The organism is Streptomyces daliensis (assembly GCF_054782395.1).
Genome location: NZ_BAAGSO010000060.1, coordinates 1 through 115,343 on the forward strand (window position 1 = coordinate 1; position 115,343 = coordinate 115,343).

Consider the following 115,343-nt stretch of genomic DNA (forward strand, 5'->3'; position numbering starts at 1 on the left):
CGCTACTACGACCCCGAAACCGCCCGCTACCTCACCCCCGACCCCCTCGGCCTCACCCCCGCCCCCAACCACCACACCTACGCCCGCAACCCGTACTACGAGATCGACCCCCTCGGTCTCGAAGGCTGTTCCCCGCTGAAGTCCCTGCACCCGGACAGCTCGCTCGACAAGAGTTCGCTGGACTTCTGGCACAAGCAGGACACGGAGGACATCCTGTTCTCCCTGCGGCCCGGCGCGGACGAGTCGCTGAAGGTGAAGCCGGATGGGACCATCATGAACGGCAACACGAGGATCGCCGTGCTGCGCTCACGCGGCTATGACGTCGACTCCCTCCCGCGCGATCCCTATGGCGGCAAACCGATGAGCGACGAGGACTTCTGGGACATGGAGCAATGAACATTCGGCAGCAGGTCGAGGCGGTACTGACGTCGGAGAAGCGGGAGGTGTTCCTGCGCACCCTCGGGCACCGGCTCGGGATCTCGGCCCGGGAGATCTTCGCCCGTGACGAGGACGAGCGCGGCGGGCTGCTCCAGGCCCGCGCCTGCAACGAGATGATGATCGCCATCTGGTCGCAGCTCGCGGTGGCGCGCGAGGTGGGCGCTGAGGGATATCCCGACGCCGAGTTCCTGCCCGTCCTCCTGTCCAAGGCCGACATGGGCGAGGCACGCGGGTATCTGCGGAGTGCGTTGGAGAGCGCACTGGACGCCACCACCTGACCACAACCACAGCCACAGCCACAACCACAGCGCAGGCACGCAGAGGCCCCGACGCCCGGGGAATCCGCCCAGTGCCGTCGGGGCCTCACGCGCGGCGTACCGCGCCGGATCTACATGTGGTGCGTGCTACTTGATGGCCTTGATCAGCTCACCGTCGGGAGTGTCACCGCTCAGCTCCCAGAGGAAGGAGCCGCCCAGCTTGTTCTGCGTGACCCAGTCGCTCTTGATGCCGATGGTCTCCGGGGTGTCGTAGCTCCACCACTCGTCACCGCAGTGTGCGTACGCGGTGTCACCGACCTTGCCGGTGGCCGGGCAGCGGTCCTTGAGCACCTCGTAGTCCTCGATGCCCTGCTCGTACGTGCCGGGCGCCGGGCCCGTCGCCTTGCCGCCGGGCTCCGACTGCGTCACACCGGTCCAGCCGCGGCCGTAGAAGCCGAACCCGAGCAGCAGCTTGTCGATGGGGACACCCATCAGCGCCAGCTTGGCGATGGCCGTCGAACCGTCGAACGCCTCCTTGGGTATCCCCTCGTACTCGCGGAGCGGCGAGTGCGGGGCGGTGGGGCCCTGTGCGTCGAAGGCACCGAAGTAGTCGTACGTCATCGGCAGGTACCAGTCGACGTACTCCGAGGCGGCCTTGTAGTCCGTGGCCTCCATCTTCCCGTCCTTGGAACCGTCACCGGTGACCGCCGCGGTCACCAGCTTGTCCTCGAACTTGGCGCGCAGTGCCTTCATCAGGTTCGCGAAGGCGTCCTTGCCGCTGTCGTCGCAGCTCAGGCCGCAGGCGTTGGGGTACTCCCAGTCGATGTCGATGCCGTCGAAGAGACCGGCCCAGCGGGAGTCGTTGAGGAGGCTGGCGCAGGAGTCGGCGAACGCCTCCGGGTTCTTGGCCGCCTCAGTGAAGCCCTTGGACCACGACCAGCCGCCGAAGGACCACAGCACCTTCAGATCGGGGTGCTTCTCCTTGAGCTTGAGGAGCTGGTTGAAGTTGCCGCGCAGCGGCTGGTCCCAGGTGTCGGCCTTGCCGTCGACGCTCTGTTCGGCGGTGTAGGCCTTCTCGTAGTCGGCGTAGGAGTCGCCCACCGCGCACTTGCCGTCCTTGACGTTGCCGAAGGCGTAGTTGATGTGGGTGAGTTTGTCAGCCGAGCCCGAGGTCTCGATGTCCTTGACGTGGTAATTGCGCTGGTAGGCACTCCAGTTGGTGAAGTATCCGACGGTCTTCTTCCCGTCCGCCGGGGTGTCCGCCGCCGCTGTCGCCGACTGGCGGTCGCTGGTCGACCCGTTGGCCGTGAGGAGCGTCGTGATCAGGGCTGCCACGCACAGCACGCCCAGGAAGGTGATGAGTCCGCCGCGCGGAACGCGGGGGCGTCCTGTGCTGGCGGCGGAGAAGAGTTGTCTGTCCGATCGGAGCATGGCCACCTCGTGTGTGGGGTGAGGAGGTAGAGGGACGTGGGGACGCGCGGACGTCCTGCCCCCGCGGACATCCGCCACCCGGGGAGAGCGACGGACCGGTTCGGCCCGCCAGTGGTGCCACCCCGTCCCCGTACGTGTAACGCACACCACTACGGTCGCGGTCGGCGACCGGTTCACCTCCGGCTGTGTTGACTCCTGCCCGCTCGTGTTCGCCCGCGCGGGGTGGGCCGTCGCCTGCCTCCCCGGCCCCCTCGGCCCCCACTTCGCCGGCCCCGCCCGTCAGTTGGAGACCGGTGTGTTGGCGCGGAGCAGCGCGGCGCCGAGGGGGGTGAGGGTGTGCAGGACGGATGCGCCGTGCCGGTGGCTGGTGATCAGGCCCGTGTTCCGCAGCGCTGTGGTGTGCTGGCTCGCGGAGGAGGCGGAGACACCGATGGCGCGGGCGAGTTCGCCGGTGGTGGCACCGGAGGCGACGGCCCGCAGCACACCGGCGCGGGTGCGACCGAGCAGCGTCGTCAGCGGCGCGCCGTGGTCCAGGTGCTGGGGCAGCGCGCCGCGCTGGGGCTCGTGGCTGAGGGGGTAGATCAGGACGGGGTCCAGGGTGGTGTCGCCGAAGGTCACGGGGGTGGCCCAGCAGAAGTACGACGGGATCAGGAGCAGGCCGCGGCCGTTCAGATACAGGTCGCGGTCCCGGGGATAGGCGGTGTGCAGTACGGGGCGCTCCCACCGCACCCCGGGGCCCAGGTTCTGGAGCAGCCCTTCGATCCCGTGCCCGAGCACGGTGCGGGCGCGCGCCGTGCGTTCGGCTTCGACGCGTGCCTGGACGTGGTCGCTCCACGGCGCGACGGCCGTCTCGTAGTACGCCCTCATCGCCTGCACCAGTTCCTTCCGCAGACCCGGCTCGGCCAGGCGCGGCGCCCAGGCGGGGGCACCGCTGGTACGGGCGAGGAGGCCCACCTCGTCCAGGACCCTGCGGCGCGGGGTGGCCAGGACGGCTTCCAGGCCCGCGTCGAGTCCGTGTGCGCCCTCGGGTGGGGTGAGGAAGTCGGGGAAGTAGACGGCGCGCGGGACCAAGGGCAACAGCACCGTGCCCAGGGTGCGGGTGAGGCGCGCGTCGTGCACCCGCGTACGGGCGGAGCGGTACCAGTCCGCGTAGGCCCAGCGGCCGCGGCGGGACTGGAAGCGGTGCAGGCTCGTGCAGATCTCCCACAGCGGGTCGGGCCCGGCCGCGACGCGGGTCCTGGCCAGGTCGGCATCGGTGAAGTGGATACGGAGCATGCGGATCCCCCTGGTGTCCCGGGCTTTTCGGGCAGCGCGAAAAACCCTGGCTGGCCATGATCGCGTCAGCGGTGCTCCGTGAGCACCGCGGAAGGGGGCCGCGAACGGTGAAGTGCGACGACCGGCACTGCCCGCACCGTTTGGTCAAGACGGCAACGGGCCTCGCACAGTCCTCACACGGCACACAAGCTTATCGGCATGACCATGACCTTGCTCCCTCTCCGAACCTCTCCGAACCTCTCCGACGCCTCTCCGAACCTCTCCGTCCCTCCCCGGTTGGCGCGTGGCCGTCGCGAGGTGGGTCAGGAGGCGACGAAACGGGCGATCCCGCACCAGCCGCACCGGCCCTGTTCAGCCGGAGTGCCGGCCGGACCCCCACTGCTTGCGCGCGAACGCGGCCGGTCCGGTCACCAGCGTGTCGGGAGGAACGTCCTTCGTGACGACGGCCCCGGCGCCGACGACGGCACCGCGTCCGATCGTGACACCGGGGAGCACCGTGACCGCCGCGCCGAGCCACGCACCGGCCCCGACCGTGATGGGCGCCAGGGTGATGAATTCGCTTCGCTCGGACGCCATGACGGGGTGGTCGGAGGAGATGAGGCTGGTCTTCGGGCTGATCAGGACTCCGTCGCCCAGGCGGATGCCGCCCTGGTCCATGAACGTGCAGCCCTGGTTGACGAAGACGTGCTCGCCGAAGTCGATGCCGAGCCCGTGGTGTGTGTAGAAGGGCGGGTAGACGGTGACGGAGTCGGGGACCGGCCTGCCGACGATCTCGGACAGCAGGGCCGCGCGGGCGGCCTTGTCGTCGAAGGGCAGGACGTTGAGCCGGGACGTGAGCGTGTTCACGTACTCGATCCGCTCGGCCACCCGCGCGAACTCGGGGGTGCGGACATAGAGACGGTCTTGATCAGGCGTGTCTGGCGTGTCAGGCATATCAGGTGTGTCAGGCATGGGGGTTCCTCGCGATGGGGCGCTCGGGCGGGCCGTGGCGGCCGCTGGACCGCACCCGTCGAACACGACGGGTGGCCAACCAGAGGTTGACCGGACTCATCAAAGCGACCGCACCACACTGGAATCAAACAACGGCCACGACCGCCACGATCAACGTTTGGTTGTCCGCATAGGATGAGCCGCATGGATGTCATGGCCGTGCGCACCTTCGTCGCCGTCGTGGACACGGGACAGTTCCAGGAAGCGGCTGCCGGTCTGTCGATCACGCCGCAGGCCGTGTCCAAGCGCGTCGCCGCGCTGGAGAGGGAACTCGGTGTCCAGCTCTTCACCCGTGACGCGCGCGGCGCGCGGCTCACCATCGACGGGCAGGCGTTCCTGCCCCACGCCCGCACCCTCCTCCACTCCGCCGAGCGCGCCCTCGCGTCCGTGCGGCCGGGCCATCGGGCACTGCGCGTCGACGTGATCGGCCGCCAGCTCTCCCTGGCGGGGCTGCTGCGCGGCTTCCATCGCGCCCACCCCGAGATCGAGCTGGACGTCGTGACGCTGTACGACTCCGGTACGGCCGTCGCCGCCGTCCGGGACGGGACGATCGACGCGACGTTCCGCGCCGTGACCATGCCGGGCAGACGGCTCCCCGACGGCGTGGCAGCCACCCCCGTCTTCGACGAACCGCTGCACCTGTTCACCGGGCCACGGCACGAGTTCGCGAACGCGCCCGCGCTCACTCCCGCCCAGCTCGCCGGGCGGCGGATCTGGATGCCGGGCAACCTGCCCGGCACCGAGTGGGCGGCCTACTACGACGAACTCGCCGCCGCCTTCGGCCTCGTCATCGACCCGGTCGGCCCGGACTTCGGCATCGAGCCCCTGCTCGACACCATCGCCGGTTCCACGACACTGGCCACCTTCGTCAGCGAACAGACACCGCTGGTGTGGCCCGTCGGCCACGACCTGCGGCGCATCCCCCTCAGCGACCCGACCCCGCTCTACCCCCACTCACTGATCTGGCGCACCCACAACCCGCACCCCTCCCTGACCGCCCTGCGCCGCCACCTCACCGCCGCGTACCCCGGCCGCCCCGGCAGCGGCACCTGGGTACCGGAGTGGACCCTGCCCGCGTAGGGGCCGCTCAGCGCGCGGCGCTGCCGGTTCCTGCCGGACCCCCGGCTTCCGTCAGGCCCCCGGCTCCTGGCGGGCGCGCTCCTGGTGGCGGCGGGCCTTCAAGCGGTTGCCGCAGGTCTTCATCGAGCACCAGCGGGCGGTGTTGGCGCGGCTGCGGTCCAGGAGGAAGAGGCGGCACTCGTCGTTGCCGCAGGGGCGCAGCCGGCCGGGCCTGCGTTCCTGGACGTCGTACCAGGCGAGTACCAGCTCCACGGCGAGCATCCGCTCGGGCGGCCCGCACAGCCGCCACCGCAGTTCCGAAGCGACGGCCTCGGGGACCCGGTGGGCGCCGGTGAGGATCCGCTGGAGATCCGCCTCGGGGACGGGGCCGTGCGTGGCGGTTTGCAGCGCGCCCCTGGCCGTCCGCAGCCAGTCGAGCGCCGGTGCGCCGTCCGCGCCGCCGTGCTTCCGTGCCCACCGCCGCAGCGCGGCGTCGTCGGCCCACAGGTCCCGCGGTCGGCCGTCCACCACCGGGGTGCTGTTCAGCGCTTCGAGCAGCGCCTGCTCGTCGATCACGTCCACCCATCTCCCCGTCTAACCGTCTTGTTCGACTTGACAGGTTACCTCGGGTCGGGCCCAATGGAGACACGGGTAACCGCCAAAGATGATTGAGAGGGTTAGTCATGGCCGAGGTCTGCCACCGGTACGCCACCGTGCGGGGACACCGCGTCTTCTACCGCGAGGCCGGTCCCCGCGACGCGCCGACGCTGCTGCTCCTGCACGGCTTCCCCACCAGTTCGCGCATGTTCCGCCGCCTGATCCCGAGGCTCGCCGACTCGTACCGCGTCATCGCCCCCGACCACCTCGGCTTCGGCCACTCCGACACCCCGCCCGCCGACACGTTCCCGTACACGTTCGACGCCCTCACCGACATCACCGAGGCGCTCCTGGCCGAACTCGGCATCGACCGCTACGCCATATACGTGCAGGACTACGGCGCCCCCATCGGATGGCGGCTCGCGCTGCGCACCCCGGAGGCGGTCACCGCCGTGATCACCCAGAACGGCAACGCCTACGAGGACGGCTTCGTCCCGGAGTTCTGGGCACCCGTGTGGGCCTACGCCCAGGATCCGGGGCCCGGGACGGAGCCGGGGGTACGTGCCGCTCTCGGCCTGGACGCCATCCGCTGGCAGTACCTGCACGGGGTGGACAGCGCCGAACTGGTCGACCCCGACACCTGGACGCTCGACCACCGCGACATCAGCCGCCCCGGCAACGACCTCGCACAGCTCGCCCTCTTCCGCGACTACGCCACCAACCCGCCCCTGTACCCGAAGGTGCACACGTACTTCCGGCAGAGCCGCGTCCCGCTCCTGGCCGTGTGGGGAGCCGAGGACCTCATCTTCGGCCCCGACGGTGCGCGCGCCTTCGCGCGGGACCTGCCGGACGCCGAGATCCATCTGGTGCCCGGAGGCGGCCACTTCCTGCTCGAAAGCCACCTGGAGACGGCGGCCGGCCATATCCGCGACTTCCTGCCCCGCGCACTGGCGACGCTGGCGGCACCCCGGGCATGAAGCCCGTCACAGGGCGGACCAGTGCCTCTACGGTGGCGTCGGACCGCCGCTTTGCCAGGATGCGCCCGGTTCCCGCCCGCAGCCTGCTGGGTGGTCAGCCCAGTGTGGGGCGTGTGCGGCGTGCGGTGTGTGCGGGCCGTCCGACTGTGGCGTACCAGACCAGGACCGCACATATGAAGGCCGTCGCCGCGGAGACCAGCGACCTTGTGAGGGTGTCGTCCCGAGCACCGGAAACGAGGGCGATGCCCAGTGCCAGCGTCAGAGTGATGACGGGCAGCGCACGGGGGCTCCGCGTGGCGCCTGACGTGGCGGCCGACGGCAGCAGCCAGGTGGCGAGACCGTAACAGGCACAGGCCAACAGCGTGGCTCCCAGCACTTCGCTGGGCCGGTGGCCGCCCATCGTCGCGCTGGCGGCGGCGATGCAAGCGAGCCACAGCACACCGGCCGTGGCCACGTAGGGGCGGATGCGGGGGGAGACCACGAGGACGGCGGCGAGAGTCAGCGCGGCGGGGATGACCGTGTGCCCGCTGGGGAAACCCTGATCAAGGAGATTCTCGGGCGCGCCCGCCAGATCGGGGCGGGGCATGGCCGATTTGAACACCTCCTTGCCCCCGGTCGCGAGAATGACGACCCCGAACGCCGCGCACCCCTGCCGCCAGCACCGCCGCACCAGGGTGAGGACCACGATGACGGCCAGGCCGGCCAGCACGGTGGGCTTGGCGCTCAACTCCATCGGCGGCAGGGGCGTCGAGCCGTAGGTCGCTCCTGACAGGGGGTAGATCCACGCTTCTTCGCTGCCCTGTTCACCGAGACCGAACAGGGCGTTCTCAGCTCGTTGCCCCCACGGGGTGCAGACGGCGAGCAGATAGACCGTCAGAAACCCCAGGGCGTACAGCAGGGCCGGCATCCACGGCCGTGTCGTACGCGACGGGCTGTGGGCCTCGGGGGCCTCGGGGTCCTGCCCTGAGACTCCCGGACGGTGCGTGGGCAGGGGCGGAGAACCGTGCTGAGTCATCGCTCTGTTTCTTCCGTTGTGTGTGGGGGGAGTTCGGGCACGCACGTCCTGCGGCACGCTCACGGGGGGTCCTCTTAGGCGAGTGCCTGCCCCCGTCGGTGCTGGGCGGTGATCGCCAGGACCGGGAGGGGGGCGATCAGGAGGACGAGGACGACCAGGTCAGGCAGGGACTGCATGAACCCCTGCGGCTGGATCACAATCGCCTGTATGCGGATGAACGCGACCGCCGCGACGGGGATCAGCCACCGGTAGTCCCCGGTGGAGGTCGTCGCCACCCACGCGGCGATCAGCGCGGCGACTTCGAGGGCGAACAGTCCGCGCTGGAAGGTGGGACTGACGGAGATGATGTGCAGGCCCCCGGCCACGTACATGGCGAACACGACGGGGATCAGCCAGCGGTACGAGCGGCGCCGCAGCCGGCTGGGACGGCAGGCCGTCAGCACGGCGCACGCGACGCACAGTGTCCCCGCGAGCACCAGGTCACGGGCCGTTATCGGGGCGCCAAGACCGTAGTAGCTCAGACCCGCCTTGCCCTCGTCGCCGAAGAGGGTGCGGCCGTGGGACGTGGCGCCGGCCCAGATCATGGCTGCCGCGGCCGGCAGCGCGATCCACGGTCTGCCACGCAGCAGAGCGATCAAGCAGCCCAGCGGGAGCAGCCCGTAGGGCAGCAGCCGTATCCGCGTGGGACCTTCGGCCCACGGGTACCAGCCGGAGAAGTGGAAGGCGATGGCGTGCTGTCCGGGGTCGATGCGCAGTGCCCAGTGCCACACGTCCTGCAGGTACGGAACCAGCGCCAGCGCGGCGAGGGCCAGAGCGGCCAGATGGATGCCGTCCAGCCACCACGCCCGTGCCGTGTCGTCGACGACGGCACGGGCGCGGGCCTGCACACCGGCACGCGCCAAAGCGGCAACCTCCCGCGGCGGGGGCCAGGAGCGGCCGGGATACGCCTCGGCCAGGCAGGCCAGCAACTCCTCTCCATGCCGGGAGCGGTGGGACTCGGGATAGGCCGCAAGCAGCAGACGGTTCATGCCGGGGCCGCTCCGGCATCCCGTGAGCGTCCGATGACGACGGCCGCCGCCTGCTGCATCCGCAGGGCCTCCCGGCTGAGCGTCGCGGTGCCGTCCTCGGTGAGCTTGTAGTAGCGCCGCGCCCGCCCGTCCACGATCTCCTCATGGTCGGCGGCCACCAGTCCGGTCCGCTCCATCCGCTCCAGCGCGCCGTAGAGGGTGCCGACAGCGATCCGGAGCCGCCCGTCGGTGGCCTGCTCGGCGGCCTTGATGATGCCGTAACCGTGCAACGGCCCGTCCATGAGCGCGGCAAGGATGAAGTATTGAGGTTCCGTCAAGGACGGCTTCTGTCTTGTCACGCGTCGACTATATATCGAGCTACGAAATATATCTATCAACTCTGGGCCGTCACCGGCGGCGCTTCCACGCCCGGCGGGTCCGGGCGTCACCCTTCGTCGGGCTCGTCGCGTTCAGGGCCCGACGCGGGGTGCTGGGCGCCGTCACGTCGAGGGGAGGGACCGCGCTCCGAACCCGTACGCGACTGCCGGGCCCGATTCCGTTCCCGTTCCTGTTCGCGCTGCTCCTGGCGCTCCTTCTCGCGCATGCTCAGCCGGTGCAGCTCCTCGTGCCATGCCCTGGCTTTCGCCGTCAGTTCCGGTTCCGCGTCCTCGTCGTCGTCCTCCGGCAGCTCTCCGCGCTCGCGCAGCTGCTGGTCGTGGATGTGCACGGGCGGGTAGGGGTCCGGATCCGACGGGCGGGGGCCCTCCGGGCCGTCCGGGCCGATCCGTACGAACCGCTCCACGCGCACGACCCGCAGGTGCCGTCCGGCGAACCGGAAGTCCGAGGGGCGCTCCTCGTCCAGCCGGTCCGCGGCCTCCCGGTACACGGCGCGCTGGGTCTCGTCCAGGTTCTCCATCACCGGATCGAGGACGCGCAGGGAGTAGGCGAGCCCGTCGCGCGCGTCCTGTGGAGTGGACGAATGGCTCATCCGGGGCCGCCAGCGGCTGCCCTCCTCCTCGGCGAAGCAGTACGTGGTGGGCAGCAGTGCCCCGCCGGGGTGGCTGTGGCGGGCGGCCTCCGCGTCGCGCTGTGCTTCCGGATCGGCGTCGGCCAGGTGGCCGAGGCGCAGCAGATCCACCTTGAGGAGGCCCTCGGCCATCCCCGTCGGCAAGATGGGGTCGATGACGAACCCCTCGGTCGGGTCGGGCAGCTTCCGCGCCTCGCCCGGCTCCGCCGGATCCGGGTCGGAGCGGCGAGGGGGCTCGGGGCCGTCCGGGCCGGAGCGGATGACCTGCTCGGCGCGCACGACGCGGTAGCGGACGCCGCGCACGGTCATCTCGTCCACCGTCTCCCAGTCGGGCCGTTCCCCCGCGCGCTGGAGTTCCTCGCGCGCTGCCTCGTCGCCCGCCTCCTCGGCCTGGTGGGCGAGACGGCGCAGATGGGAGCCGAGCGTCTCGCGGGCCTGCTGCGGGTAGGCGTTGGAGAAGTATCCGTGCAGGCTCCAGCCGCCCGCCTCCCGCTCGTGCGCCACTCCGAACACCGGGCCGAGGCCCATGAAGTGCGGGTAGCGCTCCCGGGCCAGGTGCGCCTCCTCCTCGGCGAGTGCCGCCTCGGGATCCTCGGACGCGGCCACGCGAATCGTGCGGTAGGCGGGGACGTTCTCCTCTGGCGAGTGCATGCTCTCAGTGTGCGCCCGATGACCGTACGCATGCAGGGAGTTGCGGAGGAAGGTGCCCGGACGATGGCGCGTGCGCATGCGCGTGTGATCCTCCCCCGGGTACCGGTGCCGGGAGCGGTGGCCTTCACCGGGGCTGACGGGCGTTGCCGCGCATGACGCCTGCCCGCAACCCCTGCTCGATGTCCTCCAGCGTGCGCCCGCGCGTCTCCGGCACGCGCCGCAGGACGAAGACCCAGCACAGCCCGTTCATGGCGGCGTAGCACAGCAGCGTCGGGGTCAGCCCGAAGACCTGGACGGAGGTCAGGGCCGTGACCGCGATCAGCAGGTCGAAGCCCCACAGAGTCGCCGTCGCGGTGCTCGTCGCCGGGCCGCGCACGGCGAGCGGCAGGACCTCGGGGGCGATCAGCCACACCACCGCCTGCATGCTCGCGCCGTTGAAGAAGATGTACGCGAAGAGGGCGCCCACCACTGTCCAGCGCTGCACGGCCGATCCTCCGCCGGAGAGGAACGCCACGCCCATGACGGCCATCGCGGCGCCGGAGGCGGGCAGGAGCCACAGCAGCAGACGGCGGCGGCCGACCCTGTCCACGCTGACCGCGCCCGTCACGCCCGCCAGGACGAGCATGAGGCCGATCCCGACTCCGGCGAGCAGTGCGACGGAGTCCCCGAACCCCGCCTCGGAGAGCAGTGTGGGCGCGTAGTAGACCATGGCGTTGATGCCGGTGAGCTGGGAGAACGCGGCGATGCCCAGGGCGACGAGGAGAGCGGGCCGCACCCAGGGCGAGCGCAGGGCACGCAGCGTGGCGCGCAGGCCGCGCGGTGCGCGGTCGCCCTCCCGGCAGAGCGAGGTGATCTCCTCGACCTCGGCGGCCACGTCGTGCTCGGGCCCGCGGAGCCGGGACAGCTCCCGCTCCGCCACCCCGTGCCGGCCCCGCTCCACCAGCCACCGGGGGCTCTCGGGCAGCGGGAGCATTCCGGCCATGAGGACGAGCGCCGGCAGCGCGGCGAGACCGAACATCCAGCGCCAGCCGCCCGGTCCCGCGAGGGCGTAGCCGACGAGATAGGAGAGCAACTGCCCCAGCGCGACCATGAGCTGGAAGAGGACGATGAGGCGGCCACGTAGGGCGGGCGGCACGGTCTCCGCTATGTAGACGGGGACGGTGTTGGAGGCACCGCCGACGGCGAGGCCGAGCAGCAGCCGCGCGGCCACCAGCGCGGACATGGAGTCGGCGGCGGCCGAGGCGAGCGAGCCGCCCGCGAAGACGACGGCCACCGCGACGATCACAGGGCGTCGCCCGTGGCGTGCGCTGAGCACGCCGGAGACCGGGGCGCCGATCATCGCGCCCACGAGGATGGCGCTGACGACGATCTCCCGCTCCCGGGTGGTCAGTTCGAGGTCCTTGGCCAGGTCGAGCAGGGCGCTGGAGATGATGCCGGTGTCGTAGCCGAAGAGGAGCCCGCCGAGCGCGGAGATCCCGGCTACGGCGTAGAGAAGCGCGGGCTGCCGGGAGCGCCCGGGGCGCGGGACGACGGCATTGTCGGCCGGTGCTGGCAGGTTCACGGGGGGTCCTTCGGTGCCGGGGCGGGGGAGGGGGACGGGGAGAGACGGGGCGGAGAGGTGGCCCGGCGGCGGGTGCCGGGCAGGCGGGCAGACGGACAGGCGGGCGTCAGGCGTCGCCCATGACCAGGCCCTCGATGGTGTGCTGCTGCTCGACCGGCTCCAGCACGTCGACCACGCGGCATCGCAGATGACGCCGCAGCCGCTCGGGCAGGGCCTCCCACCGGCGCCGGGAGACGGCCATGTCGTGCTGCCCGTCGTTACCCGCTCCGGGTGCGTCGGCGCCCAGGATCAGCACCGGCCTGGGGTGCGGGGAGTGGTTGGTGGTGCCCCGGTGGACGGTCAGCGCCGAGCGCGCTGAGACGTCGCCGCGCCGCGGGTACTTGCGCACCGCGCGCTCCGCGTAGCGGGGGTAGTCCTCGCGCGGCGGGAACATCTCGTGCTGGAAGCCGTCGCCGTGCTCCCACTGGGTCCCGGGGGCGACCTCGAAGGGGCCCATGTCCTCGGCGGTGTCCACCGCCGTGAGGTTGAAGGCGAGCGAGGTGAGCCGGTGCCGGTGGCGGGTCTCCTCGGGGGAGGGGAAGTCGCGGTGCCAGGGCTGGTTGACCGCACCCTCCAGCGGGACGTCGAAGCCCAGCTCCACGAACTGGTAGTCCGGGCCGAGAACGGCCTCGCAGACAGAACGGATCCACGGGTGTTCCGTCAGCTCCTCGAAGCCGCGGAGCTGCTCGGGGTGGATCTCGACGTAGTAGCGGTTCGGACCCCGGCCGACGGCGCCACCGGGACGGGCCAGCGCTTCTTTGAACGCCGTGTCGATGTCCTCCCGCATGGTGTCGGCGAACGCGGTGGTGAAGGCTCCCTTCCGGGCGGTGATGCCCTCCGTGTAGAGCTCGCGGACCGCCGTGCCGACCTCGACGGGCGTGGGGTCCGGGGACGCGGATGCAGCCATGGCCGTTCGTGCTCCTCTTCGGATCTTCGCTTCTGCGCTGCTTCGCTTCTGCGCTTCTGCGTGGCGGGGATTGCTCCAGGACAGTTTTTCCACGTGGATTGCAACGTGGCAATAGTGTGGGCCGGTCTTTCTGGGAAGCGGCTCGGGGCGTGGGAGGATCGGACGGCGGGTCCGGAGGACCGGCTCCGGCGCCGTGTGCGGGGAGGAACGGGGAGGAAATGGGGCCTTCAAGGTGGCAGCGAAGCTGAAGGACGTGGCGGAACGCGCGGGCGTCTCCCCGCGCACGGTCTCCAACGTGGTCAACAACTCCGCACCGGTGGCCCCGGCCACTCGGGAGCGCGTCCTGGCCGCGGTGCGGGAACTGGGCTACCAGCCCAACCTCGCCGCACGCCAGCTCCGCCAGGGCCGCACCGGCCTGATCGGACTGGCCATCCCGGAGATCGGCTCGCCGTACTTCGCCGAGCTGGCCGGACTGGTCGCCGACGCCGCACAGGAACGTGGCTGGACTCTGCTCATCGACCAGACACAGGGCCGCGCCGACCGGGAGCGTCAACTGCTGTGCGGGGAGGGCGGCCACGCCCTGGACGGGCTCATCATCTGCCCCTGGATGCTCAGTCCGCAGGACGTGGCGGCCACGGCGGGCGCCACCCCCGTGGTCACCCTGGGGGAGCAGGACGCTCAGGGCGCCCTGGACCACGTCGCCATCGACAACATCGCGGCGGCCCGCGAGATCACGGCGCATCTGCTGGCGCGCGGTGCCCGCAGGCTCGCCGCCATCGGGGTCCAGCCCCAACTGCACAACAAGACGGCCGAGTTGCGCCTGTCCGGCTTCCGCGCCGCGCTCGACGAGGCCGGCGCCGCTCACCACCCGGAGCGCGAGCTGGCAGTGGCCTCCCTCCACCGGGAGGAGGGATACCGGGCCATGCGGCAACTGCTCCAGGCCCCGCAGGTGCCCGACGCGGTGTTCTGCTTCACCGACGAACTGGCGCTCGGCGCGGTCCGCGCCATCCGGCAGGCCGGGCTACGCGTCCCCGAGGACATCGCCGTGGCCGGATTCGACGACATCGAGGACGGCCGCTACGCCACCCCCAGCCTCACCACGATCTCCCCGGACAAGAGCCACATCGCCACCAGCGCCCTGCAACTGCTCGCCGACCGCATCTACGGACGCCTGGCCCACGCCCCCGCCCGGCACGTCACGGCGCCGTACACGCTGATCACGCGCGAGTCCACCGGCGCGGCGTGAGCGCACCGCCGGGCGTCGGGCCACGGGCGCCGGGGCCGGGTGCGGTGGGTCCGCCCCGGGGACACGGCACCGTCACTTCCGGCGCGACCCTGCCGGGTCCTTGGTGATCGCGAGAACACACAGGGCGCCGAGGGCGCCCAGCAGGAAGACCAGGACGAGCGCGATGTGCTGACTGCCGGACGCCAGCCACCCGGCGAGCAGTACCAGCCAGACGAGGAGGCCGCCCGCGTCGTCGCTCAGTTCGAGGCGGACGACGTAGCGGAAGCCGAGCCGCTGCGCGTGCCCGTAGTAGATGCCGCCCCAGGCGATCCGCTGGTAACTGGCCGCAGCCCGTGAGCCCGCGGTGACCCCCGCGATGGCGACGGGGCCATCGGCGAACACCCTGGCCGCGTGGAAGGCACCGCACAGGAGTGTCCCTTCGAGGAGGACCCGGGAGGACCGCCCCCGGTCCAGACGGCCACCGGCGAGCATCACCACGAGGAACGACACCACGGCCGCCGCGCTGCTCAGTCCTCCCACCTCCGCGAAGCCCTGGTACACGACCGCCAGGTACAGCGGCCAGGCGGTCACGTTGATCGAGTTGTGGACGGCGAACCCCGCGCTCGCCGCCATGTCGCGGAGGGGCACGGCGTCCGGCCGCTCCGGGGCCTGCGGACCGCTCTCCGGCGTATGGGCCAACTGGGCGCGGTCGAGGCGCCAGACGGGCACCACGGCCAGCAGCGTCAGGGCGGCCGCAGCGCCCAGCAGCAGACCGTCCCCGCCGAGCACCGCCATGAGCGCCCCGGCCGCCGGGGCCAGGAGGTTCGTGACCCGCACCATGGTGTCCATCAGCACCAGGTCCTTGCCCCTGCGGTTCAGGTCGAGGGCCCTGGCGAGGTGGAGGTGCTGTGCGGTCCATACGCAGGTGTTCGCGCCCGCCAGCGCGAGTGCCGCCCCGAGAATCGCCGTCGGCGCGTGCGTCAGCGTGAAGACGCGCAGCAGTACCAGATGCAGGCCAGAGAACATGAACCCGGCGATCAGCGCGGGACGGGCGCCCCGCGACCGCACCCATCTCGCGACCGGCCAGTCGAGCAGCAGCCCGACGGAGTTGTAGAAGATGTAGAACAGGCAGACCTCGGCGAATCCGGCTCCGTTCTGGAGGAGCAGGAGGGGCACGAAGACGGTGACGAGGTTCATGGCGCTGTTCTGGAGCGCCAGCGCGATCGCGATTCCCAGCAGTCCTTGAGAAGGGGTCAACAGCCTTCTCACGGCTCCCACGTGATCCCTCTCTTCTTCTCTCCCTCTCTTCCTCATGCGGGCAGTTTCCGCGCACGCCTTCTGAACACGATCTGCCGGTACGCCACGAACCGGAAACAGGTGCCCAGAGCCACGCCGACGATGTTCTTGGCGATGTTGTCGGCCAGCGGCGAGGTGAAGCCGAGAACGTAGTGCGAGACGAAGACGCAGGCGTTCTCGATCACGAGTCCCAGACAGCTGACGAGCAGGAATGCGGCGGCTTCCCCGATGCGCCACCGTGCTCTCCGGCGGCGGAACGTGATGTGGCGGTGTCCCAGATAGGTCAGGAGCATGATGACGGAGGAGGACAGCAGACTCGCCCAGATGACACCGAGTCCCGTCCAGCGGGTCGCGTTGAAGATCGCCAGGTTTCCGAGATAGCCGAGCGCGCCGACGACGGTGTAGTCCCTCATCTCGGACCTCAGCCCGGGGACGGTCCGCTTCTCCGGCTCGACGCCCCGCACCTTTTCGCCCGTCACCGTCAGCGACGCGTACGCTTCTCCGCCGTGGTGCGGGCCGGCGCGGATGGCTGTTCCAGATACCCGGAATCCTCGGACTCGTCCCACAGATCGTGCTGATCGATGCCCAGCAGGTTCTCGACGCCGAGCAGGGCCGTGTGCATGGAGTGGTCCTGGTTGTTGTAGCGATGCAGGCCGTTGCGGCCCACGGTCTGCAGGTTCCGGCAGTTTCCTGCGAGCCAGTCCCGCACCACCTTGAGATTCTCGCGGTACGTCTCGTCGTAGACCGGGTAGGCGTTGCGCATTCTGACGACGTAGGTGTGGCTGATCTCCTTCTCCGAGGCCAGACCGAGCTGCACGATCTCCCGCGACGCCAGCGCGCCCAGCGACGCGTCGGAACTGTTCCACAGCTCGTCTCCCACGGTGACGAAGTATTCGAGCCCCAGACACGAGGTGCCGTCCCTGACCATGTCGGCCGACCACGCCTCGTAGTTCTGAATGCGTCCCACCTTCACGTCACGCGAATGGATGTAGATCCAGTTGTCGTCAAAGGACGGCTTCGCCTTCAGCACGATGGCGACGGTCAGGAAGTCGCGGTAGCGGAGACCGCGGGCCGCCGAGAGCACCCGGTCGTCGGGCGGTGGGTCGAGTGCGGCTATCAGCGCGGTGAGCGGGATGGTCGAGATCACGCTGGAGACGGCCTGGGTGACCGGCTCGCCGCCGGAATCGTAGAGAACGGAGGTGACCCTCCCGTTCTCGTGGTGAATCCGCGATACGGGCGCATCGAGAAGGACGCTTCCCCCCTTCTCCCGCACCATGCCCGCGACGTTCTCCCACATCATGCCGGGGCCCAGCCTCGGGTACTTGAAGGTCTTCGTCAGGGACTTGGCGGACGAACGTCTGATCTGGAGGGCGTCCAGGATGGCGTTCCCCAGCGACAGCGTTCCGATGCGCTGCGCCGCCCAGTCCGCGCCGATCGCGCTCCCGGGAATGCCCCAGACCTTCTCGGTGTAGGTCTTGAAGAAGATGTCGTACAGCCGTCGCCCGAATCTCGCCACCACCCAGTCTTCAAAGGACGCCGCCTCTCCCCGGCGGGACAGGCGGGCCTTGGTGTACGAGGCGATGCACCGGAGGGCCTCCCAGAAACCGAGGCCCCGCAGCGCGTTCATGGGAGCCAGCGGGTAGTCGAAGAAGCTGCCCTCGTAGAAGATGCGGCTCTTGCGCGTTCTGGTCAGGAATTCGCCGGGCGGCAGGAACTCCTCCCACAGGTCTTCTATCTGCGGCAGTCTGGTGTAGAAGCGATGCCCCCCGATGTCGAACCGCCACCCCTCGCGTTCGACCGTTCTGCTCAGCCCGCCCACTTCCCCGTCGGCTTCGAGCACCAGGGGCTTCTCGTCCATTTCGCATAACTTCCACGCCGCCGTCAGACCGGCGGGCCCCGCGCCCACCACGACGGCGCGTGCGATATCCGGTGCGTCCGTGGCGGCGGAGTCGGCCATGGCGTCGGACAACGGTGAAGAACTCATGAATCCTCCAGTGCACGGGACGGCCCGGGTACCTTGCGTGGACTCCGCGTCGCGCTATTTCTCCGACCGCACCTCGTCGCGCGTGGCGACGGGCACGGGAGAATCCGTCCTGTCCCGCGCGTGACCGGAACGGTGCCGCAGACAGACAGCGGCGAAGAGGGCGACGACAAGGCAGACGCCCACGTAGGTGACGATGCTCGTGGTGAACGCCTCGAACGCCGAGAGTTTCATGGCGTCGAAGGGCGGATCGGGCAGGAACCACATGTTGACCCGTGCCGCGATGACGGCTGTGGCCACACCCGCGCTGATCCAGAGGAAAGCACTGCGCCAGCGTGCCGCCACACCGCAGATGATGATCGTCACCGGTATCGTCCAGACCCAGTAATGGTGCCAGGAGACCGGCGAGAAGAGCACGGCGGCGAGCGCGATGACGGCGATGCCGATGTCCTCTTCGCCCAGCCGGCAGGCCATGACCGACGTGGCGATCACCAGGGCGGCGAGGGCGGCGGTGGAGACCACGAGCAGCGCACCGATGCCGTCGGAGTGGAAGGCCCGTTCCAGGGTGGCCCGCAGGGACTCGTTCGGCAGCCATCCCGCAGGGATGATGCGGTCGACGTCGAGCACGCGCTTCCAGTAGTACGTGGCGTAACCGGGCATGACGATCCACCCGGCGCCCATGGTGACGACGGCCGTCGCCAGGGACACACCCGCGGCCCGCCATCTGCGGGTGACCACGTAGTGCAGGACGAAAATGCCGGGGAACAGCTTGATGCCGATGGCCGCGCCCAGCAGGACGCCTTTGTAGCGGGCCGTATCGGGCGCCTTGAGGTCGAATACCACGAGCGCCATCAGGAGAAGGCTCAGATTGCCCCAGTGCAGATTGAGATCGACGGGGTAGTACAGCAGCAGAAGCGGAGTGGCGACCAGGGTGATGCGGAGCGGATAAGGGGCTCCGGTGGTCCGCAGGACGCGATAGACCACCCCCTGCATGGCCGCGATCCCCAGTGCGGTCCACAGATAGGAAGTCACCGCGACCGAGGCCAGCGTCAGCGGAACGAGCAGCAGCAGGGCGAAGGGCGGGTAGGTGAACGAGTTTCCCCACTCTTCGAAGGGATAGGGATTCGTTCCGCCGAGGAACTTGTCCACCGCTGCCCGGTAGATCTTGATGTCGACCCTGTGGTCGGCCGGTGCGATGTGCCAGTGTGCGTTGGTCAGTTCGTAGACCGCGCTCAGCAGGAGCGGATAGAGAAGCCAGATGCCGAGGGATCTGACCGGCTTTTTTTCTGAGGTCTGCGACATGCTGTGACTCCTCGCCGGGGACACACCAGCTACTGGCTGGAGATCAGATGCTCCGCATCCGTGTACGAGCCGGAGGCGACCAGTTCTCGGTACTCGGCCTCGACGTGCTGCGCGGGTTCGCGCTTTCGGCGGCTGCGGCGGTCCGGATCGCCTGTGAAATCCCGGGCCGGGCAGTAAGTGGCCATGAAGATGCGCCGGGGCAGCCCGCTGTCGTTCTTGCCTGAGGCGTGCACGAGACGACTGTGGAAGAAGAGCAGATCACCCGCTGCCCCATTGATCTCGACCAGATCCCGGGGATCGATGCAGCCCTCCTCTATGTCACCGCCACGGACGCAGGGAAAACTCTGTGCGTGGCTTCCTGGGAGAACGGAAAGCGCGCCCCGGCCGGAAGAGTCGTCGAGGAACACCGCGCAAGTGACGGCGGTGGGCGGATAGTTGTCCTCCGCCGTGTACCACCCGGCATCGGTGTGCATCACGAAGCCTTCGTCGTAATCGCGGGGGAACATGGCGGTCCTGATGTCCTCGCCGCCGGGAAGGAGCTGTTTGTACAGCAGCTTGTCATGGGCGAACCGGGGCTCGTCCCCCATGAGCCGGCGCAGCGGAGCGAGGACGCGGGCATCGCTCGTGCTGTGCAGGAACGGTGGCGACAGATCGATCACGGGTTGCATCATGCGCGCGAAGAGCCGGTCGTCGCGCCATACCGCCTCCAGCCGCCCGCCGGGTCTGCCGGTCGCCATCTGTACGTTGACGGCCAGGTTGATCAGCCGGTCGGCTTCGGCACGGAGAGCGGTCAGTTCGTGCTCCGGTATCCGGCCGGGAACCTGTAGATACCCGTCGCGCCGGAACCTGGATGACGCGTCGGATTCAGCCACTGCGAACTCCCACTGCGAACTCCCTGTGTGCTCAGCGAGGGCGTTGTGCGCTGTCGGCCGGAGGTTCACCGTTACGGCACGGAATCGACGCTGGCCGCGCCGTCGAGGACCGAAGTTATCCAGTTCACCAGCTCCATGCCCTCATCGCGGGCCGCGTTCTCCCATTGGGTCTTCCGGATCTCCGAAACCAGTATCTCGACGACGGCCTTGGAGGTGCGGGCATCCGGCTCCTCCGCGTACTTCCGGTACTTGCGCAGTTCCATCCTCAGCTTGTTTCTCGACCAGTTGCCCTGTTCCGCCTTCCGTAACCACAGATCCTGTTGCTCCGGGTCCGGGATTCCGGCCACTTCGAGGTGGTGCGCGAAGCTCAGAGTGTCACGCCGACGGGTCACCGGGAAACGGGAGGCGACCCAGGCGTAGTTGCGGAGCGTCTGGTAGTCGAGCTGTGTTTCCGCGATGGCCTGCCGGTACCGGTCGGGAAACATGTGCTTGCCGAAGACGATCCAGTCTCCGATCCACCACGAGGATGAGTCGGATATGAGAAAAAGCTGGCGTCCGACTCGCTGCCAGCTTTCCAGTGGTAAATCGGGCGGCAGCTCCAGAAAGGTTCTGCGCGCAGCCGCTTCCGGTCCAATTCTCAGCTTTTCCGGTGTGCGAACCCCGTTGGTGCGAAGGGTTGGGCCCGTGACCTTCCGCACTGGTTCTCCCGTCTCTCCGGCTGACGTACCTGCTGGAGCCTTTTGCTCAGCTCATGGTGGGGGGTGCAGTCTTGCTCAGCTTTATGGCGGGACAGGAATGAGACGTTACAAAGGTGACTGTGCACTGTCAACACCTGTCACTCCGTGATACTCCTGAGAGGGCAGGGCTCCCGTGTTTATTTCCCCGGGACAGGCGCTTGGCAGCGCACCACTCGCACGTCATCCATCACTGATTCACGGAGGTCACCATGCGTGTGCTCGGATTGAACGGATGGCCTGGACGGGGACACGACGCAAGCGCCTGTCTGGTCGAGGACGGCCGTCTGATAGCGCTTGCCGAAGAGGAGCGATTCACGCGCCGCAAGCATGCCTATGGAGCGGCGCCGGTGCACGCGGCGGCCTTCTGTCTGGACCGGGCGGGCATCACCCTCGACGATGTGGACGCCGTCGCCTTCGGCTGGGACGTGCCGCTCCTGTACCGCGACCGCGGCATCCCCTACCCCTTCACCGACCGCACGGCGCTGGAACTGTTGCTGCCCGCCCGGGAACTGCCCCGGCGGCGGGACCCGCAGCTCGTCTTCGTACCGCACCATGTGGCGCATGCCGCCAGCGTCTTTCATCTGAGCGGGGACAAGCGGGCGGCCATCCTCGTCGTCGACGGGCAGGGCGAGCGCGAAAGCACCAGCCTGGCCGTCGGAGAGCGGGGCAAGATATCCGTCATCGATTCGTTTCCCCCTGCATGGTCCCTCGGCTATTTCTATGACGCGGTCGGCCGCTATATCGGTCTGGGCCCGGACCAGGCCGGCAAGACGATGGGGCTGGCCGCCTACGGCAGGACCGGCGACGCCTCATTCGGATCGTTCGCCATGGAAAGTGACTTCGCGGTGGCGCATCTGCCCGCGGATCTGATGTCGCGCCGGAACATCGACGACAGCGAAGAGGTCATCGACGGCTGGCTGGCGCACCTGGAGCGGACGTGTCCACTGCCCCCGAACACGCTGCGGCGCCGCTGGGACTCCCGTACGGCCCGGTTCAGCAGCGTTCCCGACCGTGACCCCTTCGACTACGCGGACATCGCCGCGACAGCGCAGGCGGCGATCGAGCACCTCGTGTCCGGCTTCGTCGACAGCGTGGTGCGGCTCACGGGGGAGGAGACGCTTCATGTGGCGGGCGGTGTCGCCCTGAACGCCACGCTCAACGGGCGGCTGCTGCACCACCCGGCGCTGCGCCGCGTGTTCGTCCAGCCCCTGGCCGGGGACGCGGGAGTGGCCCTCGGCGCAGCACTGCACCTCTGCGCGGAGGCCGGACACCCCGGCGCGCCGATGGGCGCCCACCTCGCCTGGGGCCCGGAGTTCTCCCCCGGCGCCGTACGGGACGTCGTGACGGCCAGTGGACTGCGCTTCGACGAGCCGGGCGACCTGCCCTCCGCCGTCGCGGACCTCATCGCGGACGGCCGCACCGTCGGCTGGTTCCAGGGGAGGGCCGAGGCGGGCCCGCGGGCGCTCGGGCAGCGGAGCATCCTCGCGGACCCGGGCGCCCGCGAGACCCGGGACCGCCTCAACCTCCGGATCAAACGGCGCGAGTGGTGGCGGCCACTGGCACCCAGCGTGACGTCCGAGGAGGCACCGGAACATCTGGAAACCCCGGTCCCACTGCCCTACATGGTCACCACCGTCCCCCTGCGCCCCGAGGCCCGTGCGCGTTTCGAGGCCGTCGACCACGTCGACGGTACGACGCGCGCGCAAACCGTCGAGGCGGCCGAGCAGCCGCTCTACCACGAGCTGCTGCGCCGCGTGGGGGAGCGCAGCGGGGCTTCCCTCCTGCTCAACACGTCCTTCAACGGCAACGAGGAACCACTGGTCAACTCGCCGGCCGACGCGCTGAGCGCCTACGCGCGGCTCGGGCTGGACGCGCTCGCCATCGGCCCGTTCCTGCTGCGGAAGCGGTGAGGCGCGGACGGTGACGCACGAGCGGCGTCACTCGGGCGGTGACGCACGGGCGGCGTCACTCGGGGCGGCGTCACTCGGGCGGTGACGCACGAGCGGTGTCACTCGGGGCGGGGCGGCGACCACTCGCCCTGCCCCCGGGGTCCGGCGTCGAGGGTGCGCAGCGACGGGCCCTGGGCGGCGAGGCACCGGAGCGGCTCGATGACCAGCACGACCCGTTCGGTGCGGATGCTCTCGGACGGGTAGCCGCGGCCCCGGTAGGCGTGGCTCAGCCGGTCCGCGTGCTGTCTGGCCGCGCTCCCGCCGACGACCTCGGTGACCGCCCCCCGCACTTCCAGGAAGCGGTGCGGGTCGTGCCCGTCGACGAGCAGCACGGTCACCCGGGAGTCCCGGAGGACGTTGCGGTACTTGGCGCGGTGGCGTTCGGTGTTCACCAGGAGCCGACCCGGCTCGTGGCCCACCCATACGACGTGACTCTGCGGATGTCCGTCCGGCAGCAGCGTCGTGAGCACGGCCAGGTGGGGCGGTCCCGTCAACTGGGCGGCGAGCGTGTCGAACGGTGCCTGTCGCGTCTCTGTCATGTCTGCTCCCGGTCCCAGCGTGCCGAGAGGCCCAGCACGCGGGCCATCTCCCTCTCGTACTCCTCGTAGCCGCGCCCCGTCCGCATGGCCACGGTGGTCTCCGCGTCCGCGCCGACGGCACGCCGCAGCGGGGGACGGGCGGCCTCCAGAAGTTCCGCCACGGCACACGCGACCTCCTCCGGGTCCGGTTCGTGGCCCGGCGGCTCCAGCTTCGGGAGCGCGGCACGGTACTCGTCGGCCAGTGGCCTGTAGGGGGACTCGGCGGGCAGGTGCGGGGCGCGTCCCTTGCGGTACAGCTCGCTGGGGTAGCGGCCCGGCTCCACGATCGAGACCGCGATGCCGAACGGCATCAGCTCCCACCGGAGGGATTCCGCGAGCCCTTCGAGCGCGAACTTGCTCGCGCAGTAGGCCGAGGCGAACGGCCGGGCAGCCAGCCCGACCAGGGAGCCGATGAAGACGATGCGCCCAGCGCGGCGGCGTCTCATGGCCGGCAGCACGGCGCGGGTCAGCCGGTACGTGCCCACGACGTTGGTCTCCAACTGCCACCGCAGCGCGTCCTCGTCCGTCGTCTCCACGGGTCCCGCGACCTCGACGCCGGCGTTGTGCACCACCGCGTCCAGCCCACCGGCCAGCTCCTCGGCCTCGGCCAGCCCGCTCGCCACCGTCACCGGATCCCGGATGTCCATGCGCACGATGTGCAAGGGCGTGCCGGTGCGGGCAGCGGCGGCCCGGAGTTCCTCCGCGGCCTCCGGCCGCCGTACGGTGGCCACGACCGTGTGGCCGCGGGCGGCCAGTCGCAGAGCGGTGTGCAGGCCGAGCCCGCTGCCGCACCCGGTGAGGAGCACCCGCAGGGTCACAGCGTCCCCTCGGGGGCGGGCAGGCCGACCAGCGCCGCACCCACATGTTCGTACGTCCGCTCGTTGCCGAGTGCGTGCTGGGTCGCGGTGAGCATGTCCCGCAGCCGCCGCTGCAAGGGGTGGCGGTCGTGCACCGCGCCGCCCGAGGCCGCGCGGAACAGGCTCAGGGCCACCTCCCGGCACACGTCCATCACATGCGCGAGCATGATGCGGAACGCGGCCCGCTGCTCCGTGCCGGGGAGGGTGCCCGCCTGAACGGTGTCCCACAGGTCGCCCACCGTGTCGTAGGCGTACGAGCGGGCGGCCGTGGTACGGGCGATGGCCTGGCCCAGCGCCTTCTGGAGGGCGGGCGACTCCCGCCGGGGGCGCCCGGAGCCCGGCTCCAGACCGCTCTCCAGCAGGGAGGTGAACTCCCGTACCGCACCACGGGCCGTGCCCAGGACGACCCCCGGCACCTTCGCCCGGTACATGACAGGACAGCGGTAGAGCGGATCGCTGCTCAGGGGGCGGTCGAAGCTGAAGGTGCGCTCCCTCGGCACCAGGGCTTCGTGGGCCGCGTAGCTGAAGCTGCCGCTGCCCTGCAACCCCAGGGCGTGCCAACTGTCCTCGTCGACGGTGCAGTCCGTGCGCGGCAGCAGGGCGACGATCCACCGGCCGGCCTGCTCGCCGTCGCGTACCCGGCAGCCGCTGGCCAGCCATCTGGCGTGCTTGCTGGCGCTCCCGAAGGGCCACCGGCCGCTCACCGTGTAGCCGTCGCCGGTACGCAGGGCGGTACCGGCGGGCTCGACGAAGCCCGCGGTGATGGCGTCCGGGTCGTCGGCGTACATCTCGGCGGCGACCCGTGGGTCGAGGAAGGAGGCGTAGTAGCCGCTGTCGGAGCCGATCATGGCGTACCAGCCGAGCGACGCGTCATGCTCGGCCAGGGACTCGACGGCCCGCAACTGCACGAGGGGGTCGGTCTGCATCCCGCCGAGGTCCGTCGCCAGGGCCATCCGGAAGACGCCGGTCCTGCGGAGCAGCGCCACGGCCGCGTCGGGGAGCACGTCGGCGGAGGGCGTTTCGAGGGACCTGTCCAGCTCGGGGAGAGCCTTCTCGATCGCCTGGAGCAACGGGTGCTGTGAGAGCTGTTCACTCAATCCGTTCATGGAGCTCCCTGTGAGGACGTTTACGGCCTCGTGGCGGGGACGGGCTGTCTCGCCGGCGAGACAGCCCGTCCCCGCCATCGGCCGACCGGTGGGGGCGGGATGGTCGTGCGGCCGCGGGCGGGAATCCGGGGTCGTTGGTCGAAGCCGGCCGCGGCGCACTCGTGAGACACGGAGTCCACTCCTTGTGCCCCGGCCCTGCTTTCGCCGACAGGTGAGGAATGCCCCTCGGCGGCGGGCAGTTCCCCGGCCGAGGGTAGCCCCAGGCCAAGGGAATCGGACCAGGGGGAGCGAATCCCGGAGGTATCGACTATCGTCGTGCGGAGCTGAATCCGCAGACGCAGCAGCAGAAGCAGCAGACGCATTCGCGGCTTCCCATTGCCTTCGGCCGCTTCCCGTTGTCATCGTCGCCCTCAAAGCAACGGAAGCGGCGCACGGCTACGCATTTCCCGCGCACCGATGAGAACGTGACACAGGTCTTGGCTGCTCTCAGCCGCCGTGTTTCCGCTCCGGCAGCACAATGCTGCCCTTCACTTCACGGACCGTGTGATGACAGTGAGCCATGGACCACTGGAACCGCCATTCCGCCCGCGCGACGCGAGAACACCGGCGTGGCCGGGCGGTGCCCGCGTGGCGGTCTGGCCGGTCGTCAACATCGAGCACTATCCGCAGGGCAGTCAAGGACCGGCGTTGCAGCCGCACTTGGCACACGGCCACGATATCGCCAACCACAACTGGCGCGACTACGGAAATCGCGCCGGGGTCTTCCGGCTCTTCACGCTCTTCGCGGAACTCGGCATCCCGGCGACGGCCGCGCTCAACGCCGAAATCTGCCTGCGCCACCCGGAGATCGTGGAGGAAGTCAAGGGGAACGACTGGGACGTGATGGCGCACGGCTGGGAGAACAGCACACGCCACAGCGACCTCTCTCCGCAGACCGAGGCCGAGGTGATCGAGCGGAGTCTCCGGGTGCTCCAGGACGGCACGGAACGCCCGGTGCGCGGATGGCTCACCCCGGGCTTCGCCGTGAGCGACCACACCTGGGACCTGCTGTCCGCCGCCGGTGTGCGCTACGTGGCGGACCTCGGTAACGACGACGTGCCCTACTGGTGGAAAAGGCCGGCGGGACGGCTGCTCGTTCTTCCGTACAGCATGGAAACGAATGACATCACGCTTTTCCTCAGTCTGCGGCAGACTCCCGCGCAGTTCGCCGACGCGCTCGTGGAACAGGTGAGGACGCTGGCGGCCGAGCCGCACGGCGGGCGCGTCGTCGCGCTGGGCCTGCACCCGTTCCTGGTGGGGCAGCCGGGAAGAATCGGTGCGCTGCGCCGCTGCCTCGAAGAAATCGCCGCCCTGCCGCATGTCCGGTGGACCACGGGTGCTGCCCTCTTCCGACACTTGTGTGAGGACGATCCTGGGTGAATACAGCAAAGAGTCTCGACATACTCGTCTCCGACGCCGACGAGAAGACCGTGCGTCCTTTCGGCACCTTGATCACCACGGATGTCGTCCAGGCCATGGACATCCCCTTCTATCCCGGCCGGGTCATCGAGGGCGGAGACATCGGATTCCGCTATCGCGGACGCGCGGCCTTACGGACCGCGCAGATCCTTCCCGACCCCGAGGTGGAAGTCCGCTGGCTCGAACGCCATTTGCATCTGACCCAGCTCTTCGTCACCCTGGGCGCGCCTTTCGTCATGGTGCTCACCCCGCCCAATCACGAGAACGACGCGAAACTGCCCGACCTCGACGCCGCACGCGCCCTGCGTTTCCCCGCCAACAGCGCATTTCTCCTCCACCTCGGCACCTGGCACGACTTTCCCATCGCGCTGGACCGGCCGGTCACCACCCTCATCGCCAATTCCGCCGAGGTGGTGGAGGCGCTGCGGACGGCGGAAGGGCCACGGGAACTCGACAGCGGCGACGTCCTCAAGGTGTCGCTGAGCGACCGGTTCGGGGTCACGTTGCGGCCCCTGTTGCGATGAGGGGCGCCCCGCCGGAGGACGTCGGCGCCGCGCTCGACCGGCTGGAGTCACTTGATCCCGGTATCAGGGCATTCATCGCCGAGCCGGGACGTCGGACCCGGGTGGCCGCCGAGTCCCGTCGGCAGGCCGCCTCGGACGGGCCGCTCGCCAGGGTCCCGGTCGCGGTCAAGGACGTCTTCCGGGCCGACGGGTTGCCCACCCGGGCCGGTTCCGCCCTGCCCGCCGCGCTCTTCGCCGGGCCCGAATCGACGGTGGTGCGCCGGGTCCGCGAGGCGGGCGGCGTCATCCTCGGCAAGACGCACCTGGACGAGTTCGGGTGCGCCGAGCCAGGGCCGACCCGCAACCCGCACGACCGGGCCCGGACGCCCGGCGGTTCGAGCGCCGGATCGGCGGCCGCGGTGGCCGCGGGCATCTGCTCCGTGGCGATCGGCGCACAGACCCAGCGCTCCGTCACCGCTCCGGCCGCCTACTGCGGCGTCGTCGGCTACAAACCCACCCACGGGCTGATCCCCTACGACGGCGTGCCCCTGGCACCGTCCGCCGACACCATCGGGATCCTCACCCGCGACATGGCCACCCTGACCACCGCAGCCGCCGCGCTCACCGGCGTCGTCGCCGCCCCCGGCCCGGCGCCCCGGCTCGCCGTACCCGACGGCTACCCGATGGAGCTGGTGCAGCCCGCCGCGCGCCGCGCGTTCACCGCGCTGCTCACCGCGCTCGAAGAGGCGGGCGCCCACGTCGTCACCGTGCCCGCCCCCTGGCAGGACGACGTGGAGAGCTGGCTGCGCACCTGTGACGACCTGATGCTCGGCGAACTCGCGGGCACCCACGCCGACTGGTACCCCCGGTACGCGCCGCGCTACAGGCCCCGCACAGCGGCGGCGATCGACGCGGGACGGGCCCTGCCCCGCGGACGGATCGAGGCGGCCCGCTCCCGGCTGCCCGTGATGCGGCGGCGGCTGGCCGCCGGACTGCGGGCGGCCGGCGCTGACTGCTGGGTGTGCCCTTCAGCGCTCGGCCCGGCGCCGCTCGGCTACGAGCACACCGGCGACATCGAGACGACCGTCTTCTGGTCATGGGCGGGCCTGCCCACCCTCAGCCTCCCGGCCGGCCGCGCCGTCCCCGCCGACGGCGGCCCGCCCATGCCCGTGGGGTTGCAGTGCGTGGCCCCGCACGGCCAGGACCCGGTGCTCCTGGCCGTCGCCGACTGGCTGGAGCGGAAGCTCGGCGACACGGCGGCGATACAGAGCGGACTTTCCCACGGAGGAGCCAACTGACGTGACCTCACCCCCGCCCCCGCCCTCGCCCCCGAGGCCGAGCCCGCCCCCACCCTGCCCCGACATCGGAACGCACGCCGAGCCGGGAAGAACGCCGGCTCCCGCCTCCGAAGCACGCGTCACCGCCCTCCTGGCCGACACGTCGGTCGTCATCCCCGTGAAGGACGACCCCCTGGTCGTCCAGTGCGTGGCGAGCGTCGACGAGGATGTGGAGATCGTCCTGGCCCTCAACGGCGCCGACGAGGCGACCCACCGCCGTATCCGGGCCCTGGACCGGCCGGTGCGGGTGGCCGAGATCGACGAACCGAACCTGGGCGCCGCGTACAACGCGGCCATCGACGCCGCGGGCAGACGCCATGTCCTGCTCATGGACTCCGACTGCGTCTTCCTCCCCGGCACCATCCGCGCCCTCGCCGAAGCGGTGGCCGACCACCCGGTGGTCAAGGGCAGGGTCCGGTTCCGCTCTGCGCGAGGGCGGCTCAGCCGCTGGATCGAGCAGTCCCGCTCCTTCCAGATCGCCGACCACGTCAACGCCTATTCACCGCCGCTCATCTACGACCGGGACATCGTGGACCGCATAGGCGGATACCACTACTCCGGCCTCATCCACTGGGAGGAGGACCGCGAATTCGACTTCCGGCTCCAGCTCGCCGGAATCCCCGTCGCCTACCTCCCGGACGCCGTCGTCGAACACGCCCCGCAGAGCGGACTGACCGATCTGCGCAGCGGACTGCGCTACGGGATCGGCGAGGGCATCGGACAGGAACTGGGCCTGTTCCCCACGCCCCGGATGCGGTGGCGGCTCGCGAACGACCTGGGCTCGATCGTCAGCATCGGCCGCCGCAAGGGCCCAGGGCCCGCCTTCTACCGCACCGCCTGGCTGACCAGTTACCACCTCGGCACCCTCTACCAGCACCTGCGCGACCCCTACGGAGTACGGCCGCACTACCCCCGCACCGCCCGGCGGGTCCGGGCCCACCCCGGTGTCCCCGGGCACTCCACCCTGCTCAGCGGCGAACAGCGGGCCCTGCTGCGGGCCTCCCACGAGCGCCAGGGCCGCCGCATCACCTCAGGGCCGCAGGGACGCGTGCCGTCCTGACGGCCCGCGCCGCCCTCTTCGAAGGCCCGCCCCGCCCGCCCCCGTCCCGCTCCCAGCCCACCAGAGTCCTGCCATGGAGGATGCCGTGCTCTCTCCCTCAGCCCCGTCGCGCCTCGCCGTCATCGGCTGCGGCGCCGCGGCCCGTGCGTGCCATCTGCCCGCGCTCGCGGAGGGCGGACCGTTCCGGCTGACCCACCTGGTCGACACCGTGCCCGCGCACACGCACCAGGCCGCCGACATCTACCGCGCCGCCTGCGCCACGGCCCGTACCGCACCTGGAGAAGTCGCCCTCGGCATGGAACCTGCGGACATCCTGCCGGAGATCGACGCCGCGATCATCGCCACGCCGCACGCCACCCACTTCCCCCTCGCCGACACGCTGCTGCGGGCGGGCAAGCACGTCCTGCTGGAGAAGCCCCTGGCCCTCACCACCGAGGACTGCGGGCGCATCGCCGCCGCCGCCCGGGCCGGGAAAGCCCTCGCCATGCCCGCACACGTGCGACGGCTCTTCCCCGCAGCCCCGTGGGTGCGCAGGACGCTGGCGGAGGGCAGGCTCGGCCGGGTGACCTCCGTGACCTGGCGGGAAGGGCACCCCTACGCGTGGCCGCTGCTGACCGGATTCATGTTCGCGCCGCCGGACGAGGGCGGCGGCGTCCTGCTGGACACCGGACCGCACGTGCTCGACCTGCTGCACCACTGGTTCCCCGGCCCGGCCGAGGTCGTCTCGTGCGCCCACAACGGCGGCACGGGCGCCGAGAGCGAGATACGGCTGCACGCGACCTTCGGCGGCACACCGTCGGAGATCCACCTCAGCAGGCTGCGCTCCCTCGGGGACACCTGCACCCTGCACGGGACCACGGCCGACCTGACGGTGAGCACCGGCTTCCCCGGCACGTACGAACTGCGGAACAGAGACGGCGCCCTGGTGGCGGAGGGCGCCATCCCGTTGGAGCCGCCGGCCCGCGACACCTGGGTGGGACTGTTCAGCGGCCAGCTCGAACAGTTCGCCGGAGCCATCGCCAGGCACACCGGAACACCCGGGGCGCCTGGCGACGACACGAGGTCGGCGGCCACCCTGGCCGAGGCCGAGACGGCCGTGCGGCTGCTGAGCGCCGCCCGCGACACCGCCCGCGACGCCGACGGCACCCCGCTGCCCCGGCCGGCCGAAGGCCCCCTTCCCGCCCCGCAGCACCCGCCGGGCCGGATCGCGGTGACGGGGGCCAGCGGCTTCATCGGCTCCCACCTCACCCAGCGGCTCGTCACCGGCGGCTCCACCGTGACCGCGGTCGTGCGCGACCTCGCCAAGCTGGCCCCGCTCTCCCACCTCGCCGGGCCGCGGCTCCGGCCGCACCGCGCCGACATCCGCGACGCCGACGCCCTCGCGGAGGCGTTCCGCGGCTGCGACACCGTGGTGCACACCGTCCACGGCGGCGAGGGCACCCCCGAGGAACAGTGGTCGGTGGGTGTCGACGGCACCCGCGCCGCCCTCGCCGCTGCCCGCCGCGCCGGGGTGCGCCGCTTCGTCCACGTCAGCACCGTCGCCGTCTACGACGACAAGGGCCGGAGCCGGATCGACGAGTCCACACCCCGCCTCGCGCACAACCCAGGGGCACGGGACTACGCACACCAGAAGCTCGCCGCCGAGGAACTGGTCCTCGCCTCCGGCAGCGACGGGCTGACGACGGCCGTCGTCCAGCCCACCGTCGTCTACGGGCCCGGCAGCCCGGCGTGGACCCTGACCCCGCTGCGCAGACTGCGCGAGGGCAGGACGGCCCTGCCCACGGGCGACGAGGGCGGCACGTGCAACGCCGTCCACGTCTCCGACGTCGCCGACGCGCTGATCGCCGCCGCCACCCGGCCAGCCCCCGAGCAGGCGCGGATGCTGGTGTCAGGACCCGCGACGCTGCCGTGGGGCCGGTTCTACGACGCGTACAGGGAACTGCTGGGCACCCCCGAAGCGGCGACCTCCGGCGCGCCCCCGGAGGAGTGGGAACGCGCCCTGTACGACAGCCACGCCACGGTCTCGACCGACGCCGTGACCGCCTTCGGCTGCCCGCCCCGCACCGACTTCCGCACCGGCTTCGCGCATACGGCGGCCTGGGCCCGCTGGGCGGGGATCGTCCAGTGAGCGGCCCGTACGGACCCGTGCCCGACGCCGGCACCGTGCTCGCCATCGCACCGCACCCGGACGACGAACTGATCGGCGCGGGCGGCTCGCTGCTCCTGCACGCGAAGGCGGGGCGACACGTCGCGGTCGTACACGTCGTCGGCCGGGAGCCGACCCTCACGGAGGAGCTGTCCGAGGAGCGGTACGCGGCCGAGATCGATCTCGCAGCGCGGCGGCTCGGCGTCGCGGAGCACTTCTGCCTCGACGCGCCCTCCCGCGACCTGCTGCCCCGTCGCGAACTGCGGATCGCGCTGGCCGCCGCCGTGCGACGGCTGCGCCCCGCCGTCGTGTACCTGCCGCACGCCGACGAGGGCGACCGGGAGCACCGGCTGGTGCACGAACTCGCCCGGGACGCCCTGTGGATGGCCGGCGCCGACTTCTTCCCCGAGGCGGGCCCGGAGCCCGCGCCCCCGCCCCGCCTGGTGCTGGCGTACGAGGTGTGGACCCCGATGCGGGAGTTCTCCCACGCGGTGGACATCTCCTCGGTCATGGCCGAGAAGGTGCACGCCATGCGGGCCTACGCCTCCCAGCTCCACCACGTGCCCTGGGACGAAGCGCTCGAAGGGCTGGCCCGCTACCGGGGAGCCGTCGCGCAAGGCGGCGGCCACGCCGAGGTGTTCGGCGTGCTGAACCTCGCCCAACAAGAGAGCCTGGCCCACCACGAGGGTCTGGCCCGGCACCGGGGATGACCGGCTCGCGGCCCGCCACGGCCCGCTGTGGTCCGCCGCGGTGCGCCCCGGCGGGCAGGATCCGGCTACGCCACCAGGCCCGTGACCGTACGGACGTGCTCCTCCGCCCAGCCGCGTACGGTCGCGGCGCGGAAGAGAGCGCGGCTGTACGTCCACGTCACGGTCAGCCGGTCGCCGGCGCCGGTGACCTCGCACTGCACTTCGAGCGGATGGGGACGGCGCCACTCCCCGTGGACGAACGGCCCGGTGTCCGCCTCCGGTATCCACCCCAGGAAGGGGCCCGTGGAGCCCAGGGGGCCCGGACGCCCGAGGAAGTCGAACGAGACCTCGGCGGACGGCAGCAGGCCGAGTGCCGTCGCCGCAGGGGAGGACCCGTACGTCCGCAGCGCGCCCCAGCCCAGGCCCCCGTGCGGGGGGCGGGGCCGCCGCAGGAACGCGGCGAGGCCGTCGGCCGTGTCCACACGTACCGGTACGGACGCGGTGAACCAGCCGGTCGTCCGGAGCAGGTCCACGTCGTCCGCGAGGGTGTGGCCCCTGCCGTGGTGCAGGGTGTCGATCCGTACCGCCCGGGTGCCGCCCGCCCCGGCCAGCACCCGGCCCAGCGCGTACAGCAGCACCTCGGCGGGCGGGCCCGGCGTCCGCCGCAGCAGCGCCCCGGCCACCTCACCGCCGATGGTCCGGACGACCTCGGCGGCCGAACCGGCGAGGTTGTCGCGGAGCGGGTCGGCCGCCGGCACGTCCGGCCGCAGGGGGCCCGTCGGTTCCCCCTGCCGCCCCCAGTACGCGGCCTCGGCCGCGGCGGCGCCGTGTGCGTGGCGCTCGACCGCCGCGATCCACTCGCGCAGCGACGTCCCTTCGGGCTCCAGTCGCGGCGAGCCGCTGTCGTAGGCCGCTGCGAGGTCGGCGGCGACGATGGACCAGGACAGCCGGTCGATGCCCATCTGGTGCGCGACGAGCAGGAGGCGGCCCGTACGGTGCGCGCCGCGCCGCAGGAGACGGGCCCGCAGGAGCCGGCCGCCTGCGAGGTCCAGCGAGCGGTGGAGGGCGCTGCCGGTGTGCCGTACCGCCTCCGCGACCTCGGCGGGACCCGCGTCAGGGGGCAGGTCGGTGACGTCCATGAGCGCGGCCCCGGGAACGGCCTCCACCGGCGTCACGCGTTGGCGGGGGCCGGGCCCCTCCGCCCTCGGGCCTCCCGCGTCCCCCGCGTCCTCGCGTACGGACAGCCGGAGCGAAGGGTGTGTCCGTACCACAGCGGCCAGCGCCCGGCCGAGTCGTGCCGGATCGGTTCCGGGGGCCGTGCGCAGCACCGCGTACTGGTTGTGGTGGTCGCGGTCCGGCGTCGGCAGCGTCAGCCCGTCGGCCTGGGACGGCGCCAGGGGGAACCACGCCGACACGGCCCCGCCGGGTGCCGGGCGCGGCCGTGACGAGCGGACGAGCGCGGCCAGTCGCCGGGGGGTGGTGTGTGCCAGCACGGCCGAGACGGGCAGGTCGTAGCCGGCCGCGCGGAACCGCTGTGCGATGTCCATCGCGGTGAGGGAATCGCCGCCCAGGACCAGCAGATCGGCGTCCGGGGCCGCGAGCGCGTGCAGCCCGAGGCAGTCCGTGAAGATCTCGCGCAGCGTCCGTTCGGCCGGGCCCGAAGGGCTCGCGGGGTGTGAGGGGCTGGAGGGGCTCGCAGGGCTCGCGGGCCTGGAGGAGCTTGGCGGACTTGAGGGGCCCGGGACGGTGGAGTGCCCGTTCTCCGTGGTCGCCGCCGCCAGTTCCCGCAGCCGGGCGACGTCCGCCTTCCCGTTCGCGGTCAGCGGCAGCTCCGGTACGTCCCGCAGCAGCACGGGCACCTGGTGCGGCGGTAACCGCTCGGCCAGCGCGGCGCGCAGCCCCGCGTGTCCGCCGCCCCCGGGGGCATCCGCACCCGGTCCTGGCCCGTCGGCCCCGTCGCGTACGAGGAAGGCCACCAGCCGGGGACCGGCCGGACCGGGAGCGGCGATCACCGCGGCGGCCCCGATACCGGGCATGGCCGCGAGCACCGCTTCCGTCTGCTGCGGCTCCACACGGTGCCCGCGGATCTTCACCTGCCGGTCGGCCCGGCCCACGAACCGCAGCGCGCCGTTCGGCTCCCTGACGACGAGGTCGCCGGAGCGGTACCGGCGCGTGGCGGCCGGGCCGCCGGGGGAGGGCAGGAAGCGTGCGGCGGTCTCGCGCGGTGCGCCGAGGTAGCCGTCCGCCAGCCCGGGCCCTCCGATGTGCAGCTCGCCAGGTACGCCGTCGGGCACCGGCGACCCGTCCGGGCCCAGGACGGCGAGGGCGCAGCTCGCCGCGGGCCCGCCCAGCGGAACGACGGCGGGCGCCCGGCGTACGTCCGGAACCGTGTAGACCGTGGCTATCTGCGTCTCCGTCGGCCCGTAGGCGTTGCGCAGCCGCCGTGCGGGTATCGTCGCGCACCAGTCGCGCAGCTCGGGGGTGAGCAGCAACTGGTCGCCGCCGCTCATCACCTCGCGCAGATGCGGTGCCTGACCGGCGCCGACGAGCCGGTGCAGGATCTGGGGCGGCAGCACCGCCCGTCCGACGCGGTGCGCCCGGAGCGCCGCCAGGAGCGCGCGGGGGTCGTGGCGCTCCTCCTGAGTGGCCACGACGACGGTGGAGCCCGCGCACAGGGTGGGGAAGATCTCCTGGGTGGAGGTGTCCCAGGACAGGGTGGAGAAGTGCAGCACCGGGCCGGAGAGGTCCGCGTCCGGGTCGGCCAGCAGCCAGTCGACGAGGTTGTCCAGCGACCGCCTGGGCATGATCACGCCCTTCGGCTCACCGGTGGAGCCGGAGGTGAAGAGTATGTAAGCGGGTGCCTCCGGCGCCGCGGTCCGCGCCGTTGGCGGGCCGGACGCCGACGGCGGGACGGAAGCCGGTGATGCGACGGATCCGTCCGGCACCCCCGCCCCGTCCGGTACCCTCGCCCCGTCCGGTACCCTCGCCCCGTCCGGCCCGCCGTCGTTCCGCAGCGTTAGCGGCCGTCCGGTCAGCGCGCGAGCGGCGTCCGCCGTGCTCCGGTCGGCGATGACCTGCCGGACACCGGCCCGGCGCATCAGCCGCCGGTTGTACTCCGCCGGATGACTCTCGTCCAGCGGCACGTAGGCCGCGCCCGCCCGGAGCACACCCATGACGGCGACGATGCTCGCCGTCGTACGGCCGCAGGCGAGCCCGACCATGCGCGGGCGCCCGTGCGCCTCCTCCCGGAGAGCCGCGGCGACGGCGGCCGAACGGGCCTCCAGCAGACCGTAGGTGAGGTCGCCGCCCGTTCCGGTCACGGCGAGCGCGTGCGGAGTGCGCCGCACCTGGCGCAGGAAACGCTGGATCAGATCCGGCGGGCTCACAGGAGCGCCCGCTGCCAGAGGTCACGGTGGCGGCGCAGATGGGGTGCGTCGGCCCGCTCGGTGATCTCCGGAGGGTTCTCGACGAGTTCGGCGAATCCGGGTACCCCCTGCGCGGCCCAGGTGTCCATGGTCCTGAACGTGACGGTCTGGCGCTCGGCCACGAGATCGATCAGGCCGACGCGGTCGTCCTCCGGCAGTCCGTACGCGTCGCAGAACAGCCGCAGCCTCCGGGGCACGTCCACCTCGGCCCAGCCGACGCTTCGGCAGTAGGCGGGGGTGTGCAGCGGAACGAGATACCACATCGCCTGGGCCAGATCCCAGGTACGGCCGGCCGGAGCGGCGAAGTCCCAGTCGATCAGCGCAGAGGGAAGGCCGTCGGAGTAGAGCAGATTATAATTGGCGATATCGTTGTGGCAGATGATTTCGCCGGTCCGGGGCGCGCCGACCATGAATCGCCAGCGGGCATTCTCCGGCGGCGTGAAATCGGCGACGGCGTCGTGGTATTCCCTGATGAGATGAGCCGCGGCCCGTAGCGCTTCGTCGGTCTGCCACGGTGCCCGGATGGGCGGATATCCCACCTCGCCGGGCAGATAGCTCAGGTACTCATAGCCTTTTTCCTCGTCCACGTCGAGGAGCCGCGGGGCGCGCGTGAAGCCGGATTTCGCCAGGTGGTCGAGGAGCGCGTGCACGGCGGGCGACCAGGGGCCGGTGCTGCGGCGAACACGGTTTCCCTGACGGACCACTTCGGTGAGGTGCCCGCCGTGCAGCGTTTCCTCCGCCCCGGGGGATTCCGGCTCGGGCCCGGGAGTGGTGGGATATCCGTCTCCGTGGTCATCGGGATGGCTGCGGCGATTTCTCGGCACGGTGGCTTTCCTCCGGCTGACGGTCAGGACTCCACCGGGCCCGGGCCCGGGCACGGGGTATGGGCACTCTCTTGGGCCGGCGTCATTTCTTGATAACGCGTTCCCCTCGGCCAGTCAACGCCGCGTTCTCCCTTGCGGCCGGACGTGCCGAAGGCCGACGTCGCCGGGTGGCCACCGGCCGCCCCGCTGCCCGCGGAGTCCGCGCCACACCTGATGATCACGCGATGGCCGTACCCGACCCCCGCCGGGCCCACAGCAAGAACGGGAAACCGGCCCGGGGCATCAGGAGCGATCGAACAACGTGACGACGCTCTGCGGTGCTTCCCCGCCGAAGAAGATTTCCAGGTTCTTCGCCGAGCGGTCGGCGGCGTCGCGACTACGTGGGAACAGCCGTTCTTCGTAGGCGGTGAGCGCGGCCTCGACGTCGGAGTGTTCAACCAGCTTGTTCGCCAGGTCCGCGCCGTCGTACATGGCGAGGTTCGCGCCCTCGCCCGCGAAGGGCGACATCAGATGCGCGGCGTCGCCGACGAGCGTCACTCCGGGCACCCTGTCCCATTTGAGCCCGACGGGAAGAGCGTGGATGGGTCGGAGCCACGGTTCCGTGTCGCTCTGTGTCACGAAGGCGGTGAGCAGTGGCGACCAGCCGTCGAACTCGTCGGCAAGTTGACGGAGGCCCGCGGACGGGTCGCCGAAGTCGATCGACCTCATCCACTCCTCGGGCTTGTTCAGCGCCACGTATCCGCGCACGTGCCCGTCGGCGTAGCGATGGGCGATGATGCCTTTGCCCGGCGCGACCGCCATCAGCGTGCCGCTGCCGGTCGCGGCCAGGCTCGCCCGGCCGTTCTGGCCGCCCGGGGCGAGGGCGATCTCGACGAAGCAGGTCCCGCTGTAGACGGGCCTGGCGGGAGTGAGCAGCGGACGCACCCTTGACCAGGCACCGTCCGCGCCGACGACGATGTCGGCGCGCGCGGCGGAACCTTCCGCGAAAGTGAGCTCGTAGCCGCCCTCCGCACAGCGCCGGACCGAGGCGAGCTTGTGACCCCACCTGATCGTCCCGGGCGCCAGCGAGTCGATGAGCAGGCGCCTGAGTTCGCCACGGTCCACCTCAGGACGGGCCGAACCGGGGTCCGCGGGCATGTCGAACAGAATCGTGCCGTGGCGGTCGACCACACGCTTGGCGTCCTCGCCCGGGCGGACCAGAGTGAGGAACTCGTCATAGAGACCAGCCGCGCGAAGCGCGACCTGGCCGGTCTCTTCGTGGATGTCGAGCAAGCCGCCTTGTGCACGGGTCGTCGCCGAAGCCTCACCCTCGTAGATCGTCGCGGCGACGCCGTGAGTCTGAAGCACCCGGGCGAGCGTCAGCCCGCCCAGTCCCGCTCCGACAATGCCGATGGTCTTCTGCACGCTGCGCTCCTCTGTCGCGTCGGCACGCGCCGACGATGGTCAGCGCCGAAAGCGGACGGGACGCCCGGTCTCGGCAAGGAGACGCTCACCGATCAGAACCATCTGCATCGATGTACGAGCGATGTTCGGCGGACGGACCTGCGGAACATCGTTTTTCGCGACGCCGCGACTATAACTTGGCCTCCGCCTCGCGGCGACCGGGGCCCCTCACGCTGTGACGTACGTACCCGCCACCTGAGGATGACGATCGACAGCCGAAGTACCGCGGTGCCGAGCGGACCGCCACTTCTATTCCCTTTTCTCGGGGGCGATCTCAATATCCTCGGCACGCCGAGAAACGTCACGGTGACCGGCGAGACGTATCTTTCGCGACTGCTCCAGCCCAATATGAGGCAGGTACACTGGGCGGCTTGCCGCTCGGAGATGCAGTGACCCGAAATGCGGCAGCGGAATGCGAAAAACGGGCAACGGAGTGTGAATTGACCTGGTACGCGGATCTCAGCCCCTATGAGTATTCCGCCGGTTCGGTCCCGGCCGGTGCCGAAGCGCTGAACGTCGGCTGGCTGGAGGCGCCGCACGAATTCCCGCGCGGAACGGTACCGCCGGAATTCGTCGAGGCCCTCGGCGTGCTGTGCAGGGACGACCGGCGTGAGGTGATGCGCGGCTGGCAGAACTGCACCTTCGAGCCGGGCCGGGACCCCTTCGACCCGCCGCCGAGCATCCAGGTCGGCGACCGGACGGTGCAGTTGGGCAACGGTGAGGTCCGGGTGACGACCCCGGACGGCCGCTGGCTCATCGCCCCGACCCTCGTGCACCACTACGTCACCGCGCACTTCTACCGTCCGCCCGAGGAGTTCATCGAGGCCGTCACCACCCGCCGCGCCGCGCCCGCCGGCGCCTGAGGGCCCATGACCGGCGCCTGGGGGCCCATGAGTCTGTGGGGCCTTTGACACGCGTCTGGCACCCGCGAGGGCCCGCCGCGCTCCAGGCGCTGGTGGGACGGCTGCGCAGGGCGCTGGAACGGGAGGGCCGGGCGTCGCGACCGCTGCTGAGGGGGAGCTCGGTTCGGGAGAGGGGCTTCGTCCGTCGCGCGTGCGGGACTCTCTCAGCTGTGAGGGGCCCGGTCCGGGGTGACCAGACGGCGTACGGCGTCGGTGATCGTTGTGCGCTGCTGGGCCGGAGGGACCAGCGAATTGACGTCCTCGGTGTGGTGCTGCCACATGTTCGCCAGTGCGAGCACGAGGGCCAGGATCTCCGCGGCCGGCTTGTCCCGCCGGACGGTGCCCCGCTGCTGGGCGGCCTCGATGGCGGCGATCTTGTCCTGCATCGAGCGGGCGATGGTGCCGGGCGTCGGCCGTCGGGTGCTTTCCAGCGCGTACCAGGTGAGGAAACGCATGACCCGGGGGTGCTGCTGCCCGGCGTCGTACAGGCGGCCGCCGTATTCGGGCAGGTCGTCGGCGTCGACGGGGACCGCGTTCACGGTCTGCTCGGCGATCGCCTCGTAGACGGCCTCGAACAGGCCCTCCTTCCCTGCGGCGAAGGAGTACACCAGGCCGGGGCTGATCCCGGCGCGTTTGGCGAGCCGGTCCACGCGGGATCCTGCCAGGCCGAACTCGGCGAACTCGGCGAGGGCGGCTGCCATCAACTGCTCGCGCTTGCGGTCGGGATCACGCGTTGCCATGACCACCACTCTCCCTTAATGAACGTTCATTTGACAACTTGGGTCACCCTCCGCATGCTGAGCGAAGTAAATGAACATTCATTTAGGAGGCTTGTCATGGTCCGCCACTGGACTCCCGCCGACATCCCCGACCTCAACGGCCTGACCGCACTGATCACGGGCGCCAACAGCGGCATCGGCTACCGCACCGCCCAGGTCCTGGCGGAACACGGCGCCCGCGTCCTGCTCGCGGGCCGGCGCCCCGACTCCCTGGCGGACGCCGCCCGCCGCCTGCGCACGGACGTGCCCGGTGCCCGCTCGGAGACGGTGGAACTCGACCTCGGCGACCTGACCGCGGTCCGTGAGGCGGCCGCCCCGCTCGCCGCGGGCGAGACCCTTGACCTCCTCATCAACAACGCCGGCGTGATGGATGTCCCGGAGCGCCGGCTCACCCGCGATGGCCTCGAACTCACGGTAGGCACCAACCACCTCGGCCACTTCGCGCTCACCGCGCACCTGATGCCGGCCCTGCGGCGCTCCTCGGCTGCCCGCGTCGTCACGGTCAGCGCCCTCGCCGCCGCCTGGCGCTCCGGCGATCTCGATGACCTGATGAGCGAGCGCGGCTACCGCCCGATGAGCGCGTACGCCAAGTCCAAGCGCGCCAACGTCGTCTTCACCCAGGAACTCGCCCGCCGGCTTGCCGGCAGTACGCACCGCGCCGTGGCCGTCCATCCGGGCTCGGCCGTCACCAACCTGCAACGCCACACCTCCACCAGCCGGACGGGACGCCTGCTCGTGGCCCTCGCCTCCCGCACGCTGATGGGCTCTGCCGACGGCGCGGCCTGGCCGTCCCTGTACGCGGCAACCCACCCCGCGGTCGCCAGCGGGTCCTATCTCGGCCCGGCCGGACGCGACCAGACCTCCGGCGCACCCAAGGCGGTCCGGCTGCCCGCCGGAGCCGACGACCCCGAGCTGGGCGCCTGGCTGTGGCAGGAGAGCGAGCGGCTGACCAACGTCACCTTCCCGGTCCCGCAGACGTGACCTCGCCCTGAGGGAAAGGGGCCCATCACGCTGGGGGCCTGTTGATCAAGTCCATCATTCGAGTCTGTCACCTGGGCTTTCTGTCCGGTCGGGACTGCTGTTGGTCATGCGTTGGTCACGTGACAGCGATGGCAGTCCTTCGTGCGCTCTGTGCCTATGGCGTCGTCAGTGGGGGCAGGGGAAGCGTCTTCGCTGGTGAAGCGCAGGGCGGTCCCCTGCGTTGATTTCGCGGATCTTGGGGTAGCCGATGCGGACTTCGATGGTCTTGGCGCCGCTGGCGATCAGGTCGGGAGAAGCACCGCGTCCGAGGCAATCGTCAAGGACGCCGTCACCCTTGAGGCGGCAATCTCGCAGGATCTTCCAGCACTTCATGCGGGCGAAGACGTTGCCGGGCAGCGGCCGACCGATGACCACGAGCCGGGTATCGGCGTCGACGACGACCTGGTGGTTCGTGGAGTACCGATAGTTCTGCGACTGCTCGGCTACCGAGTGGCCGCGGGTGGGCACCAGGGTGCCGTCCACGATCAGCACGGTGCCCTGGCGGAACCGCTGTCTCTGTTGGAGGGCGAGCTTGGGCCCGAGATGGTCGATCGCCTGCGAGTCGCTGGTTCGGCGCCTCGACGCGCTGAACGCCACGTGGTCACGCCCAACCAGATGAGATAGATGCCGCCCACGAGCTTCACCACGGTGAGCGCGCGAGCCGACGACATGACCAGGGCGGACAGGCCCACCGCAGCGAACGTCGCGTGGACCAGGAGCCCGCATGCCGAGCCCAAGGCGGCGCGTGCACCGTCGGACCGCGAGCTCGTGATCACCTGCTGCGTGACCAGCGTGAAGCTCGTGCCGGGAATCAATGTCAGGGGTGTGACTGCGGCCACGAAGCCGAGTACCAGATACCACTGCACACAACGAGCCTACGCAACAGGCGTACGCCAAACCTCCAGCTTCCCGGCCGAGTTGGAGACGAGACCGATCAGGACGCCCCGTGCCCCGAACTGACAAGAAGATCGTTTACGGGTCAACCCTTGGACAGCGGTGCATCCAGGGCCAGCTGCGGGGATGGCGCCGGTGACGTAGCCCGCGCGGTCCGAGGCGAGGAAGAGGATCACCTCGGCGATCTCGCGCGGGCTCGCGAGTCGGTCGGGCACGGTGGTCTTCGCGACCTGCTCGGCGCCTTCCGCACTCACGGCGGCCCAAGTATTCGCAAAGAGCCAGTGCGGCGTCAGGCAACCTTCGCCCTGCCGACCACCACGCGTAGGTGTTCGTCGCAAGCTGCCCGGCGGCATGATCGCCTGCTAAGGCCGGCCTCGTGACGGGTTGCGGCACGTGTGGTGTCTGCGGTCGTGGGAGGAGCCTCTCGACGTAGGGGCAGGGCGTGGCGGTGGTCCATCTATGGTGCGCGGGATCGCCGGTCAGAACCAGCGAGAGCGACGCGCGCCCGCATCTGTGGCGCCGTGACCGAGGCCGCGGAAGAGCGCTGTGATGTCCTCGGCCAGTAGGCCGGGTTCCTCATGGGCGGCGAAGTGGCCGCCGCGAGGCATGCGGGTGTAGCGCGTGACGTTGTACGTGCGCTCGGCCCAACTGCGCGGCGGGCGGCTCAGGTCGGCGGGGAACAGGGCGATGGCCGTGGGCACGTCCACTCGTTCCACGCGCCGGGTCAGGCCGTGGGCGTATTCGTAATAGGGGCGTAGCGAGGTGGCGGCCGTGTTCGTGAACCAGTAGAGGGACGCCTGGGTGAGCAGGTAGTCGTCGCTGAAGCGCGAGGACAGGTCTCCCCCGCAGTCGCTCCACGCGCGGTACTTCTCCACGATCCAGGACAGCAGACCGGCGGGCGAGTCGGTCAGAGCGGGGGCGAGGGTGAGGGGGCGGGTGTTCTGCTGGTGCATGTAGCCGCCTTCCTCCGCCTGCCAGGTGGCGACGGCGGCGAGGTACGCCTCTTCCTCGGGGGTGAGCCCGGACGGGTCGTACGCGGCCGGGGACGCCACCGCGAGCAGGTGGATGCCGACGACCGCCTCGGGGTGTGCCTCGGCCAGCCGTGACGTGATGCCCGCGCCGAGGTCTCCGCCGTGCGCCGCGTAGCGCTCGAAGCCGAGGACGTCGTGCATCAGGCGGTGCCACAGCTCGTGGGTCTGCTCGGCCGCTGCGTCGGTACCCGCTTCGGCCAGTGCGGGCCGCTGGGGCGAGAAGGCGAACCCGGGCAGCGAGGGGACGATCACGGTGAAGGCGTCCGCGGGACGCCCGCCGTACCGGGACGGATGGGCCAGCCGTTCGGCGAGCGCGGTCAGTTCGAGGAACGAGCTGGGCCAGCCGTGGGTGAGGACGAGAGGCAGCGCGTCAGGCCGCTCGCCGTCGTAGCGGCAGTAGTGGACGGGTGTGCCCTCGATGTCGGCGAAGTGGGAAGGCAGGGCATTGACGGCGGTCTCGTGGTGGCGCCAGTCGTATCCGTCGGCCCAGTAGGCGACGAGGCGGCGGAGTTCGGCGGTGTCGGTGCCCGCCGCCCAGCCCTCGATCGGCCAGGGCCGCGGCCAACGGGTGGACCGCAACCGGGCGCGAAGGTCGTACAGTTCGGCGTCACTGACTGAGATCACGGGAGTGTCGGTGGTCATGGGGGTTCGGTTCTCCTTGCTGTGCGGTGAAGTGTTGTGCCGCGCGGTGAGAATGGGTGCGGCGGCTCAGACGGCGTCGGCCGACTCGTCGCGCGCGGTCTGCGGGGCGGCCGCGGCCGGTCCTGGGTGAGGCGTCGGTGGAGCGGCGGTACGGGCCGCGCCCGCCAGAGTGAGGGACGTCGCCATGAGGGCGGCGACGACCAGCAGTGCCGGGGCGAGGGCCGTCCGGTCGGCGAGGAATCCGATGAGTGGCGGACCGTAGAGGAAGCCGCAGTATCCGATCGACGTGATCACTCCGACCCGGACGGTGGTCTGCGCGGGATCGTCAGAACCTGCGCTCAGGCCGACGGGAAGTCCGAGCGCCGCGCCGGCTCCCCAGAGCAGCACGCCGGCGAACGCAGTGGCGCCCACAGGGCGAACCCGTAGGCCACCGCGCCCAGTCCGATACCGACGAGCCCGGCCACCGCGGCGACGGTCCGCCGCGGTCCGACCCTTTTGACGACAGGTCCGGCCAGCGGCAGCACCACCACCCCGCCGACGGCGATCACCAGCAGCATCAGACCCACCGACGCCGCGTCCAGGTTCAGCTGTTCGCGGATCTGCGGCAGCCGGGACACCCAGGTCGCTCCGGCCAGGCCCAGGGTGGCGAAGACCAGGGACGTCGCCCGCAAGGCGGCCGCAGTCGCACGCGAAGACGGGTCCTCGGCATCGGCGTTCACGTCGCTGATCTGGGATTCGGGGGGAGGGTCTGCTCGATGGCCGCCCGCGTCGCCTCGCGCGGTTCCGGCTCCGGCGAGAGCAGCGCGTGCATGATCATCCCTTCCAGCAGGGCGTCCAGCCGAGCGGCGGTATCCGCTCCGGTGAACCGGGCCAGCACCGCGCGGCTGGCCCGCGTCCATTCATGGGTCAGCGTGCGCAGAGCGGGATCCCGCAGCGCGGCCAGATGCAGCTCGAACCCGAGGACCGCGCTGTGCCGCCTGGACGGACCGCCCTGGACGAGTTCGACCAGGACATCGATCAGATCCTCGTCCGTCTCCACCTCGGTGAAGAGGGCCTCGAACTGGGCGGTCCGTTGGTCGACGTACCAGACGAACGCCTGCGTCCGCAGTTCGGCGAGGCTCGCGAAGTGGTACGTGACCGAGCCCAGCGGCACGTCGGCGCCGGAGGCCACCTTGCGATGCGTGAGACCGGCGACCCCGTCCGCGACCAGCACGTCGAGCGCTGCATCCAGGATGCGTGTCCTGCGCCGCGGATCATGCCGCCGCGCCCGGCGTTCCTCGCGGCCTGCGTTGTCTTGCCCCTTGAGGGCATCCGTCCCATCCATAAGAACAAACGTACACTACGAAAAGAACATCTGTTCTTAATGGGATCTCGCTCGGGGCCTCCTGGCTCGGGGCCTCCTGGGTGGATCGGGTCGTGTGGCAGCTGCGTCAGCGAGCGGAAGGTCAGCCGAGTCCGGCGGCGCGGGCGGTGACCGCTCGCATGGCGCAGTCCTCGTTTTCAGTACCGTCGGCGGCTGACGGCCGGCGCTCTGCCCCCGTCGGCCAAGGCCGGCAGCATGACCGTTCGCCGAGAGCGTGATGACGCGCAGGCGTCCCGGCCGCCGGCCCGGGTGGACAACAGGGCGACGTCGACCGTCGTCCACCCATGCCGGCAGCCTCGGCATCGACGTCCACCCCGTCCAACGCTCGCACGGCACGGGAGGTTTCACGGTGCTGGGCCGGTGCTGGGCCATCGAGCACAGCGCCGGCCCGCTCATCCGCCACCGCCGCATCGCCCGTGAGAACATCCCGAACCGGCATGGACCTCACCCGAGGACCAGACACCGGCCAGCGGAAAACACCTGGTCCGACACTGCGGACAAGATCAGTGACCCGCGTGGTGCCCGGGGGCTTGGACCCGCAGCATGATCAACAACGCGGAGGCGAGCAACACGACACCGGAGATGGTGAATACGGTGGTGACGTCGCCGAAACCGAACATCACACCGCCCGCCGCGGCCCCGCCGGCGATGGCGGACTGCACACCCACCACCACGAGTCCGCCCGCGCTCTCCGCATGGTCGGGCACCATGCGAGACGCCCAGTTCGACCAAGCCACTGACACCCCGCCGAAGGCCAGACCCCAGAGGATCACCAGAGCCACATAACCGGCCTGCCCGGCCGGAAGCAGCGCCAGGCCCAGCGCCGCACCGCCCATCAGTGCCGGGGCCAGCACCAGCGTCAGACGCAGGCTGAGCTGCAGGAGCCAGCCGGCCACCAGCGTGCCCGCGAAGTTCGCCACTCCGAAGACGAACAGCAGCAGTGCCAGCTTGTCGGCGTCGACCCCCACCACGTTCTCCAGCGCGGGCCGGATATAGGTGAACAGCGCGTAGTGCCCTACGTGAACCAGCAGCATCCCCACGATCCCCAACCCGAAGCCCGGGCGTCGCAGCACGTCCCACAGCGTGCCCAGCCGTGCCGAGCCATGGGGCGCCATCCGGGGCAGCGTGAACCACTGGAACACCAGCGTCAGCACCCCAAGCACGGCCGCCGCGACGAAGGTGCTGCGCCAGCCGGACAGCTCGCCGAGGTAGCTGCCCACCGGCACCGCCACGATGGTCGCCACCGCGATGCCGCTGAAAATGATCGACACCGCGCGCGGCACCGAGGCCGCGGGCACCAGGCGCATCGCCACCGCCGCCGCCATGCTCCAGAAGCCGCCGAGTGCGATACCCAGCAGAATGCGCATGAGCAACAGCATCGCCACGTTGGCGGCCACGGCCACCAGAACATTGGACACGGTCAGCAAAACCGTGAAACCGAGCAGCACGGTCCTTCGGTCGACTTTCCGGGTCAGGCTTGCCGTCAGCAATCCGGAAAGCATTGCCGCCACCGCCGTGACAGTCACTGCCTGTCCGGCCAACGCTTCCGATATTCCGAGGTCGGCGGCCATCGGAGTCAACAAGCTGGCCGGCAGGTATTCCGCCGTCAGCAATCCGAACACACCGACCGCCAAGGAGAACACCGCAGCCCAGGACGAGGTGGCCGGTTCGGACGCTTTCCGTTCCTTATCGGCCGCAGTCTCGGGACCCGTATCGGGCGCGTTGCGGCACACGTCGCTGCTCAATTTTTACTTCTCCTGCATAGCGTGAAAGGTTGAAGTCAAGCCTGCACGTCAACTTCGGGATGAGCTATGACAGAACGTCCGCACTATATGGCCGAGGCCCCGGACATAGCGGCTTCAGGACCGTTCGCCCCGTCGTCCGACCTCGTCAGCGAGCTGCTGACCAGCATGCGGCTGCGCGGCGTTCGCTACCGCCGCGTCCACGCCGGCCCACGTTTCGGCCTCACCTTCCACGCCAAGCCCGGACGCGCCTATTTCCACTTTCTCGCCGTTGGATCAGCAGTCCTGCGCACCGAGGACGGGACCGTCCACAAGCTCTCGGCCGGCAGTGCCGTATTCATACCCCACGGCGAATCCCATCAGCTACTTTCCGACTCGGACGTACCGGCCCGGGACATCAACAGTTTCGATGCGGCCCCTCTCGGCGACGCGGTGTGTGACGTACATGCCTGCCCCAGCACCGACTCGAATCCCAGCGCTGTGTTCTTCAACGGATACATGGAATTCGACCTCGGCGGAATGCAGGGCATCAGCCGGCTGATGCCCGACGTCATGCTCGTCAATGCCGAGGGAGAACGCTATCCCGGGCTCATGCCGATCCTCGCGTCCATGAGGCGCGAAGTGTGTACCGCGCGGGTGGGATTCGCCGGTGTCCTGGCCCGGCTGGCCGAGGTGGCGGCGGCGATGATCGTGCGCGGCTGGATCGAATGTGGTTGCGACGACACCTCCGGCCTCATCGCCGCGCTGCGCGACCCCCGCCTGGCCCACGCCATCCTGGCCCTGCACCAACAGCCCGGCCACCACTGGACCGTGGCGGAGCTGGCGGAGCGGTCCAACGTCTCCCGCTCCGTCTTCGCGGACCGGTTCCAGGCCACGATCGGTACGCCGCCCCTCCGCTACGCCACGGAGCTGCGGATGCTCCTGGCCGGCCAGTGGCTGGCCCAGGACACCCTGACGGTCGAGTCTGTGGCACAACGCCTCGGATACACCTCACAGGCATCTTTCAGCCGCGCCTTCAAACGCGTCACCGGACACTCGCCGGGCGCCAGCAGGGATCGCAGAGCGCTCGACCGAGGCGACGAAGAAGCGGAACCTCCTGATCCGGTCGGGTGCGCATAACGCCGGACGGCAGGCATTTGACCTGGGTTCTTCGTCTGCAATCCAACGTGGCCCCGAACTTGCAGGTGGCTTTGGCCGAATGCCGGACACGCAAGCGGCCTTCGCCTGATCCTGTGCTCCGTCCCAGAGGCAGGCGATGCAGCAGGCCCACGGCCCTTTCAGGGGCTGCTGGTGAGCGTCTGAGGCGGGGCGCCTGCAGCGCACGGCCGGGACACTCGTCCCGGCCGTGCGCAGCTCAGGCCCGGACCAGACCGGCCGCGCGGTGTCCGATCACCATGGCGGGCGCCATGGTGTTCCCAGAGGTCACCCGGGGCAACACCGAGGCGTCGGCAACGCGCAGGCCATCGCAGCCCCGGACACGCAGTTCTGAGTCGACGACGGCGTTGACATCGGTATCGGTGCCGATCCGGGCCGTGCCGCACTGGTGCCAGAAAGTGACGGCCGCAGTACGGATGTAGGCGGCGACCTCGGCGTCGGACAGACCGGCGGGGACCGAGCGGGAGCCCAGGTAGGGTCGCATCGCCTCCGAGTGGGCGACCTCCTCGGCGAACCGGTAGGCGCCGACGGCGTCACGCAGGTCCGCGGGATCGTCAAGGAAGCAGGTCTCGATGACGGGGGCGGTTGCCGGGCCGGCATCAGCGAGCCGCACCGAACCTCGGGTGCGCAGTCGCATCCCGAGCAGGAAGGAGAACGCGGACTGCGGTGCGCCGTACCGCGCCTGCGCCTCCGGGCTCATGAAGGGCGCACCGCCGGAGTACATGACGAACTGCGGCGAACGCTCCCTGCCGTCGCCCTCCCAGAAGCACACCGCTTGCGCGCGTGACGGCGGCGGCAGTTGCCGTGCGTCGGCGGCTTCCCACACGCACCCGAACTGCAAGTGGTCGTCGAGGCCAGAGCCGACACCCGGCAGGTCCTGCCGTACATCGATGCCGACCTGGTCGAGGTGGCGGGCGGGCCCGAGCCCTGACTGCATGAGCACCTTGGGTGTCTGCACCGCTCCGAGGCTGAGCACGACCTCGTGCGCGGCCCGGAAGACGACCGGCCGGCCGTCTGATATCGCCTCGACGGCGACCGCGCGGTCGCCGTCGAACAGGACACGGGTGATCAGGGTCCGGGTACGGACGGTCAGGTTGCGCTGCTCCGAACGCGGTGCGACCAGGGCACGGTAGGCGGAGCACCGCACGCCGTCGGAGATGATCTCGTCGCGGACGGCGCAGCCGCTGCCCTGCTCGGCGAGTTCGCCGTTCGGGCTGTCATAGCGGTCGAGGCCGGCCGCCTCGGCACCGTCAAGCATCGCGGAGAAGAAGGGGTGGAGCGGCTGGGCGGGCTGGATATGCATCGGGCCCGCCGTGCCCCGCCGTTCAAGATCCGGTGCACCGCGCCAGGTCTCCAGCTCGCGGTAAGAGCCGAGCACCGAGCGGTAGTCCCATCGCGGGTCGCCGGAGACGGCGGCCAGGTCATCCCAGTCACGGCGGTGGCCGCGCGACCACACCCCGGCGTTGATGCTGGAGCCGCCGCCCAGACCCTTGCCCATGGAGTACAGCAGCCGCCGGTTTCCAAGGCCGGTACCCGGCTCGGTGAGCCAGCCCCAGTCGCGTTCGCTCGCGATGTTCTCGAACCAGCGGTCCGGGTCCGACACCCGGTCGTCAGCGTCGTCGCCTCCCGCCTCCAGCAGAAGGACCCGCAGGTTCTCATCCGCCGCGAGCAATCCCGCGACCGTCGACCCCGCCGATCCGGCGCCGCACACGACGACGTCGTACGTCTCCTCTTCGTCGGCGGCGGTCCCGGGGCTGTACTGATGCGTCATCATGTTCCCTTACTCCTGTCATGACCCGCTTCCACGGGCCTGTCGATGGCCGGTATCGGAAAACCCGCTACTCGGTGCCTGCCGGAACGGTGACCATCACCTACACCCCCAGGCCACAGGTCGCAGGCGTCAATGGCCCCGACCTTCGCGGTGGTCGTCCGGGAGTTGGACGTGACCATGGGGGCCTTGGCAGTGGCGGGGAACACGGCTCCGTTTCCCGGAACGCCGCTTCACCCGTCCCCGAGCCGGGTGCGGCGACCACGTGAGCTGCACGGCAGCCGTCCCACCCCGGGTCGTCAGCGGGGGCGGAATCAGGGGCGGCCCGCCTCCCCGGCTGTCATCCGGCCGGGCTGTCCGAGGGCTTAGGCTCGCCGAGCATCCGGCAGGTGGCCGCCTCGACAAGGGCCTTGTTCGCGGCGGCGGCCTTCTCTTCCTTGATGCCGAAGTTGGTGCTCGTCAGGACCGCTACGCTGCGTCGGCCGCTCGCGTCGGTGTAGATCTCGCTGGAGTAGCCGGGCAGGCCGCCGGTGTGCCCCCAGACGGTGCCGCAGGAGGTGTCCACCCGCATCAGGCCCAGCCCATAGCCGCCGCCCTCCTCGGGGGCGTCGACCGTGGTGCGCATCTGCTTCATCTGCGCCTCGGGCAGCAGCTCGCCGGAGATCAGCGCGGTCAGGAAGCGCTGCCAGTCCTGTGCGGTGGAGACCATGCCGCCCGCGGCCCAGGACCAGCTCGGGTCGATGGCGGAGGTGTCGATGTTGCCCTGGGGACGTTCGGGACCGGTGAATCCGACGCCTTCGGGCAGGTCCACGACCCCGGAGAGGATGGTCTTCAGGCGCCCGGCGTCCGGCTCGTAACCGGTCACGTGTCGCGCGCCGGTGTCCCAGTCGCCGTCCGTGGCCAGGTACGAGTTCTTCATGCCGAGCGGCTCGGTGATCTTCTCCTCGATCAGATCGGCCAGGGGCCGGCCGGTGGCCTTCTCCAGGATGAGTCCGAGCGCCTCGTAGTTGGCGTTGCTGTAGGAGTACGTCTCACCGGGCACGGACTCCTGCTGGGGCGTGATGGCGAGGAGCTGCTCCGGCGTCCAGGTGCGCTCCTGCCGGCCGGTGAGGGAGGCCAGGAACTTCGGGGTCAGGAGGAAGTCGCCCAGACCGCTGGTGTGGTTGAGCAGCATCCGGACGGTGATGTCCTGGCCGCCCTCGACCAGGCCGGGCAGCCACTTCTCCGCCGTGTCGTCGAGGCTGATCCTCTTCTCGGCGATCTGTTGCAGAACGAGGGTCGCGGTGACCGTCTTGGTGTTGGAGCCGACCCGGAACCGGTCGCCGGCGGCGATGGTGTGGTCGTCCGCCGTCCAGGCGGCCTGCCGGGCGACCTCGACGGGCTTCCCGTCGCCGGTGTCGACGCGGACGATGACGCCCAGGGAGCCGGTGTCCGCCGCCTGCTGCGCGAGGTTGGCCAACTGCGTGTCGGCCGCCGGACTCGCCACGCTCCGCCCGGCCTCCTCCGACCCCGTATCCGAACAGCTCACGAGTGCCGCCCCCATGCAGGTCGCCAGCGCCGTGGTCAGCGCCCCCCGACAGACCCAGTGGCGGCGAGACGACGTGAATGCGGACATGACAGTTCCCTTCGGCGCATGACGATGTGCTGCGTGCGTCGAGGGACCGGGCACCCATGTATTGAGCTTCCTGGGGGTCCCGCGCACAGCAACCATTCAGTCAGTGACGCGCCCCGGGTACATCGCTCGATGTCGGGCTTCCCACTGGCCCGGGGTCACTCCAAGGAATGACCCGCGGGGTCACGGCGCCCCGCCGTCCCGGGCGTTCAGGACAGGGTGTTGCGGGCCAGCACCGCCGCCTGCGCCCGGCTCTGACAGCCGGTCTTCGTCAGTACGCGACTGACGTGCGTCTTCACCGTGTGCAGGCTCACCACGAGCCGGGCGGCGATCTCCGCGTTGCTCAGCCCGTCCCGGACCAGTCGCAGCACGTCGAGTTCCCGCTCCGTGAGGTCCCTCAGCCGGGCCAGCGCCTGGTCGCTGGGCTGTCGCCGGCCGCTGAGATGGCCCGCGATGATCCGCTGGGTCACCGCGGGACTCAGCGCACTGTGCCCCGCCGCCGCGGCGCGTACGGCTCCGGTCAGCTCCTCGTACGCACTGTTCTTCAGGAGGAACCCCGACGCCCCGGCCGCGAGCGCGTCGTCGACGTACTCGTCCAGGTCGAACGTCGTCAGCATCAGCACCCGGCTGCGTCCCGGCCCGAGCAGTGCGCGGCGGCCCAACTCGGTCAGCGCCCACAGCCCGTCACGGCGCGGCATACGGATGTCCATCAGCAGGACGTCCGGCCGCAGCCGCGCACATGCCTCGACGGCTTCCTCCCCGTCGTTCGCGGTGCCCACCACGGTAAGGTCGGTCTGACTGTCCAGGATCGCGCTCAGACCGGCGCGGATGATCGGCTCGTCGTCCACGACGAGCACACTGATCTGCTCAAACACCGGCACTCTCCAGCGGCAGCGTGGCCACGACGCGGAACCCGCCTTCCCCGGTCGGCCCAGCGGTGAGCTCTCCGCCCACCGCACCCACGCGTTCCTCCATGCTGATCAAGCCGAGCCCGATGCCCGCGCCGGCTGTGCCGCGCCGCGTCCCGGGCCCGTTCACGACCTCGCACCTCAGCTCTCCCACGACGCCGTCGACACTCACCCGGACTGGTGCTCCGGGCGCATGCCGACGGGCGTTGACCAGTGCCTCCTGCACGACGCGGTAGCCCGCCAGCTGCACCGCCCCCGGTACGGATTCCAGTGCGCTGTCCATTGTCAGCTCCGCCACCCCTCCCGCGGCACGGTGACTTTCCAGCAACGCTTCCAGCTCACCGAGGCCGGGCACGGGCTGGAGTGGCGCCGCGTCCGCCGGGTCACGCAGCATCCGCAGCAGATCACGCAGTTCACCACCGCTCTGCCGGCCCGCCGCCGCCAACCCGTCGACCTGGGCGCGAGCCCAATCGGGCAGCTCGCTGCCACGGGCCCGCAGTGTCTCCGCGTGCACCACGAGCAAGGTGAGCGAGTGCGCGACCACATCGTGCATCTCACCGGCGATCCGTGCCCGTTCACGTTGCGTGGCCTGCGCAGCCTCCAGGGCCTGCGCCCGGCGCGCGTCGGCCGCCCGCTGCTCGGCTGAGGCCAGCAGCGTCTGCCGGGTCCGTGCGGCGAACCCCATCGCCCACGCCAGCGGCATCGGGGCCAGCGCGGCGAGCACGTCCAGACCGCCCTGGAAATCACCGGAATCGGTCGTCAGCCGGTTCAGCCACAGACCGGCCACGCCCAGCACGATGGCACCCAGGACCGCCGACCCCGTCCGCCTCCAGCTCGCGCAGCGGCTGCCCAGGTTGTAGAGCAGCACCGCCAGCGGCAGGAAGACCAGCGGCGACAGCTTGGCCCCCGCACCCGCGCTCCCGACCAACGCCCCCAGCAGGGCCGCGAAACATGCGACGAAGGCGGCGGCCGGCAGCCGTCGCCTCAGCAGTAGGACCACCATGCCCAATGCCTCGTACATCATGAGCGAGGCCCACGCCGGCGCGGAGGTGTCCACGTACGGCTGCGACAACAGTGGCGGCAGAAACGTCAGCACGACCAACCCTGCATCGGCACCCCAACCGGGCCACCGGCCTTCGAACTCGTTCATCCGGCCGAGACTATGACCTCTTGAGCTGGTCTTCGTCACTCCAAAGAGCCACTCAGCTCGACTCTGTCGGGGATCTTGGAGGCGCCGAGGTCAGGTGCCCAGGGTTCGCCACGACTTCGGCCGGGGGATCTCGCGCCGGTCGAGGTAGTTTTGGGAGGCAGTCGGTCGGCGGGGTATGGGGGCTTCCTCGGCAGGTGGAAGCCCGCTGAGGCGTTCGATGTTGACGGCGATGGCCGTCAGGACGTGCTGGACGCGGGCCTTCCCCTGTCCTCGGCAGCGGCAGCGACGCATCCCGTATCCGTGAGCGAATTCGTTGACCGTGCCCTCCACCCCGGAGCGGACCGCGTAGCGGGTCTTCCAGTCGGGCGTCTGCTGCTCGGTGCGGACGCGGAGCTACAGGTCGCGGAGTTCTAGGGGGAAGCCCACGGTGCGGGCGCTGTCGGCGGTGGACGTGCAGTGGGAACGGACGGAGCAGGGGCGGGGCAGGAGCGGCACTGGCTCTTGGTGAACCGGGCCACGATCAGCGGGGCCGCGGTGGGTGAGGATGCCGGGCAGGACCTGGCTGTCGTGGGTGGCGGCCGCGGTGGTGACCACGTCCGTGATCACGTGGGCCGTCGGGAGCGCAGGTCTCGGTCAGGTGAGCGGCGAATCCCTTCCAGCTGATGATGTGTCCGTGACGGGCGTAACGGGCTGAGGTGTCGTAGGGAGAGACGACGGCCCAGGACGAGGGAGGCAGCCCGGGGCCGCCTTCCTTCTCGGTGGTGCGCCAGCACAAGCGCCCTGCGTCGTCACGGTGGTAGTTGCGCACCGTGATCTGGCGCAGGGCCTGGATACGAGGACCGGACGCGCGGTCTGCTCCGTTCCGGTAGAGGTGTTCCAGGAGCCGGACGGCGTCGTTGCCGGTGGCCAGGATTCTGGTCTTGGGCTTGGTGGGGTTCTTGCCCAGGCGGACCGGCCGACCGTAGCGGTGTCCCCAGTCCTCATCGACCAGCTCGTCGAGCAGATGAGGGGAGGTGGCAGCGACTTCTTCGAGCGCGGCGCGGACGGCCTCGGTGATCAGCTCCAGGCGGATCAGGTCCTGCACCGCGGCCAGGACGTGGGCGGAGTCGGTGCGCTTGCGCACCAGTCAGGCCTCCTTCAGACGGGCCAGCGCGAGGTCGAGGAGTCGGTCAGCACGGCTGTCTTCGGCGAGACGGCCGCGGAAGTCGGCCAGCACGCTGTGATGGAACCCGGGATCGTCCAGCTCCATGGCCATGGCGTACGTGAAGTCGATGCGGCAGCGGACCGACTCGGCGGCCTGCCGGTCCGCCAGGCCGAGCAGGAACTGCAGCACACAGACGGTGGCCAGCTGAGCGGGTGAGAGCCCCGGACGCCCGTCCCGCGGGTACCAGTCGATGAAATCCTCGTCGTTCCACAGCCCATCAAGGCGGTCCCGTACCCATATCGCCGTCGTGCCACCCGGGTATCGCCGTCGTGCCACCCGGGCTGCTCGCCCGCGCGACCTGCGCAGTCAGAGGCGGGACCTGCTCACCGGAACGGGGACGGAGCGACAACGGGCACCTTGACGACGGCATCGGCCTACGGAACAACGCGAGCCTGCCCGCTGATCATGCTGCCGCGCCGGGAAACCCCAAGATCCCCGACAGGGTCAAGGACCTGGTCGATGAGGGCGTGCTGGCACGGCAGGCGCCGAAAGGAAGGTGCGGTGAAGCTGGCCGCGTCCAGCGCGGACAGGAGCAGGCTCTCCGGTCTGACCTGAGCAAGATCATCCCCGTTGGTCACGTGGTTGGTCACGCCGCAGGGGTGGAAATGCAAAAACCCCTGCTCAGCAGGGGTCTTAGCTGGTGTCGGGAGGGGGACTTGAACCCCCACGCCCTGTAAAGGGCACTAGCACCTCAAGCTAGCGCGTCTGCCATTCCGCCACCCCGACAAGAGTGGAGCGCCCGGCCCGTGGCCGTGGCGACGGAGTCAACTTTAGCACTGGTTCAGGGGCGGTCGATCACACGCCTCCGGCGCTTGGGGAGCCGCGCGGGAAGCGGGAGGATGGGGGCGACCGCGCGATACGAGGAGGCAGCGTGACTCAGTCGAGCCCGGCACCGGACCGTAGTGGTGTGAACGCCGAAAGTGAGGTCGTCGACATCTGCCGCGACCTGATCCGGATCGACACCAGCAATTACGGGGGCAACGAGGGGCCAGGGGAGCGGAAGGCCGCGGAGTACGTCGCGGAGAAGCTGGCCGAGGTCGGCCTGGACCCGCAGGTCATCGAGTCCCAGCCGGGCCGTGCCTCGACCGTAGCCCGCATCGAGGGGGAGGACAGCTCCCGGCCCGCGCTCCTGATCCACGGGCACACGGACGTCGTCCCGGCCAACGCCGACGACTGGACGCACCACCCCTTCTCAGGCGAGATCGCCGACGGCTGCGTCTGGGGCCGCGGCGCCGTCGACATGAAAGACATGGACGCGATGACCCTCGCGGTCGTACGCGAGCGGCTGCGCACGGGCCGCAAGCCCCCGCGCGATGTCGTACTCGCCTTCCTCGCGGACGAGGAGGCGGGCGGCGTCTACGGCGCGCGGCACCTGGTCGACAACCACCGGGACCTCTTCGACGGGGTGACGGAGGCGATCGGCGAGGTCGGCGGCTTCTCGTTCACGGTCAACGAGGACCTGCGGCTCTATCTGATCGAGACCGCCGAGAAGGGCATCCACTGGATGCGGCTCACCGTGGACGGCACCGCCGGGCACGGGTCGATGACGAACAACGACAACTCGATCACGGAGCTGTGCGAGGCCGTGGGACGGCTGGGGCGGCACAAGTTCCCCGTCCGGGTGACCAAGACCGTGCGTTCCTTCCTGGACGAGCTGTCCGACGCGTTCGGGACCGAGCTGGACCCCGAGGACATGGAGGAGACCCTCGCCAAGCTGGGCGGCATCGCCAAGCTCATCGGGGCGACGCTCCAGAACACGGCCGCGCCGACCCAGCTCGGCGCCGGGTACAAGGTCAACGTCATCCCGGGCCAGGCCACGGCCCACGTCGACGGCCGTTACCTGCCCGGGTACGAGGAGGAGTTCCTCGCGGATCTGGACCGGGTCCTCGGGCCGCGCGTGCGCCGCGAGGACGTGCACGCGAACAAGGCGGTGGAGACGACCTTCGACGGCGCGCTGGTGGAGGCCATGCAGTCGTCGCTGAAGGCCGAGGACCCCATCGCCCGTGCCGTGCCGTACATGCTGTCGGGCGGCACGGACGCCAAGTCCTTCGACGACCTGGGCATCCGCTGCTTCGGTTTCGCGCCGCTCAAGCTGCCCCCGGAGCTGGACTTCGCGGGTATGTTCCACGGGGTGGACGAGCGCGTCCCGGTGGACGGACTCCAGTTCGGGGTGCGGGTCCTGGACCGCTTCCTCGACCAGTGCTGACGGCGCCCTCGGCGCTTCCCAGGGGCGGCTCGAAGCCGCTGAGCAGGCATGACGCGGCCGTACGGAGAATCCGTACGGCCGCGAACGGACATGGCCGTACCGCGAATTCGGTATTCGGTCTTTCGTGCCCGTTGACCGGGACGAGTGAATACGTCGGTCTGCTCGTAGCCTGATTCCCCCTTCCTCGTTACAGGTGATGCGGTCCGCGGCTGGGACCGCATTGCCAACTAGGAGGAATCATGATCAAGAAGGTTGTCGCCGCCGCGGCTGCCACCAGCGGTCTGCTGCTCGCGGGTGCGGGCATGGCCGTTGCCGACTCCGGTGCCCAGGGCGCCGCTGTCAACTCTCCCGGCGTGCTCTCGGGCAACACCGTCCAGGCCCCGATCCACGTTCCGGTGAACGTCTGCGGCAACACCATCAACGTGATCGGCCTGCTGAACCCCGCCTTCGGCAACACCTGCGTCAACGACTGACGTTGCGCCTCAGCTCATGAGGATGTGAAGCCCGGCGGGCCCCGGAGCGCGTAGCGCGCTCCGGGGTCGTCGGGCCTTTCGGGCGAGTGGGGCGTCCCCTCGGGGGCCGCCCCCTCGCGTTACGTAGGCAGAAGGCAAGGCAGGGGATCGAAGCATGCGACAGGTCACCAGAAAGGGCCTGATCACCGTAGCCGCGGCGGGCGGTGTGCTGGCGATGACGGGCAGCGCCGCGCTCGCGGACTCGGACGCCAAGGGCGGCGCCGAGAACTCGCCGGGCGTGCTCTCGGGCAACTCCGTCGAGGTTCCCGTGGACGCGCCCGTCAACGCGTGCGGCAACACCGTCTCCGTGGTCGGTGCGCTGAACCCGGCCACGGGCAACCGCTGCGCCGGTGACGGCGGCTCGCACGGCGGGGGCCACGGGTCCCAGGCGCGCGCCGAGGGCGGGACGGCGAACTCGCCGGGGGTCGGCTCGGGCAACAACGTGAAGGCGCCCGTCGACGTTCCCGTGGACCTCTGCGGGAACAGCGCGAACGTCGTCGGCGTGGGCAACCCCGCCATGGGCAACGGCTGCGGGGACAGGTCCTCGGGGTATCCCGCGACGTCGCAGCAGAGCGCGCCGGGCGGCCACGGTCAGCCCGCGCACAACGACCCGCGGTCGGGGCGGACGGACACGGGCCCGCAGGACGGCAAGGGCGACCCCCGGTCGGGCGAGCACACGGGCGAACACGGCGACGGCTCGGGCGGCACGCCGGAGGCGGGGTCCTCGGCCAAGCAGGCCGACGTGCGTGCCGGGTCCTCCCCGGAAGGCGGCGGCTCGGGTGACACCTCCGTCTTCGGCGCGGGCGGCGAGCTGGCCGAGAGCGGTGCCGGGCAGGGCCTGGCCCTCGCCGCGCCCCTCGGCGCGGGGTTCCTGGTCGGTGGCTATGTCCTCTTCCGGCGCGCTCGCGGCGGTCGTCGGACCGCCCGGCACTGAGCGCGCGGGCCCGTCGCGGCGGACCCGCTTCCGGGTCCGGTTCCGGTCGCGGCGCTGAGGTCACGGCCGCGGCCGGTGCTTGACGGCCCCGGCGCCTCAGCAGCACCCCTCGGCACACGTTCCAGGGCCTCGCCCGGCGGACGACGGAGCGGGCCCCGCATCAGCGGGGCCCGCTCCGTCGTGTCGCGGGGCCTTGCGGTCGCACACATGAGGGCCGCGCGGCCCCCTGGAGGCGCCCGGGTTCACCAGGTGGCCCGGAGCTGGCGGATGATGCGGCGGCGCAGCCGCACCCTCCGGCTTCCGTCGGGATAGAGCCGCGTGCGGGCCAACTCCCAGTGCCCGTACTCGGCATGGTCGGTCAGCAGTTGGGTCGCGGCCTTGCGGGAGACCCCGCGAGGCACGTACACATCGCGAAATTCGTATTCCGGCATCTCATCTATTGTGCGGGCACGGGCCCTCTGCGGATAGCGTCTGCACTATGTCTGATGCTGCGCAGCCCACCGCTGCCGACGTACGCGCCGCCGCTGAGGCGGTCAAAGCCGCGCTGGACCGGCACCTCGACGCGGTCGAGCGACGGGCGGAGGGGACGGGAGAGGACGGCGAGGACCCCGCCGCGCCCGACGCCGCCGTCTACGCCGCGTTCGACGAGCTGGCCGCGGCGGGTGAGGCGTACGACGAACTTCTCTACGAGGTCTACGACGAGGTCACCCCCTTCGAGATCCCCGGCGGCGACACCATGCCGCCCTACACGGGCCCGGAGGAGCCCAACGCCCTCACTGTGCTGATACGGCGGGACTACACCGTCGCCCATCCACAGCGGCTGCTCGCCCAGGCGCAGCGCGTCACCGACCTCGACCCGGACTCGGCCGACGACGACGGCATCGCCGGGTCCTCGGCGGGCAGCAGCGTGCACGCCGCGCTGGGAGTGCTCTTCGGGGAGTACGAGGCGGACGAGATCGCGACCCGGCACAAGGAGTTCGGCCTGGAGGAGGGCGACTCCACCCTGTGGGTGCAGGCCGCCGACGAGCCCGGCGAACCGGGGGAGTGGCTGTCCGTGCCCTTCGACCAGGCCGACCCCGAACGGGTGGTGTGCCGCTTCGACGTCAGCTCGGCCTTCGACGAGGAGGAGCTGGGGCTGGAACTGGACGACGAGGGGCTGGAGGGCGGCACGCCCGCGCGATAGCTGGCAGGGGGCGGGGAGCCGTCGTCGTGCACCGCTTTGAGGAGGCTCGGCCCTGTGCGGGCCGGGCCTCCCCGGGTTTCCAGGGCCGGGCTACTCCGGCGGCTCCGCCGGGGCGGTGGCGACGCGGGCTGCCTGGACCAGCAGCGTACGCAGCCGGGTGGTGCGCTCAGGGGCTCGTACGGAGGAGACGGCGCGCGGCAGCGCTTCCTCGGCGCCGTGGACGACGGACAGATGGCGCGCGCCGCGGCCGAACGCGGTGTAGACCCACTCGCGGGTCAGGGCGCTCGTGGCATCGCCCGGCAGCACGACCACGGCGGCGGGCCAGCGGGTCCCGGCCGCCTGGTGCGCCGTGACCGCCCAGCCGTGCCGAACCGACTCGGCGACCCGTTCGCGCGGGACGACCACGGGGAGCCCCGAGCAGTCGAGGTGGAGCCCGGCCTCGTCGGCGGTGACGACGGTGCCCACCGTCGTGCGCCCGGGCGCGGGGGAGTGGGCGACGCGGTCTCCGGGATCGAAGCCGCCGAAGCGCCCCGGACCCGGGTTGAGCCGTTCCTTGAGCGCGGCGTTCAGCGCGCGGGTGCCCGCCGCGCCGCCGTGTCCTGGCGTGACCACCTGGGTGTGCTCGGTGGGGACGCCGATGGCGCGGGGCACCGAATCGGCGACCAGTTGGACGGTGCGGTGCACGGCCTCGCCCGCGTCGCGCACGGGCACGATGACGACCTCCTTGCCGGGCGCCTCCACCTGGTTCAGCTCGCCGATGCCGATGCCCGAGACCAGCTCGCCGACGGGCCCTGGGTCGGGCGTACGGGAAGCGATCTGCGGGCAGGTGCGCGAGGCCAGCACATCGGCGAAGACCCGCCCTGGCCCGGCGGAGCCCAGCACCATCGGATCCCCGCTCAGGACGAGGCGCACGCCGTCCGGCAGCGACTCCGTGAGCATGGTGGCCGTCTCGGCGTCGAGCAGCGGAGCGTCGCACACCGCGAGGAGGTCCAGGGCCCATGCCCCGTCCTCGTCGCGCCCCGGGCCCTCACGGCCGCTGAGCAGCCCGGCGACGGTGACCGCGGCCGAACCGTCGGCCGGAGTGGCGTCGGCACCGTTCTCGTCTGCGGTCCCGGCGCTCCCGGCGCTCCCGGCGCTCCCGGTGAGGAAGCGGGCGGCGCGGAGCCGTCCGTCCTCCGTGTGCGTCGCCGCGTAGGCCCGCAGGCCCAGCGCTCTGGCCGCGGCCACCAGCGCGAGGGGTTCGGCGCGGGCGGCCTCGCCCCCGGTGTGGGCCACCAGGCCGTGTGCGGAGGCGGCGCGGATCAGCTCGGCGGCGGAGGGGGAGGGGGCGGCGGAGGCCGCGGCCTCCCAGGCCGCGCGGTCCACGACCGGGGCGGCCGGGGCACCCGCGTCCGCATCCGGAGCCGCCTCAGCGTCCGCGTCCGCTCCCGGCGCGTCCTCGTTTTCCTCGTCCTCCGCGTGCTCCGGGGGCGGGGTGAACGTGCTGGTGACGCGGGCCAGGCCGTCGGCCAGGGACTCCTCGGCCAGGGCATAGCGGTCCAGGCCCATCAGCAGCCGTACCGGCCGCTCCTCCTCGCCCTCTCCGGGCTCCCCTTCTCCGGCGGGCGCCGCCTGGGAGGGGACCGGGGCGCCGGTACCGGCGCCGCCCAGTGCGTCCAGCGCGTCCTCGAAGACGAGCACCGCGCCCGCGTCCACGGCGGAGCGCACCGCCTCCTCGGCATCGGGGACGGAGTGCTGCGCGAGGCTCTTGGCGAGCGCGGCGGGCTCCAGCACGGTGTGCCCCGCCAGCGCGGCGCGCTCCAGCAGCCAGCCGACCAGGGCCTGGGCGCGCCGCTCGTCATCGGGCCCGCAGTCGTCGCCCAGCAGCGCGCGGGCGAAGCCGTCCGCCTGCTCGGGGCGCACGCCAGGGACGGCGAGGAGCTGCCAGGGGTCGGTGCGCAGCAGTTCGTCCGCCTGCTCGCCCAGGGTCTCCACGACCCGTGCGGCCAGCTCCTCCGGCGCGCCGCCCTCGGCGAGCACGGCCCGCACGGCGTCGGGCACCGTACGGGGGCCCGGCGCGGCGCCTCCCGCGTCGGGGCCGGGGCCGGGTCCGGACGCGGGCCCCGGACCGGCGGCCCTGGCCGGTGGGCGCGCGGCGCGGCGCTGCGCCTGCTCGGGCTCGGCGAAGAACGAAGCGGCGGAGCGCTCGCCGCTCTCCACCGCGCGTACGGCCGCGAGGAGTTCGGCTGCCTTGTCGGTCGTCACAGCTCGCTCCAGTCCTGGTCGGGATAGCGGTGCACCGGGGCCGACACATCGTCGAGCGCCCGGCAGATCTCGTCAGGAAGACTAAGCCCCTCCACTGACAAAGCCGCCGTGAGCTGCTGCGACGTGCGTGCTCCTATGATCGGCGCGGCGACTCCGGGCCGGTCGCGCACCCAGGCCAGGGCCACGTGGAGCGGGCTGACGGCCAGTCCGTCGGCGGCCGTCGTCACCGCGTCCACGATCCGCGCCGCCTCCTCGTCCAGGTACGGGGCGACGAAGGCGGCCATCAGATCGGAGGCGCCCCGCGAGTCGGGCGGGGTGGCGTGGCGGTACTTGCCCGTCAGTACGCCGCGCCCCAGGGGCGAGGAGGGCAGCAGTCCGACGCCGAGGTCCAGCGCGGCGGGCAGCACCTCGCGTTCGACGCCGCGCTGGAGCAGCGAGTACTCCATCTGCGTGCTCGCCAGCCGCGTGCGCGTCCCGGGCGCGGCGAGCTGCCAGGTGGCGGCCTTGGCGAGCTGCCAGCCGGAGAAGTTGGAGATCCCCGCGTAGCGGGCCCGGCCCGAGCTGACGGCCATGTCCAGGGCGCCGAGGGTCTCGTCGAGCGGCGTCATGGGGTCAAAGGCGTGCACCTGCCACAGGTCGACGTAGTCGGTGCCGAGGCGCTCCAGGGAGGCGTCCAGCGCGTCGAGGAGGTGGCCACGGGAGCCGTCGAAGCGGCGCTCGGGGTCGGGCACGCTGCCCGCCTTCGTGGCGATCACCAGATCGCGCCGGGGCACCAGCCCCTCCAGCAGCTTGCCGAGGAGATATTCGGCACCTCCGTCCGCGTAGACGTCGGCGGTGTCCACGAGGGTGCCGCCCGCCTCCCAGAAAACCTTCAGCAGGTCGGCGGCCTCGCGCTCGCCGGTGTTCCTGGCCCAGGTGAGCGTGCCGAGCCCGATCCGGGATACGCGCAGGCCCGTGCGGCCCAGGTGCCTTTGCTCCATGGCCGTTGAGGTTACTTGCGGCCCCGCGTTACAGTCCGGGGGACAGGGACGTTACTGATCAGTAAGGGGGCCGTGATGCGGCTCGGGATCAACCTCGGTTACTGGGGCGCCGGCATGGACGCGGACAACCTCGCCGTCGCCCAGGAGGCCGACCGCCTCGGCTACTCCGTCTGCTGGGCCGCCGAAGCCTACGGCTCGGACGGGCCCACCGTGCTCTCCTGGGTCGCGGCCCAGACGGAGAGCATCGACGTCGGCTCGGCGATCTTCCAGATCCCGGCCCGTACGCCCGCGATGACCGCGATGACGGCGGCCACCCTCGACTCGCTCTCCGGCGGGCGCTTCCGGCTCGGGCTCGGTGTCTCCGGGCCGCAGGTGTCGGAGGGCTGGTACGGCGTGAAGTTCGACAAGCCGCTGGCCCGCACCCGCGAGTACGTGGAGATCGTCCGCAAGGCCATGTCCCGCGAGCGCCTGACCCACGAGGGTGAGCACTGGACGCTGCCGCTGCCCGACGGGCCCGGCAAGCCGATCAAGCTCACCGTGCACCCGGTGCGCGAGGAGATCCCGCTCTACATCGCCGCGATCGGCCCCAAGAACCTGGAGCAGACGGGCGAGATCGCCGACGGAGCGCTGCTGATCTTCTTCTCGCCCGAGCACGCCGAGGAGACCACGCTCCAGCACCTGCGCGCCGGGCGCGAGAAGGCGGGCAAGGACTTCGCGGGCTTCGACGTGTGCCCGACCGTCCCGATGGCCGTGGGCGACGACGTGGACGGGCTCGCCGACCTCTTCCGGCCCTACACCGCGCTCTACGTAGGCGGCATGGGCAGCCGCAAGCAGAACTTCTACAACAAGCTCGCGCAGCGCATGGGCTACGAGAAGGAGGCCGCCGAGATCCAGGACAAGTACCTGGCGGGCGACAAGGAGGGCGCCGCGGCGGCCGTGCCCCGCGAGCTGATCGACTCCACCACGCTGCTCGGCCCCGTCGACCGCATCGCGGACCGTATGCGCGCCTACGCCGAGGCCGGGGCGACCACACTCTCGCTGGCCCCCGCGGGCTTCACCCGCGAGGAGCGCATCGCGTCCGTGCGGGCCGGTGTGGAGGCCCTGGAGCGGGCCGGGGTGGCTTCCTGAACCGAGCCCTGAACCGAGCCCTGAACCGAGCCCGGAGGGCGAGGGGAAGCGTCTGAGGTATCGCGGCCGTGGTGGGGGCTCGGGGGTCTTCCCCGCCACGGCCGTCACGGGGCACAACGCGCGGGGTCCTGGCGGGGTTACGGGCCCGCGGGCCCGCCCGTGGGTACGGGACGTACCCGGAACACGCACCCGGAGGCACCAGCGGGCTCCTTCGTTCGGCGCAGCTCCGGCGTGGAGGTGTTGCCTGTCCGGGTATGCCGCATTTGACTCATCCTCCGGGTTACCTGCACGGAGGTGGGTTCGATGCTCTCGGCCAGAAGTCTTTTCCAGGAGATCCTCGGCGACGACGAGTCGTTCCGGCTCTTCTGCTCCATCGCCGCGAGCGGGGAGGCGCAGGGCGGCTGGGAGAACGGGCGCATCGCCGCGCTCCTCCCCGAGAGCCAGCGCGCGCTGGCCCCGAAGGTGGCGCGGCACGGCGCCGACGAGGACAAGCACGGGCGCCTGTTCCACGCCCTGCTGCGCAAGCGTGGGCTCGAACCCGTCGAGGTGCCCGAGGACACCGACTACACCATGCTCCTGGAGGGCCTGGGCATCGGCCTGGCGCACGAGAAGCTGCGCCGCGAGGAGCGGCTGACCGAGCACGACGTCCTGGCCTACCTCGCCCACAGCCGGATCACGGAGGAGCGGGCCGCGAGCCAGATGGCGCTGCTCACGAAGCACTTCGGGGACGACCCCGACATCGGCAGGGCCGTCAAGATGATCTCCGCTGACGAGGACAACCACCTCGCCTACTGCCACGAGGAACTGCTGCGGCTGGCCCGCGCGGGACACGCGTGCACCATCCACCGGCTGCTGCGGGAGAGCGTCCGCGTCGAGATGCGGGCCTACCGCGACGTGAGCCTCGCCGTGATGGCAAGGATGGGGCGCATCCTGGGCTGGCCGAAGGCGAAGTACGGGGCGCTGGCGCTGGGCATCCACGCGGTCTACGTGTACGAGCGGCTGCTCGGCTGGCGGCGGCTGGTCGCGCTGACGATGCCCGAGCGGCGCGACGCGATGGGCGGCGGCCCGGCTGCCCCCTCTGCGCCCGAGTTCGCCTGAAACCCGCGTACGGCCCCGGGACCCTTTCAGAGCCAGCCGCGGTGCTTGAAGACCCGGTAGAGCGCGAAACAGGCAGCGGCCATCACCGCGATCACCGCCGGATAGCCCCACACCCAGTGCAGCTCCGGCATGTGGTCGAAGTTCATGCCGTAGACCCCGGCGATGGCCGTCGGGATCGCGAACATCGCGGCCCAGGCGGAGATCTTGCGCATGTCGTCGTTCTGGCGCACCCCCATCTGCGCCAGATGCGCCGAGAGGATGTCGGACAGCAGCCGGTCGAGGCCGTCGACCTGCTCGTTCACGCGGGTGAGGTGGTCGCTGACGTCCCGGAAGAAGGGCCGGGAGCCGCCGTGCACGAAGGGCACCCCGGCACCCGCGAGCCGCTCCATGGGCTCGGACAGCGGTGTGGTGGAGCGGCGGAACTCCAGGACCTGGCGCTTGAAGTCGTAGATCCGGCTCGCCGTGCTCCGCCGCACCTGGCCCTCCGGCGCGAAGACGACCTCCTCCAGATCGTCCAGGTCCACATGCAGATCGACGCCGATCTCCAGATAGCGGTCCACCACGGCGTCGCTCACCGCGTACATCACCGCCGTAGGGCCCTGTCTGAGCAGTTCCGGGTCCTCCTCCAGCCGCTCCCGCACGGTGCCGAGCGGGTTGGCCGAACCGTGGCGCACGGTGACCACGAACGAGTCGCCCACGAAGATCATCAACTCTCCCGTGCTGACCGTGCCCGAGGTGTCGTCGTACGACATGGGCTTCAGCACCAGGAAGAGCGAGTCGGAGTAGACCTCCAGCTTCGGCCGCTGGTGCGCGGACAGCGCGTCCTCGACGGCCAGGGGGTGGAGCGCGAAATCGCTGGTCACCCGCGAGAACTCGTCCTCGGTCGGCTCGTGCAGGCCGATCCACAGGAACGCGTCCCCTGCTCCGCGTGCCTTGGACAGTGCTTCGGAGAAGTCCGACGGGCCCTCCGTGCGGCGCCCGTCCTGGTAGATGGCGCAGTCCACGATCACGTGGGAATTCTCCCCCGTCACGCCCGTCGCACAACCGGACGACCGCCCATTCGGCGGCTCGCTTAGGGTTGCGGACATGCCCACGTTGATCCTCGTCCGGCACGGCCGGTCCACCGCCAACACCGCAGGACTGCTCGCGGGCTGGACCCCGGGCGTCGCCCTGGACGAGCACGGCCGTACGCAGGCCGCCGCGCTGCCAGGACGGCTCGAAGGGCTGCCGCTGGCGGCCGTCGTCACCAGCCCGCTCCAGCGCTGCCAGGAGACCATGGCCCCGCTGACGCAGGCCCGCCCTGAGCTGCCGCTGCACACCGACGAGCGCGTCGGGGAGTGCGACTACGGCGACTGGAGCGGGCGCAAGCTCAGCGAGCTGTCCGAGGAGCCGCTGATGAACGTCGTCCAGCAGCACCCCTCGGCCGCCGCCTTTCCCGGGGGCGAGTCGATGCGCGGGATGCAGGCCCGCGCGGTCGAGGCCGTACGGGACTGGAACGCGCGGATCGCCGCCGAGCACGGCGAGGGCGCCACGTACGCGATGTGCTCGCACGGCGACATCATCAAATCCATCGTCGCCGACGCGCTGGGCATGCACCTGGACCTCTTCCAGCGGATCTCCGTCGGCCCCTGCTCGGTGACCGCCATCCGCTACACGCCGCTGCGCCCCTTCCTGCTCAGGCTCGGCGAGACCGGCGAGCTGGGCTCCCTCGCGCCCCCCGAGGCCCCGGCGGAGGAGGACGGCAAGGAGGCCGGGACCGAGGCCGGAACGGAAGCGGGGAAGGCGGCGGGAGACGGCGCGCGGGACGTGCGAGAGGCCAACGCCACTGTGGGGGGCGGCGCGTAGGCGCGATGATCGGCGCGCGCAGTAGGGTGCCATTGACCGAGTAGTCGTCAACTTCAACGGAGCAGGACGTGTCCCGTCAGGTGTTCCTTTACGACCCGCCGGACCGATTCATCGCCGGTACGGTCGGGCTCCCAGGGCGGCGCACCTTTTACCTTCAGGCGTCGGCCTCGGGTCGTACCACCAGTGTCGCTCTGGAAAAGGCGCAGGTCGAAGCGCTCGCCGAGCGGATCGACGAGCTGCTGGACGAGGTCGTGCGGCGCTCGGGCGGCAACGCGCCCGTGCCCGCCGTGGCCCCGCCCGAGATCGATGACACCGATCCGCTCCAGTCGCCCGTCGAGGAGGAGTTCCGCGTCGGCACCATGGCGCTGGCCTGGGACGGCGAGGGCGAGCGGATGGTCGTCGAGGCGCAGGCCGTCGTCGAGCTGGAGGCCGACTCCGACGAGGACCTCGCCGAGGCCGAGGAGCGGCTGCTCCAGGACGACGAGAACGGCCCGCCGATGCTGCGGGTCCGCCTCAGCGGCACCCAGGCGCGCGCGTTCGCCAAGCGCGCCCTGGAGGTCGTGAACGCCGGGCGCCCGCCGTGCCCCCTGTGCAGCCTGCCGCTCGACCCGGAGGGACACGTATGTCCGCGCCAGAACGGATACCGGCGCGGCGAATGAGGCCCGACACCACCCCTCCCGAACCCTCCGACGTTCCTGACGCCCCCGACGCCACTGACGCTTCCGACGCCTCCGGTTCCGGTGCGGGTGCCCACGGTGACGCGGGTGCCGGTTCCGGTGCCGGGCGCGTAGCCGTCGCCCGTACGGAGGCCGGTGCCGGTACCGGTGCCGAGGTGCTGGCCGTGCTGACGCACGGCGAGCTGACCGTACGGGGACGTATCCCCGGTGCCTCGAACGCGGTCCTCTTCTGCGGCGTCGAGCACGAGGGCCGCCTCCTCGACTGCGTCTACAAGCCCGTCGCGGGGGAGCGCCCCCTGTGGGACTTCCCTGACGGGAACCTCGCGCGGCGCGAGGTCGCCGCGTACGAGGTCTCGCGGGCCACCGGCTGGGACCTGGTGCCTCCGACGGTGCTGCGGGACGGCCCCTACGGCGAGGGCATGTGCCAGCTCTGGATCGAGGCGGCGGAGGAAGACGGAGAGGCCGGAGCGGCTGGAGAGGGCTCTGAGGGGTCCGAGGGAGCCCAGGGGCACGACGAGTCGGCAGGGGACGCTGAGGGCCCTGGGGAGGGCGTGACGCCCCTGCTGGCCCTCGTGGAGGGCGACGAGCCGGGCGAGGGCTGGAAGGCCATCGGCTTCGTGGACGTCGGCGAGGACCGCACCGCGCTGCTCGTGCACGCGGACGACCCCCGGCTGCGCCGCCTGGCCGTGCTCGACGCGGTCATCAACAACGGCGACCGCAAGGGCGGCCATCTGCTGACCGACGCCACGGGCGGGCTCCACGCCATCGACCACGGCGTCACCTTCAACGCCGACGACAAGCTGCGCACGCTGCTGTGGGGCTGGGCGGGCGAGGAGCTGACCGCGGAGGCGGTGGCGGTGCTGCGCGGCCTCGCCTCGTCCCTGGCCGACGGCGCCCCGCTGGCCGTCCGGCTGGCGGAGCTGATCACGGAGGCCGAGCTGGACGCCCTGCGGAAGCGGACCGAGGCGTTGCTCAGCTCGGGGCGCCACCCCCTGCCCAGCGGGGACTGGCCCGCCATCCCCTGGCCGCCCGTCTGACGGACGCGGGCCGGCGGGTGCGGGTCGGCGGGTGCGGCGGGGGGCCGTGATGCGGGGGTGGCGTGCGCTGGCAAGAGTGCCTATCCGGCCATTTCCGTCGGGCTCGAACGGACCTGTCGACTCCCGTCCGAATACGGAACAGCAGTCCGGGTTAGGCTCGATGCATGCATGCCTGGCCCGCTTCCGAGGTCCCCGCCCTGCCTGGTCAGGGTCGCGACCTGAGGATTCACGACACCTCGACCGACGGACGGGTCACCCTCGTCCCCGGTTCCGTCGCGCGTATCTACGTCTGCGGCATCACGCCGTACGACGCGACCCATCTGGGTCACGCGGCGACCTACAACGCGTTTGACCTCGTTCAGCGCGTGTGGCTCGACACCAAGCGGCAGGTTCACTACATACAGAACGTCACCGACATCGACGATCCGCTGCTGGAGCGGGCCGTCGCCACCGGTGACGACTGGGAGTCCCTGGCGGAGCGCGAGACCGCGCTGTTCCGTGAGGACATGACCGCGCTGCGGATGCTGCCGCCGAAGCACTACATCGGCGCGGTCGAGTCCATTCCGCGCATCGTCCCGATGGTGGAGCGGCTGCGTGACCTGGGCGCCGCCTACGAGCTGGACGGCGACACCTACTTCTCCGTGGACGCCGACCCCCACTTCGGCGAGGTCTCCCGGCTCGACGCCGAGAACATGCGGCTGCTGTCCGCCGAGCGGGGAGGGGACCCGGAGCGGCCTGGCAAGAAGAACCCCCTGGACCCCCTGCTGTGGCAGGCGGCCCGCGACGGGGAGCCGAGCTGGGACGGCGCCTCCCTGGGCACCGGGCGGCCAGGCTGGCACATCGAGTGCGTGGCCATCGCGCTGGAGCACCTCGGGATGGGCTTCGACGTGCAGGGCGGCGGCTCGGACCTGGCCTTCCCGCACCACGAGATGGGCGCCTCGCACGCCCAGGCGCTGACGTCCGAGCACCCCTTCGCGAAGACCTACGTCCACGCGGGGATGGTGGCGCTGGACGGCGAGAAGATGTCGAAGTCCAAGGGCAACCTGGTCTTCGTCTCGCAGCTCCGCAAGGACGGCGTCGATCCGGCGGCCATCAGACTCACGCTCCTGGCGAACCACTACCGCGCCGACTGGGAGTACACGGACGAGGTACTGGACGAGGCCCAGGCGCGGCTCGCACGCTGGCGCGCGGCGGTCTCCCGTCCCGACGGGCCGTCGGCCGAGGCGCTGGTCGAGGAGATCCGCGAGGCCCTCGCCGACGACCTGGACGCGCCTCGCGCCCTGGCCGCCGTAGACCGCTGGGCCCGGACCCAGGAGACGGACGGCGGCTCGGACGAGGGCGCGCCGGGGCTGGTCTCCCGCGCGGTGGACGCGCTGCTGGGCGTCGCGCTTTAGGCGGTGGCCTCGGGGTGGGTCGGGCTGGCGTGGGTCGGGCCGGTTCCGGCCCGTCCTGCCTGGCCCCGCCTGGCCTTGAGCGGCCTCGTACGGGGTGCGCCGTGCGCCTTGGCGTGCTTCTCCGGGTGCGGGTGCGTTCGGGTTGAGCGCGCAGTTCCCCGCGCCCCTGGGTGGGTGCCTCTGGCTGTGCTTCTCCGGGTGCGGGTGCGTTCGGGTTGAGCGCGCAGTTCCCCGCGCCCCTGGGGAGGTGCCCCTGGTCGGCGGACGACGGGCCGCACCCTGACGGGTGCGGCCCGTTCGTCGCGTGCGGGCGCTCACGCCTCCCGTGAACGGGGCGCCGCTCAGCGCGGAGCGTCAGTCGTCGTCCGAGTCGTCGGATGACTCCCGCTTTGGGTCCTGTTCCGGCTGTTCCTGTTGTTCCTTCTGTTCCGCGTCCTCGTCCTTCGCCGAGGGCTTCGGAGCGCGGTTGCGGCCCGTGCTCGTGTCCCGCAGATACGTTCCGGGACCGGATTCCGCTGCGCTGCCCGTGGCGGTTCCGCTCGTCGGGCCGTCGTCGCGGCGGCGCAGATAGCGTTCGAACTCCTTGGCGATGGCCTCGCCCGACGCCTCCGGCAGTTCCGCCGTGTCCCTGGCCTCCTCCAACGACTGCACGTACTCGGCGACTTCGCTGTCCTCGGCCGCCAGCTGGTCCACGCCCAACTGCCACGCGCGCGCGTCCTCGGGCAGTTCGCCCATGGGGATGTTGATGCCGATGAGGTCTTCGAGGCGGTTGAGGAGGGCGAGGGTCGCCTTCGGGTTGGGCGGCTGCGAGACGTAGTGCGGGACGGCGGCCCACAGGCTGACCGCGGGGACGCCCGCGTGGGTGCACGCCTCCTGGAGGATGCCGACGATGCCCGTCGGGCCCTCGTAGCGCGACTCCTCCAGGTTCATCGTGCGCGCCAGGTCCGGGTCCGAGGTCACGCCCGTCACGGGGACGGGCCGGGTGTGCGGGGTGTCACCGAGCAGCGAGCCCATCACCACGACCATCTCCACGCCCAGTTCGTGCGCGAAGCCCAGGATCTCGTTGCAGAACGACCGCCAGCGCATGCTCGGCTCGATGCCGCGCACCAGGACCAGATCGCGCTGCTTGCCCTTGCCGCCCGCGTCGTCGACGCGGACCACGGCGAGCCTGGTCGTCGGCCAGGTGATCTTCCGGTCCCCGCCGTCCAGCCACACCTGGGGCCTGTTGACCTGGAAGTCGTAGTAGTCCTCGGCGTCCAGGGCCGCGAACACCTCGCCCTTCCACTCCCGCTCCAGATGTCCGACCGCCGTGGAGGCTGCGTCGCCGGCGTCGTTCCAGCCTTCGAACGCGGCCACCATGACCGGGTCGACCAGCTCGGGAACTCCCTCGAGCTCGATCACCCAGCGCCTCCTTCCGGCCGGAGCGGAGCGCCTCGCTCCGTACCGGCTGCCGTTCCTCTTACGTGTTATGTGCGGCCCCCAGCCTACGGCGTGACGGTGCCCGTGCCGCAGTCCTCGCACGCCTTCAGATCCTCGGTGCACACCTCTGGACTCCGCGGAGACGACACCGCTATACATCGGATGTATGAGCAGAGGTCCGATGTATCGCGTCACCGAGGCCGAGATCCACGACGTCCGCTTCCCGACCTCGGAGCAGCTCGACGGCTCGGACGCCATGAACCCCGACCCCGACTACTCCGCCGCCTATCTGATCCTGCGCACCGACGCCCCGGACGGCGAGGAGGGGCACGGCTTCTGCTTCACCATCGGCCGCGGCAACGACGTGGTCGTCGCCGCGCTCGAAGCGCTGCGCCCCTACGTCGTCGGCCGCCCGCTGGCCGAGGTCACCGGCGACCTCGGCGGGTTCCACAGGGAGCTGACGCACGACTCGCAGTTGCGCTGGCTCGGCCCCGAGAAGGGCGTGATGCACATGGCGGCGGGCGCCGTCGTCAACGCGGCGTGGGACCTGGCGGCCAAGCGCGCCGGGCTGCCGCTGTGGGAGTACCTCGCCTCGTTCAGCCCCGAGGAACTCGTCGCGCTCGTCGACTTCCGCCATCTCACCGACGCGCTGACCCCCGAGGACGCGCTCGGCCTGCTGCGCGCCGCCGAGCCGGGCCGGGCCGAGCGGACGGCGCGGCTGCGCGCGCACGGGTACCCGGCCTACACCACCTCTCCCGGCTGGCTCGGCTACGCCGACGACAAGCTGGTGCGGCTCGCCAAGGAGGCCGTCGCCGACGGCTTCACGCAGATCAAGCTGAAGGTCGGCGGGGACCTGGCGGACGACGTGCGCCGGATGCGGCTGGCCCGCGAGGCGGTCGGCCCCGGGGTGCGCATCGCCGTGGACGCGAACCAGCGCTGGGACGTGGCGGAAGCCGTGCGCTGGATGGCGGAGCTGGCGCCCTTCGCACCGCACTGGATCGAGGAGCCGACCAGCCCCGACGACATCCTGGGCCACGCCGCCATCCGCGCGGGCCAGCCGGTGAAGGTCGCCACGGGCGAGCACACGGCCAACCGCGTCGTCTTCAAGCAGCTCCTCCAGGCCGAGGCCGTGGACTTCGTCCAGATCGACGCGGCACGCGTCGCCGGTGTCAACGAGAACCTGGCCGTCCTGCTGCTCGCCGCCAAATACGGGGTGCCCGTGTGCCCGCATGCGGGGGGCGTCGGCCTGTGCGAACTGGTCCAGCACCTGGCGATGTTCGACTACGTCGCCGTCTCCGGCAGCTGGCGCGACCGCGTCATCGAGTACGTCGACCATCTGCACGAGCACTTCACCGACCCCGCCGTCGTCGAGAACGGGCGCTACCTGGCCCCCGAGGCACCGGGGTTCTCCGCGCGGATGCGGCCCGAGTCCATCGCGGCGCACCGCTATCCGGACGGGCCGGTGTGGCGGGAGCGGGCACCGGGACGGGGACGGGAGCGGGGGTCGGAAGGCGATCACCCGGAACGGCACGGACGGCACGACGAGCACGACGGGTCCGACGAAGGGGAGACAGGACGATGACCACCACTCCGTCAGCACCGGGCGGGCCCGGCGCCTCCGGCGGCGACTTCGCGGGCATGGCCGCGCTCGTGACCGGCGGCGCCTCGGGCATCGGCGCGGCCGTCGCCGCACTGCTGCGCGACAGGGGCGCACGGGTCGCCGTGCTGGACCTCGACCCGACGGGTGCGCCCGACGGCACGCTCGCGCTGAAGGCCGACGTGACCGACGACGCGGCCGTACGGGCCGCCGTCGACCGCGCGGCGGACGAACTCGGCGGGCTGCACACGGTCGTCGGGAACGCGGGCGTCGGCGCCATCGGCACGGTGGAGGACAACAACGACGCCGAGTGGCAGCGGCTGCTGGACATCAACGTGCTCGGCCTGGTGCGTACGGACCGTGCCGCGCTGCCCCATCTGCGGCGCGCTGCGGTCGAGCGGCCGGGCCATGTCTCCGTCACGCACACCTGCTCCATCGCGGCGACCGCGGGACTGCCGCAGCGTGCCGCGTACAGCGCCAGCAAGGGCGCCGTGCTCTCGCTGACCCTCGCGATGGCGGCCGACCATGTGCGCGAGGGCATCCGCGTCAACTGCGTCAACCCCGGCACCGTGGACACGCCGTGGGTCGGCCGGCTGCTGGACCAGGCGGACGACCCGGCCGCTGAACGGGCCGCGCTGGAGGCGCGGCAGCCCGCGGGGCGGCTCGTCGCGGCCGAGGAGGTCGCCGAGGCCGTCGCGCATCTGGCGAGCCCGCGTTCGGCAGCCGTCACCGGCACGGCGTTCGCCGTGGACGGCGGCATGCAGGGCCTGCGGCTGCGGCCCACCCGTACGTAACAGCCCCGGCCGCCCACCGGACCCGCGACCGAGCGACCGACCGAGCAATCGAGCAACCGAGCAACCGAGCCAGGCAACGACCGGCCCAGGCACCGACCGACCGAGCGCACGACCCAGGCACCGACCGAGGGAACGGGACGACCCCATGCGACTGCGCACGCGTACTCTCCGCACCACAGGCGCCACCGCCTGCGCCGTGCTCCTCGCGGCCACCGCGCTCGCGGGCTGCAACCGAGGCAGCGAGGGCGGCGCCGCCGCGAGCGGCAAGGTCGGCATCGACATGCCGCGTACCGACACCGACTTCTGGACCTCCTACCAGAGTTACGTGAAGAAGGGCGTCGCGGACGGGGTGGTGGACGCGCTGCCGCTCGCCAACTCCCAGAACGACGTCGCCAAGCTCGTCGCGAACGTGCAGACCTTCACCGACCAGCAGGCCAAGGCGATCGTCATGGCGCCCCAGGACACCGGGGCCATCTCCTCGACGCTGGAGAGCCTGGAGGAGCAGAAGATCCCCGTCATCAGCGTCGACACCCGCCCCGACGAGGGCAAGGTCTACATGGTGGTGCGCGCCGACAACCGTGCCTACGGGCGCAAGTCCTGCGAGTACCTGGGCGAGAAACTGGGCGGCAAGGGGCGCGTCGCCGAGCTGCAAGGGGACCTCAGCTCCATCAACGGGCGCGACCGCTCCCAGGCGTTCGCCTCCTGCATGAAGGAGAAGTACCCGGACATCAAGGTCCACGAGCTGCCCACCAACTGGGACGGCAAGGAGGCGTCGGCCAAGCTCCAGAGCCTGCTCGCGCAGCACCGCGACCTGGACGGCATCTACATGCAGGCGGGCGGCGCCTTCCTCCAGCCCACGCTGGCGCTGCTGGAGCAGAAGAACCTGCTCAAGAAGGCGGGCAGCGAGGGCCACATCCGCATCATCTCCAACGACGGCATCCCGGAGGAGCTGAAGGCGATCCGCGAGGGCAAGATCGACGCCACGCTCTCGCAGCCCGCCGACCTCTACGCCAAGTACGCGCTGCACTACGCCAGGGCAGCGCTCCAGGGCAAGGAGTTCAAGCCGGGCCCGACGGACCACGGCTCCGAGATCATCAAGATCCCGGGCGGCCTGGAGGACCAGCTTCCGGCGCCGCTGGTCACCAAGGAGAACGTCGACGACGAGGAGCTGTGGGCCAACCAGTTGGAGAAGGCGAAGTGAGCGGCCGGGGAGAGGCCCCTGCCCGCCGTGGTGAGGCGCGGGCGCCCGCCGCCGTGCACGCGGAGGGCATCGTCAAGCGCTACGGCGCCACGCTCGCCCTCGACGGCGTCGGCCTCACCGTCCGTCCGGCCGAGGCGCACGCGCTGGTGGGCCGCAACGGCGCGGGCAAGTCCACCCTCGTCTCCGTGCTCACCGGGATGGTCAGGCAGGACGCGGGCTCGGTCACCTTCGGGGGCGAGGCGGCGCCGCGCCACGGGGACACGGAGGCGTGGCGCTCGCGCGTCGCCTGCGTCTACCAGCGGTCCATGGTGGTGCCCGAGCTGACCGTGGCCGAGAACCTGTTCCTCAACCGCTTCCCCGCCGGGCGTGCCATCCGCTGGCGCGCGTTGCGCGAGCGGGCGCGTGCGGTGCTCGCCGAGTACGGGGTGGACGTGGACCCCGCCGCGCGCACGCGGGACCTGACCGTCGAGCAGCGGCAGTTCGTCGAGATCGCGCGTGCCCTGTCCTTCGGCGCCCGCACCGTCGTCCTCGACGAGCCGACGGCGCAGCTCGACGCGGCCGGCATCGACCGGCTCTTCGCGAAGCTGCGCGAACTGCGTGCCCAGGGCGTCGCGTTCCTCTTCATCTCGCACCACCTCCAGGAGGTGTACGAGCTGTGCGACACGGTGACCGTCTACCGCGACGCGCGGCACGTGCTGACGGCGCCCGTCGCCGGGCTGCCCAGGCGGGCGCTGGTCGCGGCGATGACCGGCGACGACGCGTCGCGCGGCGACAGCGCGGCGGCCCGCGCCCGCGAGCGCGCGCCCTCGGGAGCCGCCGCGCTCTCCGGCGGGATGACCGTGGGCGAGCCGGTGCTGCGCGCCGAGGGGCTCGCGCTGGAGGGCGAGTTCGCGCCGCTGGATCTGTCCGTGCGCGCGGGCGAGGTGCTCGGCCTCGCGGGCGCCACGGCCAGCGGCAACACGGCGGTCGGCGAGACGCTGGTGGGGCTGCGCAAGCAGAGCGCGGGGACGGTTTCCGTGCGCGGCGAGACCGTGCGCCCCGGCAGTGTGCCGCACGCGCTGGACGCCGGGATCGGCTACGTGCCCGAGGACCGGCACCGGCAGGGCCTGGTCCCCGCGCGCAGCGTCGCGGAGAACGCCACGCTCACCGTCGCCGACCAGCTCGGCCCGTGGGGGAGCGTGCTGCCGTCCCGTACGCGGGAGTTCGCGCGCCGCATGATCGGCTCCCTCGACATCAAGACCTCGGGTCCTGACCAGCCCGTCTCCGGGCTCTCCGGGGGCAACCAGCAGAAGGTCGTCATCGCGCGGGCGCTGGCGCGCGAGCCCGGCGTCCTCGTCGCGATCCGGCCGACGGCGGGGGTGGACGTGAAGTCCAAGGACGCGCTGCTCGGCGTCGTACGGGACGTCGCCGACGCGGGCAGCGCCGCCGTGCTCGTCTCGGACGAGCTGGACGACCTGCGCGTCTGCGACCGGGTGCTCGCCCTGTTCCACGGGCGCGTGGTCGCGGAGTACGGGACGCGGTGGGGGGACCAGGAGCTGGTCGCCGCGATGGAGGGGATGAGCGGGTCCGGGGCGGACGGGGTGGCAGGGGCCGACGGGCCGGAGGGGCCGGAGGGGGCGCGTCCGGAGGGGGAGCAGGGGGCGGGCGACCGGTCCGGCGACCCCGGCCCTCCTGGTGACCCGGGCAGCCCCGGCCGTACGGAGGGCGCCGACGCGCGGGAGGGGAACGCCTCATGACCGAGACCACCCGGGCCTCCCGGTCGTCGGCCCGCGAAGTGGCGGACGGCTCCGGGGCGCCGCCGCAGGACTCCGCCGGCCGGGCCAGGCCCGTGCTCGCCCTCGCCAGATGGCGCGACCTCTCCCTCGTCCCCGTCATCCTCGTCCTCGGCCTGATCGGCTTCATCGTCTCGCCCGCGTTCCTGACGGCCGACAACCTCGTCGGCGTCGTCCAGCAGTCGACGGAGCTGGGCCTGCTGGTGCTCGGGCTGGCCCTCGTCCTCATCTGCGGCCGGATGGACCTGTCCCTGGAGTCGACGCTCGGCGTCGCGCCCGTCATCGGGCTGTGGCTGGTGCTGCCGCCCGAGGGCGCGCGGTTCAACGGGCTCGGGCTGCTGCCGCTGTGGACGGCCATCCCGCTGTGCCTGGCCGTCGGCGCGCTGATCGGGACGGTCAACGGCTTCCTGATGCTCAAGCTGCGCGTCAACGGCTTCATCGCCACCCTCGGCATGCTCACCATGCTGCGCGGGCTGCACATCGGCGTCGCCGAGGGCCAGTCGATCGTGAACGTGCCCGACTCCTTCCGCTACCTCGGCAAGGCCGACTGGCTCGGCCTCCCGGCCGCCGTCTGGCTGTGCCTGGCGCTGTACGCGGTCACAGGGGCCGTCCTCGCCTACATGCGGCACGGGCGCGCGCTCTACGCGATCGGCGGCAACGCGGAAGCGGCGCGCGCCGCGGGCATCAGGACGGACCGCATCACCTGGATCGTCCTCGCCGTCGCGGGCACCCTCGCCGCCTTCGCCGGCATCCTCTACACGGGGCACTACGGCTCCGTCTCGGCCAGCCAGGGCGACGGCTGGATCTTCCAGGTCTTCGCCGCCGCCGTCATCGGCGGCATCGGGCTGCGCGGCGGGCGCGGCACGGTCTTCGGCGCGCTGACGGGCGTGCTGACGCTCCAGCTCGTCGTCAACGTCATGACGCTGGGCGGGGTGCCGCCGCTGTGGAACCAGTTCCTCAACGGCACGATCATCATCGTCGCGCTGATCATCTCCCGCTTCGCCAGCGGCGAGCGCCAGGAGTGAGGGCCGCGTGAGGGAGGGCATGCGATGCCGGTGACAGGAACAGGCGACGGACCAGACGGGGGCGCGTACACGCTCGGGCTGGGCTGCGCCCAGCTCGGCAACCTCCACGCGCCCATGAGCGAGGAGACCGCGCACGCCATCGTGCACACCGCGCTGGAACTGGGCTGCCGCCACCTCGACACCGCGCCGCACTACGGCGTGGGCCTGTCGGAGGAACGCCTCGGGCGGGCGCTGGCAGGGGTGCCGCGCGAGACGTACACCCTCTCCACCAAGGTCGGCCGCAGGCTCAGATCCCTCGCGCCCGGCGAGCGCGCCGGGAGCGAAGAGAGCGAGGGCTTCGTGGACACCCCGCCGCGCGCCCGAGTCTGGGACTTCAGCCGCGACGGCGTCCACCGCACCCTGGAAGCCTCGCTGGAGCGCCTGCGCACGGACCACGTGGACACGGTGTACCTGCACGACGTCGAGAACCATCTGCGCGAGGTGTACGAGACCGGCTTCCCCGCGCTCGCCGAGCTGCGCGCGCAGGGCGTGGTGCGGCACATCGGCTTCGGCATGAACTACAGCGACGTACTGGCGCGCCTGACGGCGGAACTGGACGTGGACAGTGTGCTGTGCGCGGGCCGCTGGACGCTGCTGGACCGTACGGCCCACGACGACCTGCTGCCGGTGTGCGCGCGGCGCGGCACCCGCGTCGTCGTCGGCGGGATCTACAACTCCGGGCTGCTCGCCGACCCGCGCCCCGGCGCACGCTACGACTACCGCCCCGCGCCCGACACGCTCGTCCAGCGCGCCCAGCGGCTCCAGGAGGTGTGCGCGCGTCACGGCGTGCCGCTGCGCGCGGCGGCGCTGCGCTTCCCCTCCGGGCACCCGTCGGTCGCCTCGGCGGTCGTCGGCGCGTGTTCGGCGGAGGAGGTGCGGGACAACGTGCGGCTGTCCGCTTACGACATTCCCGGGGCGATGTGGCACGACCTCGTCGCCGAGGGGCTGCTCGACGCCGATCTGCCCCTGCCGACGCCGGGTCCCGCGCCCGGCCCGGACGGTGCGGACGGGAAGGGGCCCGATGCGCGTTGACGCCCACCACCACCTGTGGGATCTCGGCCGCCGCGACCAGCCGTGGATGGACGGCCCGTGGGCCGACCCGATCCGGCGCACCTGGACGGAGGCCGATCTCGCCCCGCACCTGGACGCGCACGGCATCGACGCGACGGTCGTCGTCCAGGCGTGCTCGTCGGCCGCCGAGACCCGCGAGCTGCTGGCGCTCAAGGAGCGCTCGGACCGCGTCGCCGCCGTCGTCGGCTGGGCCGACCTCACCGCGCCCGGGGGCCCCGACCTCCCCGCCGGGCTGGCCGGGATACGCCACCAGGTGCAGGACGAGCCCGATCCCTCGTGGCTGTGCCGCGCCGACGTGCGTCGCGCGCTGGCCCGCGTCGCCGAGGCGGGGCTCGTCTACGAACTGCTGGTCACCCCGCGCGAACTGCCGGCGGCTGTGGCCACCGCGCGAGCCCTGCCCGAGCTGCGCCTCGTGCTCGACCACGCGGCGAAGCCGCCGATAGCGGCGGGGGAGTGGCAGCCGTGGGCACGGCTGACGGAGGAGCTGGCCGCGCTGCCGAACGTCGGCTGCAAGCTGTCAGGGCTGGTGACCGAGGCCGACTGGCACGGCTGGACGCGGGAGGACGTGCTGCCCTGGGCTCGGCACGCGCTGGACGCCTTCGGGCCCGAGCGGGTCATGTTCGGCTCGGACTGGCCGGTGTGCGGACTGGCCGCTTCCTACGGCGAGGTCCACGCGCTCGCCGAGCACGCGACGTCCCACCTGTCGGCGGCCGAACGCGCCGCGGTCTTCGGCACCAACGCGGCCCGTACGTACGGGATCACGGGGTGACGGGCCGAATGCCGGGCGGCATGCCGGACCGCATGCCGGGCTGACCGCCCCCGCCCGCGGCGCCCGTTTTCCGGAGTCCTCGCCTCCTTGCAACCTTGTCCCGTGACGGCGCGTCCTCCCGTCACGACAGCCCCGTACGCCCCACGCCCCTGCCCACCTTTGCTCCGCCCCGCCCTGCCCGAGAGGAACCCGTGAGCACGTCCCACGCCCCGTCCCGCACCCGCGAAGCCGCCGACTGGTGGCGGGAGTCCGTCGTCTACCAGGTCTACGTGCCCAGCTTCAGCGACTCCGACGGCGACGGGATCGGCGACCTGCGCGGGATCTCGGCCCGTCTCGACCACCTCGCCGGGCTCGGCGTGGACGCGCTGTGGCTGACCCCGTTCTACCCCTCGCCCTGGGCGGACGGCGGCTACGACGTCGCCGACCACCGCGACGTAGACCCACGCCACGGCACCCTCGACGACTTCCGCCACCTCCTGACGAGGGCGCACGCGCTCGGCCTCAAGGTCATCGTCGACCTCGTGCCCAACCACTGCTCGGACCAGCACCCCTGGTTCAAGGAGGCGCTGGCGTCGGCGCCGGGTTCCGCCGCGCGCGAGCGCTTCGTCTTCCGCGACGGCAAGGGGCCCGACGGGAGCGAGCCGCCCGCCGACTGGCGGTCCAAGTTCGGCGGCGGCGCGTGGACCCGCGTGCCCGACGGGCAGTGGTACATGCACATCTTCGCGAAGGAACAGCCCGACCTGAACTGGGAGAACCCCGAGGTCGCCGCCGACTTCGAGCGGACCCTGCGGTTCTGGCTCGACCTGGGTGTCGACGGGTTCCGGGTGGACGTCGCGCACGGCCTGCGCAAGGACCTCGCGCCGCCGCTGCGCGACACCCTCGGCAGCGACAGCGCCCCGCTCAACGCCCCGCCCGAGGGCGACGACCACCCCTTCTGGGACCGCGACGAGGTGCACGAGATCCACCGCTCCTGGCGCAAGATCATCGACGAGTACACGCCCACCCGCGTCGCCGTGGCCGAGGCGGGCGTCAGCGCGTCCCGGCTGCCGCTCTACACCAGGCCCGACGAGCTGCACCAGGCGTTCAACTTCTTCCACCTGCGCTGCCCCTGGGACGCGGGCGCCTTCCGTCGCGTCATCGACACCTCGCTGGAGGGCGCGCGTTCGGTCGGCTCACTGCCGACCTGGGTGCTCTCCAACCACGACGTGGTCCGCCACGTCTCCCGCTACGCGCTGCCCGAGGGCACCGATCTGACGGCCTGGCTCGCCACGGACGGCACGACGCCCGCGCCCGACGAGGAGCGGGGCCGCCGCCGCGCGCGCGCCGGGGCGCTGCTGACGCTGGCACTGCCCGGCACCTCCTACCTCTACCAGGGCGAGGAACTGGGCCTGCCCGAGGTCGCAGAGCTGGCGCCCGAGGCGCTGCGCGACCCGATGTGGGAGCGCACGGGGCACGCCCAGAAGGGCCGCGACGGCTGCCGGGTGCCGCTGCCGTGGGCGCGTACGGGGCCCTCGTACGGCTTCGGGCCCGGCGGCAGCTGGCTGCCGCAGCCCGAGGGGTGGGGCGAGCACTCAGCCGAGGCCCAGAACGGCGTGAAGGGCTCCTTCCTGGAGCTGTACCGCGCCGCGATCGCCCTGCGCCGCGCATTCCGGGGCGACGAGGGCTTCACCTGGCTGCCCTCGGCCGACGGCGAACTCGCCTTCCGCAAGGGCGCCGATCACCCGGCCAGGGGCCTCGAATGCCGGGTCAACCTCGCGGGCGCGCCGGTTCCGCTGCCCGGGGAAGCGGAGGTGCTGCTGGCCAGTGAGGCGCTGCCCGATGACGGCCTGCTGCCGCCGGACACGGCGGTGTGGCTGCGCGGCGGCGGGGCGGCGTAGCGGCAGCGGCCGGTGGTGCGTCCCCGGACGCGGCACGCCCCCTGGTGGTGTCGTCAACGTCCCGTCTGGGCCGCGCCGCCTGGCACGCACGCGCGCGACGTTGCCGGTCGTCAGCGCAGCCCTCCCCCAGGCACTGCGGGCTGGGAGGGGCCCCTGCGCTCTCCTCCCTCCGCCTTGCGACCGCACGCACCAGGCTCCCCCCCCCGCTACCGCTGGGAGGTGCCCCCGGCGGCCCCGGCCTGGCGGCCGGACGACGCTACGTTGAAGACATCCCCTAGCGCGCCCGTACGCCGGAAGGCCCCGTTGCGGCGAGAGCAGGGGCAGGGGCAGGGGCGGGGGCGGGGCCGGACCTGGCACCCGTCCGCGCGGTGTGGCGTCCGTACCTCCACGCACATACACCGCGCCCCCGCCCCGTCACGGCCGCGCAAGCGCGTGTCCGGTACGGTCGGCGGCCCCGCTCACGCCGACGGGCTCGCCCGAGCCGCTGTCCGGCCCTCCGGTCCGTCAGCCCTCGTCCTCGGCACCGTACGACTCGGTGAGGTGCGGACCGGCCGCAGCGCGGCGGGCCCGTTCCGCGTGCCGCAGGTGCTCCGCCGACTGCCGTGGCTGTTCCAGCGCGAGCCGCTCGTACTCCTCGGCCAGCGCCGACTGAGCGGTGCTGAGCGCTGACGCCGCCTGGACGAGTTGCTCCTCCAGGCGGCGCACCCTCTTCTCCAGGTCGTCCCGTGGCGTGCGCCCCTGACTGACCTGCGACGAGCGGGACCTGCCTGCCTCTCGCTCGACAGTGCCCTGTTCCCGCTCGTCGTGCGCGTCCGCGCGGCGCAGTGCCGCTTCGCTGCGGTCCAGCCGGGCATTGCTGGCGGCCAGCAGTCCGCGGGCCCGGCCGATCGCCTCGTAGGAGCGTTCCCGGGGGGTGGGCGGCGCCTCCCCCAGCCTGCGGACCTTCTCGTCGGCCCTGCTCTCCCGGGCGGCGAGCTTGCCCTCCCACGTGTCCGCGACGCTCTCGCGTTCGTCGGCCGCGCTTTCCCGGCTGTCCGCGGCCCTCTCGCGTTCGTCGGCCGCGCTTTCCCGCTCGTCCGCGGCGGCCTCCCGCTCGTCGGCCAGGCGTTCCCGCTCGTCGGCGAGACCCTCCCATTCGTCGACGGCGCCCTCCCGCCGACGCACGTGACCGGCGTGGTGACGTGTGGTGTCGGCTGGATCTGTCGTGTCGTCCGGCCTGTCTGTCCCCATGCTGGCAGTATGCCCGTCCGGACGTGTGGCCGTGCGTCGTCGCACGGGTCCAGGGGGCATGGTTCACAACGTCGAGCGCAGCCACTGCTCCACGCTCGCGACGTGCACCGTCGACCAGGAGCGGGCCGCCTCCGCGTCGCGGGCGCGCAGCGCGGCGAGGATCTGGCGGTGTTCGTGCAGGGTGCGGGGGACGGCGTTCTCCTGGGTCAGGCCTCGCCACACCCGGGCCCGCGTCGTGGGGCCCGAGAGGCCGTCCAGCAGGGAGCACAGTACGGAGTTGCCGGAGGCGGCGACGATGCGGCGGTGGAACTCCAGGTCGGCCGCGACCAGGTCCTCCACCGAGGGGTCGGGGCCCAGCGCGTCGAGCTGGGCCTCCAGCGCGTCGAGTTCCGCCTCGGAGATGTGCTCGCCCGCCATGGCCGTGGCGGCAGGCTCCAGGATGCGGCGTACGGCGAGGAACTCCAGGACCGTGTCGTCGCGGTGGAAGTCCACTACAAAGCTCATCGCCTCCAGCAGGAGCTGGGGGTCCAGGCTCGTGACGTACGTGCCGTCGCCCTGCCGTACGTCCAGGATGCGGATGAGGGACAGGGCGCGCACCGCCTCGCGCAGGGAGTTGCGGGACAGGCCCAGCTCGGTGGCCAGCTCGCTCTCCTTGGGCAGCCGGTCGCCGGGGCGCAGCGCGCCCGCGACGATCATTCCCTTGATCTTCTCGATCGCCTCGTCGGTAACCGCCACCGCTGCCTCCCCGTACCCGCGCTCCGAACAGGGCCCCTGCCCCAGCGGACCCGCAGACCTCCGATGTCTGCCCGGTCATTATGGCCCTCGCCGTGGCCCGGAGCGCCCGGCCGGGGGAAACGCCGAGGGGGAGCGGGCACCATGCCCGCTCCCCCTCGGGAGGCGGGTACGCGCAGGGCGTACCCCTCAGACCTCTGAGACCTCTCGGACCGCTCAGGCGTCGCGCTCGGCGAGCAGCTTCTCCACCCGCTCGCGGACGTCGTCCGTGTCCAGCCCGCGCACCGTCAGCGTGGTGCGGCGGCGCAGCACGTCGTCGGCGGTCTCCGCCCACTCGTGGTCGCGCGCGTAGACGACCTGGGCCCAGATCTCAGGGCCGTCCGGGTGGATGCGCTCGCCCAGCGACGGGTCCTCGTTGACCAGCCGCGCGATGTCGAAGGACAGCGAGCCGTAGTGCGTGGCGAGCTGACGTGCCGTCAGCGGGTCCATCCGCACGCCGGGCTCGCGGTCCACCAGCAGCCGGTGCGCGACGGCGTTCGGGTTGGCGATGCCGGGCAGCGGGGTGCGCCGCACCAGGTCCTTCACCGGCTCCATGTCCTCGGCGAGGGCACCGCCGGGCAGCTTCGCGAGCTTGTTCATGACGGTGCGGCCGATGTGCCGGTACGTCGTCCACTTGCCGCCCGCGACCGACAGCATGCCGCCGCGGCCCTCGCTGACGACGGTCTCGCGCTTGGCGGACTCCACGCCGCCGGGGCCGCCGGGCAGCACCCGCAGACCGGCGAACGCGTAGCTCATCAGGTCCCGGCTCAGGTGCTCGTCGCGCACCGAGAAGGCCGCCTCGTCCAGGATCTGCTGGATGTCGGCCTCGGTCGCGCGCACGTCGGCCGGGTCGCCCTCGTACGCCTCGTCGGTGGTGCCCAGCAGGAGCTGGTCCTCCCACGGCAGCGCGAAGGTGATGCGGTACTTGTCGATCGGCGTGGCCATCGCCGCGCGCCACGGCGCCTTGCGCTTGAGCACCAGGTGGGCGCCCTTGGACAGCCGGATGCTGGGCGAGGAGCCCTTGTCCTCCAGCTTGCGCAGGTGGTCGACCCAGGGGCCCGTCGCGTTGAGGACCAGCCGCGCGTCGATGCCGAACTCGCTGCCGTCCGTACGGTCGCGCAGCTCGGCGCCCGTCACGCGCCCGCGCGTGAAGCGCAGCCCGGTGACCTCGGCGTGGTTGAGCACCGCGGCGCCCGACTCGACGGCAGCGCGCACGGTCATGACGGCCATGCGCGAGTCGTTCATCTGGTGGTCGCCGTAGACCGCGACGGCCTTCAGGTTCTCGGTGCGCAGACCCGGGTTGTCGGCGGCGGCCTTCGCGGGGGAGATGACCTTGCCGACGCCGTCGCCGAAGGCGGAGAGCGCGGAGTACGCGAAGACGCCCGCGCCGAGCTTGGCCGCGCCGTGCGGGCCGCCCTTGTAGACGGGCAGGTAGAAGGTCAGCGGGTTCACCAGATGCGGGGCCACGTCCTTGGCCAGCACCCGCCGCTCGTGGTGGTTCTCCGCCACCAGCTTGACCGCACCGGTCTGGAGGTAACGCAGACCGCCGTGCACCAGCTTGGAGGAGGCGGAGGAGGTGGCGCCGGCGAAGTCGCCGGCGTCCACCATCGCCACCCGCAGACCCGACTGCGCCGCATGCCAGGCGACCGAGGTGCCCAGGATGCCGCCGCCGATCACCAGCAGGTCGTACGTCGCGTTCGCGAGCAGCTCTCTGGTCTCGGCACGGCCGGGGTTGGTGCCGGCAGCCGGGTGCGTCCCGAGGGTGGGGACGCTCTGCGAGGTGTTCATGTCGATCAGTTCTCCTCTTCGATCCAGCCCATGGTCCGCTCCACGGCCTTGAGCCAGCTCTTGTACTCGCGGTCGCGTACGGCCGCGTCCATACGGGGGGTCCATTCGGCGGCGCGCTTCCAGTTGGCGCGCAGCTCGTCGGTGTCCGACCAGAAGCCGACGGCGAGCCCGGCGGCGTAGGCGGCGCCGAGGCAGGTGGTCTCGGCGACCATGGGGCGCACGACGGGCGCGTCCATGAAGTCCGAGATGGTCTGCATCAGCAGGTTGTTGGAGGTCATGCCGCCGTCGACCTTCAGCGCGGTCAGCTCCACCCCGGAGTCCTTCTGCATCGCGTCGACGATCTCGCGGGTCTGCCAGGCCGTGGCCTCCAGCACCGCGCGCGCGAGGTGCGCCTTGGTGACGTAGCGCGTCAGACCGGCGATGACGCCGCGCGCGTCGGAGCGCCAGTACGGCGCGAACAGGCCGGAGAAGGCCGGGACGAAGTAGGCGCCGCCGTTGTCCTCGACGGAGCTGGCGAGGGTCTCGATCTCGGCCGCCGAGTTGATCAGGCCCATCTGGTCGCGCATCCACTGCACCAGCGACCCCGTGACCGCGATGGAGCCCTCCAGCGCGTAGACGGGCTTCTGCTCGCCGATGCGGTAGCCGACGGTGGTCAGCAGGCCGTTGTAGGAGTTGACGGCCTCGTGCCCGGTGTTCAGCAGCAGGAAGGTGCCGGTGCCGTACGTCGACTTGGCCTCGCCCTTGTCGAAACACGTCTGGCCGAACAGGGCCGCCTGCTGGTCGCCCAGCGCCGAGGCGACGGGGACGCCCGCGAGGGCCCCTGTGGCCTCGCCGTAGACCTCGGCGGAGGAGCGGATCTCGGGCAGCACGGCCGTCGGCACGCCCATGGACTGGCAGATCGACTCGTCCCACTCCATGGAGTGGAGGTTCATCAGCATGGTGCGGGAGGCGTTGGTGACGTCGGTGACGTGCCGTCCGCCGTTGACGCCGCCGGTGAGGTTCCAGATCACCCAGGAGTCCATGGTCCCGAAGAGGATCTCGCCGTTCTCGGCGCGCTCCCGCAGGCCCTCGACGTTGTCGAGCAGCCAGCGGATCTTCGGGCCCGCGAAGTACGAGGCCAGGGGCAGCCCCGTCTGCCGGCGGAAGCGGTCCTGGCCGACGTTGCGGCCCAGCTCATGGCAGAGCGCGTCGGTGCGGGTGTCCTGCCAGACGATGGCGTTGTGCACCGGCTGGCCCGTGTTCTTGTCCCACAGGAGCGTGGTCTCGCGCTGGTTGGTGATGCCCAGCGCCTTCACGTCGTCCTTGCTGATCCCGGCCTGCGCCAGGGCTCCGGCGACCACCCGCTGGACGTTGGTCCAGATCTCCGCGGCGTCGTGCTCGACCCAGCCGGGCTTCGGGAAGATCTGCTCGTGCTCCTTCTGGTCGACCGAGACGATGCGGCCGTCCTTGTCGAAGACGATGCAGCGGCTGGAGGTCGTGCCTTGGTCGATGGCCGCGATGAAGGGCCCGGTGTGGGTGTCGCTCATGTCGTGCTCCAAGAAGTTCGGTAGGTGTGCGGGCTCGGGCTCGGGCTGCGGTGCCGCGGGCGGCACCGGGGCCGGTCGCGGGGGCGGCTCAGGCGAAGGCGACCTGGTAGACGCCGCCCGCGATGGCCCCGCCGAGGATCGGGCCCACGACCGGGATCCACGCGTAGGTCCAGTCCGAGCCGCCCTTGTTCGGCAGCGGCAGCAGCGCGTGCACGATGCGCGGGCCGAGGTCGCGGACCGGGTTGATCGCGTACCCCGTGGGGCCGCCCAGCGAGAGGCCGATGCCCACGACCACGAGGGCCGTCAGCAGCGCGCCGATCCCGGAGACGCCCACACCCTTGGTGAGGCCCTGGGTGAGGATCGCGATCACCAGTACGAAGGTGGCGATGACCTCGGTGGCCAGGTTCTGCGCGGCGTTGCGGATCTCGGGGGAGGTGAAGAAGACGCCGTGCACAGGGCCCGGGTTCGCGTCCTTCAGCGGCTCGACCTCCGGATCGGTGAGGTGGGCCTGGAAGTGTCCGTAGTACGCGATCCAGACGAGCACGGCACCGATCATCGCGCCGAGCAGCTGGCAGGCGAAGTAGAGCGGAACATCCGCCCACTTGGTGGTCCCCTCGATGGCGAGGCCGACGGTGACCGCCGGATTGAGGTGCGCGCCGGAGACCTGAGCGACGTAGGCGCCGGTCAGCACGGCGAAGCCCCAGCCGAAGGCGATGGCGACCCAGCCCGCCCCGAACGCCTTGGAACGCTTGAGGCTCACCGCGGCGCAGACGCCGCCACCCAGCAGAATGAGGACGGCGGTCCCTATGGTCTCGCCGAAGAAGATGTCGGAGCTGGACACCCGTGACTCCTTTGTCCTTGTCCAGATGTAGGGCGGACCGGGTCCCGTCCGGTGTTCGACAATGTCGACCGCCGAACGGCAGTTTTCTCTTCGGTGAAGAGATCGTCAAGGGGTTGTGACTCAGGACTCCCATGTCCACCCTGCTGCTTCAGCCGTGCTTACGCCTGCTGGGCTGCTCCCCGTGGGGAGCGCCGCCGTGCGGCGGCACCGCGCCAGGAAGCGCCACGCCTGGAAACCCGGCGTCTAGAAACGCCGCGCCCCCAGGTCCCGCGAGACGGCGCGCGCGCAGTCCCGTACCGCCGCGACCAGCCTCGGCCGCAGCTCCCCGTCCTCGCACACCCGCTCCACGGCCCCTGTCACCCCGACCGCGCCCACCGGCATCCTGCGCCGGTCGTGGATCGGCGCCGCGACCGAGGCCAGCCCCTCCCAGGTCTCCTCCACGTCCCCGGCCCAGCCCCGCGCCCGCGTCATGTCCAGGACGCTCTCGAAGCCCTCCAGGTCCGTGACGGTGTGCTCCGTGAAGCCCTGGCGCTCGCCGTCGGCCGCCTCGCTGTGCGCGACGGGATCGTGCGCGGCGATGACCTTGCCGAGCGCGGTGCTGTGCAGCGGCTGCATGGCGCCGACCTCCAGTACCTGACGGCTGTCATCGGGCCGGAAGACGTGGTGCACGATCAGCACGCCCTGCTGGTGGAGCACGCCCAGATAGACGCTCTCGCCGCTGGAGCGCGCCAGGTCGTCGGCCCAGACGAGGGCGCGCGCCCGCAGCTCGTGCACGTCCAGATAGCTGGTCCCCAGGCGCAGTAGCTCCGCGCCGAGCTGGTACTTGCCCGTCGTCGGCTCCTGCTCGACGAAGCCCTCCTGCTGGAGGGTGCGGATGAGGCCGTGCGCCGTGCCCTTGGGCAGCTCCAGGGAGGAGGCGATGTCGGAGAGGCCGAGCCGCCGCTCGCCGCCCGCCAGCAGGCGCAGCACCGCCGCGGCGCGCTCCAGCGACTGGATGGTCCGGGCCATCAGGCACCTCCCTGACCTGCTCTTCGTGATCGGATTCGACAATGCCGAACGGTATCGCGTCATGTCGACGCGACGGAACCCGGGGGCGCGGCGCGGGCGGCGCAGCGTCGGTTTTCGGCCGGGGAACGACGCTTCCCGGGCCGACGGCGGGGCAGGGGTCCCGGCGCGGTTCCTTCCGGGGTCCTCCGCGGCGTCCGCGCCAGGGGGCCACGGGTGTCCGCTTGGCGGAACGTCCCCCTGGGGTCTTGTGCTCGACCGATACCCTGATCTGGTGCGCCGTTCCGCAGGGGCCGCGCATAGCCGACAGCCGTCGCACCCATAGGGAGCACCTTCATGGCCTCGCCGAGCACCACGTCCTCCGCCGCATACCCCCGGGCTGACGCCCTCCGCCAGGCACTGGCGGAGCGAGTGGTCGTCGCCGACGGGGCGATGGGCACCATGATCCAGGCGCAGGACCCCAGCCTCGACGACTTTCAGCAGCTCGAAGGCTGCAACGAGATCCTCAACGTCACCCGCCCTGACATCATCCGCGCCGTCCACGAGGAGTACTTCGCCGCGGGTGTCGACTGCGTGGAGACCAACACCTTCGGCGCCAACCACGCGGCGCTGGGCGAGTACGACATCACGGACCGGGTCTACGAGCTGTCGGAGAAGGGCGTGCGGATCGCCCGCGACGTCGCCGACGAGTTCCAGGCCAAGGACGGCCGCGACCGCTGGGTACTGGGCTCCATGGGCCCCGGCACCAAGCTGCCCACCCTCGGGCACGCCCCGTACACCGTGCTGCGCGACGCCTACCAGAGCAACGCGGAGGGCATGATCGCGGGCGGCGCCGACGCGCTGCTCGTGGAGACCACGCAGGACCTCCTCCAGACGAAGGCGTCCATCATCGGGGCCCGCCGCGCCATGGACGCGCTCGGCGCGAACCTCCCGCTCATCTGTTCGGTGACGGTCGAGACCACCGGCACCATGCTCCTCGGCTCCGAGATCGGCGCCGCGCTCACCGCGCTGGAGCCGCTGGGCATCGACATGATCGGGCTGAACTGCGCCACGGGCCCCGCCGAGATGAGCGAGCACCTGCGCTATCTCGCGCAGCACTCCCGGGTGCCGATCTCCTGCATGCCCAACGCGGGCCTGCCCGTCCTGGGCAAGGACGGAGCGCACTACCCGCTCACCCCCGGCGAGCTGGCCGACGCGCACGAGACCTTCGTCCGCGACTACGGCCTCTCCCTCGTCGGCGGCTGCTGCGGCACCACGCCCGAGCACCTGCGCCAGCTGGTGGAGCGGGTGCGCGGCACCGAGCCGACCCCGCGCGACCCGCGGCCCGAGCCCGGCGCCGCCTCGCTCTACCAGACGATCCCGTTCCGCCAGGACACCTCGTATCTGGCCATCGGCGAGCGGACGAACGCGAACGGCTCCAAGAAGTTCCGCGAGGCCATGCTCGAAGGCCGCTGGGACGACTGCGTCGAGATGGCCCGCGACCAGATCCGCGAGGGCGCCCACATGCTCGACCTGTGCGTCGACTACGTGGGCCGCGACGGCGTCGAGGACATGAACGAGCTGGCCGGACGCTTCGCCACCGCCTCCACGCTCCCCATCGTGCTGGACTCCACCGAGGTCCCCGTCATCCAGGCGGGCCTGGAGAAGCTCGGCGGGCGCGCGGTCATCAACTCCGTCAACTACGAGGACGGCGACGGCCCCGAGTCCCGCTTCGCGAAGGTCACCGCGCTGGCCGCCGAGCACGGCGCCGCGCTCATCGCGCTGACCATCGACGAGGAGGGCCAGGCACGCACCGCCGAGCACAAGGTCGCCATCGCCGAACGCATCATCGACGACCTGACGGGCAACTACGGCATCCGTGAATCCGACATCCTCATCGACTGCCTCACCTTCACCATCTGCACAGGGCAGGAGGAGTCGCGGGGCGACGGCGTCGCCACCATCGAGGCGATCCGCGAGCTGAAGCGCCGCCACCCGGACGTCCAGACCACCCTCGGTCTGTCCAACATCTCCTTCGGCCTCAACCCCGCGGCCCGCATCGTCCTGAACTCCGTCTTCCTCGACGAGTGCGTCAAGGCCGGGCTCGACTCGGCCATCGTCCACGCCTCCAAGATCTTCCCCATCGCGCGGCTGGAGGAGGAGCAGGTCAAGACGGCGCTCGACCTCATCTACGACCGGCGCTCCGAGGGCTACGACCCGCTCCAGAAGCTCATGGAGCTGTTCGAGGGCGCCACCGCCAAGTCCATGAAGGCGGGCAAGGCCGAGGAGCTGGCGGCCCTGCCGCTGGACGAGCGGCTCCAGCGCCGCATCATCGACGGCGAGCGCAACGGCCTGGAGGCCGACCTCGACGCCGCGCTGGAGGAGCGCCCCGCGCTGGAGATCGTCAACGACACCCTGCTCGCGGGCATGAAGGTCGTCGGCGAACTGTTCGGCTCCGGACAGATGCAGCTTCCCTTCGTGCTCCAGTCCGCCGAGGTCATGAAGACCGCGGTGGCCCACCTGGAGCCGCACATGGAGAAGACCGACGACGACGGCAAGGGCACGATCGTGCTGGCCACCGTCCGCGGCGACGTGCACGACATCGGCAAGAACCTCGTCGACATCATCCTGTCCAACAACGGCTACAACGTCGTCAACCTCGGCATCAAGCAGCCGGTCTCCGCGATCCTGGACGCGGCCGAGGAGAACAAGGCCGACGTCATCGGCATGTCGGGCCTGCTGGTCAAGTCCACGGTGATCATGAAGGAGAACCTGGAGGAGCTGAACCAGCGCAAGATGGCCGCCGACTTCCCCGTCATCCTCGGCGGCGCCGCGCTCACCCGCGCCTACGTGGAGCAGGACCTGCACGAGGTCTACGAGGGCGAGGTCCGCTACGCCCGCGACGCCTTCGAAGGCCTGCGCCTCATGGACGCGCTGATGGGCATCAAGCGCGGCGTGCCCGGCGCCGAGCTGCCCCCGCTCAAGCAGCGCCGGGTGCCCAAGCGCGACGTCCAGATCGCCGAGCCCGAGGTCAACGACGGCTCCGTGCGCTCCGACGTCGCCACCGACAACCCCGTACCCGAGCCGCCCTTCTGGGGCAGCCGCGTCATCAAGGGCATCGGGCTCAAGGAGTACGCCTCCTGGATCGACGAGGGCGCGCTGTTCAAGGGCCAGTGGGGCCTCAAGGAGTCGCGGACGGGGGAGGGCCCCTCGTACGAGGAGCTGGTGGAGACCGAGGGACGGCCCAGGCTGCGCGGCTGGCTGGACGAGCTCCAGTCCAAGAACCTCCTGGAGGCGGCCGTCATCTACGGCTACTACCCCTGCGTCTCCAAGGGCGACGACCTGATCCTGCTGAACGAGGACGGCAGCGAGCGCACCCGCTTCACGTTCCCGCGCCAGCGGCGCGGACGGCGGCTGTGCATGGCCGACTTCTTCCGGCCCGAGGACTCGGGCGAGAAGGACGTGGTCGGGCTCCAGGTCGTCACCATCGGCTCGAAGGTGGACACGGCGGCGGCCGAGCTGTTCGCCAACAACAACTACCGCGACTACATGGAGCTGCACGGCGTCTCCGTGCAGCTCGCCGAGGCGCTGGCCGAGTACTGGCACGCGCGGGTCCGCTCCGAGCTGGGCTTCGCCGGGGAGGACCCGGACGAGATGAGCGGCATGTTCGACCTGAAGTACCGGGGCGCCCGCTTCTCCCTCGGCTACGGCGCCTGCCCGAACCTGGAGGACCGGGCGAAGATCGCCGACCTCCTCCAGCCGGAGCGGATCGGCGTCGAGCTGTCCGAGGAGTTCCAGCTCCACCCCGAGCAGTCCACGGACGCGATCGTGATCCACCACCCGGAGGCGAAGTACTTCAACGCACGGTGACCTGCGCTCGTACGGTGACCTGCGCTCGTACGGCGACCGGCGCACGCACCGTGATCACCGCTCGCACGGTGTTCAACGTGCGGTGACCGCGGTCGCCCGCCACGCGACGGCCCGCCGACGTACACTGCTTGGTCCGGTACAGGCCGGTCACCCGGTTCCTTGGGAAGCGGGTGACCGGCCTTCTCGTCCCTTGAGGAGGCGTAGCGGATGACCAGCTCCATCCCCGCAGTCGGCACCCTGACGGCCGAAGGCGCTTCGCTGGAGGCCGTCCTGCTCGACATGGACGGCACTCTCGTCGACACCGAGGGCTTCTGGTGGGACTCCGAGGCCGCGGTCTTCGAGCGGCTGGGCCACAGGCTGCGCGACGAGTGGCGGCACGTGGTGGTCGGCGGGCCGATGACCCGCAGCGCGGGCTTCCTCATCGACGCCACAGGGGCCGACATCACCGTCGAGGAGGTCAGCGCGCTGCTCAACGCGGAGTTCGTCGCCCGGCTGGAGCGGGGCGTGCCCCTGATGCCGGGCGCCCGCAGGCTGCTCACCGAGCTGGCGGCGCACAGGGTGCCCGCCGCGCTGGTCTCCGCCTCGCACCGCACCGTCGTGGACCGGATGCTGGAGTCGCTGGGGCACGAGCACTTCGCCCTCACCCTCGCGGGGGACGATCTGGCGCGCACGAAGCCGCACCCCGACCCGTATCTGACGGCCGCGGCCCGCCTGGGCGCGGACCCGGCGCGCTGCGCCGTGGTCGAGGACACCGTGACGGGGGTGACGTCGGCGGAGGCGGCGGGCTGCCGGGTGGTGGCCGTACCGTCCGTCGCGCCCATCGAGCCGGTCGCGGGGCGCACGGTCGTGGAATCCCTCGAAGAAGTGGATCTGCCCTTTCTGCGCTCTCTGATCATGGTCGCGCACTGAGCGTGCGCAAAGCCGTGCCGCGCGTGGACAAAAAAGGCCGCTGAGTCTTCTCGCGCGGCCTTCGGTACGGAATCCCGAACGGCCGCGCGGAATAGTGCCGGAAACTGTCAGCACCGGTTCGCTTATTCTCCGTGACCCACCGAATGGCCGAATTCGCACGCCGGACGGTCAGCGGACATCCGTCGCGGGAAAGTGATGTTTGTCACGCGTTCGCATGTCGACAGGAATGCGCTTCCGTGGTGGAACACCGCTTCGTCTCGCGATCCCCGCACCCTTGTGTCCCTATTGGTTCTGCGAAGCGCCATACGTTCCGGTGTCCGTATAGCGGATGGCCGACGCTCGATATCGGTTCCGGATAGCGGTTGCGCGGCGCCCTGTTCAGGATTGTCACCGCAGAGGTACTAACGTCTGCTTCCCGGCCTTTCCACCATGCAACAACCCCCGGCCGGACGAGGGAGACCGTCGACCATGAACCGCAAGATACTCGTGCTGCCCGCGCTGGCCGGGCTGCTCGTTCCCGTACTCGCCGGATGCGGCGGCGGAGCAGATGGGGACGACGGCGACGGCAAGCCCATCGTCGTGGGCACGACGGACAGCTTCGCGGTCAGCAAGGACACCCCCGCGCCCTTCGACCCGGCAGCTTCCTACGACGTCAGCGCCTGGAACGTCATGCGCAACACCTTCCAGACGCTGCTGCGGCTGCCCCGCTCGGGCACCGAGCCGGTGACGGACGCGGCCGAGCGCTGCGGATTCACCGACCAGCGCAACGAGCAGTACCGCTGCACCCTGCGCGACGGACTCACCTTCTCCAACGGCAACGAGCTGGACGCGAAGGACGTCGAGTTCTCCGTCAAGCGCCTGCTGCACATCGACTTCGCCAACGGGCCCGCCTCCCTCCTCAGCAATGTGGACAAGGCGGAGGCGACCAACGACAGGGAAATCGTCTTCCACCTCAAGAAGCCGGACGCGACCTTCCCGTACAAGCTCGCGACCCCCGCCGCCTCCATCGTGGACAGCGAGACCTATCCCGCGAACGGTTTCGTCAAGGGCTTCGACGTGACCGGCTCGGGCCCCTATGTGCTGGACGACTTCGACGCCAAGAAGAACAAGGCCGTCTTCACCAGGAACCCGGACTACAAGGGCACCCTGAATGTCAAGAACAGCCGCGTCGAGATGCGCTTCTTCAAGCGCTCGGCCGACATGGAGAAGGCACTCTCGGCGGGTGACATCGACCTGATGAACCGCACCATCTCGCCCGAACAGGTCGAGAAGCTGGAGACGCCCAAGGACGACGGCATCGAACTCGTCGAGCAGCCGGGCCAGGAAATCCGCTATCTCGTCTTCAACACCGACGACCGCACCGCGGGCCGTACCGCGGTGCGCAAGGCCATGGCCCAGGTCATCGACCGCCAGCAGCTCGTACGCGATGTCTACGCGCGCACATCGGAGCCGCTGTACTCGATCGTCCCCGGCGGCCTCCCGGGCCACACCAACTCCTTCTTCAACGAGTACGGCGAGCCCGACACCTCCGCGGCGCGCGACACGCTGCGCGAGGCGGGCATCGACACCCCGGTGAAGATCACCCTCGCGTACACCACGGACCACTACGGCGATGTCACGGCCAAGGAGTTCAAGACCCTCAAGGAGCAGCTCAACGCCACCGGGCTCTTCCGCGCCGAGACCAAGGGCGCGCCCTGGAAGAGCTACCGCCCGGCGGCCACCGAGGGGAAGTACCAGGTCTACGGCTACGGCTGGTTCCCTGACTTCCCGGACGCGGACAACTTCATCGCGCCCTTCTTCGAGAAGAACAACTTCCTCGACTCGCCGTACGACAACCACGAGATCAGGAACAAGCTGATTCCGCAGACCCGGCGCGAGGCCGACCGGGCCGGTACGACCTCGGACTTCAAGCGCGCCCAGGACATCGTCGCCGATGAGGTTCCGCTGCTGCCGCTGTGGCAGGGCAAGCAGTACATCGCCGCGCGCGACGACATCACCGGGGTCGAGTGGGCGCTCAACTCCGCCTCCGTGCTCCAGCTCTGGGAGCTGGGCCGGGGAGTGGGCAACTGAACCGCCCGGGCCGGACCGAGGGGGCCGTGCGTTCCGTGAGCACATGTTCCGTGAGTACACGGGCCGTGGACACACGGGACGCACGGAAGACGTGCATCACGCGGCAACGGCGCCCCGCGATGCCACGGACAACCGCAAAGAGACGAGAGAGACGGTAGGACGGACATGCGCGTGAGAAACCGTCAGGCCCGGTGGTCGGCCCGGGGGCAGGCCCGGTGGGCGGCTGCGCCCCTCACCGTCGCCGTGGCCGCCACGCTGCTCGCGGGGTGCGGCAGCGACGACGGCGAGGCCGCGGGCAAGGGGGAGCCCATCGTCATGGGGATGAGCGACGACATCATCTCCACCGACCCGGCCTCCGGCTACGACCCCGCCTCCTGGCTGGTCTTCAACAACGTGTTCCAGTCCCTCCTGAGCTTCCCCAAGGGCTCCACCACGCCGCAGCCCGAGGCGGCCAGCCAGTGCGGCTTCACCGACAGCCGCACCCGCGTCTACTCCTGCACCCTGCGCGACGGGCTCCGCTTCAGCAACGGCAACGAGCTGACCTCCGAGGACGTCAAGTTCTCCTTCGAGCGCACCCTGCGCATCGACGACGAGGCCGGTCCCGCCGTGATGCTGGACTCCATCGACGAGGTGACCACGACGGACAAGAAGACCGTCGTCTTCCGCCTCAAGTACCCGGACGCCACCTTCCCGCAGAAGATCGCCTCCGGCGCCGGGTCCATCGTCGACCACCGCTCGTACCCGAAGAACAGCCTCCGCGAGGACCAGAAGGCCGTCGGCTCCGGCGTCTACACCCTTTCGAGCTTCGACAAGAAGCAGGCCCGCTTCTCCGTCAACCCCCACTACCGCGGCCCCGCCGAGGCCCAGAACAGCGGCATGACGCTGAAGCTCTTCCACGGGGACCAGGACAGGCTGAAGAAGGCCGTCCAGAAGGGTGACGTCGACCTCGCCTACCGCGGCCTGTCCACCGCCGCGCTCGCGGGCCTGGAGGCGTCCTCGGGCACGGCGGGCAGCAACCGCCACATCCAGGTCGTCGAGGGCACCAGCGCCGAGGTCCAGCACCTCGTCTTCAACCTCAAGGACCCCGTCACCGGGAAGCTCGGCGTCCGCCAGGCCATCGCGTACCTTCTCGACCGGACCACCCTCATCCGCGATGTCTACAAGCGCACGGCCGAACCGCTCTACTCCGTCGTCCCCGCCGGGATCACCGGACACAACACCGCCTTCTTCGACCGCTACGGCGAGCGCCCCCAGCGCGACAAGGCGGAAGCCGCGCTCAGGAGCGAGGGCATCCAGGGCAAGGCCGAGCTGACGCTGTGGGCCACACCCGTGCGCTACGGCCCCGACACGGTCAAGGAGTTCGAGGAGATAGCCGACCAGCTCAACGCCAGCGGCCTCTTCGACGCCAAGGTCAAGACCAGGGACATCGAGCAGTACGACAAGGACATCGCGGCCGGGAAGTACGGCGTCTACGTGAAGGGCTGGGTCCCCGACTACCCGGACGCCGACAACTTCACCGCCCCCTTCTTCGGCGAGGGCAACGTCCTGAGCAACGGCTACGACCCCGGACGCATCACCGGGCAGCTCCTGCCGCGCACCGCGAAGAAGAGCAACAGGGCCGACACCGTCCAGGACTTCGAGGCCGTCCAGGACCAGGTCGCGGAGGAGGTGCCGGTGCTGCCGGTGTGGCAGGGCAAGCAGTACGCCGTGGCCCGCGAGAACATCGCGGGCCTTGAGTGGACGCTGGACGCCTCGACGGTCTTCCGCTTCTGGGAGATCAGCAAGGGCGCCGACGGCTGACCGGAGGCCGGGCGCCTGGGTCGTGACGGGGGCGCGCCGTATCGGGCGCGCCCCCGGTTGCCTGTGCGGCTTACGGGCTTACGGGCTTACGGGGTGCCGGGGCGGACGAGCCCGCTCTCGTAGGCGTAGACCGCCGCCTGGACCCGGTCCCGCAGCCCCAGCTTCGTCAGCACATGGCCGACGTGCGTCTTGACCGTCGTCTCGCTGACGAACAGATCGGCGGCGATCTCCGCGTTCGACAGGCCGCGGGCCACCAGCTTCAGCACCTCGACCTCGCGCTCCGTGAGCTGGTGCAGGGTGTCAGGCACGGGCTCGTCGCCCGAGGGCAGCTTGCCCGCGTACTTGTCGAGCAGGCGGCGGGTGATGCTCGGCGCGAGCATCGCCTCACCGGCCGCCACCACGCGGATCGCCTGCACCAGCTCGCCAGCGGGCGCGTCCTTGAGCAGGAAGCCGCTGGCACCGGCGCGCAGGGCCTCCACGACGTACTCGTCGAGATCGAAGGTCGTCAGCACCAGCACCTTGGCCGGGCCGTCCTTCGCGGGCCCCGTGATCCTGCGGGTGGCCTCGACACCGTCCATCCGGGGCATGCGGATGTCCATCAGGACCACGTCCGGCTGGAGCGCCCGCACCTGATCGAGGGCCTGGAGCCCGTCACCGGCCTCTCCGACCACGGCGATGTCCTGCTCCGCCTCCAGAATCATCCGGAATCCGGTGCGCAGCAGCGGCTGGTCATCGACCAGCAGGACGCGGATAGCCACGGAATCTCCTCCAGCGGACGTCAGGCGGCATGTGGGCCCATTCTTGCCTAAGCCCCCGGCAGGGGGTCCGCTGGCCCTTCCGCACGCGCTACGGGCGCCTGCGTCCCCGCTTGGGGCTCGGGCTCGGTGCGGGGCTCGGGGAGCCGCGGCTGGATGGTGAGGGGGTACGGCGGGGGAGTGCCGCCGAACTCGGGACAGTGCGCCTGGTGGTCGCACCAGCCGCAGAGCTTGCTGCGCTTCGGACGCCAGTCACCGCTCTCCGTCGCGCGCGTGATCGCGTCCCACAGCGCCAGCAGCTTCCGCTCGACGCCGCGCAGGTCCTCCTCGTCCGGGTCGTACGTCAGGACGTCACCCTCGCCGCCCAGGAAGACCAGCTGGAGCCTGCGCGGGATCACCCCGCGCAGGCGCCAGAGCACCAGCGCGTAGAACTTCATCTGGAAGAGGGGCCCGTCCGTGTACTCGGGGCGGGGAGCCTTGCCCGTCTTGTAGTCCACGACGCGGACCTCGCCCGTCGGCGCGACATCCACGCGGTCGATGATCCCGCGCAGCCGGAGCCCCGACTCCAGCTTCGCCTCGACGAACAGCTCGCGCTCGGCGGGCTCCAGCCGGGTGGGGTCCTCCAGGGTGAACCAGCGCTCGACCAGCTCCTCGGCCTCCGCGAGCCACTGGGCCAGCCGCTTCCCTGCCGCGTCCCCGGCACCGTCCGTCTCCTCGGCGCCCTCCGCGCCGCCCGCGTCCTCCGCCGTCTTCGTGTCCTCGTCCTCCGCGAAGAGCCGGGCCAGCTCCGGACGCTTCGCGAGCAGCCGCTCCCACTCGCGCACGACCAGGGAACGCGCGCGGGGAGCGCTGCGCTGCGCCGCGGGCGCGTCGAAGAGCCGCTCCAGCACCGCGTGGACGACGGTGCCGCGCGTGGCGGCGGGGGAAGGTTTCTCGGGCAATTTGTCGATCACCCGGAAGCGGTAGAGCAGCGGACACTGCATGAAGTCACTGGCCCGCGACGGCGACAGCGAGTTCGGAGGCGATGCGGCGCTGGTTCTCATGGGGGAAGACCCTACGGCCCATCACTGACAACGGGCGCATACCATCGACGGCACAGGTCCTCGCACTGCATGATCATGGGAATCGCGCAGGGCGGTGTGCGAGGGCAGCGGCAGAGGGGAACCCGTGGCGGACACGGACAACGGCGGCAAGCCGCGCACCAGCGGCCCCGGCAGCACGAGTGACGAGGGCGACGGCCGCGACCGCGCCCCCGGCGGGCCGGACGTCTCCGAGGCTCCGGCGCGCACCGGAACCGGCGGGCCGGACGGCTCCGCGGAGGCGCCGCGCGCCGCGGTACGGGCCGAGGCCCCCGAGGACGCGCCCGCGCCCGCGCGCGTGCCCGCCGACGGGCCGGAAGCGGAACCCGAACCGGACCACGCGCCCTCCCACGAGGCACCCCCGGAGGCACCCCCCGAGGACCGGCCGACGTCTCAGGAGCGGCCCGCCCAGGACCCGGAGGAGACGGCCCCCGAGCCCTTCGCGGCCCGCGAGGAGAAGCCCGCGCCCGCCGACCCGGCCGGACGGGGCCTCTCGAAGCAGACCCCCGAGAAGGCGCGGACCCCCGATAAGCAGGAGAAGGGCGAGCGTTCCCGTACGGGCGGCGGCATCCTCATGGGCCGCCCCTTCGGCGTGCCCGTCTACGTCGCACCGAGCTGGTTCCTCGTCGCCGCGCTCATCACCTGGGTGTTCGGCGGCCAGCTCGACCGCGTACTGCCCCACCTCGGCGCCCTGCGCTACCTCATCGCGCTCTTCTTCGCCGTGGCCTTCTACGCCTCCGTCCTGGTGCACGAGCTGGCCCACACCGTCGCCGCGCTGCGCTTCAAGCTGCCGGTGCGCCGCATCCAGCTCCAGTTCTTCGGGGGCGTCTCGGAGATCGAGAAGGAGTCCGAGACGCCGGGCCGCGAGTTCGTCCTCGCCTTCGTGGGGCCGCTGCTCTCGCTCGTCCTCGCGGGGGTCTTCTACGTCGGCATGAAGGTCGTCGAGCCCGGCACGGTGCCCGGTGTGCTGCTCGCCGGGCTCATGGTCTCCAACCTCATCGTCGCGGCCTTCAACCTCCTCCCCGGGCTTCCCCTGGACGGCGGCCGGATGCTGCGCGCCCTGGTCTGGAAGCTCAGCGGCAGGGCCATGACGGGCACCGTCTTCGCCGCCTGGACGGGCCGCGCCCTGGCCATCGCCGTGCTGATCGGGCTGCCCCTGGCCACCCACGCGGGCGGCTTCACCGAGGACGGGCTGAGCGGGGTCGACTCGCTCACGGACGCGCTGCTCGCCGCCATCCTCGCCGCGATCATCTGGACCGGCGCCGGCAACAGCCTCCGCATGGCCAGGCTGCGCGAACACCTCCCCGAGCTGCGCGCCCGCGCGCTCACCCGCCGCGCCGTCCCCGTACACGCAGACACCCCACTCTCCGAGGCCCTGCGCCGCGCCAACGAGGCGGGCGCACGCGCGCTGGTCGTGGTCGACGGCAGGGGCGGCCCCATCTCGCTGGTGCGCGAGGCGGCGATCGTCGGGGTGCCCGAGCACCGTCGCCCCTGGGTCGCCGTCTCCACGCTCGCGCAGGACCTCAAGGAGGGCATGCGGGTCCGCGCCGAGCTGGCGGGCGAGGAACTGCTGGACCACCTGCGCGCCACCCCGGCCACGGAGTACCTGGTCGTCGAGGACACCGGCGAGATCTACGGCGTGCTGTCCACCGGGGACGTCGAGAAGGCGTTCGTCGCGGCCATGGCCAAGCCCTCCGCGTAGCCGGCCTCCGGAAACCCGTTAGTCTGTCCGTATGTCCGAACCGACCGGTGCCGCCCGCCGTCGCGGGCCCTTCAAGGTCGGGGACCAGGTCCAGCTCACCGACCCCAAGGGACGCCACTACACGATCACCCTCGAAGAGGGGAAGAGCTTCCACACCCACAAGGGAGCCTTCCCCCACGACGAGCTGATCGGCGCTCCCGAGGGCAGTGTCGTCCGTACCACGGGAAACGTCGCCTACCTGGCGCTGCGCCCCCTGCTCCCCGACTATGTCCTGTCCATGCCCCGCGGAGCCGCGGTGGTCTACCCCAAGGACGCGGGGCAGGTGCTGGCCATGGCCGACATCTTCCCCGGCGCGCGCGTCGTGGAGGCGGGTGTCGGTTCCGGTTCGCTCAGCACCTTCCTGCTGCGCGCCATCGGCGACCAGGGCATGCTGCACTCCTACGAGCGCCGCGCCGACTTCGCGGAGATCGCCCAGCAGAACGTGGAGCGCTATTTCGGCGAGCCCCACCCCGCCTGGACGCTGACCGTGGGCGATCTCCAGGACAACCTGTCCGACACCGAGGTCGACCGCGTCATCCTCGACATGCTGGCCCCCTGGGAGTGCCTGGACGCCGTCTCCAAGGCGCTGGTGCCCGGCGGCATCGTGTGCTGCTACGTCGCCACCACGACGCAGATGGCCCGCGTCGTCGAGTCCATCCGCGAGCACGGCACCTTCAACGAGCCGCAGGCGTGGGAGACCATGGTCCGCAACTGGCACGTCGAGGGCCTCGCCGTGCGCCCCGACCACCGCATGATCGGGCACACCGGCTTCCTGCTGACAGCCCGCCGCCTCGCCGACGGGGTGGAGCCCCCGCTGCGCCGCCGCCGTCCCGCCAAGGGCGCGTACGGGGAGGACTACACGGGCCCTGGCAGCCAGTCGGGCGCCAAGAGCTGACACCACGGTCCACGGCCGGGCTCCGGCCGGGGCCCGCTCCGCCGCCCTCTCCGGGGTGGTCAGCGGCGCTCTCCGGGCCCGGAGGGAAGCCGTTCAACTCGACTCAGCCGCCGCCGAGTTCCGCACCAGCGGAGCCCGGCGGCGGTTTCTTTACGCGGACTTGGTCCGGCTCGGCGGACCCGGTTGTTCCGGCCCTGTGTGACGTATGGCACGATGCGGAGCACTCCCCCTCACCACACTTTCCACTGGAGTCATCCAGCGTGACGGAACTGCCGCACACCCGTACCCGCACGGTGCACTGGATCGCCACGGCCGCCGCTCTCGCCGCGGTCGTCGGGGTCTCGGCCATGGTCCAGCCTCCCGACGCCACGGCGGGCCCCGCGGCCTCCGGCCCGTCCGCCGCCACGGCGCGTGGCGGCACGGCGGCGGCGCCCGCGCCCGACCCCGGCAAGGCGCGGTTCCCCGTGGAGTGCGGCGCGGGGACGGGGGCCAAGGTGGACGTGGTGGACCAGGGTTCGGCGGACTTCGACGGGGACGGCCAGCGCGAGACGGTCGCCGTCGTGCGCTGCCAGTCGGGCACGGGCACACCGCCCAGCGGCGTCTTCGTGCTGGCCCCGGCGAAGGAGCCGGGGGAGCGCCCGCAGGTCGTGGCGACCCTCGTGCGGACCGAGGAGAAGATGAACGTCACGGACTTCACCGTCCGCGGACGCACCGTCTCCGCGACGCTCCTCGGCTACTCCTCGGCCGACGTGCCGCGCTGCTGCCCCGACCGGCAGCGCAAGGTGAAATGGGAGTGGAAGGCAGGGAAGTTCGTCCTCGTCCCGGCCCCGGTCGCGGGAAGCGCCGGTGTCTGACCGCTCTCCGGATCCCCGGGCGTCAGCGCCGGGTGCGACCGCCACGACCGGTGCGACCGCGCCGTGCTTCGGGCGCGCACCGTTGCGCTCCGTGTGCTTCGGTCACTCCGCGTCGGGACCGTAGACCTCGACCCTGTCTGAAATGCGTCGTACATGGATGCAGTCGCCCGGACACTCCTTGGCCGAGTCGACGACGTCCGTGAGGAGCGGCAGCGGGACCGGAGTGGTCGCGCCCTCGGTCTGGAGCAGCTCGTCGTCCCCGCTCTTCACATAGGCCAGGCCGTCGATGTCCAGCTCGAAGACCTCGGGGGCGTACTGCGCGCAGATACCGTCCCCGGTGCACAGGTCCTGGTCGATCCAGACCTCCAGGGCTTCGTTCCCGGTGCTCATCTTGCTGCCTGCCGTTCCTGCGGTCGTGACGAAATAGTGCTACCCCTGACGGGTGTTGACCGTGTCGAGGTTACAGCCGGTCGCTTTCCGATGTTGATGGGTGGGTATTCCCCAGGCGTGAGGGAGTGCGCAAGGGTGAAGATCAGACACACCCCTACCGTCTTTGTGATCTAGGGGTTTCAACCTGCACCGGCCCAGGTAGGGTCTGGAAGCGTCCAGCTCCCCTTGGAGGAGGTGAGGACCGTGGCAGCCCACGACGACGACACTAACCGCGGCATCCGGCCCGGTCGGGGTTCCGACGACCCGTCCGGCCAGGTCGCCTATCTTGAGCAGGAAATCGCCGTCCTGCGCCGCAAGCTCGCCGACTCTCCGCGGCATACTCGGATTCTCGAGGAGCGGATCGTCGAGCTTCAGACCAACCTGGCCGGCGTGTCCGCGCAGAACGAGCGGCTCTCCAACACGCTCCGTGAGGCACGCGACCAGATCGTGGCCCTCAAGGAGGAGGTCGACCGGCTGGCGCAGCCGCCGGCGGGCTTCGGAGCGTTCCTGCAGGCCAATGAGGACGGCACGGCCGACATCTTCACCGGCGGCCGCAAGCTCCGGGTGAACGTCAGCCCCAGTGTGGACCTCGAAGAGCTACGGCGTGGCCAGGAGGTCATGCTCAACGAGGCGCTCAATGTGGTCGAGGCCATGGAGTTCGAGCGCGCGGGAGACATCGTCACCCTCAAGGAAGTGCTTGAGGACGGCGAGCGCGCCTTGGTGGTCGGGCACACCGACGAGGAGCGTGTGGTGCGGCTCGCGGAGCCGCTGCTGAACGCCACGCTCCGGGCCGGCGACGCCCTGCTGCTGGAATCGCGCTCCGGGTACGTCTACGAGGTCGTGCCCAAGAGCGAGGTCGAGGAGCTTGTCCTCGAAGAGGTCCCGGACATCGACTACAACAAGATCGGTGGCCTCCGCGGACAGATCGAGATGATCCGCGACGCGGTGGAGCTCCCGTATCTGTACCCGGACCTCTTCAAGGAGCACGAACTCCGTCCGCCCAAGGGCGTGCTGCTGTACGGCCCGCCCGGCTGCGGCAAGACCCTGATCGCGAAGGCGGTCGCCAACTCGCTGGCCAAGAAGGTCGCCGAGGTGACGGGCAAGCCCCAGGGGAAGAGCTACTTCCTCAACATCAAGGGCCCCGAGCTGCTCAACAAGTACGTCGGCGAGACGGAGCGGCACATCCGGCTGGTCTTCCAGCGCGCGCGGGAGAAGGCGAGCGAGGGCACACCCGTCATCGTCTTCTTCGACGAGATGGACTCCCTGTTCCGCACCCGTGGATCCGGTGTCAGCTCGGACGTGGAGAACACCATCGTCCCGCAGCTCCTCTCCGAGATCGACGGAGTGGAGGGCCTGGAGAACGTCATCGTCATCGGCGCCTCCAACCGTGAGGACATGATCGACCCGGCGATCCTCCGCCCGGGACGGCTCGACGTGAAGATCAAGATCGAGCGCCCGGACGCCGAGGCGGCCAAGGACATCTTCTCGAAGTACCTCACGAAGAACCTGCCGCTGCACGCGGACGACGTCGCGGAGCACGGCGGGAACGTCGCCGCCGCTGTCGACGCGATGATCCAGTCCGTCGTGGAGCAGATGTACGCGGAATCCGAGGAGAACCGCTTCCTGGAGGTCACCTACGCCAACGGTGACAAGGAAGTCCTGTACTTCAAGGACTTCAACTCCGGCGCCATGATCGAGAACATCGTGGGCCGGGCCAAGAAGATGGCGATCAAGGCGTTCCTCGACCAGAACCAGAAGGGCCTGCGCGTCGCCCACCTGCTCGCCGCCTGCGTGGACGAGTTCAAGGAGAACGAGGACCTTCCCAACACCACCAACCCCGACGACTGGGCCCGTATCTCCGGCAAGAAGGGCGAGCGGATCGTCTACATCCGCACCCTCGTCACCGGAAAGCAGGGCGCGGACACGGGCCGCTCCATCGACACGGTGGCCAACACCGGTCAGTACCTGTAGAGAAGACACCGTCCGGCTGCGGGTGCCCAGCACGGGCACTCGCAGCCGGATTGTTTCCAGCAGTCCTGAGGAAGTCCGCTAGGTGATCTCCCCACTTCAGCCCACGCGTTCTAGGCTCTTCCCTACCGCCGCCTCGCGCAGTGCGGGAGAGGGGATCGCACACGGGCCGGATGCGCAGCGGGACTTGAGTGGTGGCCCGATGGCGGGCCGCCGCCGGGCAAGGAGGGCCGCATGACCGTACGGCGAGTAATGGGTATCGAGACCGAGTACGGAATCTCCGTGCCCGGTCACCCCAACGCCAATGCCATGCTCACCTCGTCCCAGGTCGTCAATGCCTACGCGGCGGCGATGCACCGGGCGCGCCGCGCCCGCTGGGACTTCGAGGAGGAGAACCCGCTGCGGGACGCCCGCGGCTTCGACCTGGCGCGTGAGGCAGCCGACGCCAGCCAGCTCACCGACGAGGACATCGGCCTCGCCAACGTGATCCTCACCAACGGCGCACGGCTCTACGTGGACCACGCCCACCCCGAGTACAGCTCCCCCGAGGTCACCAACCCCTGGGACGCGGTGCTGTGGGACAAGGCGGGCGAGCGCATCATGGCCGAGGCCGCTGTGCGGGCCGCCGAGGTGCCGGGCACCCAGCCCATCCACCTCTACAAGAACAACACCGACAACAAGGGCGCCTCCTACGGGACGCACGAGAACTATCTGATGAAGCGGGAGACCCCCTTCTCGGACATCGTGCGCCACCTGACGCCGTTCTTCGTCTCCCGGCAGGTCGTGTGCGGCGCCGGGCGCGTGGGACTGGGCCAGGACGGCAGCGAACACGGCTTCCAGCTCAGCCAGCGTGCCGACTATTTCGAGGTCGAGGTCGGCCTGGAGACCACGCTGAAGCGGCCCATCATCAACACCCGCGACGAGCCGCACGCGGACGCGGAGAAGTACCGCAGGCTGCACGTGATCATCGGGGACGCCAACCTCTCCGAGGTCTCCACGTACCTCAAACTGGGCACGACGTCGCTGGTCCTCTCCATGATCGAGGACGGCTTCATCGCCGTCGACCTCGCCGTCGACCAGCCCGTCAGGACCCTCCACCAGGTCTCCCACGACCCCACGCTCGGCAGGCTGATCACGCTGCGCAGCGGGCGCACGCTCACCGGTGTACAGCTCCAGATGGAGTACTGCGAGCTGGCCCGCAAGTACGTGGAGGAGCGCTGGGGCGCGGATGTGGACGATCAGACCAAGGACGTCCTCACCCGATGGGAGGACGTGCTGAACCGGCTGGAACACGATCCGATGAGCCTCAGCGGGGAGCTGGACTGGGTCGCCAAGCGGGAGCTGATGGAGGGCTACCGCCGCCGTGACCAGGTCGAATGGGATGCCCCCCGGCTCCACCTCGTCGATCTCCAGTACGCGGACGTACGCCCCGACAAGGGCCTCTACAACCGTCTCGCGGCACGCGGCAAGATGCAGCGCCTGCTGGACGAGCAGGACGTCGAGCGGGCCGCGTCCAAGCCGCCGGAGGACACCCGCGCCTACTTCCGCGGACGCTGCCTGGAGCAGTACGCGGACGACGTGGCCGCCGCCTCCTGGGACTCGGTCATCTTCGACCTGCCGGGCCGTGACTCCCTGCAACGGGTCCCCACCCTGGAGCCGCTGCGCGGCACCCGCAACCACGTCAAGGAGCTCCTGGACCGCTGCCGCACGGCCGAGGACCTGGTGAAGGTGCTGTCCGGGGGCTGAGAAACGGTAGATGTTGGCCGATCCGGGAATCATCGAGGTGGCTTCCGGGCGTTATGGCAAGTGAAGGGCCGATGTCAGTCCCTGCTTGTAGGGTCTGATCTTGTACGTCTCGCGTACACACCGAACCGAGCGGGGTGAGGGAAATGGCGACCAAGGACACCGGCGGACAGCAGAAGGCGACGCGCCAGACCGAGGAGACCGAGGAGGAAGCGCAGGACGCGCAGGTCTCCGAGGACCTCAAGGAGCGCCAGGAGGCGCTCTCGGACGACGTGGACTCCGTGCTCGACGAGATCGATGACGTCCTGGAGGAGAACGCCGAGGACTTCGTGCGGTCGTTCGTCCAGAAGGGCGGAGAGTAAGGCGAGTGACCCCCGTCCTGCGTCCCCGTGAACGGGGGCGCAGGACGGATGACATTCGCGGTCCCGGGTAAGGTCCGGGCAGTATTCCAAGATCTCTTCTTCACGAACTCGTGGAAGGAAACGCGTGGAAGCCAACACACGTGACACAGGGCGTCTGCCGGCAGCCTTCCTGACGCCGGGCTCGTCGTCTTTCATGGACTTCCTGTCCTCGCACGCGCCGGACCAGTTGCCGCACAACCGGCCGCTGCCCCGCGTGGAGGGGGCTGTGCAGGCACCGCACGGCACCACGATCGTCGCGGCGACCTTCTCCGGCGGCGTGGTGCTCGCGGGTGACCGCAGGGCCACGATGGGCAACGTCATCGCGCAGCGCGACATCGAGAAGGTCTTCCCCGCGGACGAGCACTCCGCGGTGGGCATCGCCGGCACGGCCGGGCTCGCGGTGGAGATGGTCAAGCTCTTCCAGCTGGAACTGGAGCACTTCGAGAAGGTGGAGGGCTCCCAGCTCTCCCTGGAGGGCAAGGCCAACCGGCTCTCCACGATGATCCGCGGCAACCTGGGCATGGCGCTCCAGGGCCTCGCCGTGGTCCCGCTCTTCGCGGGCTATGACGTGGACAGGCAGAAGGGCCGCATCTTCTCCTACGACGTGACGGGCGGGCGCTCCGAGGAGACGGGCTTCACGGCCGTCGGCTCCGGGTCCGTCTTCGCGCGCGGTTCGCTGAAGAAGCTGCACCGCGAGGACCTGACGGAGCAGCAGGTCGCCACGGTCGTGCTCCAGGCGCTCTATGACGCGGCGGACGACGATTCGGCGACGGGCGGCCCGGACCTCACCCGGCGGATCTATCCCATCGTCTCGGTCATCACCGAGGACGGCTATCGCAGGCTGGCCGAGGAGGAGATCTCCGAGCTGGCCCTGGCCGTGCACGAGGGCAGGCTCCAGTCGCCCAACGGGCCGCAGGCCCCGCTCTCCTAGGTTCCAGGCTCACCCACTGGGCCGTGGGCCCTTACGCACGCACAGGACAGGAAGGGACGGATAGCCGGTGTCGACGCCGTTCTATGTCTCACCCCAGCAGGCCATGGCCGATCGCGCGGAGTATGCCCGCAAGGGCATCGCGCGCGGTCGCAGCGTGGTCGTGTTGCAGTACGCCGACGGCATCGTGTTCGTTGCCGAGAATCCCTCGCGCGCGCTGCACAAGGTCAGCGAGATCTATGACCGCATCGCCTTCGCCGCCGTCGGCAAGTACAACGAGTTCGAGAATCTGCGCATCGGCGGCGTCCGGTACGCGGATCTGCGGGGCTACACCTATGACCGCGACGACGTCACGGCCCGTGGTCTCGCCAACGTCTACGCACAGACGCTGGGCACCATCTTCTCCAGCAACGCGGAGAAGCCCTATGAGGTCGAGCTGATCGTGGCCGAGGTCGGCCCGTCGCCCGAGGACGACCAGATCTACCGCCTGCCGCACGACGGCTCGATCGTGGACGAGCACGGCTCGGTCGCGGTCGGCGGCAATTCCGAGACGATCGGCAACCACCTCAACGAGCGCCACCGCGACGACATGTCGCTGAGCGAGGCGCTGAAGCTGGCGGTCGAGGCCCTGGCCCGCGACAACAACGGCGGGGAACGGGACCTGACGGCCGAGCAGCTCGAGGTCGCGGTGCTGGACCGCAGCCGCCCGCAGCAGCGCAAGTTCAAGCGCGTCCTGGGCAGCCGCCTCTCGCAGCTCCTGGAGGAGAACGGCTCCGACGCCGCCGATTCGGCCGACGGAGACGGCGACTCCGAGTCCGGCTCGGACTCCGGTTCGTCCTCGGACTCCGACTCCGGCCCGCACAAGCCGAAGGGCAAGCCGTCGGCCGACGAGAAGTAGGCCCCACGGCCACCCCGCACCACCCCTGACAACGGTCCCCGCCAGGCAACGGCCCCGGCGGGGACCGGGTCGTTCCCGGGGGGTGGGAGGGAGAGCGGGAGCAGGGCCTGTGCGCTCCGCTGTGCCGGGTCCGGGGCCCGTCCGGGGCCCGGATGTGTTCCGGGCCCCGGACGGGCCGTCTCGTGGCGCTTCACGGCCCCGCCGTGGCGTCCCGTACTCCTCTACGGCGCCCGGGTACGCCACTGATGGGCCGGTGGATCGTTGGTGCTGGTGACAACGGCGGTGACGGTGGCGATGGGGAAGCGGTGGTCCGGGGAATGGCGGAGAGAGCCGGGGGTTTCGGTGAGTCGCCGGAACTGCGTGCGGCGTACGGGGCGTGCGAGGGCGAGGTGCGGCAGTTCTACGCCGCGATGTGGGCGGCGATCACCGTGCTGCCCGCCGAGGTCCGGCCCGCCTTCTACGCGATCCACGGGTGGGCGGTGCGGACGGACCAGACCGCCGACGAAGGCGCACCCGAGGAGCGTGCGGCCCGGTTCTTCCGCTGGCGGTCCGACACCCTGGCCGAGCTGCGGTCCGGACACAGCGCACACCCCGTACGCCGCGCGCTGGTGGACACGGTGCACAGGTGGGATCTCGATGCGGCGTTGCTCGTGGAGCACCTCGACACGGTGTGGGCCGACTGCACGGCGGCCCCGGAATTCGAGACGTTCGCGGACCAGCGGCGCTATATGCGGGGCAGCACGGGCGCTCTGGCGGAGCTGTGGACGGCCCTGCTGGAGCCGTGCGGGCCTGAGGCCTTCCGGCTGGCATCGGTACTGGCCGAGGCGTGCCAGATGAGCGACTTGTTCGAGGATCTGCCGGACGATCTCGCGGCGGGCCGGTGCTATCTGCCGGGAGAAGACCTGCGACGGTTCGGTCTTGAGGCCGATGACCTGCGGCGCGGGGAGCCGCGGGAGGCGCTGGACGCGCTGGTGGAGGTCCAGCTCTCCCACTGGCGCGAGCTTCTGGACGAGGCCGTCCCGGTCGCCGCGATGGTGGGTGCGGAGTACCAGCCGTTCCTGCACACCCTGCTGCTGGGCGCGCAGATGCACTACGACGAGGTGACCCTGCTGCGGTCCCGGGTGCTGACGGAGGGAGTGGAGCCGCTGAGCGTGGACGGCGGTGCGCGCCGCCGTCCGGCCCGGCCCGTTCCGGGGCCGGTCCCCGGCCACCTCGCAGTGATCATGGACGGGAACCGGCGCTGGGCCAAGGTCCGCGGCCTGCCGGCGGACCAGGGCCACCGCGCGGGTATGCGCACGGCGATGCGGCTGGTCAACGCGGCACAGCGGCTGGGCATCCGGCACGTGAGCATCTACATGTTCTCCACGGAGAACTGGGGCCGCTCGCAGGAGGAGGTGACCGCGCTGTTCGACGCTTTCGCGGACTGGATCGCCCGTGGCGCCGAGTGGCTGCACGGGCTCGGTGTGAAGGTGCGCTGGTGCGGGCGCCGGGACCGGCTCGACGCGTCGCTCGCGTCCTCGATCGCGCTGCTGGAGAGCATGACGTCGCACAACGACGTGCTCACACTGACCATGTGCGTGGACTACGGCGGGCGGGAGGAACTGACCGCCGCTGCCCGTGGGCTGGCCGCCGAGGCGGTGGCGGGAACCCTGCGCCCCGAGGGCATCGGCCCCGCCGATCTGGCCCGGCACCTGTACGTGCCGGAACTGCCCGACGTCGACCTGCTGATCCGTACCTGTGAGCAGCGGATCAGCAACTTCCTGCCCTGGCATCTCGCCTACGCGGAGCTGGTGTTCGACCCCGCACTCTGGCCCGATTTCGACTTGGCCCGGCTGCGGGACGCCGTCGACGCCTACGCGGGCCGCGGGCGCCGCTTCGGCGGGAACGACAGCCTGCCCGGCCAGACCGGCCGCGCGGAGCCGGTCCGGGCCGGCTGAGCGGTCCGGACCGGCGGTGACTCACTTCTTCGGCGGGGTGTACACGCCCTCTCCGGCCGCGTGCGCCAGCACCGTGTCCTCAGAGAACGCGGGCGAGCCGAAAGCGAGGGTGAACTGACGCAGCAGCTCCTGCGTGGGCCGCAGCGGTACCTCCTCGATCCGGACCTTCATCGGCTTGCCCGGCGGCACGTTCTCCGTCGTCAGCCGGCCCTCGTCCAGACCGGGACGGAACACCGGGCCGTGCCCGACGTCAGCACCGTTGATCAGATACTTGCCCGTCGCCTGGCCGTCCTTGAGGACGCTCTCCAGATCGACCGCCTGGACTGTGACGCCTGGCGTGCGGAACGTGATCCCGCCGTCCAGCCTCCCGGTGCCGTGAGCCCTGCGCGGGTCCGCCAGGGAGGGGTCGCCCTCACCGGACCGCACGGGGAACCGGATCGCCCTGCCCCTGGTGTCCTTCACCGTCCGTGCCGGGGCCACCGGCTTCACCTCCGCCTGGTAGCGGTCCAGCAGCGCCTGGGTCTGCGGGGTCCAGCGGACCTCGGCCCAGGCGTCGGAGACCGTGCCCAGCCGGGTGGACGCGGCGGCGTCGGGGGCCGCGCCGGTGAAGGGGGCGAGTAGTGGCGTGGCCATGGCCGCGCTCAGAATCGAACGTCGTGTTGCGTTCATCGAACCGTCCTTTCGCGGACCGCAGGTCACGGCCCGAACGGTCAACGGCCCACTTCCGCTTCCGGCAGACCGGCACGGCGCAGAACCACTCGAAAGCAGGGCGCATCCGCACCAGCGCACGTCGGTCTTGCGCGGCGATCCGTTCCGCGCCCCGTCACGGGCCCGCCGCCCCGCACGGCGCCCCGCGAGGTTCAGCGCCCGGGCGCCGGGCCCGTCGAGCCGCGGGGGATCAGCGCGACGGGGAGCACGGCCGTGTCGGCTGGGCGCCCCTCCAGCACCGCCAGCAGCGCCCGCATGCCAGCGGCGCCCATCTCCTGCGCCGGCAGCCGTACCGTCGTCAGTTCGGGCTCGACCGCAGTGGCCAGCGCGAGGTCGTCGAAGCCGGTGACCGACACGTCCTCCGGCACGCGCAGGCCCAGCCGTCGTGCTGCCTTGCAGGCGCCGGCGGCCACCAGGTCGTCGTCGCAGATCAGCGCCGTCGGGCGGGGCTCGCGGGTAAGGGCCTCCGTGGCGGCGGCGAGCCCGTCGGTGACGCTGAGCCCTGTGGGACGGGTCCGTACGAGCACAGGCGCCTCGCCCCCGTGCCCCTCACCGAGCGCCTCGGCCAGCGCCCGCGCCCGTACGCCGAAGGTCCAGGAGCCCACGGCCGCCGCCAGGTGCGCGATGCGGCGGTGACCCAGGGCCGTCAGGTGGGCGACCGTCGCGCGCATGCCGTCCGCGATGGCCAGGTTGACGGTGGCGGCTGCCCGGCCGCCCTCCGGGTCGCTGTCCAGCATGACCAGCGGCAGCCCGTCGCCCCGTAGCCCCCCGTCGCGTAGCCCCTCGCCCCGCGGCCCTCCGCCCCGCAGCGCGGCCAGCGCCTCCGGGGCCATGGAGGAGGCGATGACGCCGTCCAGCGCGGCCCGCGCCGAGCCGAAGGGGTCGGGCGCGGGGCCGATGCCCTCGGGCGAGGGGTACAGCACCACCCCGAAGTCGTGCTCGGCGGCGACGGCCGCGGCCCCCGCGTGCACACGGGCGAAGAAGTCGCTGGTCAGCGCGGGGACGACGAGCAGCGCCGTGCGGGTGCCGCCGAGGCGGAGGCTGCGGGCCGCGAGGTTGGGGCGGTAGCCCAGCGTCCGGGCCGCCGCACGTACCGCCTCGGCGGTTCGCGGCGAGACCCTGCCCTCCCACTTGTCGCCCAGCACGAGCGAGACCGTGGCCTGCGAGACCCCCGCGCTGCGGGCGACGTCGCGGCTGGTGGGACGGGGCGGCCTGCCGTCGCGCGGCTGCGCCGCGTCCTCGTCCCGCCGGGTGCTGGTCACGCTGGGCTCCTCTCCCCCGGGGCCCCAGGGCCTCGGGAATCCCCGGGAACGGGGTGGACCCCGGATCAGCGACATGGTACGTATGACCACGCAGGTTATACGTACAACTCACGCGACCCCCGGTCACCGGGCGGAGAGGAGCCGACCGATGGCGACGGGCTATGCCGAGTTGCTGCGGGCCAGACACGCCATGCGGCTGCTCGCGGGGACGCTCGTCGGGAGGCTGCCGAACGCCACCGGACCGCTGGCGATCGTGCTCTTCACGCGCGCGGAGGGCGGCAGTTACACCCTCGCGGGCGTCCTCTCGGCGGTCTACGGCGTCGCCACGGCCGTCGGACAGCCCCTGCTGGGGCGGCTCGTCGATCTGTACGGGCAGCCCCGGGTGATGCTCCCGGCTGCCGCGCTCTCCGCGCTCGGCATGGGCCTGTTCGCGCTCCTGGGCACCGACCCCGTCGCGCTCGCCGCCGCAGCCGTGCTCGTCGCCGGGCTGTTCACGCCCCCGCTGGAGGGCGGGCTGCGCGCGCTGTGGCCGAGCGTGCTCAAGCGGGATGACCGCGTCCACTCCGCCTACGCGCTGGACGCGGTGGCCCAGGAGGTGATGTTCGCGCTCGGGCCGCTGCTGGTGACCCTGCTGGTGGCCTTCTGGAACGAGGCAGCCGCCCTTCTGGTCATCAACGTCCTCGGCGTGCTCGGCGCCCTCTCCGTCGTGGTCTCGCCGCCCTCGCGGGCCTGGCGTTCCGCGCCGCGCGAGGCGCACTGGCTGGGGGCGCTGCGCTCGCGCGGGCTGCTGGCGCTGCTCGGCTCGTTCTTCTTCGTCGGCGCCGCGCTCGGCTCCATCGCCGTCGCCGCCGTCAGCTACGCGGACGGCCACGGCGACAGCCTCATCTCCAGCTATCTGCTGTCCGCGCTGGGCTTCGGCGCGCTGGTCGGCGGTGTGGTGTACGGGGCACGGCAGTGGGCGGGGCAGCCCGAACGGCGGCTGCGGTGGCTCTCCCTGGCCCTCGCGCTGGGCTATCTGCCGCTCGCGCTGGTGCCGGGGGTGGCCGCGATGACGCTGCTGGCGGGTGTCGCCGGTGTCTTCCTGGCGCCCGCGCTCGCCTGTGCCTTCGTGGTCGTGGACCGGCACGCACCCTCGGGGACCGTGACGGAGGCGTTCTCCTGGCTGGTGACCACCTTCGGTGTCGGCGCCGCCGCCGGTACCGGTGTGGTGGGTCCCGTCATCGAGTGGGGAGGTGCCTCGGCGGGCTTCGGCGTCGCGGGGGCCGGAGGGGTCGCGGCGCTGCTCGTGCTGCTGCTGACACGGGGCGCGCTCGAAGCTCCCACCGCAGGTCCTGGCGGTGCGTCAGTCCGGGTGGCCAGGTCGGAAAATGATCGGAACGGTGCCGCCGAACCCGGTTTCAGAACAGGCCATCAGGCGTAATGTTCACTCATGGACCGCCGAATCTTCGGGCTGGAGAACGAGTACGGCGTCACATGCACGTTCCGGGGACAGCGGCGGCTGTCCCCTGACGAAGTGGCGCGGTACCTCTTCCGCCGTGTCGTGTCATGGGGCCGCAGCAGCAATGTCTTCCTGCGGAATGGCGCACGCCTCTACCTGGACGTGGGCTCGCACCCGGAGTACGCGACTCCCGAGTGCGACAACGTGACCGAGCTGGTCACCCACGACAAGGCGGGCGAGCGCATCCTTGAGGGCCTCCTCGTCGACGCCGAACGCCGCCTGCACGAGGAAGGAATCGCGGGCGACGTCTATCTCTTCAAGAACAACACCGACTCGGCGGGCAACTCCTACGGCTGCCACGAGAACTATCTCGTGGCCCGGCACGGGGAGTTCTCGCGCCTCGCGGACGTACTGATCCCCTTCCTCGTCACCCGCCAGCTCATGTGCGGTGCGGGCAAGGTGCTCCAGACGCCCCGGGGTGCCGTCTACTGCGTCAGCCAGCGTGCCGAGCACATCTGGGAGGGCGTCTCCTCGGCGACGACCCGCTCCCGGCCCATCATCAACACCAGGGACGAGCCGCACGCCGACGCCGAGCGGTACCGGCGGCTGCACGTCATCGTCGGCGACTCCAACATGTCCGAGACCACCATGCTGCTGAAGGTCGGCGCCACCGACCTCGTCCTGCGCATGATCGAGGCGGGCACCGTGATGCGCGATCTGACGCTGGAGAACCCGATCCGGGCCATCCGCGAGGTCAGCCACGACATCACGGGGCAGCGCAAGGTGCGGCTGGCCAGCGGGCGCGAGGCGTCCGCGCTGGAGGTCCAGCAGGAGTACTACGAGAAGGCGCTGGACTTCTGCGAGCGGCGCGGCATCCGCACGGGCCGGGTCGAGCAGGTGCTGGAGCTGTGGGGCCGCACCCTGGAGGCCATCCGCAGCCAGGAGCTGGACAAGGTCAACACCGAGATCGACTGGGTGATGAAGTACCAGCTCATCGAGCGGTACCGCGCCAAGAACAACATCACGATGTCGCACCCGCGCATCGCCCAGATAGACCTGGCGTACCACGACATCCACCGGCGTCGTGGCCTCTACTACCTGCTGGAGCGGAAGGGGCAGGCCGCCCGCATCTGCAACGACCTCAAGATCTTCGAGGGCAAGTCCGTGCCGCCGCAGACCACGCGTGCGCGGCTGCGCGGCGACTTCATCCGGCGCGCCCAGGAACAGCGGCGGGACTTCACCGTCGACTGGGTGCACCTCAAGCTGAACGACCAGGCGCAGCGCACCGTGCTGTGCAAGGACCCCTTCCGCTCCGTCGATGAACGGGTGGAGAAACTGATCGCCGGAATGTGACCGGCGCCGGAATGTGACCGGATTTCTCCGGAGCGTGCGCTTGACCGTACGGAACCACGCGTGTGCGCCGGGAGAAGTCACCGTGTCGTGGGTGGCGGGGGTGCCCGGGCGTAGTCGTAGGGTTGGCTCGACCGCCCGGACACCCCTACACCGCGAGTTGGACACATGCTGCTA

General features: G+C 71.1%; 102 protein-coding genes, 1 tRNA gene and 1 pseudogene (1 of these 104 running past the window's edge). 49 read left to right on the forward strand and 55 right to left on the reverse strand.

The features are described 5' to 3' along the window. Positions 1-396: RHS repeat-associated core domain-containing protein (locus tag ACYVOO_RS13520; RefSeq protein WP_461015913.1), on the forward strand; the 396-nt coding region annotated here is incomplete at its 5' end. Beyond that, positions 393-716 carry a hypothetical protein gene (locus ACYVOO_RS13525; protein ID WP_461015914.1) on the forward strand — a complete coding sequence of 108 codons (324 nt, stop codon included), beginning with the start codon at positions 393-395 and terminating at the stop codon, positions 714-716. The genes ACYVOO_RS13520 and ACYVOO_RS13525, both read left to right, overlap by 4 nt. A 126-nt stretch (positions 717-842) precedes the next feature. On the opposite strand, the gene ACYVOO_RS13530 is transcribed toward ACYVOO_RS13525, so the two are convergent. The 3 genes from ACYVOO_RS13530 to ACYVOO_RS13540 form a co-directional block, all read right to left on the reverse strand. Beyond that, complete coding sequence (locus tag ACYVOO_RS13530) at positions 843-2,126, reverse strand: glycoside hydrolase family 18 protein (protein ID WP_461015915.1); 1,284 nt, start codon at positions 2,124-2,126, stop codon at positions 843-845. A 279-nt stretch (positions 2,127-2,405) separates the two neighbouring features. Next, entirely contained in the window at positions 2,406-3,401 is a 996-nt protein-coding gene (locus ACYVOO_RS13535) for an ArsR/SmtB family transcription factor (protein WP_461015916.1), read from the reverse strand. Positions 3,402-3,752: 351 nt separating this feature from the next. Then, positions 3,753-4,334 carry a DapH/DapD/GlmU-related protein gene (locus ACYVOO_RS13540; RefSeq protein ID WP_461015917.1) on the reverse strand — a complete coding sequence of 194 codons (582 nt, stop codon included), beginning with the start codon at positions 4,332-4,334 and terminating at the stop codon, positions 3,753-3,755. 201 nt (positions 4,335-4,535) lie between these two features. Here ACYVOO_RS13540 and ACYVOO_RS13545 point away from each other — a divergent pair, with 201 nt between their 5' ends. Beyond that, the gene (locus ACYVOO_RS13545) at positions 4,536-5,471 is read left to right on the forward strand and encodes a LysR family transcriptional regulator (RefSeq protein WP_461015918.1); all 936 of its coding nucleotides are present in this window, start codon (positions 4,536-4,538) and stop codon (positions 5,469-5,471) included. A 51-nt stretch (positions 5,472-5,522) separates the two neighbouring features. Here ACYVOO_RS13545 and ACYVOO_RS13550 read toward each other — a convergent pair whose 3' ends face one another. Then, a complete protein-coding gene (locus tag ACYVOO_RS13550) occupies positions 5,523-6,026 on the reverse strand; it encodes a CGNR zinc finger domain-containing protein (RefSeq protein WP_461015919.1) in 504 nt (167 codons plus the stop codon). 107 nt (positions 6,027-6,133) lie between these two features. On the opposite strand from ACYVOO_RS13550, the gene ACYVOO_RS13555 reads away from it, so the two are divergent. After that, on the forward strand, positions 6,134-7,024 hold the full coding sequence (locus ACYVOO_RS13555) for an alpha/beta fold hydrolase (protein WP_461015920.1): 891 nt from the start codon (positions 6,134-6,136) through the stop codon (positions 7,022-7,024). Positions 7,025-7,118: 94 nt separating this feature from the next. On the opposite strand, the gene ACYVOO_RS13560 is transcribed toward ACYVOO_RS13555, so the two are convergent. From ACYVOO_RS13560 to ACYVOO_RS13585, 6 genes are all read right to left on the reverse strand, one after another. Continuing rightward, positions 7,119-8,039: a phosphatase PAP2 family protein gene (locus tag ACYVOO_RS13560; RefSeq protein WP_461015921.1), complete on the reverse strand. Its 921-nt coding sequence runs from the start codon at positions 8,037-8,039 to the stop codon at positions 7,119-7,121. Positions 8,040-8,113: 74 nt separating this feature from the next. Next, the gene (locus ACYVOO_RS13565) at positions 8,114-9,067 is read right to left on the reverse strand and encodes a hypothetical protein (RefSeq protein WP_461015922.1); all 954 of its coding nucleotides are present in this window, start codon (positions 9,065-9,067) and stop codon (positions 8,114-8,116) included. After that, entirely contained in the window at positions 9,064-9,405 is a 342-nt protein-coding gene (locus ACYVOO_RS13570; protein WP_461015923.1) for a PadR family transcriptional regulator, read from the reverse strand. The genes ACYVOO_RS13565 and ACYVOO_RS13570 overlap by 4 nt, the downstream gene beginning before the upstream one ends. An 86-nt stretch (positions 9,406-9,491) precedes the next feature. After that, positions 9,492-10,724 carry a DUF5954 family protein gene (locus ACYVOO_RS13575; RefSeq protein WP_461015924.1) on the reverse strand — a complete coding sequence of 411 codons (1,233 nt, stop codon included), beginning with the start codon at positions 10,722-10,724 and terminating at the stop codon, positions 9,492-9,494. Positions 10,725-10,848: 124 nt separating this feature from the next. Then, on the reverse strand, positions 10,849-12,285 hold the full coding sequence (locus ACYVOO_RS13580) for a sugar porter family MFS transporter (RefSeq protein ID WP_461015925.1): 1,437 nt from the start codon (positions 12,283-12,285) through the stop codon (positions 10,849-10,851). A 106-nt stretch (positions 12,286-12,391) separates the two neighbouring features. Continuing rightward, a complete protein-coding gene (locus tag ACYVOO_RS13585; protein WP_461015926.1) occupies positions 12,392-13,231 on the reverse strand; it encodes a phytanoyl-CoA dioxygenase family protein in 840 nt (279 codons plus the stop codon). Between the two features lie 232 nt (positions 13,232-13,463). Between ACYVOO_RS13585 and ACYVOO_RS13590 the strand changes: the two genes are divergently transcribed. After that, positions 13,464-14,477, forward strand: coding sequence for a LacI family DNA-binding transcriptional regulator (locus tag ACYVOO_RS13590; protein WP_461015927.1), 1,014 nt, complete (start codon positions 13,464-13,466; stop codon positions 14,475-14,477). Positions 14,478-14,549: 72 nt separating this feature from the next. Here ACYVOO_RS13590 and ACYVOO_RS13595 read toward each other — a convergent pair whose 3' ends face one another. The 6 genes from ACYVOO_RS13595 to ACYVOO_RS13620 all read right to left on the reverse strand — a co-directional run bounded on the left by ACYVOO_RS13595 (position 14,550) and on the right by ACYVOO_RS13620 (position 20,605). Beyond that, on the reverse strand, positions 14,550-15,713 hold the full coding sequence (locus ACYVOO_RS13595; RefSeq protein ID WP_461015928.1) for an MFS transporter: 1,164 nt from the start codon (positions 15,711-15,713) through the stop codon (positions 14,550-14,552). A 53-nt stretch (positions 15,714-15,766) separates the two neighbouring features. Then, positions 15,767-16,231 (reverse strand): GtrA family protein, encoded by a 465-nt coding sequence (locus tag ACYVOO_RS13600; RefSeq protein ID WP_461015929.1) that lies wholly within the window; start codon positions 16,229-16,231, stop codon positions 15,767-15,769. Positions 16,232-16,233: 2 nt separating this feature from the next. Then, on the reverse strand, positions 16,234-17,736 hold the full coding sequence (locus ACYVOO_RS13605; protein ID WP_461015930.1) for an NAD(P)/FAD-dependent oxidoreductase: 1,503 nt from the start codon (positions 17,734-17,736) through the stop codon (positions 16,234-16,236). Between the two features lie 54 nt (positions 17,737-17,790). Then, positions 17,791-19,035: a glycosyltransferase 87 family protein gene (locus ACYVOO_RS13610; protein WP_461015931.1), complete on the reverse strand. Its 1,245-nt coding sequence runs from the start codon at positions 19,033-19,035 to the stop codon at positions 17,791-17,793. Positions 19,036-19,064: 29 nt separating this feature from the next. Further along, positions 19,065-19,907: a phytanoyl-CoA dioxygenase family protein gene (locus ACYVOO_RS13615; protein ID WP_461015932.1), complete on the reverse strand. Its 843-nt coding sequence runs from the start codon at positions 19,905-19,907 to the stop codon at positions 19,065-19,067. Positions 19,908-19,978: 71 nt separating this feature from the next. Then, on the reverse strand, positions 19,979-20,605 hold the full coding sequence (locus tag ACYVOO_RS13620) for an LmbU family transcriptional regulator (protein WP_461015933.1): 627 nt from the start codon (positions 20,603-20,605) through the stop codon (positions 19,979-19,981). 248 nt (positions 20,606-20,853) lie between these two features. Here ACYVOO_RS13620 and ACYVOO_RS13625 point away from each other — a divergent pair, with 248 nt between their 5' ends. Further along, positions 20,854-22,554, forward strand: coding sequence for a carbamoyltransferase family protein (locus ACYVOO_RS13625; RefSeq protein ID WP_461015934.1), 1,701 nt, complete (start codon positions 20,854-20,856; stop codon positions 22,552-22,554). Between the two features lie 98 nt (positions 22,555-22,652). Here the strand turns inward: ACYVOO_RS13625 and ACYVOO_RS13630 are convergent, their stop codons facing one another. Genes ACYVOO_RS13630 through ACYVOO_RS13640 form a run of 3 tightly spaced genes read right to left on the reverse strand, consistent with a single transcriptional unit; the run spans position 22,653 to position 25,134 of the window. After that, positions 22,653-23,132: a PPOX class F420-dependent oxidoreductase gene (locus ACYVOO_RS13630; protein ID WP_461015935.1), complete on the reverse strand. Its 480-nt coding sequence runs from the start codon at positions 23,130-23,132 to the stop codon at positions 22,653-22,655. Then, complete coding sequence (locus tag ACYVOO_RS13635; protein ID WP_461015936.1) at positions 23,129-23,989, reverse strand: SDR family oxidoreductase; 861 nt, start codon at positions 23,987-23,989, stop codon at positions 23,129-23,131. Before ACYVOO_RS13635 ends, ACYVOO_RS13630 begins: the two co-directional genes overlap by 4 nt. Next, positions 23,986-25,134 (reverse strand): acyl-CoA dehydrogenase family protein, encoded by a 1,149-nt coding sequence (locus ACYVOO_RS13640; RefSeq protein ID WP_461015937.1) that lies wholly within the window; start codon positions 25,132-25,134, stop codon positions 23,986-23,988. The genes ACYVOO_RS13635 and ACYVOO_RS13640 overlap by 4 nt, the downstream gene beginning before the upstream one ends. A 627-nt stretch (positions 25,135-25,761) precedes the next feature. On the opposite strand from ACYVOO_RS13640, the gene ACYVOO_RS13645 reads away from it, so the two are divergent. From ACYVOO_RS13645 to ACYVOO_RS13670, 6 genes are all read left to right on the forward strand, one after another. Further along, the gene (locus ACYVOO_RS13645; protein ID WP_461015938.1) at positions 25,762-26,553 is read left to right on the forward strand and encodes a polysaccharide deacetylase family protein; all 792 of its coding nucleotides are present in this window, start codon (positions 25,762-25,764) and stop codon (positions 26,551-26,553) included. Beyond that, positions 26,550-27,116 carry an ureidoglycolate lyase gene (locus tag ACYVOO_RS13650; protein ID WP_453344936.1) on the forward strand — a complete coding sequence of 189 codons (567 nt, stop codon included), beginning with the start codon at positions 26,550-26,552 and terminating at the stop codon, positions 27,114-27,116. The genes ACYVOO_RS13645 and ACYVOO_RS13650 overlap by 4 nt, the downstream gene beginning before the upstream one ends. Further along, positions 27,113-28,393 carry an amidase gene (locus tag ACYVOO_RS13655; protein WP_461015939.1) on the forward strand — a complete coding sequence of 427 codons (1,281 nt, stop codon included), beginning with the start codon at positions 27,113-27,115 and terminating at the stop codon, positions 28,391-28,393. The genes ACYVOO_RS13650 and ACYVOO_RS13655 overlap by 4 nt, the downstream gene beginning before the upstream one ends. A gap of 1 nt (position 28,394) precedes the next feature. Continuing rightward, positions 28,395-29,492 carry a glycosyltransferase family 2 protein gene (locus ACYVOO_RS13660; RefSeq protein WP_461015940.1) on the forward strand — a complete coding sequence of 366 codons (1,098 nt, stop codon included), beginning with the start codon at positions 28,395-28,397 and terminating at the stop codon, positions 29,490-29,492. 85 nt (positions 29,493-29,577) lie between these two features. Further along, on the forward strand, positions 29,578-31,620 hold the full coding sequence (locus ACYVOO_RS13665) for an NAD-dependent epimerase/dehydratase family protein (protein ID WP_461015941.1): 2,043 nt from the start codon (positions 29,578-29,580) through the stop codon (positions 31,618-31,620). Next, the gene (locus tag ACYVOO_RS13670) at positions 31,617-32,348 is read left to right on the forward strand and encodes a PIG-L deacetylase family protein (protein WP_461015942.1); all 732 of its coding nucleotides are present in this window, start codon (positions 31,617-31,619) and stop codon (positions 32,346-32,348) included. Before ACYVOO_RS13665 ends, ACYVOO_RS13670 begins: the two co-directional genes overlap by 4 nt. A 65-nt stretch (positions 32,349-32,413) precedes the next feature. Here ACYVOO_RS13670 and ACYVOO_RS13675 read toward each other — a convergent pair whose 3' ends face one another. The 3 genes from ACYVOO_RS13675 to ACYVOO_RS13685 form a co-directional block, all read right to left on the reverse strand. Continuing rightward, positions 32,414-35,713 carry an amino acid adenylation domain-containing protein gene (locus ACYVOO_RS13675; RefSeq protein WP_461015943.1) on the reverse strand — a complete coding sequence of 1,100 codons (3,300 nt, stop codon included), beginning with the start codon at positions 35,711-35,713 and terminating at the stop codon, positions 32,414-32,416. Then, positions 35,710-36,576 carry a phosphotransferase gene (locus tag ACYVOO_RS13680; protein WP_461015944.1) on the reverse strand — a complete coding sequence of 289 codons (867 nt, stop codon included), beginning with the start codon at positions 36,574-36,576 and terminating at the stop codon, positions 35,710-35,712. Before ACYVOO_RS13680 ends, ACYVOO_RS13675 begins: the two co-directional genes overlap by 4 nt. A gap of 282 nt (positions 36,577-36,858) precedes the next feature. Next, positions 36,859-37,980: an FAD-dependent oxidoreductase gene (locus ACYVOO_RS13685; RefSeq protein WP_461015945.1), complete on the reverse strand. Its 1,122-nt coding sequence runs from the start codon at positions 37,978-37,980 to the stop codon at positions 36,859-36,861. Positions 37,981-38,459: 479 nt separating this feature from the next. On the opposite strand from ACYVOO_RS13685, the gene ACYVOO_RS13690 reads away from it, so the two are divergent. Then, complete coding sequence (locus ACYVOO_RS13690) at positions 38,460-38,882, forward strand: DUF7919 family protein (protein WP_461015946.1); 423 nt, start codon at positions 38,460-38,462, stop codon at positions 38,880-38,882. Between the two features lie 203 nt (positions 38,883-39,085). Here the strand turns inward: ACYVOO_RS13690 and ACYVOO_RS13695 are convergent, their stop codons facing one another. After that, the gene (locus tag ACYVOO_RS13695; RefSeq protein WP_461015947.1) at positions 39,086-39,661 is read right to left on the reverse strand and encodes a TetR family transcriptional regulator; all 576 of its coding nucleotides are present in this window, start codon (positions 39,659-39,661) and stop codon (positions 39,086-39,088) included. Between the two features lie 96 nt (positions 39,662-39,757). Between ACYVOO_RS13695 and ACYVOO_RS13700 the strand changes: the two genes are divergently transcribed. Next, positions 39,758-40,681: an oxidoreductase gene (locus ACYVOO_RS13700; protein ID WP_461015948.1), complete on the forward strand. Its 924-nt coding sequence runs from the start codon at positions 39,758-39,760 to the stop codon at positions 40,679-40,681. A 165-nt stretch (positions 40,682-40,846) separates the two neighbouring features. Here ACYVOO_RS13700 and ACYVOO_RS13705 read toward each other — a convergent pair. The 8 genes and pseudogenes from ACYVOO_RS13705 to ACYVOO_RS13740 form a co-directional block, all read right to left on the reverse strand. Continuing rightward, a pseudogene (locus ACYVOO_RS13705) lies at positions 40,847-41,293 on the reverse strand (hypothetical protein); the annotation flags it as partial. Beyond that, positions 41,206-41,586: a LysE family translocator gene (locus ACYVOO_RS13710; protein WP_461015949.1), complete on the reverse strand. Its 381-nt coding sequence runs from the start codon at positions 41,584-41,586 to the stop codon at positions 41,206-41,208. The gene ACYVOO_RS13710 and the pseudogene ACYVOO_RS13705, both read right to left, overlap by 88 nt. A 9-nt stretch (positions 41,587-41,595) precedes the next feature. After that, positions 41,596-41,868, reverse strand: a complete 273-nt coding sequence (locus ACYVOO_RS13715; RefSeq protein ID WP_461015950.1) for an SDR family oxidoreductase — start codon at positions 41,866-41,868, stop codon at positions 41,596-41,598. A 225-nt stretch (positions 41,869-42,093) separates the two neighbouring features. After that, the gene (locus ACYVOO_RS13720) at positions 42,094-43,287 is read right to left on the reverse strand and encodes an epoxide hydrolase family protein (protein ID WP_461015951.1); all 1,194 of its coding nucleotides are present in this window, start codon (positions 43,285-43,287) and stop codon (positions 42,094-42,096) included. A gap of 66 nt (positions 43,288-43,353) precedes the next feature. Continuing rightward, positions 43,354-43,581, reverse strand: a complete 228-nt coding sequence (locus ACYVOO_RS13725; protein WP_461015952.1) for a hypothetical protein — start codon at positions 43,579-43,581, stop codon at positions 43,354-43,356. A 44-nt stretch (positions 43,582-43,625) separates the two neighbouring features. Next, positions 43,626-43,958: a hypothetical protein gene (locus tag ACYVOO_RS13730; protein WP_461015953.1), complete on the reverse strand. Its 333-nt coding sequence runs from the start codon at positions 43,956-43,958 to the stop codon at positions 43,626-43,628. A 44-nt stretch (positions 43,959-44,002) separates the two neighbouring features. Then, on the reverse strand, positions 44,003-44,611 hold the full coding sequence (locus ACYVOO_RS13735) for a TetR/AcrR family transcriptional regulator (protein ID WP_461015954.1): 609 nt from the start codon (positions 44,609-44,611) through the stop codon (positions 44,003-44,005). A gap of 542 nt (positions 44,612-45,153) precedes the next feature. Next, a complete protein-coding gene (locus ACYVOO_RS13740) occupies positions 45,154-46,395 on the reverse strand; it encodes an MFS transporter (RefSeq protein ID WP_461015955.1) in 1,242 nt (413 codons plus the stop codon). A gap of 66 nt (positions 46,396-46,461) precedes the next feature. Here ACYVOO_RS13740 and ACYVOO_RS13745 point away from each other — a divergent pair, with 66 nt between their 5' ends. After that, positions 46,462-47,511 (forward strand): AraC family transcriptional regulator, encoded by a 1,050-nt coding sequence (locus ACYVOO_RS13745; protein WP_461015956.1) that lies wholly within the window; start codon positions 46,462-46,464, stop codon positions 47,509-47,511. Between the two features lie 235 nt (positions 47,512-47,746). On the opposite strand, the gene ACYVOO_RS13750 is transcribed toward ACYVOO_RS13745, so the two are convergent. The 8 genes from ACYVOO_RS13750 to ACYVOO_RS13785 form a co-directional block, all read right to left on the reverse strand. Then, positions 47,747-49,321 (reverse strand): GMC family oxidoreductase, encoded by a 1,575-nt coding sequence (locus tag ACYVOO_RS13750; RefSeq protein WP_461015957.1) that lies wholly within the window; start codon positions 49,319-49,321, stop codon positions 47,747-47,749. Between the two features lie 334 nt (positions 49,322-49,655). Further along, positions 49,656-50,930 carry a serine hydrolase domain-containing protein gene (locus ACYVOO_RS13755; protein ID WP_461015958.1) on the reverse strand — a complete coding sequence of 425 codons (1,275 nt, stop codon included), beginning with the start codon at positions 50,928-50,930 and terminating at the stop codon, positions 49,656-49,658. 206 nt (positions 50,931-51,136) lie between these two features. Continuing rightward, positions 51,137-51,808 carry a response regulator gene (locus ACYVOO_RS13760; protein ID WP_461015959.1) on the reverse strand — a complete coding sequence of 224 codons (672 nt, stop codon included), beginning with the start codon at positions 51,806-51,808 and terminating at the stop codon, positions 51,137-51,139. Further along, positions 51,795-52,985 (reverse strand): sensor histidine kinase, encoded by a 1,191-nt coding sequence (locus tag ACYVOO_RS13765; RefSeq protein ID WP_461015960.1) that lies wholly within the window; start codon positions 52,983-52,985, stop codon positions 51,795-51,797. The genes ACYVOO_RS13760 and ACYVOO_RS13765 overlap by 14 nt, the downstream gene beginning before the upstream one ends. Before the next feature lie 90 nt (positions 52,986-53,075). Then, complete coding sequence (locus ACYVOO_RS13770) at positions 53,076-53,315, reverse strand: transposase (RefSeq protein ID WP_461015961.1); 240 nt, start codon at positions 53,313-53,315, stop codon at positions 53,076-53,078. 190 nt (positions 53,316-53,505) lie between these two features. After that, the gene (locus ACYVOO_RS13775) at positions 53,506-54,108 is read right to left on the reverse strand and encodes a hypothetical protein (protein ID WP_461015962.1); all 603 of its coding nucleotides are present in this window, start codon (positions 54,106-54,108) and stop codon (positions 53,506-53,508) included. A 3-nt stretch (positions 54,109-54,111) separates the two neighbouring features. Continuing rightward, positions 54,112-54,465, reverse strand: coding sequence for a transposase (locus tag ACYVOO_RS13780; RefSeq protein WP_461015963.1), 354 nt, complete (start codon positions 54,463-54,465; stop codon positions 54,112-54,114). A gap of 362 nt (positions 54,466-54,827) precedes the next feature. Beyond that, positions 54,828-54,915 (reverse strand) — tRNA-Leu (locus ACYVOO_RS13785). A gap of 145 nt (positions 54,916-55,060) precedes the next feature. On the opposite strand from ACYVOO_RS13785, the gene ACYVOO_RS13790 reads away from it, so the two are divergent. The 3 genes from ACYVOO_RS13790 (at position 55,061) to ACYVOO_RS13800 (ending at position 57,841) form a co-directional block, all read left to right on the forward strand. After that, positions 55,061-56,395 (forward strand): M20/M25/M40 family metallo-hydrolase, encoded by a 1,335-nt coding sequence (locus ACYVOO_RS13790; RefSeq protein WP_461015964.1) that lies wholly within the window; start codon positions 55,061-55,063, stop codon positions 56,393-56,395. Between the two features lie 239 nt (positions 56,396-56,634). Further along, positions 56,635-56,868, forward strand: coding sequence for a chaplin ChpH (chpH, locus tag ACYVOO_RS13795; RefSeq protein ID WP_461015965.1), 234 nt, complete (start codon positions 56,635-56,637; stop codon positions 56,866-56,868). 154 nt (positions 56,869-57,022) lie between these two features. Further along, positions 57,023-57,841: a chaplin gene (locus tag ACYVOO_RS13800; RefSeq protein WP_461015966.1), complete on the forward strand. Its 819-nt coding sequence runs from the start codon at positions 57,023-57,025 to the stop codon at positions 57,839-57,841. Positions 57,842-58,083: 242 nt separating this feature from the next. Here ACYVOO_RS13800 and ACYVOO_RS13805 read toward each other — a convergent pair whose 3' ends face one another. Further along, positions 58,084-58,272 (reverse strand): DUF5703 family protein, encoded by a 189-nt coding sequence (locus ACYVOO_RS13805; protein WP_114019287.1) that lies wholly within the window; start codon positions 58,270-58,272, stop codon positions 58,084-58,086. A gap of 47 nt (positions 58,273-58,319) precedes the next feature. Between ACYVOO_RS13805 and ACYVOO_RS13810 the strand changes: the two genes are divergently transcribed. Further along, the gene (locus tag ACYVOO_RS13810) at positions 58,320-59,024 is read left to right on the forward strand and encodes a hypothetical protein (RefSeq protein WP_453344967.1); all 705 of its coding nucleotides are present in this window, start codon (positions 58,320-58,322) and stop codon (positions 59,022-59,024) included. Between the two features lie 90 nt (positions 59,025-59,114). On the opposite strand, the gene ACYVOO_RS13815 is transcribed toward ACYVOO_RS13810, so the two are convergent. Both ACYVOO_RS13815 and ACYVOO_RS13820 read right to left on the reverse strand, forming a co-directional pair. Beyond that, positions 59,115-61,268 carry a helix-hairpin-helix domain-containing protein gene (locus ACYVOO_RS13815; protein WP_461015967.1) on the reverse strand — a complete coding sequence of 718 codons (2,154 nt, stop codon included), beginning with the start codon at positions 61,266-61,268 and terminating at the stop codon, positions 59,115-59,117. Beyond that, entirely contained in the window at positions 61,265-62,248 is a 984-nt protein-coding gene (locus ACYVOO_RS13820; protein ID WP_453344968.1) for an aldo/keto reductase, read from the reverse strand. The genes ACYVOO_RS13815 and ACYVOO_RS13820 overlap by 4 nt, the downstream gene beginning before the upstream one ends. Positions 62,249-62,323: 75 nt before the next feature. Between ACYVOO_RS13820 and ACYVOO_RS13825 the strand changes: the two genes are divergently transcribed. Beyond that, entirely contained in the window at positions 62,324-63,376 is a 1,053-nt protein-coding gene (locus ACYVOO_RS13825) for an LLM class F420-dependent oxidoreductase (RefSeq protein ID WP_461015968.1), read from the forward strand. Positions 63,377-63,679: 303 nt separating this feature from the next. Continuing rightward, complete coding sequence (locus ACYVOO_RS13830; RefSeq protein ID WP_461015969.1) at positions 63,680-64,474, forward strand: ferritin-like domain-containing protein; 795 nt, start codon at positions 63,680-63,682, stop codon at positions 64,472-64,474. Between the two features lie 26 nt (positions 64,475-64,500). Here ACYVOO_RS13830 and corA read toward each other — a convergent pair whose 3' ends face one another. After that, positions 64,501-65,484: a magnesium/cobalt transporter CorA gene (corA, locus tag ACYVOO_RS13835; RefSeq protein WP_461015970.1), complete on the reverse strand. Its 984-nt coding sequence runs from the start codon at positions 65,482-65,484 to the stop codon at positions 64,501-64,503. A gap of 76 nt (positions 65,485-65,560) precedes the next feature. On the opposite strand from corA, the gene ACYVOO_RS13840 reads away from it, so the two are divergent. From ACYVOO_RS13840 to mshC, 4 genes are all read left to right on the forward strand, one after another. Beyond that, a complete protein-coding gene (locus ACYVOO_RS13840) occupies positions 65,561-66,319 on the forward strand; it encodes a histidine phosphatase family protein (protein ID WP_461015971.1) in 759 nt (252 codons plus the stop codon). A gap of 68 nt (positions 66,320-66,387) precedes the next feature. Next, positions 66,388-66,978 carry a DUF3090 domain-containing protein gene (locus ACYVOO_RS13845; RefSeq protein WP_453344973.1) on the forward strand — a complete coding sequence of 197 codons (591 nt, stop codon included), beginning with the start codon at positions 66,388-66,390 and terminating at the stop codon, positions 66,976-66,978. After that, a complete protein-coding gene (locus ACYVOO_RS13850) occupies positions 66,975-68,033 on the forward strand; it encodes an SCO1664 family protein (RefSeq protein WP_461015972.1) in 1,059 nt (352 codons plus the stop codon). Before ACYVOO_RS13845 ends, ACYVOO_RS13850 begins: the two co-directional genes overlap by 4 nt. A 164-nt stretch (positions 68,034-68,197) precedes the next feature. Further along, positions 68,198-69,427 (forward strand): cysteine--1-D-myo-inosityl 2-amino-2-deoxy-alpha-D-glucopyranoside ligase, encoded by a 1,230-nt coding sequence (gene mshC / locus ACYVOO_RS13855; RefSeq protein ID WP_461015973.1) that lies wholly within the window; start codon positions 68,198-68,200, stop codon positions 69,425-69,427. Between the two features lie 354 nt (positions 69,428-69,781). Here mshC and ACYVOO_RS13860 read toward each other — a convergent pair whose 3' ends face one another. After that, positions 69,782-70,828 (reverse strand): PAC2 family protein, encoded by a 1,047-nt coding sequence (locus ACYVOO_RS13860; RefSeq protein ID WP_461015974.1) that lies wholly within the window; start codon positions 70,826-70,828, stop codon positions 69,782-69,784. A 184-nt stretch (positions 70,829-71,012) separates the two neighbouring features. Between ACYVOO_RS13860 and ACYVOO_RS13865 the strand changes: the two genes are divergently transcribed. From ACYVOO_RS13865 to ACYVOO_RS13900, 8 genes are all read left to right on the forward strand, one after another. After that, positions 71,013-72,428: an L-fuconate dehydratase gene (locus ACYVOO_RS13865; protein WP_461015975.1), complete on the forward strand. Its 1,416-nt coding sequence runs from the start codon at positions 71,013-71,015 to the stop codon at positions 72,426-72,428. Further along, positions 72,425-73,237, forward strand: coding sequence for an SDR family NAD(P)-dependent oxidoreductase (locus ACYVOO_RS13870; protein ID WP_461015976.1), 813 nt, complete (start codon positions 72,425-72,427; stop codon positions 73,235-73,237). Before ACYVOO_RS13865 ends, ACYVOO_RS13870 begins: the two co-directional genes overlap by 4 nt. Positions 73,238-73,382: 145 nt before the next feature. Then, positions 73,383-74,438, forward strand: a complete 1,056-nt coding sequence (locus ACYVOO_RS13875) for a sugar ABC transporter substrate-binding protein (RefSeq protein WP_461015977.1) — start codon at positions 73,383-73,385, stop codon at positions 74,436-74,438. After that, the gene (locus tag ACYVOO_RS13880; protein WP_461015978.1) at positions 74,435-76,174 is read left to right on the forward strand and encodes a sugar ABC transporter ATP-binding protein; all 1,740 of its coding nucleotides are present in this window, start codon (positions 74,435-74,437) and stop codon (positions 76,172-76,174) included. Before ACYVOO_RS13875 ends, ACYVOO_RS13880 begins: the two co-directional genes overlap by 4 nt. Further along, positions 76,171-77,235, forward strand: coding sequence for an ABC transporter permease (locus ACYVOO_RS13885; RefSeq protein ID WP_461015979.1), 1,065 nt, complete (start codon positions 76,171-76,173; stop codon positions 77,233-77,235). The genes ACYVOO_RS13880 and ACYVOO_RS13885 overlap by 4 nt, the downstream gene beginning before the upstream one ends. 24 nt (positions 77,236-77,259) lie before the next feature. Further along, positions 77,260-78,306 carry an aldo/keto reductase gene (locus ACYVOO_RS13890; RefSeq protein ID WP_461015980.1) on the forward strand — a complete coding sequence of 349 codons (1,047 nt, stop codon included), beginning with the start codon at positions 77,260-77,262 and terminating at the stop codon, positions 78,304-78,306. After that, positions 78,296-79,114: an amidohydrolase family protein gene (locus ACYVOO_RS13895; RefSeq protein WP_461015981.1), complete on the forward strand. Its 819-nt coding sequence runs from the start codon at positions 78,296-78,298 to the stop codon at positions 79,112-79,114. Before ACYVOO_RS13890 ends, ACYVOO_RS13895 begins: the two co-directional genes overlap by 11 nt. Positions 79,115-79,305: 191 nt before the next feature. Then, positions 79,306-80,991, forward strand: coding sequence for a glycoside hydrolase family 13 protein (locus tag ACYVOO_RS13900; RefSeq protein WP_461015982.1), 1,686 nt, complete (start codon positions 79,306-79,308; stop codon positions 80,989-80,991). Between the two features lie 504 nt (positions 80,992-81,495). Here ACYVOO_RS13900 and ACYVOO_RS13905 read toward each other — a convergent pair. From ACYVOO_RS13905 to ACYVOO_RS13930, 6 genes are all read right to left on the reverse strand, one after another. After that, positions 81,496-82,221 (reverse strand): hypothetical protein, encoded by a 726-nt coding sequence (locus ACYVOO_RS13905; RefSeq protein WP_461015983.1) that lies wholly within the window; start codon positions 82,219-82,221, stop codon positions 81,496-81,498. A gap of 63 nt (positions 82,222-82,284) precedes the next feature. Continuing rightward, positions 82,285-82,956 carry a FadR/GntR family transcriptional regulator gene (locus tag ACYVOO_RS13910; RefSeq protein WP_461015984.1) on the reverse strand — a complete coding sequence of 224 codons (672 nt, stop codon included), beginning with the start codon at positions 82,954-82,956 and terminating at the stop codon, positions 82,285-82,287. Between the two features lie 213 nt (positions 82,957-83,169). Next, positions 83,170-84,780 (reverse strand): glycerol-3-phosphate dehydrogenase/oxidase, encoded by a 1,611-nt coding sequence (locus ACYVOO_RS13915; protein WP_461015985.1) that lies wholly within the window; start codon positions 84,778-84,780, stop codon positions 83,170-83,172. Positions 84,781-84,785: 5 nt separating this feature from the next. Continuing rightward, entirely contained in the window at positions 84,786-86,306 is a 1,521-nt protein-coding gene (gene glpK, locus ACYVOO_RS13920; RefSeq protein WP_453344987.1) for a glycerol kinase GlpK, read from the reverse strand. Between the two features lie 88 nt (positions 86,307-86,394). Continuing rightward, the gene (locus ACYVOO_RS13925; protein WP_461015986.1) at positions 86,395-87,147 is read right to left on the reverse strand and encodes an MIP/aquaporin family protein; all 753 of its coding nucleotides are present in this window, start codon (positions 87,145-87,147) and stop codon (positions 86,395-86,397) included. Positions 87,148-87,390: 243 nt separating this feature from the next. Next, positions 87,391-88,155, reverse strand: a complete 765-nt coding sequence (locus ACYVOO_RS13930; RefSeq protein ID WP_453344989.1) for an IclR family transcriptional regulator — start codon at positions 88,153-88,155, stop codon at positions 87,391-87,393. 333 nt (positions 88,156-88,488) lie between these two features. Here ACYVOO_RS13930 and metH point away from each other — a divergent pair, with 333 nt between their 5' ends. The 4 genes from metH (at position 88,489) to ACYVOO_RS13950 (ending at position 96,780) form a co-directional block, all read left to right on the forward strand. Further along, a complete protein-coding gene (gene metH, locus ACYVOO_RS13935; protein ID WP_461015987.1) occupies positions 88,489-92,001 on the forward strand; it encodes a methionine synthase in 3,513 nt (1,170 codons plus the stop codon). A gap of 207 nt (positions 92,002-92,208) precedes the next feature. Continuing rightward, positions 92,209-92,910 (forward strand): HAD family hydrolase, encoded by a 702-nt coding sequence (locus tag ACYVOO_RS13940; protein ID WP_461015988.1) that lies wholly within the window; start codon positions 92,209-92,211, stop codon positions 92,908-92,910. 468 nt (positions 92,911-93,378) lie between these two features. Further along, positions 93,379-94,980 carry an ABC transporter substrate-binding protein gene (locus tag ACYVOO_RS13945; RefSeq protein ID WP_461015989.1) on the forward strand — a complete coding sequence of 534 codons (1,602 nt, stop codon included), beginning with the start codon at positions 93,379-93,381 and terminating at the stop codon, positions 94,978-94,980. Positions 94,981-95,151: 171 nt separating this feature from the next. Then, positions 95,152-96,780 carry an ABC transporter substrate-binding protein gene (locus ACYVOO_RS13950; RefSeq protein WP_461015990.1) on the forward strand — a complete coding sequence of 543 codons (1,629 nt, stop codon included), beginning with the start codon at positions 95,152-95,154 and terminating at the stop codon, positions 96,778-96,780. An 86-nt stretch (positions 96,781-96,866) separates the two neighbouring features. On the opposite strand, the gene ACYVOO_RS13955 is transcribed toward ACYVOO_RS13950, so the two are convergent. Beyond that, the gene (locus ACYVOO_RS13955) at positions 96,867-97,538 is read right to left on the reverse strand and encodes a response regulator (RefSeq protein WP_453344994.1); all 672 of its coding nucleotides are present in this window, start codon (positions 97,536-97,538) and stop codon (positions 96,867-96,869) included. A 47-nt stretch (positions 97,539-97,585) separates the two neighbouring features. Continuing rightward, the gene (locus tag ACYVOO_RS13960) at positions 97,586-98,518 is read right to left on the reverse strand and encodes a RecB family exonuclease (protein ID WP_461015991.1); all 933 of its coding nucleotides are present in this window, start codon (positions 98,516-98,518) and stop codon (positions 97,586-97,588) included. A 184-nt stretch (positions 98,519-98,702) separates the two neighbouring features. On the opposite strand from ACYVOO_RS13960, the gene ACYVOO_RS13965 reads away from it, so the two are divergent. The 3 genes from ACYVOO_RS13965 (at position 98,703) to ACYVOO_RS13975 (ending at position 102,104) form a co-directional block, all read left to right on the forward strand. Continuing rightward, the gene (locus tag ACYVOO_RS13965) at positions 98,703-100,316 is read left to right on the forward strand and encodes a site-2 protease family protein (RefSeq protein ID WP_461015992.1); all 1,614 of its coding nucleotides are present in this window, start codon (positions 98,703-98,705) and stop codon (positions 100,314-100,316) included. A 31-nt stretch (positions 100,317-100,347) separates the two neighbouring features. Continuing rightward, complete coding sequence (locus tag ACYVOO_RS13970) at positions 100,348-101,250, forward strand: tRNA (adenine-N1)-methyltransferase (RefSeq protein ID WP_453344997.1); 903 nt, start codon at positions 100,348-100,350, stop codon at positions 101,248-101,250. A gap of 260 nt (positions 101,251-101,510) precedes the next feature. Next, the gene (locus tag ACYVOO_RS13975) at positions 101,511-102,104 is read left to right on the forward strand and encodes a hypothetical protein (protein ID WP_461015993.1); all 594 of its coding nucleotides are present in this window, start codon (positions 101,511-101,513) and stop codon (positions 102,102-102,104) included. Positions 102,105-102,206: 102 nt separating this feature from the next. On the opposite strand, the gene ACYVOO_RS13980 is transcribed toward ACYVOO_RS13975, so the two are convergent. Then, complete coding sequence (locus ACYVOO_RS13980) at positions 102,207-102,494, reverse strand: ferredoxin (protein WP_453344999.1); 288 nt, start codon at positions 102,492-102,494, stop codon at positions 102,207-102,209. A gap of 243 nt (positions 102,495-102,737) precedes the next feature. Between ACYVOO_RS13980 and arc the strand changes: the two genes are divergently transcribed. From arc to uppS, 6 genes are all read left to right on the forward strand, one after another. Next, complete coding sequence (gene arc, locus ACYVOO_RS13985; protein WP_453345000.1) at positions 102,738-104,504, forward strand: proteasome ATPase; 1,767 nt, start codon at positions 102,738-102,740, stop codon at positions 104,502-104,504. Positions 104,505-104,735: 231 nt separating this feature from the next. Beyond that, complete coding sequence (dop, locus tag ACYVOO_RS13990; protein WP_453345001.1) at positions 104,736-106,247, forward strand: depupylase/deamidase Dop; 1,512 nt, start codon at positions 104,736-104,738, stop codon at positions 106,245-106,247. 143 nt (positions 106,248-106,390) lie between these two features. Further along, complete coding sequence (locus ACYVOO_RS13995; RefSeq protein ID WP_453345002.1) at positions 106,391-106,606, forward strand: ubiquitin-like protein Pup; 216 nt, start codon at positions 106,391-106,393, stop codon at positions 106,604-106,606. A 124-nt stretch (positions 106,607-106,730) separates the two neighbouring features. After that, the gene (gene prcB / locus ACYVOO_RS14000) at positions 106,731-107,576 is read left to right on the forward strand and encodes a proteasome subunit beta (RefSeq protein ID WP_453345003.1); all 846 of its coding nucleotides are present in this window, start codon (positions 106,731-106,733) and stop codon (positions 107,574-107,576) included. A 67-nt stretch (positions 107,577-107,643) separates the two neighbouring features. Continuing rightward, entirely contained in the window at positions 107,644-108,471 is an 828-nt protein-coding gene (gene prcA / locus ACYVOO_RS14005; RefSeq protein ID WP_461015994.1) for a proteasome subunit alpha, read from the forward strand. A gap of 317 nt (positions 108,472-108,788) precedes the next feature. After that, positions 108,789-110,408, forward strand: a complete 1,620-nt coding sequence (uppS, locus tag ACYVOO_RS14010; RefSeq protein ID WP_461015995.1) for a polyprenyl diphosphate synthase — start codon at positions 108,789-108,791, stop codon at positions 110,406-110,408. A gap of 21 nt (positions 110,409-110,429) precedes the next feature. Here the strand turns inward: uppS and ACYVOO_RS14015 are convergent, their stop codons facing one another. Both ACYVOO_RS14015 and ACYVOO_RS14020 read right to left on the reverse strand, forming a co-directional pair. Beyond that, complete coding sequence (locus ACYVOO_RS14015; protein WP_461015996.1) at positions 110,430-111,077, reverse strand: hypothetical protein; 648 nt, start codon at positions 111,075-111,077, stop codon at positions 110,430-110,432. 191 nt (positions 111,078-111,268) lie between these two features. Further along, positions 111,269-112,378 carry a LacI family DNA-binding transcriptional regulator gene (locus tag ACYVOO_RS14020; RefSeq protein WP_461015997.1) on the reverse strand — a complete coding sequence of 370 codons (1,110 nt, stop codon included), beginning with the start codon at positions 112,376-112,378 and terminating at the stop codon, positions 111,269-111,271. A gap of 148 nt (positions 112,379-112,526) precedes the next feature. Between ACYVOO_RS14020 and ACYVOO_RS14025 the strand changes: the two genes are divergently transcribed. From ACYVOO_RS14025 to ACYVOO_RS14035, 3 genes are all read left to right on the forward strand, one after another. Next, positions 112,527-113,798, forward strand: a complete 1,272-nt coding sequence (locus ACYVOO_RS14025; protein ID WP_461015998.1) for an MFS transporter — start codon at positions 112,527-112,529, stop codon at positions 113,796-113,798. A 9-nt stretch (positions 113,799-113,807) separates the two neighbouring features. Next, positions 113,808-115,169 carry a Pup--protein ligase gene (gene pafA, locus ACYVOO_RS14030; RefSeq protein WP_461015999.1) on the forward strand — a complete coding sequence of 454 codons (1,362 nt, stop codon included), beginning with the start codon at positions 113,808-113,810 and terminating at the stop codon, positions 115,167-115,169. Positions 115,170-115,334: 165 nt separating this feature from the next. Next, positions 115,335-115,343 carry the 5' end (the start) of an FKBP-type peptidyl-prolyl cis-trans isomerase gene (locus ACYVOO_RS14035; protein ID WP_461016000.1) on the forward strand. 951 nt of this gene lie beyond the right edge of the window, so only the first 9 of its 960 coding nucleotides appear in the window; the start codon lies at positions 115,335-115,337; the stop codon falls past the right edge of the window.

Coding starts and splice junctions, on each gene's coding strand:
- ACYVOO_RS13525 (WP_461015914.1), top strand. CDS start 393: ATGAACATTCGGCAGCAGGTCGAGGCGGTACTGACGTCGGAGAAGCGG.
- ACYVOO_RS13530 (WP_461015915.1), bottom strand. CDS start 2,126: ATGCTCCGATCGGACAGACAACTCTTCTCCGCCGCCAGCACAGGACGC.
- ACYVOO_RS13535 (WP_461015916.1), bottom strand. CDS start 3,401: ATGCTCCGTATCCACTTCACCGATGCCGACCTGGCCAGGACCCGCGTC.
- ACYVOO_RS13540 (WP_461015917.1), bottom strand. CDS start 4,334: ATGCCTGACACGCCAGACACGCCTGATCAAGACCGTCTCTATGTCCGC.
- ACYVOO_RS13545 (WP_461015918.1), top strand. CDS start 4,536: ATGGATGTCATGGCCGTGCGCACCTTCGTCGCCGTCGTGGACACGGGA.
- ACYVOO_RS13555 (WP_461015920.1), top strand. CDS start 6,134: ATGGCCGAGGTCTGCCACCGGTACGCCACCGTGCGGGGACACCGCGTC.
- ACYVOO_RS13560 (WP_461015921.1), bottom strand. CDS start 8,039: ATGACTCAGCACGGTTCTCCGCCCCTGCCCACGCACCGTCCGGGAGTC.
- ACYVOO_RS13565 (WP_461015922.1), bottom strand. CDS start 9,067: ATGAACCGTCTGCTGCTTGCGGCCTATCCCGAGTCCCACCGCTCCCGG.
- ACYVOO_RS13575 (WP_461015924.1), bottom strand. CDS start 10,724: ATGCACTCGCCAGAGGAGAACGTCCCCGCCTACCGCACGATTCGCGTG.
- ACYVOO_RS13585 (WP_461015926.1), bottom strand. CDS start 13,231: ATGGCTGCATCCGCGTCCCCGGACCCCACGCCCGTCGAGGTCGGCACG.
- ACYVOO_RS13605 (WP_461015930.1), bottom strand. CDS start 17,736: ATGAGTTCTTCACCGTTGTCCGACGCCATGGCCGACTCCGCCGCCACG.
- ACYVOO_RS13610 (WP_461015931.1), bottom strand. CDS start 19,035: ATGTCGCAGACCTCAGAAAAAAAGCCGGTCAGATCCCTCGGCATCTGG.
- ACYVOO_RS13625 (WP_461015934.1), top strand. CDS start 20,854: ATGCGTGTGCTCGGATTGAACGGATGGCCTGGACGGGGACACGACGCA.
- ACYVOO_RS13630 (WP_461015935.1), bottom strand. CDS start 23,132: ATGACAGAGACGCGACAGGCACCGTTCGACACGCTCGCCGCCCAGTTG.
- ACYVOO_RS13640 (WP_461015937.1), bottom strand. CDS start 25,134: ATGAACGGATTGAGTGAACAGCTCTCACAGCACCCGTTGCTCCAGGCG.
- ACYVOO_RS13655 (WP_461015939.1), top strand. CDS start 27,113: ATGAGGGGCGCCCCGCCGGAGGACGTCGGCGCCGCGCTCGACCGGCTG.
- ACYVOO_RS13695 (WP_461015947.1), bottom strand. CDS start 39,661: ATGGCAACGCGTGATCCCGACCGCAAGCGCGAGCAGTTGATGGCAGCC.
- ACYVOO_RS13700 (WP_461015948.1), top strand. CDS start 39,758: ATGGTCCGCCACTGGACTCCCGCCGACATCCCCGACCTCAACGGCCTG.
- ACYVOO_RS13720 (WP_461015951.1), bottom strand. CDS start 43,287: ATGACCACCGACACTCCCGTGATCTCAGTCAGTGACGCCGAACTGTAC.
- ACYVOO_RS13735 (WP_461015954.1), bottom strand. CDS start 44,611: ATGGATGGGACGGATGCCCTCAAGGGGCAAGACAACGCAGGCCGCGAG.
- ACYVOO_RS13745 (WP_461015956.1), top strand. CDS start 46,462: ATGACAGAACGTCCGCACTATATGGCCGAGGCCCCGGACATAGCGGCT.
- ACYVOO_RS13750 (WP_461015957.1), bottom strand. CDS start 49,321: ATGATGACGCATCAGTACAGCCCCGGGACCGCCGCCGACGAAGAGGAG.
- ACYVOO_RS13755 (WP_461015958.1), bottom strand. CDS start 50,930: ATGTCCGCATTCACGTCGTCTCGCCGCCACTGGGTCTGTCGGGGGGCG.
- ACYVOO_RS13765 (WP_461015960.1), bottom strand. CDS start 52,985: ATGAACGAGTTCGAAGGCCGGTGGCCCGGTTGGGGTGCCGATGCAGGG.
- chpH (WP_461015965.1), top strand. CDS start 56,635: ATGATCAAGAAGGTTGTCGCCGCCGCGGCTGCCACCAGCGGTCTGCTG.
- ACYVOO_RS13800 (WP_461015966.1), top strand. CDS start 57,023: ATGCGACAGGTCACCAGAAAGGGCCTGATCACCGTAGCCGCGGCGGGC.
- ACYVOO_RS13805 (WP_114019287.1), bottom strand. CDS start 58,272: ATGCCGGAATACGAATTTCGCGATGTGTACGTGCCTCGCGGGGTCTCC.
- ACYVOO_RS13810 (WP_453344967.1), top strand. CDS start 58,320: ATGTCTGATGCTGCGCAGCCCACCGCTGCCGACGTACGCGCCGCCGCT.
- ACYVOO_RS13820 (WP_453344968.1), bottom strand. CDS start 62,248: ATGGAGCAAAGGCACCTGGGCCGCACGGGCCTGCGCGTATCCCGGATC.
- ACYVOO_RS13825 (WP_461015968.1), top strand. CDS start 62,324: ATGCGGCTCGGGATCAACCTCGGTTACTGGGGCGCCGGCATGGACGCG.
- ACYVOO_RS13830 (WP_461015969.1), top strand. CDS start 63,680: ATGCTCTCGGCCAGAAGTCTTTTCCAGGAGATCCTCGGCGACGACGAG.
- ACYVOO_RS13840 (WP_461015971.1), top strand. CDS start 65,561: ATGCCCACGTTGATCCTCGTCCGGCACGGCCGGTCCACCGCCAACACC.
- ACYVOO_RS13850 (WP_461015972.1), top strand. CDS start 66,975: ATGAGGCCCGACACCACCCCTCCCGAACCCTCCGACGTTCCTGACGCC.
- mshC (WP_461015973.1), top strand. CDS start 68,198: ATGCATGCCTGGCCCGCTTCCGAGGTCCCCGCCCTGCCTGGTCAGGGT.
- ACYVOO_RS13865 (WP_461015975.1), top strand. CDS start 71,013: ATGAGCAGAGGTCCGATGTATCGCGTCACCGAGGCCGAGATCCACGAC.
- ACYVOO_RS13870 (WP_461015976.1), top strand. CDS start 72,425: ATGACCACCACTCCGTCAGCACCGGGCGGGCCCGGCGCCTCCGGCGGC.
- ACYVOO_RS13875 (WP_461015977.1), top strand. CDS start 73,383: ATGCGACTGCGCACGCGTACTCTCCGCACCACAGGCGCCACCGCCTGC.
- ACYVOO_RS13885 (WP_461015979.1), top strand. CDS start 76,171: ATGACCGAGACCACCCGGGCCTCCCGGTCGTCGGCCCGCGAAGTGGCG.
- ACYVOO_RS13890 (WP_461015980.1), top strand. CDS start 77,260: ATGCCGGTGACAGGAACAGGCGACGGACCAGACGGGGGCGCGTACACG.
- ACYVOO_RS13895 (WP_461015981.1), top strand. CDS start 78,296: ATGCGCGTTGACGCCCACCACCACCTGTGGGATCTCGGCCGCCGCGAC.
- ACYVOO_RS13905 (WP_461015983.1), bottom strand. CDS start 82,221: ATGGGGACAGACAGGCCGGACGACACGACAGATCCAGCCGACACCACA.
- ACYVOO_RS13915 (WP_461015985.1), bottom strand. CDS start 84,780: ATGAACACCTCGCAGAGCGTCCCCACCCTCGGGACGCACCCGGCTGCC.
- glpK (WP_453344987.1), bottom strand. CDS start 86,306: ATGAGCGACACCCACACCGGGCCCTTCATCGCGGCCATCGACCAAGGC.
- ACYVOO_RS13930 (WP_453344989.1), bottom strand. CDS start 88,155: ATGGCCCGGACCATCCAGTCGCTGGAGCGCGCCGCGGCGGTGCTGCGC.
- metH (WP_461015987.1), top strand. CDS start 88,489: ATGGCCTCGCCGAGCACCACGTCCTCCGCCGCATACCCCCGGGCTGAC.
- ACYVOO_RS13940 (WP_461015988.1), top strand. CDS start 92,209: ATGACCAGCTCCATCCCCGCAGTCGGCACCCTGACGGCCGAAGGCGCT.
- ACYVOO_RS13945 (WP_461015989.1), top strand. CDS start 93,379: ATGAACCGCAAGATACTCGTGCTGCCCGCGCTGGCCGGGCTGCTCGTT.
- ACYVOO_RS13960 (WP_461015991.1), bottom strand. CDS start 98,518: ATGCAGTGTCCGCTGCTCTACCGCTTCCGGGTGATCGACAAATTGCCC.
- ACYVOO_RS13970 (WP_453344997.1), top strand. CDS start 100,348: ATGTCCGAACCGACCGGTGCCGCCCGCCGTCGCGGGCCCTTCAAGGTC.
- ACYVOO_RS13980 (WP_453344999.1), bottom strand. CDS start 102,494: ATGAGCACCGGGAACGAAGCCCTGGAGGTCTGGATCGACCAGGACCTG.
- dop (WP_453345001.1), top strand. CDS start 104,736: ATGACCGTACGGCGAGTAATGGGTATCGAGACCGAGTACGGAATCTCC.
- ACYVOO_RS13995 (WP_453345002.1), top strand. CDS start 106,391: ATGGCGACCAAGGACACCGGCGGACAGCAGAAGGCGACGCGCCAGACC.
- uppS (WP_461015995.1), top strand. CDS start 108,789: ATGGCGGAGAGAGCCGGGGGTTTCGGTGAGTCGCCGGAACTGCGTGCG.
- ACYVOO_RS14015 (WP_461015996.1), bottom strand. CDS start 111,077: ATGAACGCAACACGACGTTCGATTCTGAGCGCGGCCATGGCCACGCCA.
- ACYVOO_RS14025 (WP_461015998.1), top strand. CDS start 112,527: ATGGCGACGGGCTATGCCGAGTTGCTGCGGGCCAGACACGCCATGCGG.
- pafA (WP_461015999.1), top strand. CDS start 113,808: ATGGACCGCCGAATCTTCGGGCTGGAGAACGAGTACGGCGTCACATGC.